This is a genomic window from Sediminicola luteus, assembly GCF_002514735.1.
In the GTDB taxonomy this organism is placed as follows: domain Bacteria; phylum Bacteroidota; class Bacteroidia; order Flavobacteriales; family Flavobacteriaceae; genus HQA918.
The window spans coordinates 346028-461370 of the sequence record NZ_KZ300476.1; the positions used below are offsets into that span (position 1 = coordinate 346028).

General features: G+C 42.4%; 107 protein-coding genes and 1 other RNA gene (2 of these 108 running past the window's edge). 65 read left to right on the forward strand and 43 right to left on the reverse strand.

What is annotated here, in order from left to right; translation table 11 throughout:
* The 10 genes from B7P33_RS01240 to B7P33_RS01285 all read left to right on the forward strand — a co-directional run.
* Nucleotides 1-407, forward strand: the 3' end of a protein-coding gene (locus B7P33_RS01240) for a tetratricopeptide repeat protein (protein ID WP_317042818.1). Its footprint begins 928 nt before the window's first position; only the last 407 of its 1335 coding nucleotides appear in the window; the start codon falls outside the window, past its left edge; the stop codon is at nt 405-407.
* A 109-nt stretch (nt 408-516) separates the two neighbouring features.
* Nucleotides 517-1437 (forward strand): DUF368 domain-containing protein, encoded by a 921-nt coding sequence (locus B7P33_RS01245; protein ID WP_097440149.1) that lies wholly within the window; start codon nt 517-519, stop codon nt 1435-1437.
* Nucleotide 1438: 1 nt separating this feature from the next.
* Nucleotides 1439-2461 carry a DUF368 domain-containing protein gene (locus B7P33_RS01250; RefSeq protein WP_097440150.1) on the forward strand — a complete coding sequence of 341 codons (1023 nt, stop codon included), beginning with the start codon at nt 1439-1441 and terminating at the stop codon, nt 2459-2461.
* Complete coding sequence (locus tag B7P33_RS01255; RefSeq protein WP_097440151.1) at nt 2454-3185, forward strand: shikimate dehydrogenase family protein; 732 nt, start codon at nt 2454-2456, stop codon at nt 3183-3185. Before B7P33_RS01250 ends, B7P33_RS01255 begins: the two co-directional genes overlap by 8 nt.
* Before the next feature lie 268 nt (nt 3186-3453).
* Nucleotides 3454-5634, forward strand: a complete 2181-nt coding sequence (locus B7P33_RS01260; RefSeq protein ID WP_097440152.1) for a DUF349 domain-containing protein — start codon at nt 3454-3456, stop codon at nt 5632-5634.
* Between the two features lie 137 nt (nt 5635-5771).
* Entirely contained in the window at nt 5772-6854 is a 1083-nt protein-coding gene (locus B7P33_RS01265) for a helix-turn-helix domain-containing protein (RefSeq protein WP_097440153.1), read from the forward strand.
* A 356-nt stretch (nt 6855-7210) separates the two neighbouring features.
* Nucleotides 7211-8680 carry a serine hydrolase gene (locus B7P33_RS01270; protein ID WP_097440154.1) on the forward strand — a complete coding sequence of 490 codons (1470 nt, stop codon included), beginning with the start codon at nt 7211-7213 and terminating at the stop codon, nt 8678-8680.
* Between the two features lie 66 nt (nt 8681-8746).
* Nucleotides 8747-9907, forward strand: coding sequence for a DmpA family aminopeptidase (locus B7P33_RS01275; RefSeq protein WP_097440155.1), 1161 nt, complete (start codon nt 8747-8749; stop codon nt 9905-9907).
* A gap of 545 nt (nt 9908-10452) precedes the next feature.
* On the forward strand, nt 10453-11865 hold the full coding sequence (locus B7P33_RS01280; protein ID WP_097440744.1) for a Gfo/Idh/MocA family protein: 1413 nt from the start codon (nt 10453-10455) through the stop codon (nt 11863-11865).
* A 105-nt stretch (nt 11866-11970) separates the two neighbouring features.
* The gene (locus B7P33_RS01285; RefSeq protein WP_097440156.1) at nt 11971-14289 is read left to right on the forward strand and encodes a GH92 family glycosyl hydrolase; all 2319 of its coding nucleotides are present in this window, start codon (nt 11971-11973) and stop codon (nt 14287-14289) included.
* A gap of 99 nt (nt 14290-14388) precedes the next feature.
* On the opposite strand, the gene rny is transcribed toward B7P33_RS01285, so the two are convergent.
* The 4 genes from rny to B7P33_RS01305 all read right to left on the reverse strand — a co-directional run bounded on the left by rny (nt 14389) and on the right by B7P33_RS01305 (nt 16771).
* On the reverse strand, nt 14389-15960 hold the full coding sequence (gene rny / locus B7P33_RS01290; RefSeq protein WP_097440157.1) for a ribonuclease Y: 1572 nt from the start codon (nt 15958-15960) through the stop codon (nt 14389-14391).
* A 50-nt stretch (nt 15961-16010) separates the two neighbouring features.
* Nucleotides 16011-16120: non-coding RNA, 6S RNA (ssrS, locus tag B7P33_RS01295), on the reverse strand.
* Between the two features lie 53 nt (nt 16121-16173).
* Nucleotides 16174-16467 carry a cell division protein ZapA gene (locus B7P33_RS01300; protein ID WP_097440158.1) on the reverse strand — a complete coding sequence of 98 codons (294 nt, stop codon included), beginning with the start codon at nt 16465-16467 and terminating at the stop codon, nt 16174-16176.
* A 13-nt stretch (nt 16468-16480) separates the two neighbouring features.
* Complete coding sequence (locus tag B7P33_RS01305) at nt 16481-16771, reverse strand: hypothetical protein (protein WP_097440159.1); 291 nt, start codon at nt 16769-16771, stop codon at nt 16481-16483.
* A 192-nt stretch (nt 16772-16963) separates the two neighbouring features.
* Between B7P33_RS01305 and B7P33_RS01310 the strand changes: the two genes are divergently transcribed.
* On the forward strand, nt 16964-18658 hold the full coding sequence (locus B7P33_RS01310; RefSeq protein ID WP_097440160.1) for a M23 family metallopeptidase: 1695 nt from the start codon (nt 16964-16966) through the stop codon (nt 18656-18658).
* A 165-nt stretch (nt 18659-18823) separates the two neighbouring features.
* Nucleotides 18824-19492, forward strand: a complete 669-nt coding sequence (locus tag B7P33_RS01315; protein WP_245871592.1) for a DUF4136 domain-containing protein — start codon at nt 18824-18826, stop codon at nt 19490-19492.
* A gap of 28 nt (nt 19493-19520) precedes the next feature.
* On the opposite strand, the gene B7P33_RS01320 is transcribed toward B7P33_RS01315, so the two are convergent.
* Entirely contained in the window at nt 19521-20672 is a 1152-nt protein-coding gene (locus tag B7P33_RS01320) for a cysteine desulfurase family protein (protein ID WP_097440161.1), read from the reverse strand.
* Between the two features lie 141 nt (nt 20673-20813).
* Here B7P33_RS01320 and B7P33_RS01325 point away from each other — a divergent pair, with 141 nt between their 5' ends.
* Nucleotides 20814-21782 (forward strand): hypothetical protein, encoded by a 969-nt coding sequence (locus B7P33_RS01325; RefSeq protein WP_097440162.1) that lies wholly within the window; start codon nt 20814-20816, stop codon nt 21780-21782.
* Between the two features lie 13 nt (nt 21783-21795).
* Here B7P33_RS01325 and B7P33_RS01330 read toward each other — a convergent pair whose 3' ends face one another.
* Together B7P33_RS01330 and B7P33_RS01335 are read right to left on the reverse strand one after the other, a co-directional pair.
* Nucleotides 21796-22323, reverse strand: a complete 528-nt coding sequence (locus B7P33_RS01330; RefSeq protein WP_097440163.1) for a Smr/MutS family protein — start codon at nt 22321-22323, stop codon at nt 21796-21798.
* Nucleotides 22320-22523: a hypothetical protein gene (locus B7P33_RS01335; protein ID WP_097440164.1), complete on the reverse strand. Its 204-nt coding sequence runs from the start codon at nt 22521-22523 to the stop codon at nt 22320-22322. Before B7P33_RS01335 ends, B7P33_RS01330 begins: the two co-directional genes overlap by 4 nt.
* A gap of 94 nt (nt 22524-22617) precedes the next feature.
* Between B7P33_RS01335 and B7P33_RS01340 the strand changes: the two genes are divergently transcribed.
* The 5 genes from B7P33_RS01340 to B7P33_RS01360 all read left to right on the forward strand — a co-directional run bounded on the left by B7P33_RS01340 (nt 22618) and on the right by B7P33_RS01360 (nt 24386).
* The gene (locus B7P33_RS01340; protein WP_097440165.1) at nt 22618-22908 is read left to right on the forward strand and encodes a DUF2752 domain-containing protein; all 291 of its coding nucleotides are present in this window, start codon (nt 22618-22620) and stop codon (nt 22906-22908) included.
* A gap of 17 nt (nt 22909-22925) precedes the next feature.
* Nucleotides 22926-23258 (forward strand): CCC motif membrane protein, encoded by a 333-nt coding sequence (locus tag B7P33_RS01345; RefSeq protein ID WP_097440166.1) that lies wholly within the window; start codon nt 22926-22928, stop codon nt 23256-23258.
* A 36-nt stretch (nt 23259-23294) separates the two neighbouring features.
* Nucleotides 23295-23567 (forward strand): CD225/dispanin family protein, encoded by a 273-nt coding sequence (locus B7P33_RS01350; protein WP_097440167.1) that lies wholly within the window; start codon nt 23295-23297, stop codon nt 23565-23567.
* Between the two features lie 57 nt (nt 23568-23624).
* Complete coding sequence (locus tag B7P33_RS19800) at nt 23625-23978, forward strand: DUF2752 domain-containing protein (RefSeq protein WP_172435822.1); 354 nt, start codon at nt 23625-23627, stop codon at nt 23976-23978.
* Between the two features lie 102 nt (nt 23979-24080).
* Entirely contained in the window at nt 24081-24386 is a 306-nt protein-coding gene (locus tag B7P33_RS01360; protein ID WP_097440169.1) for a CD225/dispanin family protein, read from the forward strand.
* 7 nt (nt 24387-24393) lie between these two features.
* On the opposite strand, the gene recQ is transcribed toward B7P33_RS01360, so the two are convergent.
* Nucleotides 24394-26592, reverse strand: coding sequence for a DNA helicase RecQ (gene recQ, locus B7P33_RS01365; protein ID WP_097440170.1), 2199 nt, complete (start codon nt 26590-26592; stop codon nt 24394-24396).
* 183 nt (nt 26593-26775) lie between these two features.
* Between recQ and B7P33_RS01370 the strand changes: the two genes are divergently transcribed.
* From B7P33_RS01370 to B7P33_RS01405, 8 genes are all read left to right on the forward strand, one after another.
* Nucleotides 26776-27741 (forward strand): KpsF/GutQ family sugar-phosphate isomerase, encoded by a 966-nt coding sequence (locus B7P33_RS01370; protein ID WP_097440171.1) that lies wholly within the window; start codon nt 26776-26778, stop codon nt 27739-27741.
* Nucleotides 27741-28577 (forward strand): twin-arginine translocase subunit TatC, encoded by an 837-nt coding sequence (tatC, locus tag B7P33_RS01375; RefSeq protein WP_097440172.1) that lies wholly within the window; start codon nt 27741-27743, stop codon nt 28575-28577. Before B7P33_RS01370 ends, tatC begins: the two co-directional genes overlap by 1 nt.
* 44 nt (nt 28578-28621) lie before the next feature.
* Complete coding sequence (locus tag B7P33_RS01380; RefSeq protein WP_097440173.1) at nt 28622-28978, forward strand: carboxymuconolactone decarboxylase family protein; 357 nt, start codon at nt 28622-28624, stop codon at nt 28976-28978.
* Nucleotides 28979-29078: 100 nt separating this feature from the next.
* The gene (gene lptB / locus B7P33_RS01385) at nt 29079-29816 is read left to right on the forward strand and encodes an LPS export ABC transporter ATP-binding protein (protein WP_097440174.1); all 738 of its coding nucleotides are present in this window, start codon (nt 29079-29081) and stop codon (nt 29814-29816) included.
* 47 nt (nt 29817-29863) lie between these two features.
* The gene (locus B7P33_RS01390; RefSeq protein ID WP_097440175.1) at nt 29864-30286 is read left to right on the forward strand and encodes a hypothetical protein; all 423 of its coding nucleotides are present in this window, start codon (nt 29864-29866) and stop codon (nt 30284-30286) included.
* 180 nt (nt 30287-30466) lie between these two features.
* The gene (locus tag B7P33_RS01395) at nt 30467-31111 is read left to right on the forward strand and encodes a hypothetical protein (protein WP_141402364.1); all 645 of its coding nucleotides are present in this window, start codon (nt 30467-30469) and stop codon (nt 31109-31111) included.
* Entirely contained in the window at nt 31098-32135 is a 1038-nt protein-coding gene (locus tag B7P33_RS01400; RefSeq protein ID WP_097440177.1) for a sensor histidine kinase, read from the forward strand. The genes B7P33_RS01395 and B7P33_RS01400 overlap by 14 nt, the downstream gene beginning before the upstream one ends.
* The gene (locus tag B7P33_RS01405) at nt 32102-32803 is read left to right on the forward strand and encodes a LytR/AlgR family response regulator transcription factor (RefSeq protein WP_141402365.1); all 702 of its coding nucleotides are present in this window, start codon (nt 32102-32104) and stop codon (nt 32801-32803) included. Before B7P33_RS01400 ends, B7P33_RS01405 begins: the two co-directional genes overlap by 34 nt.
* A 34-nt stretch (nt 32804-32837) precedes the next feature.
* Here B7P33_RS01405 and B7P33_RS01410 read toward each other — a convergent pair whose 3' ends face one another.
* Complete coding sequence (locus tag B7P33_RS01410; RefSeq protein WP_097440179.1) at nt 32838-33275, reverse strand: DUF5367 family protein; 438 nt, start codon at nt 33273-33275, stop codon at nt 32838-32840.
* Between the two features lie 127 nt (nt 33276-33402).
* Nucleotides 33403-34140: a CDP-alcohol phosphatidyltransferase family protein gene (locus tag B7P33_RS01415; RefSeq protein WP_097440180.1), complete on the reverse strand. Its 738-nt coding sequence runs from the start codon at nt 34138-34140 to the stop codon at nt 33403-33405.
* Between the two features lie 285 nt (nt 34141-34425).
* On the opposite strand from B7P33_RS01415, the gene B7P33_RS01420 reads away from it, so the two are divergent.
* From B7P33_RS01420 to B7P33_RS01495, 16 genes are all read left to right on the forward strand, one after another.
* Nucleotides 34426-35598, forward strand: coding sequence for an Lnb N-terminal periplasmic domain-containing protein (locus tag B7P33_RS01420; protein WP_097440181.1), 1173 nt, complete (start codon nt 34426-34428; stop codon nt 35596-35598).
* A gap of 138 nt (nt 35599-35736) precedes the next feature.
* Nucleotides 35737-37611, forward strand: a complete 1875-nt coding sequence (locus B7P33_RS01425) for an ABC-F family ATP-binding cassette domain-containing protein (RefSeq protein WP_097440182.1) — start codon at nt 35737-35739, stop codon at nt 37609-37611.
* The gene (locus B7P33_RS01430; RefSeq protein WP_097440183.1) at nt 37611-38147 is read left to right on the forward strand and encodes a hypothetical protein; all 537 of its coding nucleotides are present in this window, start codon (nt 37611-37613) and stop codon (nt 38145-38147) included. Before B7P33_RS01425 ends, B7P33_RS01430 begins: the two co-directional genes overlap by 1 nt.
* A gap of 110 nt (nt 38148-38257) precedes the next feature.
* A complete protein-coding gene (locus B7P33_RS19715) occupies nt 38258-38389 on the forward strand; it encodes a hypothetical protein (protein ID WP_262508010.1) in 132 nt (43 codons plus the stop codon).
* 70 nt (nt 38390-38459) lie between these two features.
* On the forward strand, nt 38460-39041 hold the full coding sequence (locus B7P33_RS01435; RefSeq protein WP_097440184.1) for a cob(I)yrinic acid a,c-diamide adenosyltransferase: 582 nt from the start codon (nt 38460-38462) through the stop codon (nt 39039-39041).
* A gap of 135 nt (nt 39042-39176) precedes the next feature.
* Nucleotides 39177-39401 carry a DUF2795 domain-containing protein gene (locus B7P33_RS01440; RefSeq protein WP_097440185.1) on the forward strand — a complete coding sequence of 75 codons (225 nt, stop codon included), beginning with the start codon at nt 39177-39179 and terminating at the stop codon, nt 39399-39401.
* A gap of 170 nt (nt 39402-39571) precedes the next feature.
* Nucleotides 39572-42931, forward strand: coding sequence for a preprotein translocase subunit SecA (gene secA, locus B7P33_RS01445; RefSeq protein ID WP_097440186.1), 3360 nt, complete (start codon nt 39572-39574; stop codon nt 42929-42931).
* Nucleotides 42932-43085: 154 nt separating this feature from the next.
* Nucleotides 43086-44285 carry a sensor histidine kinase gene (locus tag B7P33_RS01450; protein ID WP_097440187.1) on the forward strand — a complete coding sequence of 400 codons (1200 nt, stop codon included), beginning with the start codon at nt 43086-43088 and terminating at the stop codon, nt 44283-44285.
* Nucleotides 44286-44559: 274 nt separating this feature from the next.
* Nucleotides 44560-46140, forward strand: a complete 1581-nt coding sequence (locus B7P33_RS19210; protein WP_141402366.1) for a spondin domain-containing protein — start codon at nt 44560-44562, stop codon at nt 46138-46140.
* Nucleotides 46141-46337: 197 nt separating this feature from the next.
* Nucleotides 46338-46571, forward strand: coding sequence for a thioredoxin domain-containing protein (locus tag B7P33_RS01460; protein WP_097440188.1), 234 nt, complete (start codon nt 46338-46340; stop codon nt 46569-46571).
* A gap of 95 nt (nt 46572-46666) precedes the next feature.
* A complete protein-coding gene (locus tag B7P33_RS01465; RefSeq protein WP_097440189.1) occupies nt 46667-47272 on the forward strand; it encodes a MarR family winged helix-turn-helix transcriptional regulator in 606 nt (201 codons plus the stop codon).
* Nucleotides 47273-47837: 565 nt separating this feature from the next.
* Complete coding sequence (locus B7P33_RS01475) at nt 47838-48284, forward strand: hypothetical protein (RefSeq protein ID WP_097440191.1); 447 nt, start codon at nt 47838-47840, stop codon at nt 48282-48284.
* 70 nt (nt 48285-48354) lie between these two features.
* A complete protein-coding gene (locus tag B7P33_RS01480; RefSeq protein WP_097440192.1) occupies nt 48355-50259 on the forward strand; it encodes a tetratricopeptide repeat-containing sensor histidine kinase in 1905 nt (634 codons plus the stop codon).
* Nucleotides 50260-50280: 21 nt separating this feature from the next.
* On the forward strand, nt 50281-51030 hold the full coding sequence (locus B7P33_RS01485) for a LytR/AlgR family response regulator transcription factor (protein ID WP_097440193.1): 750 nt from the start codon (nt 50281-50283) through the stop codon (nt 51028-51030).
* Between the two features lie 141 nt (nt 51031-51171).
* Entirely contained in the window at nt 51172-52128 is a 957-nt protein-coding gene (locus B7P33_RS01490) for a hypothetical protein (RefSeq protein WP_097440194.1), read from the forward strand.
* 46 nt (nt 52129-52174) lie between these two features.
* Nucleotides 52175-54175, forward strand: coding sequence for a BspA family leucine-rich repeat surface protein (locus B7P33_RS01495; protein ID WP_097440195.1), 2001 nt, complete (start codon nt 52175-52177; stop codon nt 54173-54175).
* A 96-nt stretch (nt 54176-54271) separates the two neighbouring features.
* Here B7P33_RS01495 and B7P33_RS01500 read toward each other — a convergent pair whose 3' ends face one another.
* From B7P33_RS01500 to B7P33_RS01510, 3 genes are all read right to left on the reverse strand, one after another.
* A complete protein-coding gene (locus B7P33_RS01500) occupies nt 54272-54862 on the reverse strand; it encodes a porin family protein (RefSeq protein ID WP_097440196.1) in 591 nt (196 codons plus the stop codon).
* A gap of 160 nt (nt 54863-55022) precedes the next feature.
* Complete coding sequence (locus B7P33_RS01505) at nt 55023-55598, reverse strand: Crp/Fnr family transcriptional regulator (RefSeq protein ID WP_141402367.1); 576 nt, start codon at nt 55596-55598, stop codon at nt 55023-55025.
* A 575-nt stretch (nt 55599-56173) separates the two neighbouring features.
* The gene (locus tag B7P33_RS01510) at nt 56174-57004 is read right to left on the reverse strand and encodes an SOS response-associated peptidase (protein WP_097440198.1); all 831 of its coding nucleotides are present in this window, start codon (nt 57002-57004) and stop codon (nt 56174-56176) included.
* A gap of 51 nt (nt 57005-57055) precedes the next feature.
* On the opposite strand from B7P33_RS01510, the gene B7P33_RS01515 reads away from it, so the two are divergent.
* Together B7P33_RS01515 and B7P33_RS01520 are read left to right on the forward strand one after the other, a co-directional pair.
* Nucleotides 57056-59572, forward strand: coding sequence for a M14 family zinc carboxypeptidase (locus B7P33_RS01515; protein ID WP_097440199.1), 2517 nt, complete (start codon nt 57056-57058; stop codon nt 59570-59572).
* A gap of 39 nt (nt 59573-59611) precedes the next feature.
* On the forward strand, nt 59612-61192 hold the full coding sequence (locus B7P33_RS01520; RefSeq protein ID WP_097440200.1) for an amidohydrolase family protein: 1581 nt from the start codon (nt 59612-59614) through the stop codon (nt 61190-61192).
* Nucleotides 61193-61267: 75 nt separating this feature from the next.
* On the opposite strand, the gene B7P33_RS01525 is transcribed toward B7P33_RS01520, so the two are convergent.
* The 3 genes from B7P33_RS01525 to B7P33_RS01535 form a co-directional block, all read right to left on the reverse strand.
* Nucleotides 61268-61522: a hypothetical protein gene (locus tag B7P33_RS01525; protein WP_097440201.1), complete on the reverse strand. Its 255-nt coding sequence runs from the start codon at nt 61520-61522 to the stop codon at nt 61268-61270.
* 507 nt (nt 61523-62029) lie between these two features.
* Nucleotides 62030-62284, reverse strand: a complete 255-nt coding sequence (locus B7P33_RS01530) for a hypothetical protein (protein WP_097440202.1) — start codon at nt 62282-62284, stop codon at nt 62030-62032.
* 462 nt (nt 62285-62746) lie between these two features.
* Nucleotides 62747-62980, reverse strand: coding sequence for a hypothetical protein (locus B7P33_RS01535; protein ID WP_097440203.1), 234 nt, complete (start codon nt 62978-62980; stop codon nt 62747-62749).
* 300 nt (nt 62981-63280) lie between these two features.
* On the opposite strand from B7P33_RS01535, the gene msrA reads away from it, so the two are divergent.
* A complete protein-coding gene (gene msrA, locus B7P33_RS01540; RefSeq protein WP_097440746.1) occupies nt 63281-63973 on the forward strand; it encodes a peptide-methionine (S)-S-oxide reductase MsrA in 693 nt (230 codons plus the stop codon).
* Between the two features lie 64 nt (nt 63974-64037).
* Here the strand turns inward: msrA and B7P33_RS01545 are convergent, their stop codons facing one another.
* Genes B7P33_RS01545 through B7P33_RS01555 form a run of 3 tightly spaced genes read right to left on the reverse strand, consistent with a single transcriptional unit; the run spans nt 64038 to nt 66655 of the window.
* Nucleotides 64038-65555, reverse strand: a complete 1518-nt coding sequence (locus tag B7P33_RS01545; protein WP_097440204.1) for a hypothetical protein — start codon at nt 65553-65555, stop codon at nt 64038-64040.
* Entirely contained in the window at nt 65527-66129 is a 603-nt protein-coding gene (locus B7P33_RS01550) for a hypothetical protein (RefSeq protein ID WP_097440205.1), read from the reverse strand. The genes B7P33_RS01545 and B7P33_RS01550 overlap by 29 nt, the downstream gene beginning before the upstream one ends.
* Nucleotides 66113-66655 carry an RNA polymerase sigma factor gene (locus B7P33_RS01555; protein ID WP_097440206.1) on the reverse strand — a complete coding sequence of 181 codons (543 nt, stop codon included), beginning with the start codon at nt 66653-66655 and terminating at the stop codon, nt 66113-66115. The genes B7P33_RS01550 and B7P33_RS01555 overlap by 17 nt, the downstream gene beginning before the upstream one ends.
* A 109-nt stretch (nt 66656-66764) precedes the next feature.
* Between B7P33_RS01555 and B7P33_RS01560 the strand changes: the two genes are divergently transcribed.
* The 7 genes from B7P33_RS01560 (at nt 66765) to B7P33_RS01590 (ending at nt 73818) form a co-directional block, all read left to right on the forward strand.
* A complete protein-coding gene (locus tag B7P33_RS01560) occupies nt 66765-67670 on the forward strand; it encodes an aldose epimerase family protein (RefSeq protein WP_172435823.1) in 906 nt (301 codons plus the stop codon).
* A gap of 20 nt (nt 67671-67690) precedes the next feature.
* Complete coding sequence (locus B7P33_RS01565; RefSeq protein WP_097440747.1) at nt 67691-68248, forward strand: DUF2911 domain-containing protein; 558 nt, start codon at nt 67691-67693, stop codon at nt 68246-68248.
* Nucleotides 68249-68357: 109 nt separating this feature from the next.
* The gene (gene meaB, locus B7P33_RS01570) at nt 68358-69443 is read left to right on the forward strand and encodes a methylmalonyl Co-A mutase-associated GTPase MeaB (protein WP_097440208.1); all 1086 of its coding nucleotides are present in this window, start codon (nt 68358-68360) and stop codon (nt 69441-69443) included.
* Between the two features lie 155 nt (nt 69444-69598).
* On the forward strand, nt 69599-70555 hold the full coding sequence (locus B7P33_RS01575) for a glycosyltransferase family 2 protein (protein WP_097440209.1): 957 nt from the start codon (nt 69599-69601) through the stop codon (nt 70553-70555).
* Nucleotides 70539-71423 (forward strand): lysylphosphatidylglycerol synthase transmembrane domain-containing protein, encoded by an 885-nt coding sequence (locus B7P33_RS01580; RefSeq protein WP_097440210.1) that lies wholly within the window; start codon nt 70539-70541, stop codon nt 71421-71423. Before B7P33_RS01575 ends, B7P33_RS01580 begins: the two co-directional genes overlap by 17 nt.
* Before the next feature lie 95 nt (nt 71424-71518).
* On the forward strand, nt 71519-73225 hold the full coding sequence (locus B7P33_RS01585) for a PQQ-dependent sugar dehydrogenase (RefSeq protein WP_097440211.1): 1707 nt from the start codon (nt 71519-71521) through the stop codon (nt 73223-73225).
* An 11-nt stretch (nt 73226-73236) separates the two neighbouring features.
* Entirely contained in the window at nt 73237-73818 is a 582-nt protein-coding gene (locus tag B7P33_RS01590) for a hypothetical protein (RefSeq protein ID WP_141402368.1), read from the forward strand.
* Nucleotides 73819-73955: 137 nt separating this feature from the next.
* Here the strand turns inward: B7P33_RS01590 and B7P33_RS01595 are convergent, their stop codons facing one another.
* The 5 genes from B7P33_RS01595 to mazG all read right to left on the reverse strand — a co-directional run bounded on the left by B7P33_RS01595 (nt 73956) and on the right by mazG (nt 78839).
* Nucleotides 73956-75617 carry an ArnT family glycosyltransferase gene (locus B7P33_RS01595; RefSeq protein WP_097440213.1) on the reverse strand — a complete coding sequence of 554 codons (1662 nt, stop codon included), beginning with the start codon at nt 75615-75617 and terminating at the stop codon, nt 73956-73958.
* Nucleotides 75614-76189, reverse strand: a complete 576-nt coding sequence (locus B7P33_RS01600) for a phosphatase PAP2 family protein (RefSeq protein WP_097440214.1) — start codon at nt 76187-76189, stop codon at nt 75614-75616. Before B7P33_RS01600 ends, B7P33_RS01595 begins: the two co-directional genes overlap by 4 nt.
* 2 nt (nt 76190-76191) lie before the next feature.
* Nucleotides 76192-76422 (reverse strand): hypothetical protein, encoded by a 231-nt coding sequence (locus B7P33_RS01605; RefSeq protein WP_097440748.1) that lies wholly within the window; start codon nt 76420-76422, stop codon nt 76192-76194.
* Nucleotides 76423-76520: 98 nt separating this feature from the next.
* Nucleotides 76521-77921, reverse strand: a complete 1401-nt coding sequence (locus tag B7P33_RS01610) for an MATE family efflux transporter (protein WP_097440215.1) — start codon at nt 77919-77921, stop codon at nt 76521-76523.
* 141 nt (nt 77922-78062) lie between these two features.
* The gene (gene mazG / locus B7P33_RS01615; RefSeq protein WP_097440749.1) at nt 78063-78839 is read right to left on the reverse strand and encodes a nucleoside triphosphate pyrophosphohydrolase; all 777 of its coding nucleotides are present in this window, start codon (nt 78837-78839) and stop codon (nt 78063-78065) included.
* A gap of 277 nt (nt 78840-79116) precedes the next feature.
* Here mazG and B7P33_RS01620 point away from each other — a divergent pair, with 277 nt between their 5' ends.
* Nucleotides 79117-79815 (forward strand): SGNH/GDSL hydrolase family protein, encoded by a 699-nt coding sequence (locus B7P33_RS01620; RefSeq protein WP_245871597.1) that lies wholly within the window; start codon nt 79117-79119, stop codon nt 79813-79815.
* Nucleotides 79816-79826: 11 nt separating this feature from the next.
* Nucleotides 79827-81416 carry a family 20 glycosylhydrolase gene (locus B7P33_RS01625; RefSeq protein ID WP_097440216.1) on the forward strand — a complete coding sequence of 530 codons (1590 nt, stop codon included), beginning with the start codon at nt 79827-79829 and terminating at the stop codon, nt 81414-81416.
* A gap of 575 nt (nt 81417-81991) precedes the next feature.
* On the opposite strand, the gene B7P33_RS01630 is transcribed toward B7P33_RS01625, so the two are convergent.
* From B7P33_RS01630 to ruvX, 3 genes are all read right to left on the reverse strand, one after another.
* Nucleotides 81992-82405 (reverse strand): DUF5606 family protein, encoded by a 414-nt coding sequence (locus B7P33_RS01630; protein WP_097440217.1) that lies wholly within the window; start codon nt 82403-82405, stop codon nt 81992-81994.
* Between the two features lie 219 nt (nt 82406-82624).
* On the reverse strand, nt 82625-83215 hold the full coding sequence (gene def, locus B7P33_RS01635) for a peptide deformylase (RefSeq protein ID WP_097440218.1): 591 nt from the start codon (nt 83213-83215) through the stop codon (nt 82625-82627).
* Nucleotides 83212-83631, reverse strand: a complete 420-nt coding sequence (gene ruvX / locus B7P33_RS01640) for a Holliday junction resolvase RuvX (RefSeq protein WP_097440751.1) — start codon at nt 83629-83631, stop codon at nt 83212-83214. Before ruvX ends, def begins: the two co-directional genes overlap by 4 nt.
* Nucleotides 83632-83911: 280 nt before the next feature.
* Between ruvX and B7P33_RS01645 the strand changes: the two genes are divergently transcribed.
* The 3 genes from B7P33_RS01645 to B7P33_RS01660 all read left to right on the forward strand — a co-directional run bounded on the left by B7P33_RS01645 (nt 83912) and on the right by B7P33_RS01660 (nt 86721).
* On the forward strand, nt 83912-84727 hold the full coding sequence (locus tag B7P33_RS01645) for a 2,3,4,5-tetrahydropyridine-2,6-dicarboxylate N-succinyltransferase (protein WP_097440752.1): 816 nt from the start codon (nt 83912-83914) through the stop codon (nt 84725-84727).
* 1183 nt (nt 84728-85910) lie between these two features.
* A complete protein-coding gene (locus B7P33_RS01655; RefSeq protein ID WP_097440220.1) occupies nt 85911-86546 on the forward strand; it encodes a hypothetical protein in 636 nt (211 codons plus the stop codon).
* Entirely contained in the window at nt 86521-86721 is a 201-nt protein-coding gene (locus B7P33_RS01660; protein WP_141402369.1) for a hypothetical protein, read from the forward strand. The genes B7P33_RS01655 and B7P33_RS01660 overlap by 26 nt, the downstream gene beginning before the upstream one ends.
* Here the strand turns inward: B7P33_RS01660 and B7P33_RS01665 are convergent.
* From B7P33_RS01665 to B7P33_RS01675, 3 genes are all read right to left on the reverse strand, one after another.
* Entirely contained in the window at nt 86702-88186 is a 1485-nt protein-coding gene (locus tag B7P33_RS01665; RefSeq protein ID WP_097440222.1) for a serine hydrolase domain-containing protein, read from the reverse strand. The genes B7P33_RS01660 and B7P33_RS01665 overlap by 20 nt on opposite strands.
* Nucleotides 88187-88199: 13 nt before the next feature.
* Nucleotides 88200-89321 (reverse strand): DJ-1/PfpI family protein, encoded by a 1122-nt coding sequence (locus tag B7P33_RS01670; protein ID WP_097440223.1) that lies wholly within the window; start codon nt 89319-89321, stop codon nt 88200-88202.
* 109 nt (nt 89322-89430) lie between these two features.
* On the reverse strand, nt 89431-90462 hold the full coding sequence (locus B7P33_RS01675; RefSeq protein ID WP_172435824.1) for a helix-turn-helix domain-containing protein: 1032 nt from the start codon (nt 90460-90462) through the stop codon (nt 89431-89433).
* Between the two features lie 130 nt (nt 90463-90592).
* Here B7P33_RS01675 and gcvT point away from each other — a divergent pair, with 130 nt between their 5' ends.
* The 4 genes from gcvT (at nt 90593) to B7P33_RS01695 (ending at nt 94805) form a co-directional block, all read left to right on the forward strand.
* A complete protein-coding gene (gcvT, locus tag B7P33_RS01680; RefSeq protein WP_097440225.1) occupies nt 90593-91678 on the forward strand; it encodes a glycine cleavage system aminomethyltransferase GcvT in 1086 nt (361 codons plus the stop codon).
* Nucleotides 91679-91699: 21 nt separating this feature from the next.
* On the forward strand, nt 91700-92521 hold the full coding sequence (locus B7P33_RS01685; protein ID WP_097440226.1) for a sugar nucleotide-binding protein: 822 nt from the start codon (nt 91700-91702) through the stop codon (nt 92519-92521).
* Between the two features lie 267 nt (nt 92522-92788).
* Entirely contained in the window at nt 92789-93499 is a 711-nt protein-coding gene (locus B7P33_RS01690) for a YebC/PmpR family DNA-binding transcriptional regulator (RefSeq protein ID WP_097440227.1), read from the forward strand.
* Between the two features lie 115 nt (nt 93500-93614).
* Nucleotides 93615-94805: a tyrosine-type recombinase/integrase gene (locus tag B7P33_RS01695; RefSeq protein WP_097440228.1), complete on the forward strand. Its 1191-nt coding sequence runs from the start codon at nt 93615-93617 to the stop codon at nt 94803-94805.
* A gap of 10 nt (nt 94806-94815) precedes the next feature.
* Here B7P33_RS01695 and B7P33_RS01700 read toward each other — a convergent pair whose 3' ends face one another.
* The 13 genes from B7P33_RS01700 to B7P33_RS01760 all read right to left on the reverse strand — a co-directional run bounded on the left by B7P33_RS01700 (nt 94816) and on the right by B7P33_RS01760 (nt 110575).
* On the reverse strand, nt 94816-95061 hold the full coding sequence (locus B7P33_RS01700; protein ID WP_097440229.1) for a MerR family transcriptional regulator: 246 nt from the start codon (nt 95059-95061) through the stop codon (nt 94816-94818).
* On the reverse strand, nt 95061-96083 hold the full coding sequence (locus B7P33_RS01705) for a relaxase/mobilization nuclease domain-containing protein (protein WP_097440230.1): 1023 nt from the start codon (nt 96081-96083) through the stop codon (nt 95061-95063). The genes B7P33_RS01700 and B7P33_RS01705 overlap by 1 nt, the downstream gene beginning before the upstream one ends.
* Nucleotides 96080-96421, reverse strand: coding sequence for a plasmid mobilization protein (locus B7P33_RS01710; RefSeq protein ID WP_097440231.1), 342 nt, complete (start codon nt 96419-96421; stop codon nt 96080-96082). Before B7P33_RS01710 ends, B7P33_RS01705 begins: the two co-directional genes overlap by 4 nt.
* A 168-nt stretch (nt 96422-96589) precedes the next feature.
* Nucleotides 96590-97060, reverse strand: coding sequence for a hypothetical protein (locus B7P33_RS01715; RefSeq protein ID WP_216359341.1), 471 nt, complete (start codon nt 97058-97060; stop codon nt 96590-96592).
* 14 nt (nt 97061-97074) lie between these two features.
* Nucleotides 97075-97785, reverse strand: a complete 711-nt coding sequence (locus B7P33_RS01720; RefSeq protein WP_097440233.1) for a hypothetical protein — start codon at nt 97783-97785, stop codon at nt 97075-97077.
* A gap of 3 nt (nt 97786-97788) precedes the next feature.
* Nucleotides 97789-99063: a bifunctional DNA primase/polymerase gene (locus B7P33_RS01725; RefSeq protein WP_097440234.1), complete on the reverse strand. Its 1275-nt coding sequence runs from the start codon at nt 99061-99063 to the stop codon at nt 97789-97791.
* Nucleotides 99060-99368, reverse strand: a complete 309-nt coding sequence (locus B7P33_RS01730) for a hypothetical protein (protein ID WP_097440235.1) — start codon at nt 99366-99368, stop codon at nt 99060-99062. Before B7P33_RS01730 ends, B7P33_RS01725 begins: the two co-directional genes overlap by 4 nt.
* A complete protein-coding gene (locus B7P33_RS01735) occupies nt 99365-99841 on the reverse strand; it encodes a hypothetical protein (protein ID WP_097440236.1) in 477 nt (158 codons plus the stop codon). Before B7P33_RS01735 ends, B7P33_RS01730 begins: the two co-directional genes overlap by 4 nt.
* 83 nt (nt 99842-99924) lie before the next feature.
* The gene (locus B7P33_RS01740; RefSeq protein ID WP_097440237.1) at nt 99925-102066 is read right to left on the reverse strand and encodes an ATP-binding protein; all 2142 of its coding nucleotides are present in this window, start codon (nt 102064-102066) and stop codon (nt 99925-99927) included.
* A 2-nt stretch (nt 102067-102068) separates the two neighbouring features.
* Nucleotides 102069-103517, reverse strand: coding sequence for an SIR2 family protein (locus B7P33_RS01745; protein WP_216359342.1), 1449 nt, complete (start codon nt 103515-103517; stop codon nt 102069-102071).
* A gap of 838 nt (nt 103518-104355) precedes the next feature.
* Complete coding sequence (locus B7P33_RS01750) at nt 104356-109377, reverse strand: helicase-related protein (protein WP_097440238.1); 5022 nt, start codon at nt 109375-109377, stop codon at nt 104356-104358.
* Nucleotides 109378-109380: 3 nt separating this feature from the next.
* A complete protein-coding gene (locus tag B7P33_RS01755) occupies nt 109381-109764 on the reverse strand; it encodes a hypothetical protein (RefSeq protein ID WP_097440239.1) in 384 nt (127 codons plus the stop codon).
* A complete protein-coding gene (locus tag B7P33_RS01760; RefSeq protein ID WP_097440240.1) occupies nt 109754-110575 on the reverse strand; it encodes a M23 family metallopeptidase in 822 nt (273 codons plus the stop codon). The genes B7P33_RS01755 and B7P33_RS01760 overlap by 11 nt, the downstream gene beginning before the upstream one ends.
* 89 nt (nt 110576-110664) lie before the next feature.
* Between B7P33_RS01760 and B7P33_RS01765 the strand changes: the two genes are divergently transcribed.
* The 4 genes from B7P33_RS01765 to B7P33_RS01780 form a co-directional block, all read left to right on the forward strand.
* Nucleotides 110665-111873 carry a hypothetical protein gene (locus tag B7P33_RS01765; protein ID WP_097440241.1) on the forward strand — a complete coding sequence of 403 codons (1209 nt, stop codon included), beginning with the start codon at nt 110665-110667 and terminating at the stop codon, nt 111871-111873.
* 117 nt (nt 111874-111990) lie between these two features.
* Nucleotides 111991-112803: a hypothetical protein gene (locus B7P33_RS01770; RefSeq protein ID WP_097440242.1), complete on the forward strand. Its 813-nt coding sequence runs from the start codon at nt 111991-111993 to the stop codon at nt 112801-112803.
* A 103-nt stretch (nt 112804-112906) separates the two neighbouring features.
* Nucleotides 112907-114424, forward strand: a complete 1518-nt coding sequence (locus tag B7P33_RS01775; RefSeq protein WP_141402370.1) for a toprim domain-containing protein — start codon at nt 112907-112909, stop codon at nt 114422-114424.
* Nucleotides 114408-115343, forward strand: the 5' portion of a protein-coding gene (locus tag B7P33_RS01780; RefSeq protein ID WP_097440244.1) for a type IV secretion system DNA-binding domain-containing protein. It continues 1527 nt past the right edge of the window; only the first 936 of its 2463 coding nucleotides appear in the window; the start codon lies at nt 114408-114410; the stop codon falls past the right edge of the window. Before B7P33_RS01775 ends, B7P33_RS01780 begins: the two co-directional genes overlap by 17 nt.

Sequence of the window (115343 nt, forward strand, 5' to 3'; positions counted from 1 at the left end):
CCCTCAACATTGACGATAAAAATGCTTTTTATTGGATTAAAAACGCCTTGATCCATACCCATTTGGAAATGTACCACGATGCAGAGGCCAGTTATCGGCAAGCCGTAGAATTGGGCAATTACGAAATGGACACTTGGTTGGCTTGGGCCAAAACACTGCTATTGCTCGAAGAAGCGGAAGCCGCTTCCTTGGTACTCAAACAAGGCCTGGAGTACCATCCTGAAAGTCCAGAGCTCCGTTTTTACCTTATAGGCTGTTACCACCGCTGTAACGATATGGATGCCCTGCGCGAACAACTCGAAATCGGCCTAAAAAGCCATAAGAATGGTATGGAACTCCTAAAACGCGATTTCCCTAAACTTTACGAGAGTTCTTGGGTGAGGCAATTGGTCAAGGAGAAAAAATAAGGTCTACCTCTGATAATATCCTGACTTACTTCTATTTGCTGTTCGTTAAATCGAACCCAATGGGGTCGCTTTCCATTTTATAAAAAACTATTTTTGCTTTTTTATCACTATGCAACGAAAACTAACCGATTATCTAATCATTGCCCTTAAAGGTCTGGCCATGGGTGCCGCAGATGTAGTGCCCGGGGTTTCGGGTGGAACCATTGCCTTTATTTCGGGTATCTATGAAGAGCTGATCACCTCAATAAACAATGTTTCTTTTTCTTTACTGAAAGAATTGCCCAAAGTTGGTTTGGCCGCCACCTGGAAAAAATTGAACGGAAACTTCCTCTTGGCCCTCTTTATCGGAATCGGAACAAGCGTACTTTCTTTAGCCAAACTTATCGGTTGGTTATTGGAAGAACACCCCATTTTGGTTTGGTCTTTCTTTTTCGGCTTAGTTTTGGCCAGTGTTTGGTTCGTAGGTAAAACCATTAGCAAATGGAGTCCGCTTGTAATCGGTGTATTTCTTGGCGGGGCCGCTTTGGCCTATTTCATTACTAGCCTACCGGTCTCTACCAGTACCGATACCCTACCCTACCTCTTTCTTTCTGGAGCCTTGGCTATTTGCGCCATGATATTACCGGGCATTTCGGGCGCCTTTATTTTGGTGTTATTGGGCTCGTATAAAACCATTTTGGATGCCGTTCATGAAAAGGATTTAAAAATAGTGGCCGTAGTTGGAGCTGGTGCTATTATTGGACTTTTGGCCTTCTCCAAAGTATTGAAGTGGATGTTCAACCATTATAAAGATTTGACCCTAGCCCTCCTTTCTGGTTTTATCTTAGGTTCATTGAACAAAATATGGCCTTGGAAAAAAGTATTGGAAACCAAAATCATAGACGACAAGGTTTTCAATATTGACGAGATTAACGTTTTACCCGGAAGTTTTGAAGGTGATCCCAAACTTTTACCAGCCGTAGGGTTGGCCCTTTTGGGATTCGTATTGATATTGGCACTAGAAAAATGGGCCGACCAAAAACCCGCATAGTATGCCTAGGGCCCAACGTACATTATGGGATAATATCTTTTTGGTCGTTAAAGGCCTATGTATGGGCGCGGCCAATAAAGTACCTGGGGTTTCCGGAGGTATAGTAGCTTTTGTAGGTGGCTTTTATGAAGAGTTCATCTATTCGCTCCAAAAAATAAACGGCAAAGCGGTAAAGCTACTTTTTAACGGCCGTTTCAAAAGTTTCTTTCAATACACCAATGCTAAATTCCTGGGGCTACTTATTACCGGAATGCTCATCAGCTACTTTAGTGTTTCCAAAATACTAGATTATTTTCTGGTTACCCATGAATTGTATGTATGGGCGGCCTTCTTCGGTATGATCTTGGGCTCGATCTACTATATCGCCAAAGATTTTGGCCATTGGACCACCCCAAATACCATAGCCGGAATCATCGGTCTTATCATAGGCATCTCTATCAGCTTTTTGAATCCGGCCAAGGAAAACGATAACCTTTGGTTTATCTTTCTCTGTGGTATGATCAGTGTAAGTGGTATGACCTTACCAGGTCTTTCTGGATCTTTTATCTTGATACTGATCGGTAATTATGTGCTATTGTTGGTAGATTCGGTCAATGCCCTTTACGACACCTTTGCCGAGGTTTTTCGGGGCGATTTTTCTTTTATGGAGAATAAAGAGCGCCTTCACACCTTAAAAATATTGGCGGTGTTTACAACGGGCTCCGCTGCCGGATTGGTTAGTCTTTCGCATTTCCTCACCTACCTATTAAAACATTTTAAACACCGAACCACGGCCGTAATCATAGGCTTTATCACGGGTTCCTTAGGGGTGGTATGGCCCTGGAAGCATACCTTGTACAAAACCGATGCCAACGGCCAAGAACTTTTGGCCTCTAATGGCGATAAGATCATAGCGAACTACGAACGGTATTTTCCCGCCCTGTACCACTCCGAAACCTGGATCGCCTTTTTGTACATCGTAGTGGGCATTGGTATTTTATTAGGGTTGGAATGGTACGGTAACCAAAGAAAAAAGCATGCGTAAATTCGGATTATTAGGTAAAAACATAGATTATTCTTTTTCGCGGGGTTACTTTACCGAAAAGTTCTCCAAAGAAAAACTAACGGATCATACCTATGTCAATTTCGATCATGATACCCTATCTGGTTTTTTGAAACAATTGACCCAGGAGACCGATTTGGTGGGGTTTAACATTACCATTCCCTACAAACAAGAGATTATTCCGCACCTACATAGCCTGTCTCCCCAAGCCGAAAAAATAGGAGCGGTGAATACGGTCAAGATTACCCCCGAAGGCCTGCAAGGTCACAATACCGATGCCTTTGGGTTTGAACAGGCCTTGTTGCCCCTACTTCAAGAGCACCACAAAAAAGCGTTGATCCTAGGTACCGGGGGTGCCTCTAAGGCGGTGGCCTATGTTTTTGAGCAACTCGGAATTAAGTATACCTACGTTTCACGAACAGCCCAAGATAACGGACTTACATATGCGGCATTAGACCAGGCCATTATAGACACCCATCCCATTATTGTCAACTGTACGCCCTTGGGTACTTTTCCGAACATTGACAACAAGCCCGATTTACCGTATGGGGCCATAGGACGGAAACATCTGTTATACGACCTAATCTATAACCCAGAAAAGACCAGTTTTCTAAGGCAGGGCGAACAAAACGGAGCCCAAATACGTAACGGTCTCCCCATGCTCATTGGCCAAGCGGAAAAGGCCTGGGAAATCTGGAATTCGTAACCTACGATTTACATTCGGTCGTTTTTATCCCATTTTATTGCACCAAACGCCAAAAAGGCTTTACTTTAGGGGGCAATTAAGTTTGAAATCACAGACTTTAATTGTTTTTATTATTTATAGGTTTCCTTCTATTTGTGATACCAAACAGCTAGAGGAAGGCTATATAATCAGGCAAAAAACGAAACGACATTTTGTTGTCAAGGATTTCTAGGCGATTTATTAGAAAACTTGGGAACATTTAATTCGAGTATCGAGAAAACTATCGAAGATGTTAGAAGAGAAAGACGAGATCCAGAAAGATGGCACGGCTCCGGAAGCCGCAGAAAGCACTACACAACCATCTACTGAAGCACAGCAAGTAAACGAATCGGAAAATGTAGCGACCGAAAATCAGACTACTGAAAGTACAGCTGCCCCAGAAACTGAGGAAAGTGCTGAAAACAAAGTAGAAGAAACGGAAACCGAAGTCACCGACACCCCAAGTGAACCTGCCGAAGCCTCGTCTTTCCCTAGCGCCGAAACATCTGAGGAAACAGCCGCCCCTGAAACTGAAATCGTAGCCGAAGAGGCCACGATAGAAGCCCCAAAGGACGAAGAGGAAAAAGAGGTACTTAACGAGATACACGAAAATAACGCCGAAGACTCGGAAGACAAGGAAAACGAAAGACGCCACGTAATCCCCATCCTAGATTACCATGCCATGTCCATGGAAAATCTGGTAGGCGAACTGCAACGTTTGGTAAAGAACGAAGCGGTTCAGGCCATTAAAAAACATGTTTCTGGTATTAAACACGAATTCGACCTTAAATTCCAGGAGTTTATTGAGCACAAAAAAGAAGAATTCGTCGCCAACGGCGGCAACGAGGTCGATTTTAGATACAACTCGGTAACCAAACGCCAATTCAATGAAGTCTATGGCGAATACCGAGAAAAACGGGACCAATATTATAAAGGCCTTGAAAAGAACCTAAAAGACAATTTGACCATTAAGCTAGGCTTGATCGAAGAATTGAAAGGCTTATTGAGCATGGAAGAGGACATGAACTCTACATACAATCACTTTAAGCAAATACAAGAAACCTGGCGTAGTACCGGGCCCGTACCCCGTGCCAATTACAACGATGTTTGGCGCACCTACCACCACCATACGGAACGCTTTTACGACTTTTTGCACTTAAACCGTGAGTTACGCGACCTCGATTTTAAGCGCAATCTGGAAGAAAAATTGAAAATCGTGGAAAAAGCCGAAGCCTTGGCCCAGGAACCCGATTTAAACAAAGCCTTCCGCGAGATACAGCTACTCCACAAAATCTGGAAAGAAGATATTGGCCCCGTAGGAAAAGACCATAGAGAGGCCGTTTGGGAACGCTTCAGTAATGCCACTAAAGAGCTACACCGAAGAAGGCAGGAGCATTTTAAGGAGCTCGAAAAATCGTACGAGGGCAATTTAGAGGTCAAGAACAAAATCATTGACGACATTTTGGCGGTTGCCAGTAATGTGAGCACCAACCATAGAGGCCTTCAGCAGCAGGTTAAACAAGTAGAAGCCTTACGTGAAGCTTTTTTCAATGCCGGAAAGGTGCCTCAGGCCGTAAATGAGGAGACTTGGAGTAAATTCAAGGAGGCCGTACGTGGTTTTAACCGAAACAAAAACGCCTATTACAAAACCCTTAAAAAGGAACAACAAGAGAACCTGAACCGCAAACGGGCGCTATTAGATAAAGCCGTTTCGTTAAAAGATAGCGAAGACTGGGATAGTACCACCCCCGAAATGAAGCGGATCCAAAGCGAGTGGAAGAAAATCGGGCACGTACCCAGAAAATATTCCGATAAGATCTGGAACGAGTTTAAAGCGGCCTGTAACCACTATTTCGACCGTTTACACTCGTTAAAAAATGCGGCCCAAAAAGAGGAATTCGAGAATTTCGAAAAGAAAAACGATGTCCTTACCCGTTTAAAAACCTTTAACCTTGGCGGTGAAAAGGATAAAGATTTGGCCAGTATCCAAGGCTTTATCAAAGAATGGAAAGAAATTGGTCGGGTACCTTACAACAAGCGCAATGTAAACGGCAAGTTCAATAAGATTATCGATGCGCTTTTCAAAAAGCTCGATGTTAACCAGCAACAAGCGGAGATTCTAAAATACGGTGACAAACTACAAGATCTGGTAGACTCCGGAGACGAAAGGGCATTGAACAACGAGCGTACCTTTATTCGTAGAAAGATAGACGAGGCCCATTCCGAAATACGCCAGTTGGAGAACAATCTGCAATTCTTCTCCGATGGCTCCGAGAGCAATCCGTTGGTAAAAGAAGTGGTAAAGAACATAAATAACCACAAGCGATCTTTGGAACATTGGAAATCGAAGTTACAACGCATCAAAACTTTGATTAACCAAAAGAACAAAGCAGCCGAAGCCGCAGAGAACGCCTCTTCAGAAGAAGAATAATACGAGGGAGTTGTTTTAACCCTCTCAAACAGCAAACACCAAGTGTACCAAAGGGCAGTTGGGAAAATCATAAAAAGGCCGGTACCATTACCGGTCTTTTTTAACTTATATCGATAACAACCTGAAATCCCTCCCGATTGGATTACCAAACTGAAATTATAGAAGGCGTTGGCAAGATGGCCGTCTTTTTAATGCTACTACTTTCGGTTTTCCTATTGACCGTAAAGACCAAAAACAAACTTGCCAATAGGTTGTTCAGCATCTATTTACTGGTCATAGCCTTTGACCTAACCGGCTTTTTTACAACGTTACCTTTAAACTACCCCATAACCAAAGGTTTAAAAATTGCCTCAAGCCTGCTTCAACTACCCTTGTTTTATTTGTATGTGAATGCAGCCTGTTATTCAAATTTCAATCTCAAGACCAAACACCTTTGGCATGCCCTACCCTTCCTGATATTCATAATTCTTTTTTGGATATTCGATTTTGCCCCATGGTCGGCAACCCTTTTCCAATGGACCACGGAAGTGCAATTCCCGATATACATCATAGCCATATTCCTAAAACTAAAGAGCTTCAAGAAAGTACATCTCGAAAATTATTCGGGTCCAGGACAGATTACCTACAAGTGGTTATTTCAAATCACCTTACTCTCTTGTATTGCCCATACTTTTGTATTGGCCCGCTGGTTGTTTTCCAACAACTCCTTTTATGAATACGTGCCTACCATAAACTTGATAATAAGTCTTTCAGTTTTGAGCGTAACCACATTTTTTGTTTTAAAGGCATTATACCAACCCGATCTTTTTAAGGGCGTAGATATGAATTTAAGGCCATCGCAAACAAAACTAAATAACGATAGCGGAAAAACGGGATCGATTTCGAACGAGAACCTATCGCTATTGAACTCCTTTATGGAAAAAGAGAAACCATATTTAGACTACGAGCTCACCCTCCAAAAATTGGCAGGCCAAATGAACACCCCCGAAAGGGAACTTTCTTCATTGATCAATCAGCAACTAGGGAAGCATTTTTTCGATTTTATCAACGAATACCGAATACGGGATGCACAAGCGCTTTTAAAAGATCCCAGCCAAAAAAAAATGACCATATTGGAAGTCTTATATGCCGTAGGTTTTAATTCCAAATCATCTTTTTACACCGCCTTTAAAAAGGTCACCAACCAAACCCCAACGGCCTACAGAAAAAGTAATTTATAGGCTTCATTTCATAAGTATCGAGAATCTAGACATTAGACCGCTTCGCTGATAGACTTTTTGAAATTCAATGTTTTATGCTTTCCATTTTTGCAAAAACATTTGATTAAACTAGAAAAGATGTAGGTACCGGATTCAGTTTGGTTTATTAACGTTAAAACTGCCATCGCCTTATTTCATCATTTAACAGTCTTTTTTCTTTATTCTTTAGCTGTTTTCGTCTTTAGTCTTTAAGCTGTGGTTTCTTTATTAAGTTTTCAGCGAGTCCGATATTCCAAAAAACAGTCCGACTTTACGTAGTCGGACATTTATCCCCGTGCGGAATCCCATTTTTGCCTTGAAAACAAACAACGTTACAAATGAGATTCATTTTCACATTAGCACTACTCTTTATCAGCCTACTTTCCCTCGGACAACAGGATTCGGAAACATTCGAAGCATGGGATACCGAAATCAATCGTTTGGTTTCCGAATACCAAGCGGTGGGGCTATCGGTTGCCGTCATTAAAAACAATGAAGTTATATACGCCAAAGGTTTTGGGTATCGCGACCTGGCCAACCAATTACCCGTTACTGAAAACACGGTTTTCCATATCGCTTCAATGACCAAAGCATTTACCGGAGCCCTTTTAGGTGTACTCGAATCGAAAAAACTTTTGTCACTACAAGACAAACCCGCTTACCACATCCCTAACTTTCATTTTCAAAATGAAAAAATGGACCAATTGGTTACCCTTGGCGATTTGCTTAGTCATAGAAGTGGTCTTGGCAACCACGGGGCATCTATTGTGATGTTCCCCGAAAAAGACAAGCTAAAAACGGTACAGCGCTTAAAATATCTAAAACCCCAAGGCGAGATAAAAAACAGCTGGATCTATAGTAATATCGGGTACACCTTGGCCGGAACAGTTGCCGAACAAGTGAGTCATAAAAGCTGGGAAGAGAACATAACATCCGAATTGTTCGAACCACTCGATATGCGGCATTCCTTTACTAGCGCGAAAGACATGAAAACCACTCAAAACTATGCGAAAGGCTATGCCATGCACAAAGGCAAGACACTACAAGTGCCCTTCGAAAATTATTATGCATACACACCTGCAGGCGGTATTAAAAGCTCGGTAAAAGACCTTTCGCATTGGATGCAGGCCTGGCTTAACAATGGAACCTACCAAAACAAACAAGTGATCCCTGAAACCTATATAAAGGCCGCGACCCGATTGCAAAACCTAAAAAACGACGCTTATGAAAAAGACTCTTATCTCTGGGGCGAAGGCTATGGCTGGCGACTGCGGGCCTGGGAAAGTAAATTTAGGGTACGACATGGAGGCAATACCTTGGGTTTTTCAACCATCATGGACCTTTACCCTTTTGAAGGCGTTGGGGTGGTAGTTTTGACCAACCAATCCAATTCCCTGCTCCCTTATGCCGTATCGGATTATATTTCCAGAAAATTACTCCAGCTTCCACAGCAAGACTTTCCCATTCAAGTGAACGACATTTACCAGTCGAAAACCGAGGACTTGAAATTGAACAAAGAAAAAATGCCCTTGGGATCCATTACGGCATTTGAAGGCCGATATGCCGCCGAAGGTTATGGAGCCATCGAAATATTCACAAAACAGGAAAAGTTATACGCAAAATTTCCAACCTACACCTTTCAATTGGCCCACTCGAATTACAATTTCTTCTATCTAAAGGGAACCGAAAGCTTTTCGGGAGAATTCAACCCACAATTCGACCTTGAGTTCCACACCAACTGGAAAGGGGAAGTGACCGGCCTAAAACTCCATGCCCATAAAGAGCCCATCGTCTTCAAAAAACAGTAATTTATTCTTAAAGAAATTCCTTCTTTAAGAGGGAGGGTGCTAACTTGCATTTCTTAAAAATAACTTATGCGGATTTCGGCCTCCTTTTGTTTACTGTTCATGACCTTAACTATTTTTGGCCAAAAACCTAGAGCAAGGGATTTGGGTATCCCTTTCGAAGGTACCACAGGCACCTTCAACGCTATTACCGATGTATCCGGGGTAAGTGTAGGCCACACTACCCTAATCTCAGGGTCGGGAAACCATGAATTGGGATCCGGTCCGGTCCGGACCGGGGTCACCGCTATTTTCCCGAGTGGTAAAAAGAAAAAACCACTGTATGCCAACTGGCACAGCCTAAATGGCAATGGCGAAATGACTGGCACCACCTGGATCACCGAATCTGGTTTTCTGGAGACCCCGATAATGCTAACCAATACATTTAGTGTTGGTGCCGTTAGACAGGCCACCCTGAAATGGATGGTAGACACGGCCTGGAGCGATGAAGATTGGTGGTGGGCCTTTCCGGTGGTTGCCGAAACCTACGACGGTTTTTTAAACGACATCTACGGTTTTCAAGTGAAGGAAGCACATGTTTTGGAAGCCATCGAAAATACCACCGACAAAAAAGTACCCGAAGGAAACGTAGGTGGAGGAACCGGCATGATGTCTTTTGGATTTAAAAGCGGTATAGGCACCGCGTCACGACTACTACAGTTTCCCGATACTACGTACACCGTTGGTGTATTGGTGCAATCGAACTTTGGGGACAAGAAAAGGTTTCGGATCGATGGGGTGCCTATTGGCCAGGAGTTAAAAGACACCCTCAATCCAGAATATCACGCACCACCTAAATCAAGGCGAAAGAATGGCGACGGCTCAATTATCGTAGTGGTCGCCACCGATGTACCCTTATTGCCGTATCAACTCAAAAGAATTTGCCAAAGGGTACCTATTGGTATAGGTAAACTTGGAGGTATCGGCGCCAATGGCTCCGGTGATATCTTCATTGCCTTTTCCACAGCCAATCAAAAAGCCTATGTTCGTGAGGGCAAGGCAAGCGTAACGACAATTTCCAATGATTGGATGAACGATGTGTTCGAGGCTACCATACAAGCGGTAGAAGAAGCCGTTATCAATGCCATGGTAGCTGCCGAAACCATGGATGGGATACAAGGAAACAAAGTTTACGCGATCCCCCATGAAATGCTTATCGAGATCATGAAAAAATACAACCGGATAAGGTAACCCCCTTATTATAATCATCCGAAACTTGATGGCTTCAGACGAAAAGAGCAAAGAAAAAAAGACGGCTGCATGCCAAACGATTACATTTTAGTTGCTCCCAAATAAAACCGAATCCATAGAATTTGTTTTTTTGATTTGATTGATTGTTCTCTTATAGACAAGCAAGACGTAAAACCCTGAATATCCGCAAGCCTATTTTTTAAATCCTACCCCTTGCAAGAAATAAGGCAGCGAAGTGTCACGCCCCGACTGCTATACGGGAGCCATCTAGATAATTACTGACTTTCGGACACTCGTGTACCCTTACCCAAAATTCTAGCCAAGCTTATAAGCCTAAAATGTCTTGACCAAGACTCTTAAGTTTTAGGCTACCCCACCCTATTATAATTCACTATATTTAGTGGTTCTAAAGCAAATACTTTTACAAAAAGCTGATTTTAGCCGTTCTTGGTCGAAAGCAGTCGTTTCCCTTTCTTAGGAAATGTATATTGATCAGAGCGGACTGTATGGTCAGCGCCAAAACCAAACAATTAAACAATACGAAAATGAAAAGAAGGGATTTCTTAATCAATTCGGCCGCAGCCTCTTCGGTAGCCTTTTTACCAGCCTGGGCTTCACCGGCCTTAAAAAAAGACAAGGTTAAAACCGCCCATATCGGTGTAGGCGGCATGGGTATGGCCGATCTAAAAGCCATATCATCGCATAAGAAAGTAGAGGTGTATGCCCTTTGTGACGTAGATAGCAAGGCCCTTAAAACAGCCTCGGCCATGTTCCCTCAGGCCAAGACCTATAAAGACTACCGAAAAATGTTACGTCAACTGGAAAACGATATTGATGCCGTAGTGGTCTCTACACCGGATCACAGTCATGCACCAGCTTCGCTTATGGCCATGAAAATGGACAAGCACGTATATTGCCAAAAGCCCTTGACCCATCATGTTTCGGAAGCCCGGGCCATGAACCGACTGGCCAAAGAACGTAAGCTGATTACCCAAATGGGTATTCAGGTACACTCTTTTTACGATTATAAACTGGCCACTTTATTGATACAGTCGGGCATTATCGGAAAGGTAAAACGTGTACACGCTTGGTCCCCCAAAAGTTGGGGTTACGATGGGCCGGAACCCAAGGGTTCGGATCCAGTACCCGATACCTTGGATTGGAACCTATGGTTGGGAACGGCGAAAGACCGCCCATACAAAAAAGGATATTACCACCCAGGGAACTGGCGTAAGGTCATGGATTATGGTTGTGGTACCCTAGGCGACATGGGGGTACATATATTCGACACCCCTTATAACGCCTTGGCCCTTGACGTGCCCACCACGATTACCAACAATTGCAGACAACCCAACGGTTTCGGTTTTCCGGTAAACAATACGGTTACTTACGAGTTCCCAAGTACCGAATACACCACCGACAACTTTAAATGGCATTGGTACGATGGTCCTGGTATGCCACCGGCCCACGAAGACTTGGTAATTCCGGGTGCCAAAAAGAAATCCGCAAAAAAGGGAGCTAAAGAAAAAAGTGTAGCCGAAAAAATATCGCTCGACGCTGGTGTTGCCGGCAAAGGCGAACTACCAGAACAAGGCGCCATGTTCGTAGGTACGGAAGGGCGTTTACTACTCCCTCATTTTATGCAATTACCTCAAAAGATCGTAGATGGTAAATACGTAGACATCTCCAAAGAGATTGCAGCACAGAATTTAGGGGAGCCCGTACGAGATTATGATGGTGAGGGTCCAAAGCACTACCACCAGTTCGTAGACACCATTTTGGGTACCGATAGCTGTACCGCTCCGTTTTCCTATGCCTCTAGGCTTACCGAGACCATTTTATTAGGTGTTATCGCAGGTAGGTTCCCGAACCAGACCCTGCATTGGGATCGTGACAAGGCGGAATTCAAAGAAAAAGATGCCAATCAATATTTGAGTGGTACGTACAGAGACTTTTAACCACAATATACCCAGAATACAAAGAGGCCCATAACGGGCCTCTTTTCTTATATTTAAGCAGTGGCTCAAGCCACCTTAAACATCCATTAACCGACACTGAAAAACATGTTTAGACTACCACCTTATCTCTTATGCCTTGTCCTTATTGTATCTTGTAATGATAAGAAGGCCACCCCAAGTTCCCAAAACAAAGTTATAGACCTTACACAACATGTAAACCCATTTATCGGAACAAGTAAAATGGGGCACGTGTTTCCTGGCGCCACCACCCCCTTTGGCATGGTACAGCTTAGTCCACAGACCCATATGGAAGTTATGTACGACTCCATTGGCAATTACAATCCTTTGACCTACGAATACTGCGCGGGCTACCAATATAAGGACAGTACCATTATCGGTTTTTCACACACTAATTTTAGCGGTACCGGTCACTCAGACCTTGGAGACTTTCTTATAATGCCAACAACCGGAAATTTAAATTTAGAACCCTTACGTCATATAAATGGGCAAAAAGGATTCTACAGCACTTTTTCCCATGATAAAGAAAGTGCCGAACCTGGTTATTATCAAGTAGATTTAGATTCTTATGGCATTAAGGCCGAGCTAACCGCTAGCCCTAGAGTTGGTTTTCACCAATACACTTTTCCTAATAAAGAGCAAGCCCACATTATACTGGACATGATGTACAATGTATACCATCATGACCAAAAAAATGTCTGGACCTTTATCAGGGTAGAAAACGACAGTCTCATCACAGGATATCGTCAGACCAAAGGCTGGGCCAGAACCAGAAAGGTGTTTTTTGCTTTAAGCTTTTCTAAGCCCTTTAAGAGTTATGGGCACAAAAAGTATGATAAAAAAGGATACAATGGCTTTTATCGGAGATTTGAAGAAGACAAGAATTTCCCCGAAATGGCTGGAAAAGATATCCGTGCTTACTTTGATTTTGACGTTAATGCCGGTGAAAAGATCCAGTTAAAAATGGCATTATCCAACGTAAGTACCCAAGGTGCCTTGAAAAATCTGGAAGCCGAAATAGCACATTGGAATTTCAATCAAATTAAAAACCAAGCAAAAGCCGATTGGAATCTGGAACTATCAAAAATCAAGGTCGATATGTTATCTAAAGACCAATTGACTACCTTTTATACCGCCTTATACCACACAAACCTCTCCCCTATAATTTATGAGGATGTTGATGGTAATTATAGGGGGCTTGACCAAAACATACACCAGTCGGATGGATTTACCAATTATACCATTTTCTCGTTATGGGACACCTACAGGGCTCTTCACCCACTATTTAATCTTACCCAACCCCAAAGAAATAATGAAATGATCAAATCGATGCTAGCCCACCAAGAACAAAGTGTACATGGTATGCTACCCATCTGGAGCCATTACGCCAATGAGAATTGGTGTATGATCGGCTATCATGCCACCTCGATAATCGCCGATGCCATGGTTAAGAATATCGGGGATTTCGACCAAAAACAGGCCTTAAATGCATCGGTAACCACTGCCAATGTAGATTACTTTGAAGGTATTGGAGACTATAAATCTTATAAGTATGTGCCCGAAGACAAAAGCCTCTCTTCTGTTTCCAAGACCCTAGAATACGCATATAACGACTGGTGCATTGCCCAAATGGCTAAACAACTGAAGCAAAGTAACACTCAAAAATCGTTTGAAGAAAGGGCCGATTATTATAAGAATGTATTCGATGCCTCCATTGGCTTTATGCGACCTAGACTCTCTTCCGGTGAATTTAAAACTGATTTTGACGCCATGGACACCCATGGACAGGGTTTCATTGAAGGTAACGCATGGAACTACGGCCTATATGTGCCCCATGATATAAAACAAATGATCGAACTCAAAGGAGGAAAAGAACAGTTTAGCCTGCACCTCGATTCATTATTCACCATGGAGATTGACGATAAGTTTATCGAAAAAACCGAAGACATTACCAGAGACGGCATCATAGGCAATTATGTGCATGGCAATGAACCCGGACACCATATCCCCTATCTCTATAACTGGACCAACGATGCCCACAAAACGCAAGCCAGGGTACGCATGATAATGGATCGTATGTACGGCCCAACCGTAGAAGGATTGTGCGGTAATGACGATGCCGGGCAAATGAGCGCTTGGTATATTTTCAGTGCACTCGGCTTTTATCCCGTAACCCCAGGCTCTCCATTTTACGACTTAGGGAGCCCTCTGGTAAAGGAGGCACGAATAACACTTTCCAACGGTAATACCATAACCATTACGGCCAACAACCAATCCGAAAACAATATTTATGTTTCAGAAGTTAAATGGAACGGCAAAACCGTAAATGGGCTTCAATTAAACCACAACGAATTAACGAATGGCGGGGAACTTGTTTTCGAAATGAGCAAAACACCGCGTTTATAGTTGACAAGGTCAAAATATCAAAAACAAAAAAGCCCTTGCGATGCAAGGGCTTTTACATGTTTATTTACCGGCAAACACTAATAAAACCATAAACATATATTATTTGGCCACGTTCACCACTCGAGTTTCCCTGATAACCGTAACCTTTACCTGACCCGGATAGGTCATGTCGGTCTGGATCTTTTGTGAGATCTCGAAAGACAATTCGGCCGCCTTATCATCACTGACCTTTTCACTTTCTACGATAACACGTAGTTCACGACCCGCCTGAATGGCATAGGCCTTTTGAACCCCATTGAAACCAAAGGCGATATCCTCTAAATCTTTAAGTCGTTGGATATAGGAATCCAACACTTGCCTTCTGGCCCCTGGTCGTGCCCCGCTAATAGCATCACAAACCTGAACGATAGGTGCCATTAGGTTTTTCATCTCAATCTCGTCGTGGTGGGCACCTATGGCATTACACACATCGGGTTTCTCACCATATTTTTCGGCCCACTGCATACCCAAAATAGCGTGTGGCGTCTCCAATTCAGCTTCGGTATTGGGCACCTTACCTATATCGTGCAGTAATCCGGCTCGTTTGGCCAATTTGGCGTTCAAACCAAGTTCGGCCGCCATAACACCACAAAGCTTAGCTACTTCCCTTGAGTGCTGTAACAAATTTTGACCGTATGAAGAACGGTATTTCATTCTACCAACAGCCTTGATCAATTCCGGATGCAAGCCATGGATACCCAAATCGATAATGGTACGTTTACCGATCTCTACGATTTCCTGCTCGATTTGTTTTTCGGTCTTTTTTACCACTTCTTCGATACGGGCCGGGTGAATACGACCGTCGGTTACCAAACGGTGTAGCGACAAACGGGCTACTTCCCTACGCACCGAATCGAAACAAGAAAGAATAATAGCCTCGGGCGTATCGTCCACAATGATCTCAACACCGGTTGCAGCCTCTAAGGCTCGGATATTACGCCCTTCGCGACCAATAATCCTACCTTTTACATCGTCGGACTCCAAATTAAATACCGAAACACAGTTTTCTACTGCTTCTTCGGTACCGATACGTTGAATGGTATTGATTATGATTTTTTTGGCATCTTGTTGGGCCGTTAGTTTCGCCTCTTCCATGGTGGCCTGTATATAGGCCATGGCGTCGGTCTTGGCATCGGCTTTTAAAGACTCCATAAGTTGCGACTTGGCATCTTCTGCCGATAGGCCGGAGATTACCTCTAACTGCTGCACTTGGTTTTGATGCAACTTTTCCAACTCGCTTTTCTTACGATCTAGGAATTCTTTTTTATGCTCAACATCCTTAAGCTTCCCTTCTAGGCGATCGTTTAGTTTTTTGTTTCGAGAAAGTTCATTACTTACTTGCGACTCTTTATCGCGGGTGCGCTTTTCGGCCTCACCCATTTTTTTGTTTTTGTTATTGATTACCTTCTCGTGTTCGGCCTTCAACTCTAAAAACTTTTCCTTGGCTTGGAAAATCTTATCTTTTTTAATGCCCTCGCCATCTTTTTTGGCGTTTTTTATAATCCCGGCCGCCTCTTTTTTGGCGTTTCCTATTATTTTGGATGCCTTGCCCTTTTCCATCATCTTGGCTATGACAAAGCCTATTATGAGTCCGGCTAGGCCGGCCACGATCCACATCGTATAATTATCCATTTCTGCTGTGTTTATATATAAAAAAACCCACATTGGTTGAAGTTCTGTACAAACTCCAATTAACAGGTTTAGGGTTACCAAACTGATCAAGGATCCTGGTACAAGCCAGGCATGCTTTTACAATCTAAACTCACCCTTTTTAAACTTAATAGTGTTGAGTTTGTCAAAATATAATTACCAATGTGGGCAGTAATATTACTTATTTAAAAGAACCTATTTAATCGCCAGTTTCGATTCTACCAATTGCTCCAACGCCTTCAATCGCTCATTCGCCTCTTGGTTTTTCTCTTGCTGGTCTATACTTTTTTGCTCAATTTTAGAAGCGAACTGCAAGGCACACATGGCCAAGACGTCCTGCTTATCCCTAACCGCATAGTTCTGTTCGAACTTTTTTGCCAACAAATCGATATTCTTGGCCGCCTTCCGCAACCCTTCTTCCTGACTGGGGTCTATAGTGAGCGGATATACCCGATCTGCGATAGAAAGCTTAATCTTTAGCTTTTCCATGTTTGTTGGCTCGTTATTCAGAGAGCTGGGCAATACAATGATCCAATTCGCGTATCAAGGTATTGATCTTCAGCTTCGCTTCCGTTTTATCAGCATTACTGCCCAGCATTGAATTGGCCATTTTCAGGGAATTATACTTCTCTTCCCATGCCACAACATCGCTTTCAAGTTTCTTATTGGACTCCTTTATTTGGATCAGCTCCGATTGTAACCGCTCCTTGGACAACTCCAACACCTCCATGGTGTGAACTAACTTGCTTATCTTGTTCTCTAAAGAACCAATAATATCTAATAGCTCCGTCATTAAGGCAACTCAATGCATTTACACAAAGTTAACATTAGTAGGCAGACTTACCAATTCTTTTTAAAATAATTCCTGCACTCCTCCAAAAACCAAAGACCCACAAGCATTTTCAAGGGTTTCAAAAACTTGTTGGCCCCAGCATTTTCTGAATTGAAGTGTGATTGCTACTTTCGTAGCCTTATCCTATGGAATATGAAGCGGACAATAGCGATACTTACTTTTTTTTGCCTCACCTTCGGATTGCAGGGCCAGGCACCGCACGACTCTACCGCCTTTAGATCGCCGGTAGACATTCCGATTATTTTGGCAGGCTCTTTTGGTGAGTTACGCTCGAACCATTTTCATGCCGGCATCGATATTAAGACCCAACAGCGGGAAGGCTTGCCCATTAAGGCCATTGGCAAAGGTAGCGTGAGCCGTATTAAAGTTTCGCATTGGGGCTATGGTAAGGCACTTTACATAAAACACCCTAACGGTTACACCTCGGTATACGGCCATCTTCAGAAATTTTCCCCAGAGATTGAAGCCTATGTTAAAGCCCGGCAGTACCAGAAAAAATCGTACCAAATCGAATTGTTCCCCGACTTGGGCGAATTGCAGGTAGAACAAGGTGAACTTGTCGCCATCAGCGGAAACTCAGGAAGTTCAGCCGGACCACACCTACATTTCGAGATACGCTCGAGCGCCAACGAAAAACCCATTAACCCTTTACTATTCGGTATGGAGGTACGCGATGCTACCGACCCCGTTTTATTAAACCTTTACGCCTACCCACTAGGGAAAAACGCCCAGATAAAACAGAGTGGCAAACGCATACCTATTAGCTTCCGAAAAAGTCCGGAAGGGCATTTTATTGCCGAAGAGATCACCGCATCTGGTCTGATTGGTTTCGGATTCAATGGCTTTGACCGACAAGATTTGGCCGCCAACAAAAATGGTATCTATCGCGTGAGGCAAGTGGTCGACGGAAAAACAATTACCGACTATAGTTTCGACACCTTTTCGTTTACCGAAACCCGTAACATAAATGCCTTTATAGATTACGAGCATTTCTCGAAAACCAAACAAAGGGTGCAGTTGGGGTTCCGTGACAAAGGAAACCGATTGGGCATATACAGAACACTGGTGAATGATGGTAAAATCGATATAAAACCGGGGCAAACCTATAGCATAGAGTTCTTGCTAAACGACCTGCACGGTAATCTTACCAAATTGATAATTCCGGTTTCGGGTAAAGCCGATCCTATTAAAATCGAAAAAACGGAAAAACAAAGCCCCCATTTTGTACTGGCTCAAAAACCGGCTCAATTCAATTTGGACAATACCCGCTTGTATTTTCCGGCCAATACCTTTTACAAAAACACCTATTTGGATTTGGAATCGGGAATGGACACCATAAAAATTCACGATGGCAGCGTTCCGGTAAACCGAAACTTTACTTTAAGTTTTAATGTAGACCATTACGATACCGAGACACGCAAACAATTATTGATCGCCAGATTGGATAAACGCGGACGCCCCAACTACAGCACTACCTATAAAAAAGGAAACGTCTTTACCACACGCACCAAAAACTTGGGCACCTATACCTTGGTTTCCGATAGTGTGGCACCTGTGATAAAACCCAAGAACTTTAGACCTAAAAGCTGGCTGAACAACTACAAATACCTTAGCGTACGTATTCTTGACAATTTAAGCGGGATCGGTAGTTATTCGGCCAAGATCAACGGCCAATGGATTTTGATGGAATACGAACCCAAAAAGAACACCCTTACCTACGATTTCTCGGATACCGATTTCTCGAACACCCAACTAAACTTAGAAATCGAGGTTACCGATAATGTGGGCAACCGTAATCAATACAAAACCACAGTTTTTAGGAAGTAAGGCTATTTGCCTCGAGGTCAAGCAAAAACATCGGGTAAAGCGAAACTTAACAAACAGCTAGGTTTTTATCAAATTCTTAAGGAGACAGAGGACGTTTACTAGCGGAAATTGGGCTATTTTTGCAGCAAATACACCACCTGATCGGCGGTACTAAGTAGCATAACAATGACATTCCGTTTCCCCATCAGAATTATACTTCCCTTACTTCTTATATGGCTGCCCTTTCAGGTTTTGGCCCAGAAGAACATTTACGAAAGTGAAAAATTCGACGAATACACCCAAGACCATGAGGTTTTGGCCATACTCCCTTTTTTCAGTCATTTGGAACTCAAAAGCAAGCCCACCCCCGAGGAGCGCCAAGAACTGGCTAAAAAAGAAGGTTATGCCGTTCAGAACGCACTGGAAACCTATTTCAACAAAAGAAAAAAAAGGAAAAAATTCTCGGTTACTTTCCAGAATATCGATGAAACCAATGCGCTTTTGGCCAAGGCCGGAATCGATTATGGTAATTTAGACGTGCACACCCCAAAAGAACTCAGTAAACTTTTAGGGGTCGATGGTATTATAAGCGGAAACCTCGATGTAAACATCCTGCTTTCCAAGGGCATCCCCGAGTCCGGATTCAGCCTACTCGAATATGTGACCGGCGAAGCCAATTATGGTCGGATCGGTATTAAAATAAGCGACGGTAAAAGCGGCAAACTTTTGTGGAAATACGAAAAATCCATCAGCAAGAAAAACGGTAAGAACACCAACGAATTCATCGACGATATGATGAAAAAAGCCACCCGTAAATTCCCTTACGAGCGGGAGAAACGCAAAAAAACAAAGTAACCACTGATTCCTCTTGGCGCTTCAATAACTACCCATTAACGAACTGCGCCAATTCTTGGACCACATAATCCAACTCGGCCTTGGTATTGTATTTGGAAAAAGAAAAGCGAAGCGAAGGTTTTTGCATTTCGGCTTCATTCAAAAATGCCGACAACACATGTGACCCCTGGGCACTTCCGGACTGGCAGGCACTCCCCTTGGAGCAGGCTATGCCCTTTAAATCGAGATGAAACAACAACATCATAGCTTTCTGGGCATCTACAGGCAACCTCAAGCTCACCAAAGTATAGGTGCTTTTATCCAACTCACCCGAACGACCATTAAAAGCCACATCAGGAATTGCCTTGGTTAATTCGGTAATGAAATACGATTTTAACCCCTGCACATAGGCTCGTTCTTCATCTAATTGGTCATAGGCCATAGCAAAAGCCTTTTCCATACCGACGATATTGTGGTACGATTCGGTACCCGCCCGAGAACCCCGCTCTTGTCCGCCACCAAAAATTAAAGGTTTTAAACCACTATCTTTTCGTATGTAAGCAAAACCAACCCCTTTTGGCCCATGGAACTTATGCGCAGCCGCCGTTAAAAAGTGAATGGGCGTCTGCTGCAAATCCCATTTAAAATGACAGATGGACTGCACCGTATCGGAATGAAACAATACTCCGAATTCTTGGCACATTTCAGCGACGGCCTGAATATCCAACAAATTACCGATCTCATTATTTACATGCATCAAGGACACCAACACTTGTTCCGATTTCGATTCGGACAATAAGGTTCTTAAATGATCCAGCTCTACTTCCCCAAATTCATTTACCGAGACCAGCTTTAGGGACACGCCATATTCAGCAACCAATTCTTCGGCCGTATGCAAAACCGCATGATGTTCAACTGCAGCCGTAATCAATACCTTTACCCCAAGATCACGCACTGCGGAACGCAGGATCATATTGTCGGCCTCCGTACCTCCAGAGGTAAAGATAATTTCTGAAGCCTGTGCATTCAATTCCTTGGCAATCGTTTTTCGGGCCTGTTCGATACCGGTTTTGGCCGTACGCCCAAAACTATGGGTAGACGAAGGGTTGCCATAGGTTTCCCGTAAGGCTTGGGCCATTACCTCTACCACCTCTTCGCGAACCTGACTCGTGGCCGCACTATCTAAATACACTCGATCCATAGCGTTCTCTGGAAATTTGGGCAAAAGTACTCCAATTCCGTTAAATACATACCAAAAAACAGTGAAGGCCCGCCTATATACCGGAATTGATGTACATTTGACATTGAACCCAAAAATGGCACCTTCTTTTTTGTTTATCCTATGAGAAAAACCTTGACCTTCCTACTCGTAGTTTTCAGCCTTTGGAGCTGTGACGATGGCGAATTGGAAATACAAACCATCGATTTTGACGAGGCCGATATACAAGCCTGCGATAACGAAATAAACACCAATGACCGTAAATTACTTTTTAAGGTAATCGAAGAAGAAGCCCTGATCCTTGAAATTGCCAAGGGTATTATGGTTAACCGAAACAATAGTGACGAACCCAGCACCAGTAACATTAACAACAACAACTCCAGCGACACTCATTTAACGTACCGCTTTTTTACCGCAGAACCGACGACAGCCTATTTCTGCGACCCCTTACCCCCTGCCAATATTTCGGTAACCAATGAGAGTATTACCACAGGCGGGACTTTAACTGTAAGAACCGCTGCCAGTTCGGTTAGCTTTACCCAAAAGAGCTTTACCCACGACCTACAAATGAGCAACCTGAACATAGAGAACGATATAAACGAAAATATTATCATAGACACCGAAACTAACTACGGCAACTATGTAACCACTGTTGAAAGCAGTATTGAGAAAAATTTCGATAATTTCACCAACACCCAAATACAGGCCTGTGACGGCGCCAATCCGCCCAACAAATTATTTAAAAAAGTTGATGACGAGTTCGTATCGATCAGTTTACCCGATGGGGCACTGGATAATGTGGCCGGTGTTGACACTTACCCCTTGAACGCCTCAACGGTTTTTACAAACAGTATTTTGAATGTTTTAATACCCGACGACAGTACTATTCCCTGTAGCGGCGCAACCGATACCAACGAAGTCAACAGCTTCAGCTCTACCGAGGGCGAACTCACCATTACCACTGTAGCCAATAACGATGGTGGCTTTAACCATGTTTTGGTATTTAAGAATATGAAGTTACGCGACAAAAACGAAGGCAATGTAGGTAGTGCCATAGCGAGCTATACTTTTGGCACCTATACCTCCAACTAATCTAGACCACCATTTAATTCTGATACACCCGAACCTCGGTGGCACCCCAACCGTATTTCTGGAAATCGGCTGGAAACACTTCCATATGCTCCATTCTACCAATCAGATAGTGTAATTCTTCGCGAAGTATACCCTCGCCCACACCATGGATCAAAATCACCTTTGGAATATGCTTCCGCCTAGCAAATTCCAATTGTCTTTTAGCCGTTTCCAACTGTAAATTAAGCATCTCATAATTACCCATACCCCGGGTAGAACGTGTCAATTGATGTATATGTAAATCGACCTCTAAAGTGGGGACATTTTTCATTTTAGGAACGGGTTTCCGTTTTTTAGGCCCTTCTTTGGAAGACTTGATCTGGGCCACCTCAAAATTACTTACCTGGATCGCTTCTGATCGAGACACCACAACCAAACCTTTTTTAGGATATTCCAAAAGAAAGCCATCAGCATCTTCCAAGGTAACCTTAACGCCCTCGATTTTGGCTACCACCCCTTCCAAGGTATCGTCCAATACCATGACCCTATCCCCTACTTTCATTCTTCTTCAGTATTATAGGGCTGTTCTGGTAACCCCTCTTTTGGTTTTACATACTGGGTACTGATTTTATACAAACCATACATTAACAGCACAAAACCCAGGGCCGTGGAATATTCTGTATATTCGTAATAACCACCCAATGTGGTCAACACCAAACCCAAAACAACGAAAATTATATAGATATATTTAGGTAGCTTCATATCAACCAACTAGACTTATCACCAAGTAAGTTGGTGATTTTTTTGATTTCTTGATCAAAAATAATGGTTATTTTCGGCTCATAAAGCGGCAGAAATGCTTTTAAGCACAGATTTAGACAAATATATGTTGCCCTGTTATTCAAAGCGGGTTTTGGGTATGGATTGCCCCGGCTGTGGCTTACAGCGTTCGGTAGCGTTTTTATTGGAAGGCGAATTCGTACAGGCATTTTATATGTACCCTGCCATTTATCCTATGCTTTTGTTCTTCGGTTTTGTACTAGTGAACATTTTCGTAGAGTTCAAATACGCCACTAAAATTATAAGTATATTGGGCATTGCCACCGTTGCCCTCGTATTGATCAACTATTTTTTAAAATTCGTTTAACCGAAATAACCACAAACATGGAAAAACAAAAATTACCTAATGGAGTTGCCAGTATCGTACTGGGTATATTTGGATACCTCTGTTGCTGCTTCGCAGGAATAGGTGCGATTCCGGCTGGAATTGGATTTTATCTCGCCAGAAAATCTGAGGCCCTATACAAACAAAATCCTGATGCTTACGACAATTATAGCCAAATAAAAACCGGAAAAATCTTGAGCCTGATCGCCTTGATCCTCTCTTTGATTATTCTAGTTCGTTGGATTTACGTAATCTATACCGCAGGAGGTATCGGTGAGTTTCAAGAAGAGTTTATGAGAGCCTATGAAGAGGCTATGGAACAATATCAATAAGCCCTATTCGTTAACATCGAAAACAATTCTTATTACATGGAAAATACCAATATGCCACCAAAACCCAGTAACTACCTGGTACTGGCCATCATAAGCACCGTCTTATGTTGTTTACCTACAGGAATCGCCTCTATTATTTTTGCCACTAAGGTAAACGAGGCCTATGCAAGAGGAGATTACGAAGTAGCCGAAAAAAATTCTAAAGATGCCAAAATGTGGGCTTTTATTGGAATTGGTGTTGGCGCTTTGGTATACATCCTATACTTTGCTTTTGTCGGGTTTGCTTTTCTAGGAGCGGCCAGTGCATAAACCGTGACAAACAAAAAACTCATATCTTATTTAATAGGGGTATTACTAATTATAGTAGTGCCCCTATACTTTTATGCCGACCCTGCAGATTTTGATGGCTGGTTCCCAAAATGCCCGGTTTACCAGGCTACCGGAATCTATTGCGCCGGTTGTGGTAGCCAAAGGGCCATTCACGATCTACTGCATTTTAGAATAGTAGACTCCATAAGCCACAACGTTCTAATTATTCCCGCATTTTTAATCATCCTATATCATTATTACCAGAAATTTCAAGAAAAACGAAACGGAAGCCCCAAGCCCAATTTCCTATACCACCCCAAAGCCCCGATGATAATATTCGTGATCATCATGGTTTTTATGATTTTACGAAACATCCCCACAGCACCATTCACCTACTTAAACCCTGTGTAATTACTGTTAACCCTCTATACAATTTTCGAGGGTTTACCAGCGTTGCTAGGTACATGGGAGGAAGAAATCGAAAAAAAATACACCCACATTACATAAAGCATAATGCACCTACAAACCAACGATAGACCACCGAAACCAGATAATCATTTGGCCCTGTCGATAATCTGCACCATATGTTGTTGCACTCCTTTAGGTATCGTAGCCTTGGTGTACTCATCGAAAGTAGATAGCGCCTATTTCAGGGGCGAACACCAAGAGGCCCTGGACTATTCAAAAAAAGCGAAAAACTGGTCGATTTGGGGCATGGCCTCCATTTTCATCTTTTTTGCCCTTATGCTTATTATCGAAATATTCTTTGCTGCCTTTTCCCTTTTAACCATTTTGGCGGCGGTAGCCGGATTGGCCTAAATCTCTACTAATTCGCCACCTCAGAGATAAACTTTAGGCGATACAAACGCAGTTCCTCGTCTTCGTAATCACCATCGAATTCTTCCATGGCCGCATCGATTCCGTCGGACTCGGCCTCTAAAAAGTAATCATGAATTTCTTCTTGTTGGTCTTCGTCCAAAATATCGTCAATCCAATAATCGATATTGAGTTTGGTACCACTATATACGATATGCTCCATTTCTTTAATCAGATCGGGCAGTTCAAGTCCTTTGGCACCGGCAATATCGTCTAATGGTAATTTACGGTCCACATTCTGGATAATGTATAACTTAAGCCCCGAGTTGGCCCCAGTACTTTTTACCACCATATCCTGGGGTCGCACCACATCGTTTTCCTCGACATAATTGGCAATCAGCGTTACAAAGGGTTTTCCGTATTTTTTGGCCTTGCCCTCGCCTACACCGTGTATATTCACCAATTCTTGAAGATCTACCGGGTACTTATTGGCCATATCTTCTAACGAAGGATCTTGAAACACCACAAAGGGGGGCACCCCCAATTTCTTCGCTTGGGACTTACGCAGTTCCTTAAGCATTTTCAATAGCTTATCATCGGCTGCAGCTCCCCCAGATTTTTGTACGGTAATAGCTCCTTCGCTTCCGGCATCGTAGACATGATCTTTAGTCATCATAAACGACTCGGGCGCATCGATATACGCCCTGCCGGCATCAGTCAACTTCAAAATACCATACTGCTCAATTTCTTTTTTAAGCAGTCCGGCGACCAGCATCTGACGGATTAAGGCCATCCAATAGTTCTTATCCTTATCGGAACCAATACCAAAAATATCTTTTTCTTGCGTTTTGTGCGAAGCGATCAAGGCGTTGGAGCCCCCGGTTATGGCCAAGACGATTTCTTTCGATTTAAATTTCTCACTCGTATCCCGAACCGTCCGCAGTAATTTTACCACCTGTTCTTGGGCTTCTTCCTTTTCCTTCGGATTACGGGTATTATCATCCATATCGGCACCATCGCCGTTTACGGCATCGAATTCTTCCCCAAAGTAATGCAGAATGAATTTGCGTCGCGACATGGAAGTCTCGGCATAGGCCACCATTTCTTGCAACAGGGCATTTCCGATCTCTTGTTCAGCCACGGGTTTACCCGACATGAATTTTTCAAGCTTTTCAATATCCTTATAGGCGTAATAGGCCAAACAATGGCCCTCGCCCCCATCCCTACCGGCCCTACCGGTCTCTTGGTAATAACTCTCTATACTTTTCGGAATATCGTGATGGATCACAAAGCGTACATCGGGCTTGTCGATTCCCATACCAAAGGCAATGGTAGCCACTACCACATCTACATCTTCCATTAAGAACATGTCTTGGTATTTAGCACGGGTCTTGGCATCAAAACCGGCATGGTAGGGTACGGCACTGATGCCGTTTACCTGTAATACCTCGGCCAATTCCTCTACTTTTTTCCGACTTAAGCAATACACAATCCCCGATTTACCCGTATTCTGTTTTATGAAACGGATAATATCGGCATCGATATGGGCCGTTTTTGGCCGTACCTCGTAGAAAAGATTAGGCCTGTTAAAAGAGGCCTTGAACACCTTGGCATTGGTAATACCCAGGTTCTTTATAATATCTTCCTGAACTTTTGGGGTAGCCGTAGCCGTAAGACCTATAATAGGTATGCCCTCCCCTAAACGAGCGATAATATTGCGAAGATTTCGGTATTCGGGCCTAAAATCGTGCCCCCATTCCGAGATACAATGGGCTTCATCTACCGCTACGAATGAAATCGTAACGGATTGCAGAAACTCCAAATACTCATCTTTGGTCAAAGATTCCGGTGCCACATAAAGTAATTTGGTCTCCCCGGATATAATATCCTCCTTTACTTTTTTGATCTCGTTCTTGGTCAAAGAGGAATTCAAAACGTGGGCGATACCATTTTTCGCCGATATGCCCCGAATGGCATCTACCTGGTTCTTCATTAGGGCAATCAGAGGTGATACCACAATCGCCGTTCCTTCTAACATTAAAGCGGGCAATTGGTAACATAACGATTTACCCCCGCCCGTAGGCATGATTACAAAACTGTTCTTGCCTTCTAGTACATTATTGATCACACCTTCTTGAAGTCCTTTGAATTTAGAAAACCCAAAGTGTTTCTTCAATTCCGCCTGCAGATCTTTTCCGTTCCCAGCCATATTTTATCAATTTTACCAGCCTCCAACAGCCTTTTGATAAGACCGGCAAATGTCAACATTAATGTGTAATATATAAACAAAATTATTTCCACGGACCAAAAAACCCGATAAAATAAGTTTACCTACTTTTGTATTCTTAAAGATAGTACTTTTTCAGGTTTAATTCCGTAACCCATTTCAACATTGGACCAAATCGATTCGATACTTGCCAGTGCCAAAAGAACCATTGGTATGGAACGCGATGCCATCTCGCATTTAGAGGAACTTCTCGATGGCGATTTCGTAAAAACGGTTGATCTTATTTACCAAAACAAGGGCAGGGTAGTTATCTCTGGCATAGGCAAAAGTGCCATTATTGCTTCAAAGATAGTAGCCACTATGAACTCTACCGGAACCCCTGCGATTTTTATGCATGCCGCCGATGCGATCCATGGCGATTTAGGGAGTATCCAAAAAGACGACGTGGTCATCTTAATATCAAAAAGCGGAAACACCCCGGAAATAAAAGCCTTGGTTCCTTTGATCAAAAAAGGCGGTTACCCACTGGTGGGTATGACGGGTAACCCGGAATCGTTTTTAGGGACGCAAGCCGACCTTTGCTTAAACACCTTTGTAGAAAAAGAAGCTTGTCCGAATAATTTGGCCCCAACCACAAGTACCACGGCTCAACTGGTTATGGGCGATGCCCTAGCCATTTGCCTCTTGGAACTCAAGGAATTTGGCTCAGAGGATTTTGCGAAATACCACCCCGGTGGGGCTTTGGGTAAAAAATTATACCTAACCGTTGGCGACATTGCCCGTAACAACCAGGTACCCCGAGTGGCTCCCGATACCGATATTAGGGAGGTTATCGTAGAAATCTCGGAACGTATGTTGGGCGCCACGGCCGTTTTAGACCAGAATGAGGTCGTAGGTATAATTACCGATGGTGATATTCGTAGAATGTTGAAAAAACATACTGAAATTGGCAGTCTAACCGCCCAAGATATTATGACAACCCAACCCAAGACCATGGATGTGGGCACCCTGGCCGTAAAAGCCCTTGAAACTATGCAAGACAATGGTATTTCGCAACTTTTGGCGGTAGACGGTACCGACTATGTGGGCGTAGTACATATTCATAACCTTATAAACGAAGGAATTCTCTAATGGCAGAAAACCAGCAACCAGGCGAAATGTCCTTTTTGGACCATTTGGAGGAATTAAGATGGCATTTGATCCGATCTACCGCAGCTGTAGTGATTGTAGGTACTGTTGCCTTTTTGGCCAAAGACTTTATTTTCGGTATCATTCTAGGCCCAAAAGACCCTAAATTTATCACCTACCAAGTATTGTGCGATGTGTCGCAATTTTTTGGCATGGGCGATGCTTTTTGTGGCAACGAAGCCTTATTCCGAATCCAGAGCAGGAAAATGGCCGGTCAGTTTTCGGCCCATATCTGGACCTCTATCTGGGCAGGGTTCATTATATCTTTCCCTTATGTACTGTATGAAATGTGGAAATTCATTTCCCCAGGTTTGTACGAAAAGGAACGCAGGGGTGCGAAAGGATTTATTTTTATCGCTTCCTTACTCTTTTTTATAGGGGTATTGTTTGGCTATTATGTCGTATCGCCACTTTCTATCCGGTTTTTGGGCAGCTACCAAGTAGCGGAAGAGGTCTTTAACGATATCGACCTCAGTGATTATATTGCTTTGGTACGTACTTCGGTAATTGCTTGCGGAATTATTTTCGAGCTTCCTATCATTATATACATACTAACCAAAATTGGTTTGGTCACCCCAGATATGATGAAGAAATACCGTAAAATGGCCTTGGTGGTCGTACTCATACTTTCGGCAGTGATCACCCCACCCGACGTTACGAGCCAGATTATTGTTGCCCTACCGGTTCTGGTCTTGTACCAAGTAAGCATCTATATTTCTGGACGAGTATTGAAAAAGGAAGCTAAAAGAGAAGAGAAAAACAAAAAGAAGTCGACATAAACGCCATTTAACCCAAGGAACTTATCGTTTAAACCCAATTACCTATGTCTAACCCAGTTGACGAATTCAATAGTTACCGTTCACGAATGAACGAAAAGATCTTGGCCGACAACAACAAGTTGATCAAGCGTATCTTTAATCTAGACACCAACGCCTATATGGAAGGTGCCCTAGACGTAAAGACCAAGGAGCTTTTGGGTCTTGTAGCCTCTGCCGTTTTGCGCTGCGACGATTGCATACAATACCATTTAGAACGTTCGCATGAAGAGGGGCTTTCGAAGGAAGAGGTCATGGAAAGCTTGGGTATCGCCACTTTAGTTGGGGGCACCATTGTTATCCCGCATTTAAGACGGGCCTATGAATACTGGGAAGCTTTGGAAGAAAAGGCAAGTGAAGCTTAAAGGCTTTTGTTTAGCAAAAGCTTAAGAATCAAAACCCCGATTATCGGGCAAAAATAGTAGCTTTGAAAAGGCATAACATAGCCAGTTTTAGACAATACATATGAAATTACGGGCAGACAACATTATGAAACAATACCGGGGCCGCAAGGTCGTAAAAGGTATTTCATTAGAGGTAAACCAAGGGGAAATCGTGGGGCTATTAGGGCCCAATGGTGCCGGAAAGACTACCTCTTTTTATATGATCGTTGGTCTGATCAAACCCAACGGGGGACATATCTATCTCGATGATATGGAGATCACCAAATTCCCCATGTACAAAAGGGCCCAGAACGGTATTGGATATTTGGCCCAAGAGGCTTCGGTTTTCCGGAAGCTTAGCATAGAAAAGAACATTCTCAGCGTGTTGCAGCTCACCAAATTGAGCAAAAAAGAACAGCTGATGAAAATGGAGTCCTTAATCGAGGAATTCGGCTTGGGTCATATACGCAAAAACCGTGGCGATCTGTTGTCTGGAGGGGAACGGCGTAGGACCGAAATCGCACGGGCCTTGGCCACCGACCCTAAATTCATCCTTCTCGACGAACCTTTTGCCGGGGTAGATCCAGTGGCCGTAGAAGACATCCAACGTATCGTGGCCCAATTAAAAGACCGTAATATCGGCATTCTAATTACCGACCATAACGTACAAGAGACCTTGGCCATTACCGAACGTTCTTATCTTATGTTCGAAGGAGGCATCTTAAAATCGGGTGTACCCGAAGATCTGGCCGCCGACGAAATGGTACGTAAGGTATATCTGGGCCAGAACTTTGAGCTGCGTAAGAAGAAGCTGTTTTAGGATAGACGCTAGATTTGAGAAAATGTTTATTCTAGGCAAAAACAACCATGAACTCCAAAACACTGCGCTCTCAGTTCCCCACACTTCTATTGCTTACCATTGGCCTAATCAGCTCGTGTAATAGCGAAAAAACGTATGAAGATTACGATGAGGATGACTTCGTAGAGGTACAGGGCATTATCACTAAATGTATTCCTGCAAGAACATTTAGGGCCTATTCGGGCAACAACATCTATTTCCTGTATCATCTCGACAAAGAACCACCCTTAAAAGGCAAGGAATTGAAGTCTAGATTCATCCCCACCGAAGGTAACCCCGCCATAATCCTAGTACACAAAAAGGATTCTACAGTCGCCTTTTTTGGCGCCAATGGCATCATAGATTCAGAGGCCATCAACACCTTTTACCTTAAGCTTAAGCAGCAACCCAAACCAGATACCGATTACTTTTGGTCTTTAAGAGCCGAGTAGTATTCGTAAACATTAAAATAAATATACCAGGTTTGAGCTTTTTATCTCGTGTAGGCTCCAATTTAAAATTTCCCCGGATTCAAAAAAGTATAGCCTGAGTTAATCCAAGTTGGGCGAAATTTGTTGCGGCCCCAGCTGTTATGTGCTTGTTTTACACTGGAAATCAAAACAAGCCATATCATGAAAAAACGGATTCTATTAGTTCCCACCCTATTGCTCCTACTCAGTTCATGCAACATCATACGGTCCCTTAACCCGTTTTACGTGCCGGAAGCCATTAGTTATCAAGAGTCGCTTTTGGGTACTTATACCGACAAGGCCGGGGCCACTTGGATCATTTCTTCGGCCGAGGCCGATTTTAATAAGCAGAATGCCTTGACCGAGGAAGACCGGAAACATTTTGAAGCTTACAAAGGCAGCTACGTCATCGAATACCAACTCAAGGGAGAGAAGGCCGACTTTATCGGTATGCCTTTTTTGGTGAACGGACAACTGCTTTTGGATTGCGTTCCGGTAAACTTCAACTGTAACGGGGCCGGTATCGCAGACCAACACCTGTTACCCACCCATTCGGTGGCCAAGTTGGAAATGGGCCCATCCAACACCTTAAAAATCGATTTTATGGACGAAGACCGGGTAGATGAGCTCCTTAAGAATGGCCAACTGCGTATTGAACACTCCAAAATCGGACTATTGGAAACTTTGGTACTTACCGCCAAGTCCGAACAGTTATACCGTTTTCTAGAACGTTATCTAGAGGCTGACATCGAAGACAAATGGAATTCCAAAAACTTTGAATTGAGCAAGGTCGATGAAAAATCTTAACCCCAACCACCGGCCACTGTCATTCAATATTTTATTGGGCATCGCTTCTTTTTGTATTTTGGTTTTCATCTTTTCGCGAGGGGAACGACCCATACGTATCGACTATATCTACACCTTATTCTTTTTGCTCAGCGTGGTACCTCCGGTGCTGATCAACAATTATTATTTGATCCCAAAGTTTTTGAAAAAAGAAAAATTAACCCTTTTCATCCTTGGTTTTATCTTGAATGTCGTGATATTCTCACAATTGAACAGTTTGTACCTGCCTCGTTTATTGGACACCCTTTTTCCAAATGATTTTTTCGTCTCCTATAACATTCACCTGCCCCTGATCGTAACCTTTGGTATTTATCTGACCCTTAGCAGTCTTTTATTTATCACCGAAGATTGGTTTCGACAAATTTCCCAAGAAAAAAAGGCCTTGAAACTTGCCCATGATGAAGTAGAAGGTCAACTGCAATGGCTACGTTCCCAGATCAATCCCCATTTTTTATTCAATGCCTTGAACGTGGTATATGCCATGAGCCTCAAAAAAAGCGAGCACACCTCCAAGGCATTAGTTCAACTCTCGGACATCCTCCGGTACGTACTTTACGAATCGGATGGTAAATGGGTAACCCTGAACAACGAAATCGCCCTTATCGAGAATTATATCGCTTTTCAAAAACACCGGCAATACAAAAACGACCAAGTAATTTTTACCCAAGAAATCGAGAACCCTGACTACCGGCTGCAGCCTATGCTGTTGCTGCCCCTTTTGGAAAACGCCTTCAAACACGGGGCACATGCTTCCAACGAGGCCATTACGATCGATATCCATCTGAAACAAACCCAGAACCGTCTTGTGTTCAAAATCACCAATGACTACGAAGTAAACGAACCAAACAAAACCGACAAAAAAGGTATTGGCATAAAAAACCTAAGAAAATCCTTAGCCCTTGCCTATCCAGGCCAGCACGAACTGGAGACCACGGTCGAAAAAGGAAAGTATTGCGTAACTTTAAGCCTAAAACCAACGGTATGATCAATTGCTTGGTCATTGACGATGAGCCCGCTGCCCAAACCGTACTGACCCACTATTTAGAGGAATTGCCATCGTGCCATTTGGTGGGCTGTTGCCCTACCGCCCTCAAGGCCCTTCCCTATTTGGAGGCTCAGCCAAAAATCGACCTTTTGTTCCTCGACATTAACCTACCCAAACTATCGGGCATGGATTTTTATCGCTCCCTAAAAAATCCGCCAGAGGTTATTTTCACCACGGCCTATCCGAATTTTGCCGTGGAGGCCTTTGAGGTCAATGCCCTCGATTATTTGGTAAAACCCATCGCTTTTGAACGGTTTTTAAGTGCCGTGAACAAGTTTCAGGAAAAACATAAGGACGACAACCAAGGGTATATTTTCATAAACAGTAATAAAACCCTTCATAGACTGAAAAGTCTCGATATTTTGGCCATTGAGGCCCAGGGTGACTATGTAAAAGTGATTACGCGAAACGCGAAACTACTCACCCATAGTACTTTTTCCTCCTTCTTGGACGAATTACCCGATTATTTTCTCCGTTGTCATAAATCCTTTGCCCTGAACAGCAAAAAACTCGATAGGATAAGTGGCAACAAAGCTATTGTAGGCCCATTGGAACTCCCAATAGGACTCACTTACAAGGAGGATTTTCTTGAGAAGTTAGGCGCTTAGCTATCCCTTTTGGAATCAAACCCCACTTACCAAATCAGGATGTTTTTCCGGCACTGGTTTTCCTCACAGAGGTCCTTTTATGGTTTTTGTGTACCCCCGCCTTAAAATGTTGGGCATATAGGTAAACCACGCAAAACAAGGCAACCAGTACGGCGTAGAACATGGGATTACCAAAAAACCCGGCATAACTACCGCCCGCAGGAATAACAAATACAGGGACGGTCACCAAAACATCCAACAAAAAGGCGACCAGTACAAAGGTAATGGCCAGCACAAGGGGCTTGGCCGTATGTTTTCTGTAAAATCGGAACACCCAAAAACTGGCTACAGGGAATACCCCTAGGGCGACGACCATATCGGCCTGTAGATACCGATCTTCGAACAGGGTGATGGTAAAAGAAGCCAAATAAATACCAACTAACGAAGCCCATGCCAATGCGGCATAAAGCAACCGGAACAAACTTGCGTACATAACTTTTTAAGTATGGGTTACCACGCAAACCTATCACCAATTACCGCTAAATACTTATCTGAGAAGGTTTTAGATTTATCGGAAAGGAGCAAGACCTAAAATACGCCACATGCGCTAGCTAACATTTTTAGGATTTACGCATGGCATTACCCACCAAGGACAACAATACATACAACACGATAATCGCCGGGATGGCCATAAATTTCATGGTAAGTAGTCCCACCAAACAGAGCGCTAAAAAAATGTAACGTATTTCGTTTCCGGCAAAACCCCATGTTTTGAATTTTAAGGAAAACAAAGGTATGCGGGCATTCATTAGCCAACTATTCACCAAAACCACACCGATCAAAAACCATGGATTATGGATCATGGCGCTCAAGACCTCATTATTCTGGTTTAACAAAATCAAAGGCAGTGCTATAACGAACAAGGCATTGGCCGGAGTAGGCAAGCCTATAAATGAATCGGTCTGTTCGGTATCGATATTGAATTTGGCCAAGCGATAGGCCGATGCCATGGTCAATATAAAACCTGCGAAAGGTAGCCACGACCCTAAGCTACCATCAAAATTAACCAGATGGGGTTCTGTCCACCCCTCAGAAGTAGCCATGCGCAACAATTGAAACATGATCATACCGGGCACCAAACCACTGGTGACCATATCGGCCAGGGAATCGAGTTGGAGCCCCAGTTCACTGTAGGCTTTAAGCATACGTGCGGCGAAGCCATCGAGAAAATCGAAAAGCACCCCAACAAACACGAACAAAGCCGCATACTCCAATTGGTTATAGGCCGCAAAAACAGTGGCGATACAACCGGACAATACATTTAAAAGGGTCAAAAAATTGGGGATATGTTTCGTCATGGAGTTTGGTTTTTGGAGAACTCATTTAAACTATTTCAATTCGCTAAAAAAATGCCTTTTTGCACCCACTTTTTGTCTTTTTTTCCTTCCGTAGCCCTGCTATGCAACTCAAAAAAGCCTTCAATTGGGCACAAAAACATCCTTTTTCGCCTGAACCCAAAAAGTTTAAATGAGTTCGGGGTAAAAATAAGGAATTACCGAAACAGATCGTGCAAATAGAAAAGACTGCTTGGTTACCCGTATCAATTTGTAACATGGGACCAATATTTTACGATATTTGTTTCCATGAATCGTCTTGCCCTACTTCTATGCCTAGTGTGCCTGTACCCTTTCCAAGCTCAGGCCCAAACTCCGGAACTTAGTAAATTTGCCAAGATCAGTGTCCTTACCTGTGGGCCGGGCGATGAACTTTACAGCAGTTTTGGCCATAGTGCGGTTCGGGTTCACGATCAGGCCTTGGGTATAGATGCGGTATACAATTACGGGGTTTTTGACCCCAGCGGCCCTAATTTTTACCTGAATTTCACCAAGGGCAAAATGCGCTATCGTTTGGCCCGATATGGATTCGATGACTTTTTACGGGAATACAAAATCGACAAACGCTGGGTAAAGGAACAGGAATTGGCTTTGGACCAAAGTGATAAACAGGCTTATTTTAATTTTCTGGAAAACAATTATAAACCCGAAAACCGTTCGTATTGGTACCATTTCTTTTTTGACAATTGCGCCACAAGAATTCGCGACGGTTTGCAAAACGTAGGGCAAAACCGAATCGTTTACGACAGTACTTTTATCAAAAACCCCTACACCTTTAGGGAGCTGATCCGGCAAAACCTACCCACTAATAGCTGGTCATGTTTTGGCATCGACATCGCCCTTGGATCGGTTATTGACCAACAAGCCCCGGCATGGGACCACCTATACCTGCCAGCCTATTTTATGGCACAACTGGAGCATACCACCTGGAAATGCCAGGCATTGGTGGGACCGAAAAAAGAAATATTACCCGAAGTACCACGCGATGCAAGCGGTTACTTTTTTAAGTCGCCCTTATTCGCTTTTGTTTTGTTATTCTTTCTTAGTTTATGGTTCAGCATTAGGAACAGAAAAAAGAACAAACGAAGCCGAATTTTAGACGGACTCTTATTTACCCTAGCAGGACTCGCGGGCTGCCTTATCGTATTCCTTTGGTTTTTTACCGACCATACCGATACGGTAAATAATCTTAACATCCTTTGGGCTTTTCCGCTTCACTTGATCTTTGGTATCGTTCTTTTTAAAAGGAAACTTCCCGCATGGACAAAAGCCTATGCCAAATTCACGCTGGCCGGCTTGGCTATCGCTGTAGTGGTTTGGCTATTGGGCCTACAGATTTTTTCGACGGTTGTTATCCCGATTTGGGCCACCCTTGCCCTGAGATGTGTATTTTTGCTTCGAAGTGAGGCGAATAAAAGTTAGGCCGTTTAAAAGAGAATTTTTGTATTCTAAACGGGCCATCTATTAAATGGTGCTTCGACTGCGCTCAGCATGACATTTTTGTAATATCGGGCATTGCATAACAAACGAACCGCATCACTTCTAAAGGATTTTTGATACATGAATTTACTTACTGCTGAAAACCTAGCGAAGTCTTATGGGGAAGTATCCCTGTTCGAAGGCATATCCTTTGGGGTAAACCAAGACCAAAAAATAGCCTTGGTTGCTAAAAACGGCACCGGAAAAACCTCTATTCTGAACATTTTGGCCGGAACCGACAGTCCAGATAATGGGCAAGTCACTTTTCGAAAAGGCATTAAAGTGGCCTTTTTAGCACAAGAGCCCAAGCTGAACCCCAATGCCACGATAGAGGAGACCATTTTAGTATCGGATAATGCCACTTTAAAGGTTATCGCCCAATATGAAAAAGCCCTGGAAAATCCCGATGACCAAGAGAGTTACCAACGGGCCTTTGAGGCTATGGACAGGCACCAGGCCTGGGATTTTGAAACCCAATACAAGCAAATTCTGTTCAAACTAAAACTTTCGGACCTATCGCTTAAGGTGGAAAAACTATCGGGCGGACAAAAAAAACGTTTGGCCTTGGCCCATGCCCTGATCGAACAACCCGACCTTTTGATTTTAGACGAGCCCACCAACCACCTCGATTTGGAAATGATCGAATGGCTGGAACAATTCTTTGCCAAGGGTAACATTTCACTTTTTATGGTGACCCACGACCGTTATTTTCTAGAAAATGTGTGCAACGGCATCTTGGAACTGGAAAATGGACAGTTGTATAGTTATAAGGGCAACTACTCCCAATACCTCGAGAAAAAAGAAGCCCGTTTAGAACGGGAAGCTGTTGAACAACACAAGACCAAACGGCTCTACAAACAAGAACTCAGCTGGATGCGTCGCCAACCCAAGGCCCGTACCACCAAATCGAAATCGAGGATAAGTGATTTTGCCGAAATTAAAAAGAAAGCCCACCAACGCCGTAAGGAACACGAGATCGAACTCGAAATCAATATGGAGCGCTTGGGCAGCAAGATCGTAGAATTGCACAACCTTGGTAAAGCCTTTGGGGAGCTGACCATTCTTAAGAATTTCGATTACAACTTTGTTAAGGGCGACCGGATAGGAATTATTGGTAAGAACGGTACCGGTAAATCGACCTTTTTAAACATACTTACCGGAAGCGAAAAACCTGACCAAGGCAAGATCGTAGTCGGCGACACCATTAAATTTGGCTACTATACCCAAAAAGGCATCGCCATTAAAGAAGGCCAAAAGGTAATTGATGTCGTTCGCGAATTCGGCGATTTCATTCCGTTGAAAAAGGGGCGTACCATTTCGGCCCAACAATTATTGGAACGCTTTCTTTTCGACCGTAAAAAACAATACGACTTCGTAGAAAAACTCAGTGGTGGGGAACGCAAACGCCTCTACCTCTGTACGGTTTTGATCCAAAATCCGAATTTTCTAATCCTGGACGAACCTACCAACGACCTCGATATTATCACTCTTAACGTTTTGGAGAGCTTTCTACTGGATTTTCCAGGTTGTTTGGTAGTGGTCTCGCACGACCGTTATTTTATGGACAAGATTACCGACCATTTGTTCGTATTCAAAGGGGCGGGTGAAATCATGGATTTCCCCGGAAACTATACCGATTACAGAGCTTATGAAGCCTCACCCAAACCCGTTGAGCAAGAAGAAAGTCAGGCTAACGAAACGAAAACGGCCAAGAACCACTGGAAACAACAGACCGATAGCAAACTGAGTTTTCAAGAGCAGAAAGAACTGAAACGGCTTGAAAAAGAGATTCCGAAACTGGAAAAAGAAAAGGAAAACCTTCAAAATAAATTCTTGGACGAAGGGTTGGATGTAGATGCGATTACCCAGCTATCGCAAGAACTAAAAGCCTTGGAAGACAATTTGGAGGTTAAAACCGAGCGCTGGTTCGAACTATCGGCCCAATTGGAAGATTGATGCGTTGGTGGTCCTACATCCGGTTTTGGATCAGTGCCCATAACCACCATGGGGTGCACTCCCCTTTTGTATATCGGCTAATTACCGAAGGCCTATACCCGAAACTCGATTTTAAGGGCAGCGCTTCCGACCTACTATTTCTAAAAACGATACGGTATTTTCATCCGGCCATACAAAACACCCAAGCGCTTCCCGAGCGTTTAAAACAAGAGACACAAAAACTATCCAACGATAAAACCGAGCATTCGACTTGGCAACTTTGGTATTGGCGCCAACCCCAGTCCCACCTACCGTCATGGGAGGCCCATTCTAAAAAAGATACGATACTCTATGTACATGCGCCCTACGCCTCCAAAACTACGGAACAAGTCTGGAAAGATTTAAAACTACAGCAGCAAGTCCGGATAACCGTAGATTTTTACTATGGGGTCTTGGTATTTTTTAGGGACGATCAAGAAAAACAACATTTTAGAATACGTCCCAGGAATAAATCGCCCAAGGATTTTGCCCTATTCCCTGTGCCTACCGATAGTTGACCTTGAACATGGCCACCTCTTTTTTCTAGTTTAATCGTATTTTTACATCAGTTGAATCGACACTTGCACTTTTAGCAAACCACAAAAGTGTAAGTCAAACAAAACGCATTATGGGAGAGTACGGTATTTATATTCTACTGGGGGTGTTCGCCATCATCTTCTTTTTTAACCTAAAACAACATAAAAAACGTAACAAGGCCCGAAAATCGAGACGGTTTATGGACGAGCACCGCAAAGAATAAGCCTTATTCGAAAGGTAATTACACACTTGACTAACCTTCAACCTAGCCAATCCCCCTTAAAAACTATCCGATGAAAATCTATACCAAAACCGGAGACAAAGGCACCACGGCCCTATTTGGGGGCACCCGGGTACCCAAACACCATATTCGAATAGATACCTATGGCACGGTAGACGAACTGAATTCCTGGATCGGACTTATACGAGACCAAGAAATTGGCGCCCCCTTAAAAAATGCCCTAAACCGTATTCAGCACGAACTGTTTACCCTTGGGGCCATTTTGGCTACCGATCCCGCCAAAGCCAAACTTAAAAGCGGTAAAGATCGTTTGAACATTGCCTTGATCGAATCTTCGCACATAACCCAACTAGAGCAGGAAATCGATCAGATGGAGACCGGACTCCCCCAAATGACCCATTTTATACTACCGGGCGGGCATACAACCGTTTCGTACTGCCATATTGCCAGAACCGTTTGCCGACGGGCCGAACGCCAAGCGGTCTTATTGGATCAAGAAGACCATATTCTCGTACCTGAGGTATTGACCTATCTAAACCGACTCTCCGACTATCTTTTTGTACTATCGCGAAAGCTGGCTTTCGACCTCAAAGTAGACGAAATCAAGTGGATTCCCGATAAAGGACAAGAATAAACGCAAAAAAACACCTGCCTAACCCTCTGTAAAAAAACCACTTGCATTTTTCATAAAGAAATAAACGGCCCAATACTTGACTTTCTCGCTTTAAAATTTATTTTTGCAAAAATTAAATTCAAACCTAGTAACAACATGTATTGGACATTAGAATTGGCCTCGTATTTAAGTGACGCACCTTGGCCGGCTACAAAAGACGAATTGATCGATTACGCTATTCGTACCGGTGCTCCTTTGGAAGTTGTTGAGAATCTTCAATCCATGGAAGAAGAAGGTGGTGAGGTGTATGAATCCATTGAAGAGATTTGGCCCGATTATCCAACAGACGAAGATTACCTCTGGAACGAGGACGAATATTAGTATATCGGAAAACATAAAAAAGTCTCTTCGGAGGCTTTTTTTTTGCCTAATTGGCAAAACTTTACCCACGTTCTATGTAATTTTGGCAGAGCCGTGCCCCGGTGGCATTTTTGGCACCAAAGTTGACCCCTCCCGTATGTACCGGCCGAGGGCCTAAATAAAAAATACTTATGAGTCTGATCAATTCCCTACTAAAGGTGTTCGTTGGCGATAAATCGCAAAAAGACGTAAAGGAACTACAACCTTTGGTAAATAAGATAAAAGCCTTAGAACCTACCTTTGCCAACCTAAGCCACGACGAGCTTAGGGCCAAGACACTCGAATTCAAAAAGAGGATCCAAGCCGACGGGCAAGAACTTTCCGATAAGGTCGCCGCTTTACAAGAAGAGGTCGATGCCTCTACCGATATTGATAAGAATGAGGAGCTCTATGCCGAAATAGACCGTATTAAAGAAGAAATCTATAGCATTTCGGAAAAGACCCTGAACGATATATTGCCCGAAGCCTTTGCCGTGGTAAAGGAAACCGCCAAACGTTTCGCCCAAAACGAAACCTTAACGGTAACGGCCAACGAATACGACCGTACCTTATCGGGCACCAAAGAATATGTAAGCCTAGACGGGGAGCAGGCCGTTTGGCAAAACTCCTGGGATGCCGCTGGCAAGCAGGTTACTTGGGATATGATCCACTACGACGTTCAGTTGATCGGTGGTATTGCCCTACACCAAGGGAAAATCGCGGAAATGCAGACCGGTGAAGGTAAGACCTTGGTAGCCACATTGCCCGTGTATTTGAACGCCCTGACCGGCAATGGGGTACACTTGGTAACGGTGAACGACTATTTGGCCCGAAGGGATAGTGCCTGGATGGCCCCTATCTTCGAATTCCATGGTATGACGGTCGATTGTATCGATAACCACCGCCCGAACTCTGAAGGAAGACGTGCCGCCTACAATGCCGATATCACCTACGGAACCAATAACGAATTCGGTTTCGACTATTTGCGCGACAATATGGCGCATACCCCAAGCGATTTGGTACAGCGCCCCCATAATTACGCCATTGTAGATGAGGTAGATTCGGTTTTGGTAGATGATGCCCGTACGCCATTGATCATTTCCGGACCTGTACCACAAGGTGATCGCCACGAATTCAACGAGCTTAAGCCCCGCGTGGCCGATATCGTGCAAAAACAGCGCCAGTACCTGACCGGGGTATTGGCCGAAGCCAAAAAACTGATCAAGGCCGGGGACACCAAAGAAGGAGGTTTCCTTTTACTACGTGTACACCGTGGCTTGCCCAAGAACAAAGCTTTGATCAAATTCTTGAGTGAAGAAGGGGTTAAACAATTACTCCAAAAGACTGAGAATTTCTATATGCAGGACAACAATAGGGAAATGCATCAGGTAGATGCCGAGCTGTTGTTCGTAATCGAAGAGAAAAACAACCAAATCGAACTTACCGACAAAGGGGTATCGTATATCTCTGGGGAAGAAGACAAAGAATTCTTCATTATGCCCGATATCGGAATCGAGATTGCTAAGATCGAAAATCAAAATCTGGAAATAGAGGAAGAAGCCGCCCTCAAAGAAGAACTTTTCAAAGAGTTCTCGGTAAAGAGTGAGCGTATCCACACCATGAACCAGTTGCTAAAAGCTTACACCCTTTTTGAAAAAGACGTGGAGTATGTGGTGATGGAGAACAAGGTAATGATCGTAGATGAGCAAACCGGACGTATTATGGATGGGCGTCGTTATTCCGACGGTCTGCACCAGGCCATTGAAGCCAAGGAAAACGTAAAGATCGAAGCGGCCACCCAGACCTTTGCCACCGTTACCCTACAGAACTATTTTAGGATGTACTCCAAGCTATCGGGTATGACGGGTACCGCCATTACCGAAGCCGGGGAATTCTGGGAGATCTACAAATTGGATGTGATGGAGATACCGACCAACCGTCCTATTGCCCGCGACGATAGAAACGATCTTATCTATAAAACCAAGCGTGAGAAGTATAATGCCATTATAGACGAGGTTACCAAACTTTCAGGTGAAGGCAGGCCGGTATTGATCGGCACTACTTCAGTAGAAATCTCGGAATTGTTGGGCCGTATGCTCAACATCAGAAAGATTCCGCATAACGTTCTGAACGCGAAACTGCACAAAAAAGAAGCCGATATCGTTGCCGAGGCCGGTAAACCGGGTATGGTAACCATAGCCACCAACATGGCCGGTAGGGGTACCGATATTAAATTGATCGATCAAGTAAAAGATGCCGGTGGTTTGGCCATTATAGGTACCGAACGCCACGATTCCCGTAGGGTTGACCGCCAGTTACGCGGACGTGCCGGACGACAAGGAGATCCCGGAAGTTCACAATTCTATGTATCCTTGGAAGATAACCTTATGCGTTTGTTCGGATCGGATCGTGTCGCCAAGATGATGGACCGCATGGGACTGGAAGAAGGTGAAGTGATACAACACTCCATGATGACCAAGTCTATCGAAAGAGCCCAGAAAAAAGTAGAGGAAAACAACTTTGGGGTACGTAAGCGTCTATTGGAATACGACGACGTAATGAACGCCCAAAGGGAAGTAGTCTATAAAAGAAGACGCCATGCCTTGCAGGGTGACCGATTAAAAGTAGATATCGCCAATATGGTTTACGATACCTGTGAGGTTATCGTAGGTACCAACAAGGCCGCCGGCGATTATAAAAACTTTGAGTTTGAATTGATCAAGTACTTCTCGATTACTTCACCGGTTTCCGAGGCCGATTTCAATAAAATGGCCGATCAAGACATCGTAAGCCAAATCTATAAAGCGGCCTACGAGCACTACCAAGCCAAGATGGAGCGTAGTATGGCCACGGCCTATCCGGTAATCAAACAAGTCTACGAAGATCCTTCGAACAATTTCGAACGTATCGTAGTGCCTTTTACCGATGGCACCAAAACCTTAAACGTACATACCAATCTGCAAAAGGCCTTTGAAACTGAAGGTAAACAGTTGGTAAACGATTTTGAAAAGAATATTTCATTGGCCATTATAGACGATGCCTGGAAAACCCATTTACGTAAAATGGACGAACTGAAGCAATCGGTTCAATTGGCCGTGCACGAGCAAAAAGACCCTTTATTAATCTATAAGTTCGAAGCCTTCGAACTTTTTAAATCGATGATCGAAAAGGTGAACAAAGATGTGGTTTCCTTCTTATTCAAAGGGGAATTGCCCAATGCCGAAAACCAACAGGTACAAGAAGAGCGCCAAGTACGTAGACCCAAGGAAAAATTGACCACTAGTAAGGAAGAAATTCCGAACAGTGATGAGCTGGCCGCCCAAAACCGTGCCGCCGGACAAACACAGCAACGCCCACAGGTTACCGAGACCATCGTTCGTGAAGCCCCGAAAATTGGCCGAAACGATCGTGTAACCATTAAGAATGTGATGTCGGGCGAAAGCAAAACGGTTAAATATAAGCAGGCCGAGCCACTTATTAACAAAGGAGAATGGGTTTTAACTGACCATTAATCGATAAAAATCAACGTTTTAACGGTATTTCATCGAAAAAGCGGCCTTTTTATAGGGGCCGCTTTTGGTTTATTAACAACTTATTAACTAGTTTTACGTTAAAACCGGCCAAAACGGCCCGTTTTGGCAAGACGAAGAACAAAAGGCAGTGAAAATGCAAAGCACCCCACACCCCCAGGGACATTCCTTTTCCATGGGCCCATCCCAAAAATTATTGATTGGATGGGGCGCTGTGCTGTCGTTGAGCCTAGGTGCGATAAATATGGGGCTTTTGCCCGGTCAATGGCCAGTAATCATACCCTTCTTGGCCTTTGGTTTAATCAATACCCACAACCTTTTTACCTTTAAAAAACTGGAAACGGCCACTTGGCCCAACCATTTGGGCTATGTTAGCGCACTTATCGGGCTTACGGTTATGGCCATGTTTTCCGGGGGCATTCAAAGTGGATACACCCTTTTATTGGCCACAATAGGCCTTATGGCCATGGCTTCCCGTAAAAATAGGTATGCTCTCGGAGCGCTTATACTAATTTGTGGCTTGTTTGCCACCAACCATTATACGAATCTTCCTAATTTGATCCAAGGCTCCGTAGCCACGACCACCACCTTCCTGATGTTTATTTCTATGGGATTGGTCGGCTATATCTATATCAACTACCATTGGTTTGTCCAACGTAAGGCACTCTTGCAACAATTAGGTGTTTTAGAAACCGACCTTAGAAAGAAAGATACCTTACTTAAAGAAATTCATCACAGGGTTAAGAACAACCTTCAAACGGTTTCCAGTTTATTGAACCTGCAGTCTAAGAACATTGAAGCCCCCCATATACGTGCCTTGTTCAAGAATAGTCAGAATCGCGTAATCTGTATGGCCATGGTACATGAGATGCTCTACCAACGCGACGACCTCTCTAAAATAGAATACCGCTCTTATGTAGAACAACTTACGGGTTATCTTCTGAAAACGGCTCCGGGAGGGCATTCGCGTGTTAAACTGAACATTAATGTGCCAGAGATAAAGCTAAATGTCGATACCGCCATACCCTTGGGACTTTTAATCAACGAAACCATTACCAACTCGCTCAAATATGGCTTTACCGACAGTATGGAAGGCGAAATTTACATTGGTCTTACCCAGGCCGAAAACCAACACTTTATTTTGGAGATCGGTGATAACGGCAAAGGCTTCCCGGCAGAATTGGAAACCGACAAATTAGACTCTATGGGGCTAAAACTCATTAATAGTTTGGCCCGCCAGCTTAAAGGTTCCATTGAACGGGACACCAAAAAAGAAGGCACCAACTATATCGTTAAGTTTCAGGAAAGTCAAAAACATTTCCATTCAGTAGCCTAGTAGATCTAGTAAAATGGACCTCGATTTCCCGCATGATCGGTGGTCCCCTTCGTTTTTAACGTACTTTGGTTCCGTTGCTCAAACTGGGAGCCATATCCCATTTCAGATTGTTCCCTTTGTTATCTTTTCGTGATACTTTTCAAGTCATTGTGTCCCTTATTGCTTGCACTGGCACACAAGTAACTGTATTTCTGAGTTTTACAAATTTTATTTTTCCGTGATCCTTTCGGGAATTCCCTAGAGTTCCTTTGTGGAAACAAAAAAATCGAATCCTATGAACAACTTCAAAATTGTATTACTCACACTTACTTTAGGGGTGTTTCTCGTTAACTGTAGCGATGATGACGATACGGCCCCGATTACTTTGGAGGCCGGTACCCTGTCCGGTGGGCCTTTTGCTTTTACCGTAGACGGAACCCCTGATATGGTATCCGGTATCTCATTGGTCGGGTTCAACGGTCAAGGTGACAACCAAACCTTTGTGATCACCGATGATGCCAAAAATATTTTGGGTCTCCCTCCTACCATAGATGCCCTGGAAGGGGTAAACTTCGACGATGCCGGAACCGGTTCATGTTACATTTACTTCCTGACCTATAACCAAGGACTTACGGGCTTGGAACAGGGTAGCAATCTCGACAATATTGCCGGGGATTTCGACCTGACCAATTTTTTAACGGTGGTGCGTAACCCCAACGCCATGGCCAGCTTTACGGTTACGGTGGAAAACGTCTTTCAGCATAAAGACTATTTTGCCAATGGTACTATCGATGGTTTGATTATGCCTGGGCAACACCGTACCATTAGCTTTAACGCAGGTCGTGGTCACTATCTTAGCTTTGCTACCATGTTCGTTCAATCTAACGATCTTTTCTTTGCCCCAGATGAAAACGGATTACGTCTATACGACGACAACGGCAATGCCCTTACCGGCGATGTTACCGATATGATTGACCTATGGGATGCCGGTACCGAGGTGAACGAAGAACCCGGTGTAGGTGCCAATCAGGCCCCAAGACAGTCGGACGCCAATACAGGTACTACCGAAAATGGCACCGTGGAGTTGATTGCCAATGTAAACGACGGCTATACTTACCCGGCCGTTAACGAAACCATTAAGGTGTATTTAGATCATGATGGAGGCACCCAATTTACCTTGACCTTAAAAAACATCTCTGCCACGAGTAGTCTACCGACACCACTGGCCCCAGGAACCTGGGTAATCAATACGGGTGCACAACAACCTTTGTTTACCGAAGGTGAAGCCGCCAGCCTAGGATTGGAGGGCATAGCCGAAGATGGGAACAACAGTATCTCCAATGAAACCCTGAGTGCCGCTACCGGACTCGTATCTCCTTTTGCGCCGGGTGCCTTTGCCCTTAATTCCAAAATTTTTACAACAGGTGAGACCGCTACGGATGCCTTTGAAGCCCTGGCCGAAGACGGTAATGCTTCCGGATACGACAATGCCTTTACCACTCCGGTAGGTGCTGCAGGTCCGGCCCCGATTTTCCCGGGAGAGTCCTACAGTTTTGAAGTTTCAGCCGAAGCAGGTGACTACCTATCCCTAGCTACTATGTTGGTACAATCGAACGACTGGGTGGTAGGTGCCAATGGTATCGCCTTGTTTGAAGGTAGCGACCCGATCTCAGGCGATATAACCGCCCATTTTAGGATCTATGATTCAGGTACCGAGGTAGACGAATACCCAGGAGCCGGGCATTACCAAGCCCCCCGTCAGGCCGGTGCCGATACCGGAATGGAAGAAGGCGGTCTCGTAACCCTAGAGACCCGTCTTACCCAAAACGTTCCCGAAGTAAAAGATATGATCCGTATTACCATTAGTGCCAACTAGCACCTAACTAGTTCCATAATTTTTTAATCATAATGCTGAAAAGGCCCTGGTTTCTATGTAAACTGGGGCCTTTTTTGTTAAAAACCTTTTTATAATTACCTCCTTTTGTGGTAAAAAATAGATAAAATTATCTTATGTTAGGATTCCTTACTATATTTGAATAGCAATAATGCACTTTAACTTAAATCATTATCATTATGAGTAAATCAGTTTTTTATCACGCTGGCTGCCCTGTATGTGTTAGTGCCGAGCAAGATCTTGTAGACCTTATTGGCGCTGACCAAGTTGAAATCGTACATCTGGGTGAAACCAAAAACCGAATAGCCGAAGCGGAAAAGCTCGGTGTAAAATCGGTACCTGCACTGGTTACACCCAATGGCCATGCCCTTCACATAAATTTTGGTGCCTCTTTGGCCGATGTTAAGGGGTAACTTTTTTTTGATTTATTTTGTTAGGATTCCTATCTTAGTGACAGGAATCCTATTTTTTTCAATTCTTAAAGAAAATTCCCCTGAATTAATATCCTATGGCCCTGAGTTCGTTTGATCCCAATCTACAGCAACAAGACCTAAGCAGTAAAATCGTAGCCGGCTTTGAACGTATTTCGGAAGTATTTAAGGTACTTCTCTGGAACCAAGCCAAACTTGAAGGCCTAAGTCCTATCCAAATTCAAATACTGATTTTTTCTGCCTATCATAAGGCCGAACTCTGTACTGTAAGTTACTTAGCTCAAGAATTCAATGTCACAAAACCCACAATTAGCGACGCCATTCGGGTGCTTTTAAAAAAAGAGCTGTTAATCAAAGGGGAGTCAACCACAGACAACCGTAGTTATCATATACTTTTAACGGAAATAGGCCAAAACACTTTGGAGCGCATACAGTTGTTTGAAGCTCCATTTAAACCCTTGATCGCCAATTTACCCCCAAAGGAACAATACCAACTCTTTAGCACCTTAAGTACACTAATACATCAACTGAACTCGAGCGGTATTTTGCAAGTACAACGGCATTGCTTAGGGTGCCGTCATTATTCCAAAAAAGGTGAATCCCATTATTGTAATCTACTAAACAAGTCGTTGACCGCTACAGAGCTAAGATTAGACTGTCCCGAACATAGCCTTTCTTCATAACCCCATGTTCCCTCTGATTTGAAAAACATAGGCAAATCCCTACTTAATTTTTTCTTTGGCATACCCCTAGAATTCCCCAAAAAGTGCAAAAGTGCCCCCGGTATACCTTTGGCTGCAGGTGTTGTCCAATCTATTTATGCACCGGATTTTGATCAGGGCCAACCCCTAAGGCTTACCCAACTCCCCTATAGATGCCATCGTAACGCCTAACGATGTTATCTGTGAAATTGAATCGCCCCGGTTGACCCTAGAACTTGAGAGCCTTTTCCACGGCAAAATCATATGGCAATGTCCCGTGGGTATTACCTTGGAACCAGGAGCGGAAATCTGCCGTATCGAAGGTATTTCCATCGTATTGCGTTAATCCTCTATATCGAACGGTAACTCGAATTTCATTTTCAAGGTAAATCATACCTCATTACACTACTTCTTCTATTCAGTAGGGCAAGGTTAGCACAATATCAAGCTTGGGTTAAACCTGTCCTATAAGACCCGTACACAACGATTTCCACACTACCTTTCCCTAGATCGATTAAATCATAGTAATCACCTTGACCAAGCCTTCATGTTTTTCTTAAACCCTACCCCTAGTACAAAACTTTTCTTATTCATTTTAGGACTGATCCCTTTATTTTCCAATGCCCAATATCTTTCGGAAAAAGACATCGACAGATTAGATGAATTGGGGGTGTATTCCACTATTCCCTTGGAAGATCTACCTTCTTATGAAAATCAATTCCGGTCCATTCTGGAAAGCGATAAAAAAATGCGTCGAAACAAGACATCGGCCATTCTTGTGGGGGCCCTAGGGGTGGTTAGTAGTCTGTCCGGTATTTTGATAATGTCAAGTGATTCGGGCAATGGTATTTCCAACACCCTAATGGGAGGCGGTATCAACGGAATCGGTGTTATTGAAATGGGTGTCTCGCTTGTACTTTTTAATACCTCCAAAAAAAGAAAACAAGAACGTAACGCCCTTTTGGAACGGCTAAAAGTTGATTTGGCCCCGTAATCCCTTTATTTTCTAATAGCTCATTGGATAATATAAACTATTTTAACCGCGCCAAGTTTATTCCAAATCCATGTCCCTTAAACATCTTGCATCATTTCTAGGTGCGGTTTTATTCTCTTTTGTTACCCTTGGACAAGATTTCGACAGTCTTCAAACCCAATATCAAAGCTATACAACTAAAGATAGTACACGGGTAAATCTACTATTACGGCTAGCCAAAGCCTATACCACCCGAGATATTGGAAAACAACCCGCCCTATTGAATGAGGCCAAAGCCATTTCCCAGCAAATCCATTATGCATTGGGGGAGGCCAAAGCCCTAAGTGCCTTGAGCAAATACCATGTTACCAAAGGGGAACTGGATCAAGCCTTGACCCAGGCCTTGCAAGCCCGCCAATTATACAGCAAGCTAAATTACGACACTGGTTTTATAGAGGTGAACAATGTAATTGCCCGGGTGTACCGTACCGAGGGACTTTATGAAAAGGCCTTGGCCCTTCACATGGAAAATTTAAAAATTGGCCAAAAGGGACCTGTAAATGCCAACTTGGCCGGACTATTTTTCTATGTGGGGAAGACCTATGAATCAATGGAAAAGAATGATAGTGCCTTGTATTATTACCAACAAGCCAAACAGGTTTCTGAAAAAACCAAATTCGATGTAGGTATCGCCATCTCCAATGGAGCAATCGGTCATATTTACAACAATGCTGAAAATTTTAAGGCGGCCCTACCCTATTTAAACTATACACTAGAGCAAGCACGACGTCAAAAACATACTACCAATATTGCGGCCGCCACTTTTTCCTTGGCTAAAACCTATGAAGGCTTAGATGATCTGAACAAGGCCTTGTCGCATAATTCAGAGGCCATAGCCATTTATGAGGCCCAGGGGAACAATAAGGTTTTGGTGGATTGTTACGAAAACCAGGCACGTTTTCTGTTCCATACCGGTCAGGCCGAAGCGGCCTATGGATACTTGCGTAAACGGGAACAAATCCAAGATTCGATATTCGCGGCCGAAAAACTGGAATACATCGGGGAATTGGAGACCCAATACGAAACCCAAAAAAAAGAAGAGGCCATTAAAGCTTTAGCACAAGAGCGTCAAATACAGGAACTACGTTTAAAACAACAGCGTTTCTTACTTATCGGTTTAGTTGCTTTTTTCTTGATACTCGCCATCGTTTTAACCCTTTTTTCACGTCAGCGTAAATTAAAATTAGAACGCAAAGCCATTACGAATGAACTCGCAGAAACCAAAAAACGTCTGGCCTTGGAACAGCAATCGCGATACTCGGAACTTAAAGCGTTACGATCACAAATGAATCCGCATTTTATTTTTAACGCCCTAAATTCCATTCAAGAATACATAATGGTCAACGAACGTAAGCTGGCCCGAAAATACCTCGGGAAATTTGCTGACCTCATGCGTATGTACCTAGGCCAAAGCCAAGAGAAATGGATAACGCTTGAAGAAGAGGTCAGCACCCTTCGCCTGTATATGGAACTGGAAGCCCTTCGATTTGAAGATTCACTTTCCTATAACATTCAAATCGATAAAGGCATCGATATGTACCAAAAAATCCCATCGCTGCTGCTACAACCCTATGTAGAGAACGCCTTTAAACATGGTTTACTTCATAAAAAAGGCGCGCGCAAACTCCATATAGAAATCTCAACTGTTCTCAACGGTATTCAAATAAGTATTGAGGATAATGGGGTCGGACGTCAAAAATCGGAAGAAATAAATAGTATGCGAAACCCCGGGCATCGTTCTTTTGCCAGCACGGCCACTAAAAATAGGCTTCAATTGATCAATATGGATCAAAATCTACCCATTACCGAAGAAATCATTGATTTGTTCAACGAAAAAAGTGAAGCCATGGGCACAAGGGTCAACTTAAAAATACCGCTAGCGTTAGCCCCGGAAACCGGGGAGCTACTTTGGGAAGATCAAAACTTAAAATCTTAATCAAAATTTCCTTTTTGCCATATGAAAGCCTTGATAATTGACGATGAGGAAAAAGCCAGGATCCTTTTAAAAATCCTGCTTCAGGAAAACTGCCCCCAAATCCTTGAGATAAAAACCGCCAAAGATCTTCCGGAAGGGGTACGTGCCATACAGGCCTTTCGGCCAGATATTGTATTCCTCGATATTGAGATGCCCGAATATTCAGGGCTACAGATCACAGAATTCCTTAGACCCGAACAAATCGATTTTGAAATTGTTTTCACTACAGCTTATAGTGAGTTTGCCATAAAGGCCTTTGAATTGAACGCCATAGATTATTTGCTAAAACCATTACGGGATGAGCAATTGATACGTGCCGTGAACAAGGCCGAAGGTCAAATAGGTAAATCTCAACTGAACCAAAGGTTGGAAGAGTTAAAATCGGTACTACAGGCCAATAAGATCCAAAAAATAGGGCTTCCAGTTTCCAATGGGGTGTTGTTCGTTAAATTCGAGGATATTATTTTTTTGGAGGCCGAACGTATGTATACCAAATTTTATACCCGGGACAATGGCACCATATTGGTATCTAAACCCATTAAATTCTTTATGGCCAACCTCACCGAAACATATGGGTTCTATAGGCCACATCGTTCCTTTGTCATTAACCTAAGGTATATAAAACAGTATGTAAATCAAGATGGCGGCTATATTCTAATGGAAAACGACAAAACCGTTAATCTATCAAAAAACAATAAGGAAGAATTCCTAAGGCTGATCCAAGTCAATTAACCCCTACTTTTACGCTCTTGGCAAAAAGGTGTTGATCTAAAGACTTGCTGCGGAAACCCAAACCGTAGTTTCGGAAATCGAGAGATGGCCCAACTTCACATCCGATTCATTTTTGTTTTCATAAAACCTTAATCGAATCTGATGAAAAAACAGTTATTGCACTGGGTAATTGCCCTAACCCTAACCACTACTTATGCCCAAACCGATTTCAGAAGTGCCCTATTGGCCGCTGATGGCATTGAATTCACCGAATACTGGAACATCTATAAAGATGATGACGGTAAACAACAGATTACCGACCCTCGCTACAAAGTTCATTTGGTAGCCATTGAGAATGCCTTTGGTAAAGTCGTAGGCTTTGATGCTATTGATACCTCCAACGATAAAAAACGCCTTTTCTACAATTATGAAGACGACCGATTGGACCATTACGGAAAACCCGCTTTTATTACCAATATAGAGACCAAACGCGGTTATGCCCTTATCGAAGGGGTGCTTTTTGAGTTTACCGGATTGGAAACCGATGGTACTGGCTTTACGATCGATGCCTTATGGTTTCCGGCCGGAAAAGACACAGCCGGCAAGAAAAAAAAGAAATTGAGTTTCAAGGAAAAACTCAAGCGATTAAAATCGCAAATGGGCGGTGGCAATCCCTTGGTTGGCGCCTTTATGGAAAAAGACCTTGACCAAATGGTATCGGAGTATTTCACCCAAATGAAAAACTTACAAGAAGCCCATCCGTTAACGCCGGAAGAACAAAACGAAGTCAGGGCCATGACCGCCAAGGTAGATCAACGCAATGCCGAAATTCAATCGAAAAACGCGGCTTATTGGAATTCTGAAGAAGGAAAACGGGTTCGCCAGCAAATGCGGGCAGACAGTGGGAAAGCCACGACCTGGCACATAAAGAACGGACGTTCGTCTGCTGTGAGCGTGGGCATAAACGGTCAAACCAAAACCCTGCAAGCCGGTGAAACCTGGACGATTTCCTGCCAATCCGATGCCTTCTTTGCCCATAAAGAAAGTACGCAATGGGTGCACGACGGCCTGATCGGAAAGGGCAGTGAAAATTGCGGATCTACCTTCACTATTCAATAAGCCTTATCACCCCCAAAATTCTAATTCAAACCCAAATTACAAAACAATGAAAATCAGTAATTCAATAGGTAAACTATACCTACTATTGACCTTGAGCATCTTTTCCTGCTCCAAGGATGAGGCCCCCAAAAACTCGGCACCCCTAATGGCCGACCAAACTTTTCAGGCCCTTGAGAATATAGATGCCCAAACCGTCATCGGAACGGTAACCGCCACAGACCCCGATAAAGACACTCTGGAATTCACCTTAACGAGTGACCCCGACGGGCTTTTCGAAATCACCACCGATGGGGAGCTAAGTCTACTATCCAGTGCCATGCTCGATTACGAAACGGCAACTTCGCATACGGTTACGGCATCCGTTTCCGATGGTGATGCCTCCGATACGGCCACCATTACCATTACAATTCTCGATTTAAATGAAAACCAAGCCCCCGTAATAAGTGGGCAGACCTTTACCGTGGCCGAAAACATCAGTGACACCTTTGTAATTGGCACGGTTGCGGCCAGTGACCCCGACAACGATGATCTTAGCTTTTCGCTTACCAACAATCCGGGGGATCTTTTCGAGATTACTGCAGCGGGCGAACTTAGCTTGGCCCAGGGACAGCAGTTGGATTATGATACGGCCAACTCCTTGAACATTACCGTTGAAGTTACCGATGGTACCGCCATTGCCGATGCCATTATCAATATTCTTGTTACCAATGTGGCCAAAGGTTTTGTTACCGTTTGGGAAACCTCTGGGCCCAACCAAGTTATTAGCATACCCACAAACCCCAATGTTACTGGTTATGATTACGATGTAGATTGGGGAGATGGCAATACAAATGCCGATCTTACCGGAAGTACCAGCCACACTTACGAAGGTGCGGGTACCTATACGGTTACCATCACCGGAAATTTCCCGGCACTATACATAAATCAAAATGCCGATAGTAGGTTCAGTCTTAAGTCGGTGGAAGAATGGGGCGACCAAGTATGGCAAAGCATGGAACGGGCCTTTGCAGGTTGTAGCCTATTTACCATTAATGCTTCAGACAATCCGGATCTTTCAGAGGTAACGAATATGGACCGCATGTTCTACTTGAACCAAATGATGGACCATAATGTAAGCGATTGGGATGTGAGTAATGTAACCAGTATGAACCAATTGTTCGATGGCGCCCTATTATTCAATCAGGATATCGGAAGTTGGGATGTGGGCCAGGTTACCAGTATGATACGCATGTTTAACCAAGCCAGGGCTTTTGACCAAGACCTAAACGATTGGGATGTAAGCCAAGTAGAAAAAATGACGGGCATGTTCCTTAACGCCCGTGCCTTTAACGGAGATATCTCTGATTGGAACGTAAGCAAGGTATGGTCTATGTTCGAAATGTTTAAAGACGCCCATAACTTTAACCAAGCCCTTACTGATTGGGATGTGAGCCAAGTCACCGAAATGCAGAACATGTTCCATAATGCCGAGGTTTTTGACCAGCCGATAGGAAGCTGGAATGTAAGCAAGGTAGGTAGTATGTCTAGTATGTTCCAAGGCGCCATATCCTTTAATCAGAATATTGATTCGTGGAATGTCTCTAATGTTACCCGAATGCCAAGAATGTTCCAAAATGCCTACGCTTTCAATCAACCTTTGAACAATTGGAATGTTTCTCAAGTAGTGGATATGGCCTATATGTTCCATAATGCCAAGGCATTTAACCAAAACCTGAATAGTTGGGATACCGGAAAAGTAGTTAGCACCTTAGGCATGTTCAACAATGCCACGGCTTTCAATGGAAACATTAGCTCTTGGAATATGGGCAACGTTATCAATACTGCTTATATGTTCAGCCAAGCTAAAGCCTTTAATCAAGACTTGGGTAATTGGAACGTTTCCAATGTAACCAATATGACCAGTATGTTCCAAAGTGCCTCGGCCTTTGATCAAGACCTTAGTGGATGGAATACTACCAAGGTTATACATTGTAGCCATTTTGCTACCGATTCGGCTATGGATACTTCCGACTTGCCTAGCTTAGGCTGTTTTGACAATACCCCTTAAACCATAACCCTTTTAAGGAAACATAACTTATATAATAACAAAACCCGGAACCTTAGTAAGTTCCGGGTTTTTAGCAACCAATTTATAGTCCCGTAATTAAAGTCGATAACCGAAACCTACATTAAAGGTTTGGGTCCGCACATCGACAAAATCGTTACCGAATACGGGTCCATTATCATTTTCTACGCGCTCGGTCAATCCTAAAGAGGCGCTTAGGTTTACGAAGAACTTGGTTCCCAGTTCCCATTGGGCACCCAATTGTGCCCCTACCCCAAATTCATTCAGGTTTTCTACATTATCATCACTGGGAATTAAATAATCGAAGCGTGGGCCCGCGAACAAGGCAAATTTGGGACTGAAATTATAATGCAACAGCACAGGTAAAACCAAATCTGTAAAGTTATCATCACCGTGGCTGGCCTGTCCGTAATATTTCGCAAATTGAAACTCGGGGTGCAGGGTCAGCTTTTCAGAAAGGGCAAATTCTTTAAATACCCCAAGGTAAAAACCATTATAAGCTTCAGAATCGCTATCGGTAATGCCTCCTATTTGAACATCGCCGCGGGCGTTTAAAGATGTAAAACCGGCCGTAAAACCAAAATCACCTTTTTTACCATCGGTAGATTGACCTTGTACCTGAGTCAAAAATGCGAATGCGGCCATTACCGCAACTACTGCGTTTTTCATTAATTATTCGTGTTTAGTTATTGATAATCAATTGTATTACCGGCCCTTTCTACATCATTCTTCCTTATTCACCCTGAACGGGCACAGTAATGATTTACAAAAAATCTTGGCGAAAGTACCTAGATCAAGATTGAATTGAAATATCAAATGATAATCGGGCTTATTTATTTTTCACCCTATGGTAGGTAACAGGGCGCATGCCTAAAAAGCTGGCCAAGAATTTATCATACGTATTTTTAAGGTAATCCGGACTCCATTGCATTAGATCATTGTAGCGGCCTTTGGCATCCATGCTCACGAATGTAAAAACCCTATGGGCCAAAACCGATATCACATCTTGCATGACCCCTAAATAATAGTCCATCAAAAGCGAATCTTCCTTAGCCAAGCGTTCTAAATCGCCTACATCTAAAAGCAGTGCCTCTACCTCGTTAATGGCCACGGTATCGAGTATGGGATCAATCGTTTCATTAAATGAGCGTGGATCTCCCATGAGATAACCTACAGAACGTAAATGACAATTGTGTTCTACTCCATCTATCAAAGCAAAAGATCGTACCGACCCCTGTAAAATTAATATGGCTTTTCGGTCTTTACGTCCCGAACGAAAAATATATTCATTGGGTTCATAGGTTTTGAAACTACAGATTCCAAAGAATTTCTCTAACTGTTCTTCTGGTAATCCAAGGTCAAAGGAAGCCAGTTTTTGGAAAGCTTCATTAGTAGCATATTTCATGGTAAACAATTCGAATAGGACCGCAATAGTACCCTTGAGGGATTTTCCGTAAAAATAATATATCATAAAAGAATAAAAACGATCTCATGTTTTTTATTCTTGATACAAGGGAAACTACCTATTATTTCAATTAAAACTTCACTTATGCCTGGGAGTTGATAAGCGGATATGAATATGAAAATAACAATCTATATATCAACACTAAAACGAGCATATCGTCGCCATATGTTATTGGAGCATCAGAAATAGGCACTGAGAAAATGAATGACCTGATTTCTTTTATCAAGAACAAACTAGGCTAGTAAGACGTATCTTAATGAACCCAAAAGCCCCTACCATTACGATAGGGGCTACCAAACCAACAGTCTAACATTCCAACAACGCTAAACATTTCGGCTTTAGTCGTTATTTTAACACCTACTTAACAGTTGTGCGTAAAAATAATATAGGTTTTTAGCAATAATCCATCTTAAAACCCCTCAAAACAGCCCCTATAACACTGTATATCTGAAACTTAAGAAAATTCTTAATTATTACAATATTTATTAAAAAAATGTTAATGCTTCCTGAAGAAATCAAAACAGACCACTTTTCGTGGCCCGGGCATTCAAATGGTCGAAATTCGGATGGTAGCGATCTAACTGGGATATATCATATCGCTGTTGTGCCTTTACCTCCGGATAATCGGCAAACTCCAATACTTCCAGCACATTGTTCTCGGCCCGGGCATTGGTAGCGGGGCGGGCCACCGTATAACTTTCCAGCTCTTGTTGGGTATCGGCATGGAACATAAGTTGGCTAATGGCATCACTGTCCAAATCGGCCTGTAACCAATCTTTCCAATGATAAGGGTCCAATAATATGGGTTGCCTTTTCTTATCATTGTGTACCACTTTCATGAAAGCATTGGCCTCGGAGGTAAGAATACTACAATAGCCAACCCCATCAATAGTATTGTACACGCCCAACAGGCCGAGATAATCGTCGTGCAGCGGTTGTACCAGATGCGGATAACTTTTCCCCTTTAGTTTATAGGGTTCGAAAAATCCGGTGACCGGAATTAGGCAGCGCCGCTCGAAAATGGCATCGGCCGTACGCCTATTGTCAAAAACATATTCTGCCTGTGTATTCAAGGACTTTCCGCCCAAGTCTTTCCATCGCAGTGCCACATCGGTTGTTTCGGGTTCGCAAATTCCCCAAACGGCTTCCCCTATCTCCGAAGGGCTTTCCTGTTTCAAAACATTGATCTTACCATGGGCAAATCCGCTCATCCAATAATAAGGGTGATACCCAACCTGGATCGGGGCATCGAATGCCTTCTCCATACGCGACGGATTCTTATTTTTATTGGAAGTGGAATAGCACATAGGCCCAATGTAGTTAAAATGCGGCAATGCCACTACCATTTCAAGTCATTTTCGTACTTTGTCACATACTAATTTCCAACTACTCAACTCATGCTCAAAAGACTGTTGCTGCTCAGCCTGTTGTGCTGGCAATTCGTACCCGCACAAGATTACTTTTTAGAAAAATACCAGCCCTACGCCGCCGAAATACCTACCCCTGAAGATTATTTGGGTTATGGGATCGGCGAACACCATACCCGCCACGACCTTATCGTTTCATATCTCGAGAAATTGGCCGAGGTCTCTGATAGGGCTACCATTACCGAATATGGCCGTACCCATGAGGGCCGTAAATTGGTGATGTTGACCGTTGGTTTGCCCAAACATTTGGCACAGCTGGAAACTTACCGAAAAAATCAATTGGCCAATACGGACCCCACCACCCCTAATACGGCTACCGATCAGCCATTGTTCGTAAACCTGGGTTATAATGTACATGGTAACGAACCCTCTAGTGCAGAGGCGGCCATGTTAACGGCCTATACCCTAGTAGCCTCTAACCATACGGAAGTGCTAAACTACTTGGCACATGCGGTTGTCTTTATTGACCCTACCATTAATCCTGATGGCCGTGACAGGCATACCCAATGGGCCAATGCCTATCAAGGTAGTCCGTTGAATGCCGACCCGCAAGATGCCGAACATAACGAAGCTTGGCCCCGTGGCCGTACCAATCATTATTGGTTCGACCTCAACCGCGATTGGTTATTGGCCATAAACCCCGAAAGCCGGGGGAAGCTGAACTGGTACCATCAATGGTATCCGAACGTGGTCACCGATTTTCATGAAATGGGCACCCAAAGCACTTATTTCTTTGAGCCTATGAAGGCCAATGGTTCCCTTGACCCTATTATGCCAAAAGAAAATTATGGGGAGCTGAACGATCGCTTTGCCGCACATTTTTCCCAAGCCTTGGATAGCATAGGGTCCTTTTACTTTACCAAAGAGCTTTTCGATGGTACCTATCCGGGTTATGGTTCCTCCTACCCTGACCTTCAAGGTGGTTTGGCCCTATTGTTCGAACAGGCCAGTTCTAGGGGGCATGTACAAAAAACCGCCTTTGGCGAGATTACTTTTCCTTTTACCATCCGTAACCAATATGTGAGCAGCATGGCCACGGTCAAGGCCGCAGTGGCCAACAAAGCCTATCTGCAAGAATACCAGCACCGTTTCTTTAGCTCGGCCATCAGCAATGCCAATAAGAGCAAAATAAAGGGCTATAGCTTCGATGTACCCAACGATCGTAATCGTTTAAAGGCTTTTATGGATAAATTACTCATCCATAAGATCAAAGTGTACGAAAACCAGCAAGGGGGCTTTACCGTGCCAACGGCCCAACCCCAATATCGTATGGTACAAAGTCTTTTTGAAACCTATGACCAGTACCGCGATTCGGTCTATTACGATGCCTCGGCCTGGTCAGTGGCCCATTTTTACAATGTAAAATACCGCCCCACCTCTAAACTCAGTTTAGGCCAAGAGGTAACCGACCTTAACGGTTTTATCGAAACCCCTAGCCTATCGGCTTCGGAATATGCCTATATGATAAAAGGAAGTGACTACAATGTTCCGGCCCTGACCCATTATCTACAAAGTAAGGGCTTGGTGGTTTCCACCGCCTTTAAACCTTTCAGTGCCCAATTGTCCGGAAAAACCGAAAGCTTCCCTTATGGCAGTTTGGTAATCGCCGTCCCCCTACAGAAAAAAAACAGTGAAGCGGTATTCAACATCCTAAAAGAGGGTCAGAAACGTTTCGAAATACCGATTTATGCAGCCCATACCGGAATGAACGTCAGTGGCGTGGATCTTGGTAGTTTGAATATCCGGGCCATGCGTAAACCCAAGGCGGCCTTGCTCATCGGTGAAGGGGTCAACTCTTACGAAGCCGGGGAAGTTTGGCACCTACTCGACACCCGTGTTCATATGCCCATCAGCAAACTGCGAACGGCACAATTGGGAAGGGTCAATTTAGACAAATACAACACCTTGGTCATGGTCTCAGGGCGTTACGACCTCAGCAAAAAAGAACAGGAAAAAATCAAAGCTTGGGTACAGCGCGGCAATACGTTGATCACATTGGCAGGTGCCTCTAAATGGGCCATCGACAAGAAAATCGTATCCGAAATTTTAATCACGAAGAAAAAGGACAGTACCGAAACCCAGGTACGAAAGCCATTTGTAACCGCTTCGGAACATTTGGGTCGCGAGCGTGTTGGCGGTATTATTGCCCAAGTAGACCTCGACCTGACCCATCCGCTAGGTTTTGGTTATTCCGACCCCAAACTCCCCATTTACAAAAACAATACGGTATGGCTTAAACCAAGTAAGAATCCGTATGCCACGGTGGCCAAATATACCCGCGACCCGCATATCGATGGATACATTTCAAAAACCAACCTGAACGAATTTATGAAACCGGCAGCATCCTTAATGGTAAGCCCTCTAGGAGGTGGCCGTGTGATCCTTTTCGGCCATAACCCCAATTTTAGGGGATCGTGGTACGGTACCAACCGTATGTTCTTAAACGCCCTATTCTTGGGGGATAAGATTTATAATCCGGCCGACTAATACCCAATACTCAAAATAACAACCACCAAATACTACATTATGAACCGTTTATTAGCTACCCTCGCCTTCCTTTTGTTCGGAACAAGTTGTCTTATGGCCCAATCGGCCCAAGGGGATGGCCCACATAGTCAATTGATCATTAGAGGGGTTACCTTGATAAATGGGAATGGGGCGCCACCACAAGGCCCTATTGATATTGTAGTTGAAGGCAATACCATAACACAGATACAAGTGGTTGGCTATCCAGGGGTACCCATTAATGAGGCCAAACGCCCGAAACTAAAACCGGGCGGTAAAGAACTGGACTGTAGTGGTATGTACCTGATGCCGGGCTTTGTAGATATGCACACCCACATCGGCGGGGTATCACAAGGGGCCGAACCCGATTATGTTTTCAAGTTATGGTTGGCCCATGGGGTTACCACCGCCCGTGAAGTTGGCGGGCGAAGTGCCGATTGGTCATTGGACTTGAAACGTAAAAGTGCCAAAAACCAAATCGTGGCACCCCGATTGTTCAGTTATACCGTATTCGGGCAAACCAGTGAAGGCTTGAACCCCTTGAACGATATTCCAATAACCACCCCCGAACAAGCCCGAACTTGGGTAAGGGCCAATGCCAAGGCCGGGGCCGATGGTATTAAGTTTTTTGGGGCCGAACCCGAGATAATGGCCGCCGCCTTGGACGAGAACAAAAAACTAGGATTGGGATCGGCCTGCCACCATGCCCAATTAAGTGTAGCCCGTTGGAACGTATTGCACTCGGCCCGTGCCGGACTTACTTCTATGGAGCATTGGTATGGCCTGCCGGAAGCCCTTTTCGACGATAGAACGGTACAAGATTATCCGTTGGACTATAACTACCAGAACGAGCAACATCGTTTTGAAGAAGCCGGAAAATTATGGGCACAGGCAGCCAAACCCTATTCGGAACATTGGAACAAGGTAATGAACGAACTCTTGGAACTGGGCTTTACCCTAGACCCAACCTTCAATATCTATGAAGCCAGTCGCGATCTGCACAGGGCACGTAGGGCCGAATGGCATGAAGACTACACTTTACCTAGCCTTTGGGAGTTCTATCAGCCCTCAAAAATATCGCACGGTAGCTACTGGCACGATTGGGGTACCGAACAAGAAGTGGCCTGGCGGGAAAACTATAGGCTTTGGATGACCTTTGTAAACGAATACAAAAACCGTGGCGGGCGGGTAACGGCCGGTTCCGATTCTGGTTTTATTTTCCAATTGTATGGTTTCGCTTTTATCCGGGAATTGGAATTGTTGCGTGAGGCAGGCTTCCACCCACTGGAAGTTATTCGTTCGGCTAGCTTGAACGGAGCCGAGGCCTTGGGCATGGGCGATAAGATTGGGTCGGTATCCATTGGCAAATGGGCTGACTTTGTAATTGTGGATGCCAACCCTTTAAAAAACCTCAAAGTGCTTTATGGTACTGGGGCCGTAAAACTGACCGAAGACAATACGGTAATCCGTGAAGGAGGCGTCAAGTACACCATAAAAGATGGTATCGTTTACGATGCCAAAGCCCTATTGGCAGAAGTAAAAGCTATGGTAGCCGCCGAAAAGGCCAAGAAAGGGTTTGAAATCAAACAACCGGGAAACTAATTATCCGGTCATGGAAATATTGAAAAGGTAATCGGGTATTCGAAACTAAGATTTGATTTGCAACCTTGGTTTTGATTAAGCCAACATCTTACGGTTCTTTTTGGTCTTGAAAGACAAAGCCTTTTTTACACGGCTAGTACGGAACTTGTGAAGACGGGCAACCTCGATGGTCTTTTCTTCAGTTTCGATGTTCTCAACAGCTGGGGTAGTAATCTCAACATTCAATACTACGGTCTGGACAGGAAGCTCTAAAGTAGTAGCCTTGTTATCTTGGGCCTGAGCGGTGAATCCTAGAAGAAGTACGATGATGATGGTGATGATTGCTTTCATAACTGTTGTGCTTTTACACTTCCAAAGTAAATCCACAGCAGCACCTCATCCGGAAATCGGTCGCTGAAACACCCCCTAAACTCGGTATCTGACGAAATGTTCGGAGAAGTGCAAAAAATCTCCGATAACGGTTTTTAGGGCGCGTTACATCTGGCCGAAACAAGCTGCATTTAAACGATGGCAGCCTCAGCTTTACAATTCAAAAAAGCAGTAATGGAACAGGAAACGCTCCATACGAACAACCCTTGTGGAACCACTTGGGCAGCGAAGTAGTCGCCCATTCAATGAAGACGACCCAGCTAACCTTCTAGAAACCGTATCCGATCAACCGTTTACTAGTGGTAGCTTTATATATGAATAACAGCCCTAAGAAGTATTGACCTTCGAAGCGCCTAAATCAATTTATCCGAGAAAGACCTGGTGTTTCCTTACCAGAAGTCTCTTTGCATTTTGTCTTTTCTCTATATTCTATTATCTATATTCTATTATCTATTTTCTCAGCTTTAATTAAGCCAACATCTTACGGTTCTTTTTGGTCTTGAAAGACAAAGCTTTTTTTACTCGGCTAGTACGGAACTTGTGAAGACGGGCCACCTCGATGGTCTTTTCTTCAGTTTCGATGTGCTCAACAGCTGGGGTAGTAATCTCAACATCCAATACTACGGTCTGAACCGGAAGCTCTAAAGTAGTGGCTTTTTGGTCTTGGGCCTGAGCGGTGAATCCTAGAAGAAGTACGATGATGATGGTGATGATGGCTTTCATAACTGTTGTGCTTTTACACTTCCAAAGTAAATCCACAGCAGAACCTCGACCGGAAATCGGTCGCTGAAACACCCCCTAAACTCGGTATCTGACGAAAAGTTCGGAGAAGTGCAAAAAATCTCCGATAACGGTTTTTAGGGCACGTTACCTCTGACCGAAACTCCATGCATTTTATCGACCAAAATCACAAACAGGCCTTCTAAATCCAGGCCTATTTCCTCTTATTATATTAGGATTCGCCACCTATTCCGTTCCATGGAAAAGAAAATGACGTATATGTTTTATTGGATAAAAGCATCCTCACTATTAAAAAATGCACGAGGGGCACCGTATAAAGGCCCTAAAACCCCCGTCTTAACAACCAGGCCAATTCCAGCGGCCCCTTCATGCAAGTTTTAAAATCCTTTGGAAGGATTATTTAGTTATCCATTTTTAAGGGTTACGGGGCACCCTTCTATATGTTTACGCCAATTTGGCTTTGTTCTTTTTCGTTTTAAAAGCCAAGGCTTTCTTTACACGCGATGTTCTGAACTTGTGTAAACGAGCTACTTTTTGTTCGGCCTTTTCTTTTTGTTCTTTTTCTTGTTTAACCCATTGCTCCGTTTCTACGGTATTGGTCAAAGTAGGTTGTGGTTTCTGTGCAGCGGCCGTTGTGCCAATGGCTACTACTAAAATTAAGGTTACAATAGCTTTCATTATTACCGGGGTTTTACACTGCTAAACTAGTCCGACCCCGACCTAAGACCCTACCACATACCGCCCAAAACCCCAGTATTTTCGGTATCTGACAAAAACATAGCCCAAGTGCGAAAAATGTCCGATGAAAGTTTTCAACCGGGCGGTCACCTCATCGTAGGAACCTACACTTTATCGATGAAATGCATGGGAGACCATAGCCCTAATCCTAAAAAAAAAGAAAGACATGTGAAGACTGCGGACTTGCTATTGTACTTTACCTTTGTAAGGTTACCCCCTGTGGGCCCACTAACCCAAAAAATGAAGATTATGTTGCAGAAACTTATGCCCTTGGCCTTGGCACTACTCACTATAAGTTGTCATTCCAAACCAAAAAATGATAAAATGGCCGAAACGGTTGTGTCCAAAACCGAGGAAACCAAGACCGAAAAGCAGAAAAAGGATTTAAGCCAATTCGAAACCGCCTATTTTGCCAGTGGCTGCTTTTGGTGTGTAGAGGCCATTTATGAAAGTGTAGAAGGGGTTGAAGAAGTAATCTCAGGCTATTCGGGCGGAAAAGAAAAGAACCCGACCTATAAACAAGTAAGTTATGGCAAAACCACACATGCCGAGGCCGTAGAGGTGTATTACGACCCTAAAGTGGTCTCTTTTGAAACCTTGGTTACGGTCTTCTTCGGATCTCATGACCCGACCACTTTAAATAGACAAGGGCCGGATCGTGGAGCCCAATACCGTTCTATCGCATTTTACAAGAACGATTCCGAAAAACAAATTATCGAGGCCTTTATCAAAGGTTTGGAGGAAGCCGAGGTTTATCCGTCCAAAATCGTGACCCAGGTAAAACGGTTTAAAAAATTCTATAAGGCAGAAGATTACCATCAGGATTATGAAAAATTGAATCCGGGTAACCGATATGTACAACAGGTTTCCGTACCTCGATTAAACCGTTTTAAAGAACGCTTCCCTCAGTTACTGAAAAAAGAGGCACATTAACACCAAGAAATTCCCAAACGAAAAAGGCGCCCAATGGCGCCTTTTTGCGTTTGTATTCATATGATTAACGAAGTACCACTTCGGAGTACTCGGCGTTAATATTCACCTTACCACCCGACTTCCCAAGGCTGCCTTTATGTACAACCCCACCAGAGGCCTCATTGCGCTGTAGTTTCCATGTCGACGGATATTCGATTTCTGACTGGAGACCATTTATATAGAGTTGTGCATTCTGCGGCATCTCACATAACAGCTCCCCATTTTCAACATTTACATCCAAAGCGGAAAATTGATTCCCCACCGCTAAAATGGTTACATTACCCAAAGCATTATTGATCAAAGCCTTTTTTCCGATTTCGTCTATGGTTACCTCGGAAGATTGACAATCGAGGGACAGCTCCCCCACTTTGGCCAACTCTACCTTCTCAGAAAAATCGGTCTTAAGTTTACCGGCATCCCAAACCTCTACCTGTACTGGGGTATAAGAGGCGACCACATAGGTATCTTCCCCATCTATGGTACGGGCCAACAACTTTGAGTGGGCCAATTTGGCCTCGATATTCTTGGTGTTCTGGGCCAACTTGATCTCGCCATAGCGGGCATTGATCTTAAGTCTTACTGACTTGGGCATCCAAACTTTGATATGGATCTTGACATGGTTCGAAGCATGCCCGCCCATGACCACTTTATTATTGCCAAAACTATAGGCAAATCCGGTTTTACTGCTCGATCTTATGGCTTGCCGTACCTGTCTTTCGGCCTCTTGCATTTGGCGTTCTACCTCCCGTTGCGCCTGTCGTACCTCTGCACGAGCCCTTCGTTGTTCAACGGCTTGTTGGGCACGGGCCTGGGCCATTTCTTTTTGTATGGCCTTGCGTTCTTTTACCATTTCTGCCTGGGCCCGTTTACGCTCCTTTATTATTTCTTCACGCTGCTTCTTATACTCTTCCCGATGTATCTTGGATTCTTCTTTCCACTGTTCCAATTCGGCTTTATACTCGGTATCCAAATATTTCTTCATTTCTTTTTGCCATTCTTCCATATAGCTGTCGCCTTCTTTTTTATAGCGCTCATAATCGAATTCAGACATACCCATATGTGGCATTGGCGGTATCTGTATGATCTCGGGCAACTCGAGCAACTCCGTCATTTCAGGCATCTCGGGCATTTCCGGCATTACGAAATTCTCCATATGGAACTCGATATCTGGCATAAAGGAAAGCTCGGGCACATCGGGCATTACAAAATTAAACTCGGTATTGCCCGCCCAGTGCCCCTGGTTTACGGTCTCTATACTTATCTTTTTGCTATTTCCCATTATCTCTACCGGATTCGACTTCAGATACGCATCGGCCTCTTCGACTTCCATATCCTCCAAAATCACCTTGGCTTCTACCTTAACCTGGTTCTTGTTCCAGGTTTCAAAAGTGATATCTGCATTTTGGGTATTTACATCGACTATGGCATCGCCATTGACATCGAAGGTTTCGGTAATGGTACGTTCTTGCTTCTGCCCATATAAAAGCGGAATACTAGCCCATAATATAACTACACTATATAATATCTTGCTGCTCGTTCTCATGCTCTGATGTTTTAAGTTCATCCAATTTGTTTTTTAGCTTGTACAACAACTTCAAGCGTAACTGTAGGTTTTGGATCAATGCATTAATGGTCTCTTCATTTGGCCCAAGGGTATTTAGATCATGGTTCAATTTTTCGTACTCTTTATTGAGCTGCTCCAATTTGGCCAAATGGCCCTCTACCAAGTGTGTATTGGCACTGGATACCGGTAACTTGGCCAACTCCATATTTATAGTGGCCAAATAATAGTCTTCTACCTTTTTTAGATCGGGCGAAAGGCTTCCTAACGAAATCGCATTTTGCGTTTCCGAGGTGTCTTGGGTATCAGTTTGGGTAATTCCGGTTTGCGGGTCGGTCAAATCATCGCTATCCTTAACCAGCATCCAAATGGCCCCTAATCCAATGATCAAAGCTATTGCCGCCGCCATGCGCCACCAGGTATAGCTGACCTGTTTTTTTTGTTCCGGCAATTCTTGGTTCAACCTTTCTAAAAAGCGCGCCTCATGGTCTTTTGATAAGGTGCTATCGGATTTCGCATAGCCTTCCTTTACCATTTTTTTAAGATCCCGTGCCATACACTATTTCTTTTAATCGTTCTTTTAATTTTCCTTTTCCCCTTAGCAATCGGGTACGACAAGCGGTTTCCGATATACCCAGTATCTGCGATATTTCCTGATGGTCGTACCCTTCAACCAAATACAACAATACCACTTGGCGGTACTTTTCGGGCAAGGCCTCCATACTGGCATGCACCTCGGCCATGCTCACATCGGTCTCCATCTCCCAATCGTTATCATCTGCCAAATGCACAAAACCTTCATCCAAACCAACAGTCAATTCTTTTTTGGCCTTGATAAAATCGATACATTTATTAATGACTATCCGTTTTAACCAAGCCCCAAAACTCACTTCGCCCTTGTACTGATCCAATTTGGAGAAAGCCCTGATAAATGCTTCCTGTAATATATCCTCCGCATCGGCATCATGGCGTACATAGCGTAAGGCTACATGAAACATGCCGTCGCAATACTTTCGATACAAGGCCATTTGGGCCGTTCGATCGTTCTGCCTACATTTTTTTATCAGGTCGGTTTGAAGCATTGATCTCGCTACTTACTGTTGATTGATGTTGTTGTCTATTTTAAAGACGACCCCTATTCGGCCCTGTTGCAAAATATTTTACTTTTATGATCTTTTTAAGATTTTGCAGATGAAGGAAGTGGAACTCGACAACGGTTTATTAAAGGTTAAGATACTGAATTACGGGGCTATTCTACATAGCCTACAGCTCACAAAACCCGATGGAAGCATTCAAGAATTGATCAAAGGTTGCCCTACTACTGAAGATTATCTTACCGATTCCGCTTATCGCGGAGCTTGTATTGGTCGCGTGGCCGGACGCATTTCTAATAACGGGTTTTCTTTGAATGGTACCCACTACCCTCTACATACCGAAAACGGCATCCATTTGCATGGCGGAGCCAATGGGTTCTCAAAAAAGACTTGGCAAATTGAATCTGTTGAGGAAGGAAATAATCCGTCGGTGACCTTGTTTCGCGAAAGTGCCCATGGGGAAGAAGGCTATCCCGGAAACTTAAAAGTATGGGTAAGTTATACCCTGGTAGATCAACAATTGGTTATTACCCACAAGGCCACTACAGATGCACCCACCTTGGTCAACCTGACCAATCATGCCTATTTTCAACTCGATGATTCGCCCCAAATAGACCATTACGAATTGATACTGAACGCTACCCAACAGGTCGCCTTGGGCGAAGACCTGCTACCAAATGGCCAATTGCTTGCCGTTGGAGAACTAGATAATGATTTTACCACCCCCCGCCCCATCAAAACCAAAAGGTTCGACAGTATTTTTGCCTTAGATGAGGGTAACATTGCCGGCTCGGCCTTTTCCCCTAAATCGGGAATACGCATGGAGCTCAGCACCGACCAAAAGGCCTTGGTCATTTATACTAAACCTGGCGATGGCAGCATATGCTTTGAGGCCCAAGGATTCCCGAATGCCGTTCACAACCCCCATTTTCCGCAATGGACCATACAACCGGGCGATACCTACCACCACCAAATGACTTTTCGATTCGATTGTTTATCTTAGGTATTTTGAAAAACAAAGCCATGAAAATCTTGAAACGTATCGTAATCGCTGTAGTCGTACTAGGCGCCCTATTGTATTTTGTAGGCATGCCCTTGGCACGTAAACAAACCAAAAAACATAGCCCGGAAACAACGGCTTCCTATGTCGTTAACGGTTGGGACCTGCGTACCCATTATTCGGCCCCCTCGAAAAAAGACCGGGTCATTTTTGGGGAATTGGTGCCTTTTGGTAAAGTCTGGCGTACTGGTGCCAACGAACCTACCACCTTTGCTACCACCCAAGACATAAAAATCATAGACAAGCCTTTACCCGCCGGTATTTATTCATTATGGACCAAACCTGGCGCTGAGGAATGGGAAATCTATTTTAATAGTGAGGTGCCCGATTGGGGAGTGACCTTGGCAAGCGGCGGGGCCGAAACCACCCGAAACCCAAAGTCCGATGTGGTACAGGTTACCGTGCCTGTAACAACCACGAATCCAAAAGAACAGCTCACCCTCGATTTTGAAGAAGACGGGGCCCTCTATCTGTACATTCATTGGGACACCCAAAAAATACGGATTCCCCTCTCAAAATAAAGCCATCCAACAGCTCTGAAAACAGGGGTTCTTCGTATTTTTATATTATGGAATTCCAGATGGGGTCAACCCAATAATTCCGGGTATCCTATCCTTTAAAAACAAGGCGTTGAAAAAATCGAACAAATCGGCATTGTCTGAAAAAGCTGGGGTTTCCAAAGGAACGGAAGCCCATTTGGCCCCGTTGGGTCATCGCCGCACACTTAAACGGAAGAAACAAAACCCAACTGCGCTGGCCCAAAGGATTCTAGACGGCAACAAGTCGGCCTTGGCACAGGGCATTACCCTAATCGAAAGTACCCAACCCAACCACCAAAACGACGCTAACTGCATTATCGCCTCTTGCATTCCCCATAGTGGCAAAAGTATCCGTATAGGTATTACTGGGGTACCTGGGGTGGGCAAAAGTACGTTTATTGAAAGTTTGGGTATGCTGTTGCTTCAACTGGGGAAAAAAGTAGCCGTTTTGGCCGTTGACCCCAGTAGCAGTCTCAGTAAAGGCAGTATTCTGGGCGATAAAACCCGTATGTCGGAACTTACCAAGGCCGAAGCTGCCTTTGTACGCCCCTCCCCTTCTGGTAATTCCCTAGGCGGGGTAGCCCGTAAGACCCGAGAGACCATTGTGCTGTGTGAGGCCGCAGGTTATGATGTTATTCTGATCGAAACCGTTGGTGTTGGGCAAAGTGAAACCGCCGTACACAGTATGGTCGATTTTTTCCTTTTGTTGAAACTAGCCGGTGCTGGTGATCAACTACAAGGCATTAAAAGGGGCATTATGGAAATGGCCGATTCCATTGTCATCAACAAAGCCGATGGCGACAATCTTAAACCTGCCCAGTTGGCCCGTACCGAATTCGAAAGGGCCTTTCATTTGTTCCCGCCGAAACCCAATAATTGGATTCCGAAGGTGTTGGTGGCCTCTGCCCTAGAGGATACCGGTATACGACCTATATGGGAATTGATACTGGAATTTTGGAACCACACCCAAACAAACGGTCATTTTAAACGTAACCGAGATGCCCAGAACAAACACTGGGTCATACAAACCATAGAAGATAGGTTGATACAAGATTTTTACCATAGCCCAGGCATCAAAGACGGGCTTGAAAAGACGCTACTGGCGGTTCAAAACAAGGAAACCTCCCCCTTTGCCGCCGCAGAACGACTTTTAGAGGTATTTAAAACCAAAAAGTGAAACCCCAAAACCGTCTTAAATTGTTTTTGCCAAGGAACGTGACCATCCAAACCCACGCAATTTTAACTACATTTGTGGCGAATTCGTAACGGGCATATGGTTCTTTAATGCACCGCTAGCGGCCCAGTTTACGTATTTTGCCAAAAACCCAGCGCATGAAGCCAATTACCGAGGCCTTATTATCTATAGTGATACCCATGTATAACGAGCAGGACAATGCCGTTTTACTGACCCAAAAAATCCACGAGGCCCTTCCTGGATATAATTACCAGATTATTTATATCGACGATTTTTCTACCGACGATACCCGTAAGGTCATTAAAGGGATGCAGGATGAAAAGGTACATTTGATCGAACTTAAAAAGAACTATGGGCAAAGTTTGGCCCTGGCCGCCGGTATCGATTATGCCGAAGGGGAATATATAATTACCATGGACGGTGATTTACAGAACGACCCCTCCGATATCCCGGCCATGCTCGAATATGCCCTGACCGACGATTACGATGTGGTTACCGGTATCCGACAGAAACGTCAAGATTCCTTGGTAAAGAAAATACCTTCTAAAATCGCGAACTTTTTGGTGCGCCGGGTGACCAAACTCGATATCAAAGACAATGGTTGTGCCTTAAAGGTATTTACCAAAGACATCGCCAAAGGCCTTAACCTCTATGGCGAGATGCACCGCTTTATTACCCTCTTGGCCCATTTGGAAGGCGGACAGATCAAACAGGTTCCGGTAAAGCACCATGCCCGACAGTTCGGGGTATCTAAATACGGACTCGAACGAGTGTTCAAGGTAGTGGCCGATATGATGCTGTTGTTGTTCATTCGCAAGTATTTTCAACGCCCCATTCACCTATTCGGTATTTTCGGGGTGCTACTTATCATTCTTGGTATTTTCATCAATATCTATTTGGTAATCGTTAAGTTTATGGGAGAGGATATCGGTAACCGCCCCCTACTTACTTTTGGCATGATGTTCATTCTAGGGGGTATTCAACTGTTTACCATCGGAATTGTAATGGAATTGTTGATACGCACCTATTACGAAAGTCAGAGCAAACGTCCGTATCGCATTAAAAAGGTTAGCATAGGTGACCAAAAAGTTTAAGAAAACCGCGCTTACGGCGCTTAAGATCTCCTTTAGCATCCTGCTTATCTATTTCGTTTACAAAAAAATAGATATAGCAGAAATCGGCACCACACTTAAAACGGCCCATTATGCCTACCTAGGTGTTGCCTTATTCTTTTTCGTGCTCTCCAAGACCATTTCGGCCCTACGGGTAAATCGGTATTTCCATAGATTGGATATTCCGCTTTCACATAAGAGTAATTTTGCTTTAGCGCTGTTGGGCATGTTCTACAACCTTTTTCTTCCCGGGGGAATAGGTGGCGATGCCTATAAAGGGTATGTTATCCAAAAGAAATTTCAAAAAGGCACCAAAAAGGTAGTGGGGGTTTTGGTACTTGACCGTTTAAGCGGACTATTGCTTTTGTTTCTCTTTAGTTGCATACTATTGTTCTTTGTAGAAATCCACCTGATACAACCTTATTTATGGGCCGTGCCCGTTCTCATGGTTTTGGCCATTGTGGTATTTTGGGCCTTGAATAAGAAATTTTTCGAATATGTGCTTCCAGAATTCTGGCCTGCCTTTGGGTATTCGGCCGGGGTACAGGCCGCACAACTGGTTAGTGTGTATTGTATTTGTCTTGCACTGGGGGTTGAACAACAGCTTTGGGCCTATTTATTGATTTTCTTGGTGTCATCCATAGTGGCCGTTCTCCCGCTGACCTTGGGGGGTATCGGTAGCCGGGAGGTTACCTTTTATTATGGGGCCGAATGGTTGCTGTTACAAGAAGGGACTGCCATAAGTATCAGCGTGCTTTTCTTTCTTATTACCGCCTTGGTCTCCCTTACAGGTATCTATTTTCATTTGAACAAACCCAAACTGCTGCTTCAGGGCCAATTTACAGCTTAAAGCTACCGTCATTGGTCGAGTTTTACCCGTCCTTGGTATTAAAGCCGTCCCAAACTTCTTGATTTGGTTTATATTGAGGCACTCAACCGAATCAAATGCAACGTAAACATTATTCTAGGGTTGTCCAGACCCTATTTGGCCTGGCCCTGTTATGGTCTTGTCAAAACACACCCACTTACCGTACCGATTCCGCTTCAATTAGCGCGGGCAAAACCACTTTCGAAGCCCATTGTGTGGCTTGTCATTCGTTTAAAAGTACGGGTATCGGGCCTAACCTAAGTGGGGTAACCGAGTCGGTAGACCCGCAATGGCTTTCCCAATTCATCCAAAACCCCTCGGCCCTAATCGAGGCCAGAGATACCAGGGCCGTGGCCTTATTCGAAAAATTCAAGACCCAAATGCCGGGTTATGGTCATTTAGGTGAGGAAGCCATCCAACAGCTTATGGCCTATCTGCACACCCAAAAAAAAGCTAAACCCCAAACAGTAACCGAAAGGGATTATATTTCCGACCCCATACCGGATCGCATTCCCCATAGTGGTTTAGCATTGGAACTGGAACCTTTTATCGCATTCCCCCATAGCTCGGAGCGCTCACCTGTGGCCCGCATCAATAAGATAGCCCCGATGCACCCCAACGCCAACCGATGGTTTGCACAAGACCTGAATGGGGTTATGTATGAAATTTTGGAAAACAGACCCATCCCTTATTTGAAGATTACGGATTATTTCGAACATTTTAAACATAAACCCGGACTGGGTACCGGTTTTGGAGGTTTTGCCTTTCATCCTGAATTTGAAGCGAACGGACTGCTCTATACCAGTCATGCCGAGGAAATCCGGGATTCCGTTAGGGCAGATTTCACTTATGACGATAGCATACCCAAAAAACTGCAATGGGTAGTTACCGAATGGAAGCAATCCGAACCCTCGGCCCAAACCTTTCGAGGGACACATAGAGAACTTTTCCGAATCGACTTTGTAACGCGTATACACGGCATGCAAGAAATTGCATTTAACCCCTTGGCCCAAAAAGAAGATGCCGATTATGGTATGCTCTATATCTGTATCGGTGACGGGGGCTCGGCAGAAAACAAATACACCGAACTCACCCAAAGTAAATCTCGGGCCTGGGGCAGTATTTTTAGGATCGACCCAAGGGGGAACAACAGTACCAATGGTAATTATGGCATCCCAAAAGACAACCCCTATAGTAACGATTCGGATGCACTTGGAGAACTTTGGGCCCATGGTTTCCGTAATCCGCACCGACTGACTTGGAACCCTAAAAATGGTCAGCTATTGGCCACCGATATCGGGCATCAGCAAATTGAGGAAGTAAACTTGATACTAGCCGGAAAAAATTATGGCTGGCCCAAACGTGAAGGCACCTTTGGCATGGACACCCAAACCGATATGGATAAAGTCTATACCCTGGCCCAAAAGGAAGTCGATAGCTTTGAAGCACCGACAATACAATTCGACCACGATGAGACCAATGCCATATCCGGAGGTTATGTATACCTAGGGGAAATTCCGGAATTAAAAGGAAAATATATATTCGGGGGCATTGTACACGGGAAGCTATATATGGTGCATGCCGATGATATCGCATCGGGTACACAAGCGTCCATTCAAGAATTGAGTATCTCCATAGGCGGAAAAAAAACCGACTTTAAAACCCTTTCCGGAAACAATCGTACCGACCTTCGTATCGGGATCGACCCAAATGGGGAGTTAGTTCTCAGTACCAAAGCCGATGGTAAAAGTTATAGGGTTATAGGCATTTTCGAAATACAGTAAAGGCATCAATAATGAAAAATCAATTTATTACTCAGGGCGTATGTATCACACTTCTATTTCTAGTCTTGTGTAGTTGTGGCCCCAAAGAAATGACACCTGCCCAAAGCGTTCAGGAATTCTACCAAGCCTTCGATAACGGTAATTTTGAACGTATTAAACCTTTACTTGCCGATACTTTAACCCTAACTGAAGGCGCCCATAACACCAACTATTCCAAAACCATGTATTACGCATATTTTGCCTGGGACTCGGTGTTTAAACCTTCTTATAAAGTTATCGATATCCAGGAAAAGGAAGACTACCTTTTGGCCAAGGTAAGTTCGGCCTCGGAGCGTTATGCTTTTTTAAAGAACAACCCTTTCGTCTGCACCTATAAGATTACCATGGCATATGGGAAAATAAGGCAAATCGAAGTATTGGAATATCATGATGCCAACTTTTCGGTTTGGCAACAACAACTCGATTCTTTGGTCCCATGGATTAAAAAAACACATCCGGAACTCGATGGGTTCATTCATGACCAGAGTTTGACCGGGGCCCAGAACTACCGGAAGGCCATTGCGCTGTACCAAAAGCGAAACCGTAGTAATTGATTATTGTTTATTGAATATTGATTATTTGGTTTTGGGCCACGCTTTAGTGGAATCGTATATGATTTTTCCTGAAACATCAAAAGCAATACCCGCCAAAAATACATGTCGACTTTGGACGTTCGACTTTCGGATTTGGACTAATAAATATGTACCAAATGGCGTTTGTTCAACACCGACTTTCGGGTTGACGGTCTTAAGAATTTGGCCTGTAATCGGGTGATGCGGAACTGGTCTACGGTGATTTGCTCGTCCCAGTCCATGCCCGCTTTTTTCATAGCCTGTAATTCGGCATCCGTGGCGTATACCCAAACATCATGCAGGCTTACCACTTTTTTAATATCGGTAATCTTTACCGGTTTTTTATTGTAGAAATCCAGCCCCCAGGTATGGCTTCCTCCATCCAACTTATAGATTTTATCGACCGGAATCTGCTTCTCGGCCACCTTTTCGGCCATGGTAGACCCCGCTTGGTACTTCAACAGGGCCGGATAGAACACCAAATTCATGGTAAAATTCAAGATAACCGAGGTTAATACGGTCAGGGTAATAATCTTATGATAGGCCCCTTCCCGCCTCAGGATAAAGAACACGGCCAAAGCGATCAGTACGCCCAGCCAAAGCAGTATCCAAATACTTTCGGCCCGAAAAACCAAAAAGCAAAACAGTACGGTTGCTATAAATACCACGCCAAGTATCCCGTATTGTACCCCCAATAGGCGTTTTAAGAACAATTCCCTACTATCGATATATAAATGATAAACATAAGCGGCGGTAAGCACCGCAAAAAGCGGAATGGTAATATTCAAATAATGGGGTAGTTTAAACTGGGCAAAGCTAATGACCAAGAAAATGGCGGCAATGCCACCCAAGGTCAGCCATTCATAGCCCGGGTTGAACTTACCTTTATAGGCGAAGAATTTCTTCCAACCGGAGAAAAGACCCAAGACCCCCATGATCGTCCAGGGTAAAAAGACCCAAAGAAAGGTATGGAAGAAAAAGAAATAATCACTACTGTTCTTACCCATGCCCTGGCCGCTCAAGCGTTCGAAACTTTGTTCCCAAAAAATAAAAAAGATACCACTACGATGATCCCTACCGCGTATTACCTTTTCGGGATGCAAATCAAACTGATGGTAGTAAGCATAAAGCATAGGTGAGATGGCCAAACCGAAAACCAACAGGGCCAAGATACTTTTCCAATGGAACAAACGATGCCATTTTTTGGTGTACCACAAGTAAAATAAAATGGGAAAGCCCATGACCAACAAAGCAATCTGACCTTTGGTTGAAAAGGCCAATCCGGCTCCCAAGGCACCTAGAACAATATGAAACCAATGCCCTCTTTGGATGTAGGCTACCAACTGCCAGATAGCAAAGGCGGTAAAGCCGGTAAGCACTGAATCGGTACGCACATCTATTTGGGCCAATACAATGGTTTGGGAAGTTAAAAACACCAAAGCGGCTAATTTACCCACCGAACGGTTGTACAAAAGACTACCTAAACCATAACAACTATAGGCCGCTAAAAGTCCGGCCAAAATACCCGGAATACGATAGGCCCAGTCGTGAATACCGAAAATCTTATAGGAAAAAGCCGCCAGCCAATAATGCATATGGGGTTTGTCCAGATACTCCTGGGGCCCCTTGAAAAGGTTCAGAAAATCGTTTTCCTGTACCATGCGCATGGCCATAACGGCAAATTGGGCCGAATCGTTTTCGAAGAGGGTAACGAACATACCGGCAATAAAAACCAGTACGATCAATAGCATTAAGAACCAATACCGCTTTTGGGATATCATTTGGGGAGTTTAGTTAGCGCAAATATATACAACCTAAAGAAAAGGCTACCTAAAACGCCACCTATGGCCATTCCGGTCAATACATCGAGCGGAAAATGCACCCCAATATAAATGCGGCTATAGGCCACCAAACTGGACCAAACTAAGAGCCCTAGAATTACCCATACCCCTAATCTGAATCGTTGGGTAAACAATAGCGAAAAGAAAGTGGCCGTGGCAAAGGCATTAGACGCATGGGCCGAAAAATAGCCGAACTGCCCCCCACAATAGGGTTTTACCAAACGCATGAGGCTATTGATGCTCTCGTCGTGACAAGGGCGTAGCCGTTCAAAACCGTATTTAAAAGCATTGGCCAATTGGTCGGTTGCCCCGATCATGGCCGCCACGCAAAGCAATAAAACCAAGGTATGTTTTTTACCTAAAAATCTAAATGAAGTCACGAGTAAGACGAGGTAAAGCGGTATGGACGACCATTTGTTGGTCATAAACATCCAGAAACCATCCCAAGTTGGGGTACCTAGTCCGTTTAAAAACAAAAAGAGTTCTTTATCGAAATCAATAAGGGCCTCCATACTTACTGGGACTCATAACGGGAAACTTCCCGATCGTAAAAAGCGGTGGCCGCCTCAATCAAATTACCGGCTTCGCTCTCTAACTCCGACTGGTCTTCCTTGCCGAACTCTTCCAGCCATTCCACCTCATCGTTTTCAAGATTGATAATAAACCGCGGGTATTCGGTATGGATAACAAAAATGGCGTTCGGATAATCGGTATTGTCGCCTAAAATAAACCTAGGTAGTTCCATAGTATCTTTTTTATTCAATCGGTCTAGCATAGTAGACACAATAAATTCTAATTCTCGTTCACCTCACAATGCTTCCCCAATATTCGGGCAAAAATGGATTATTCAACCGTTTTGGGTATGGCGGCACCCTCATGTTTTGCAATATAGTGTTTGGTAAGGTAATTGAACCGCCAATACAAAAGTATGGCAGCTACGGTAAGCCCTGCCAATAGTCCGATCCAAATACCCATACTCATCCAGTGGGTGTACAGTCCGAGGTAAAAGCTGATCGGAAAACCGACCAACCAATATGACACAAAGGTAATTACCGTGGGCACCCGTACGTCTTGCAAACCCCGTAGCGCCCCAAGTATAACTACCTGAAGACCATCGGATATTTGGAAAAATGCCGCCACCAAAAGTAGTTTGGCCGCAATGGCGATCACTTCGGTATTATCCATTTGGTTGGCTACATCATCTACATCTAAATAAATCGTCGGGAACCAATGTCGTAAGGCCAAAAAGCTACCCGCGAAAACCACTTCCAACAAAAACGTAAGGAAGAAGATGGAAAAGGCAATGCGCCGTAATTCGCCAAAACGTTTCAATCCTTTTTGGTTACCTACCCGTACCATGGCGGCCACACTAAGCCCCATACCCACCATAAAGGTCATACTCGATAGGTTCAGGGCAATTTGATTGGCGGCCTGGGCATTTTTACCCAACACCCCACTAAGCCAAATAGCCCCTGTAAAAATGGCCACCTCGAAAAACATCTGCAACGAACTCGGAAACCCGAGGCTTACGATCTTGTCCACGACCCTTTTCTCTAATTTCCTAAAATTAAAATCGCTGACATACGGTTTGAACTTCTCCTTCGATTTGAGGATACCCCAAATAAAGGCCACCATAATAATCCGGGATACCAAAGTACCGATTGCGGCCCCAACAATACCCATTTTCGGAAAACCGAAAGACCCAAAGATCAAAAGATAATTTAGGGTAATGTTCACCACATTGGCAATCACCGTGGCATACATGGGATATTTGGTTTGGGAAAGCCCTTCCGAAAACTGTTTAAAAGCCTGAAAAATGATTAGTGGCACCAAAGAAAGAGCCACAATATCGAGATAGGGCAAGGCCAATTCTACCACCTCCAAAGGTTGGTCCATATGATAGACCAAAGGTTTGGCCAATAAAATAAGGCCGAACAAAGAAAAGCCCAATAAAGTACATAGCACCAGGCCATGTTTTAGGGCACTTTTACCAGCAGCGGCATTACCTGCACCATCGGCTTCGGCCACCAATGGGGTAATGGCCGTAGAAAACCCGATACCCAAACTCATGGCTATGAATACGAAGCTATTACCCAGAGAAACCGCCGCCAGTTCGGCCGTTCCCAATTGGCCCACCATAATATTATCGGCAAAGGCCACAAAGGTATGCCCCAACATACCCAAAATCACCGGAAAGGCCAGTTTGAGGTTATAACGGAATTCTTTGGTATAGTTTGCGAACAAAGTGGTATGTTTTTAATTGTCTAGACAAAAATTACAATTCAAGCTTTTTTTTGATTTGGGACAGGCTATCGAAATATTTTAAAATCTAGATGGTTTTATGTCTTCGACTGCGCTCAGACTGACATTATATTCTTATATATTTTACTGATGTTTTTTGGCTTGCTCCCAGAATACATCCATTTCCTCAAGGCTCATATCTTGTAACGATGCCCCATTTTCTTGGGCCTTTTGTTCGAGGTATTGGAAACGGGCCATGAACTTCTTATTGGTCTTTTCCAAGGCACTCTCCGGATCAATCCCCAAAAAACGGGCGTAATTGATCAGGGAAAAGAACACATCGCCCAATTCATCGGTCATACGTTCTTTATTTTCGGCCCGGACCTCGGTCTGCAATTCCTGTAACTCTTCCTGTACCTTATCCCAAACCTGATGCGGCGCCTCCCAATCAAAACCAACTCCGGCTACTTTGGCCTGTATACGGTTGGCCTTTACCATGGCCGGTAAACTCTTGGGCACCCCTTCGAGCACACTTTTCTTGCCTTCCTTTAGTTTAAGTTTTTCCCAATTACGCTTCACCTCTTCTTCATCGGCCACTTCTACATCGCCATAAATATGCGGATGCCGTTGTATCAGTTTATCACAAATACCATTGGCGATACTGGCCATATCAAAATCGCCGGTCTCGCTACCGATCTTGGCATAAAACACGATATGCAATAACAAATCGCCCAATTCTTTGGGAATCTCTTGCAAATCGTCTTCCAAGATGGCATCGGCCAGTTCGTAGGTCTCCTCTATGGTTAAATGCCGAAGCGATTGCAAGGTCTGCTTTTTGTCCCACGGACATTGCTCCCGCAACTCATCCATAATGGTCAACAACCGGTCTACGGCTGCCAATTCGGCCTGTCGATCCCTCATAACGATTTCATTTCGGGCAAATGTACGAAACCCCGCCATGCTATCCGAAGTTTGAAAAGAATAGAACATAGGGAATGGAGTATAGAAAATAGAGAATAGAATATAGACTCTTTGGGGGCATCCTTGGTATTAGGTTGGTGACTGAAATAAGTAAATACATGGATCCCATCTTAGGGAAGCCTAACAAAACCCATGAACGCTCTTTTCTTATACCCTTCCCACACTCAAATACGGCCTAATGGAATATTGACTAATTTAAAGTATCTTCATCCCGATTATGGCGTACCGAACCCCTTTCTTGGTTTATATCCTATTATTACTACTGTCCGTTCCGGTGCATGGACAAGAATGGTTGCGGGAAGAGGTGGACCGTTTGGTTATCCATAATGACTCTATTCACCACAACAACCCGGCACAAATCGTTTTTACCGGTAGTTCCAGCATCCGGAAATGGTATAGCCTAAATAGCGATTATCCGGGAGTACATATCTTAAATACCGGATTCGGGGGCTCCCAAGCTTCGGACCTATTATACTTTTTAGACGATCTCGTTGGCCATTACCGGCCACAAAAGGTGTTTATCTATGAGGGGGACAACGATATCGCTTCCAAAAAGAAGCCCAAACGGGTTTTGGCCGACCTGAAAGAGATAGCCCGTCGCCTCAAAGCCCAGCAACCCCAAATCCAAATCGTGTACATCTCGGCCAAACCGAGTCCGTCGCGATGGAAATTCCGCGGTAAATTCCGACGTTTAAACCGTAAATTGGCCCAGTTCTGTGCCCAAGACCCCCAATTGCAATTTGTAGACGTTTGGCAGCCCATGCTGGACGGACGTAAACCAAAAACCGATATTTTTGTCAGTGACCGATTGCATATGAACGAAAAGGGGTATGCCATCTGGAAAGCGGTATTGGCGCCTTTTGTACCCTTAAACCCGATTGAGATGGCTACAAATAATGAAACAAACCTTAATTAACCAGATATCAGATGAACTACAAAACGATTACCACCCAACTCTTGGCAGGAAGCCTACTCTTAGGTTTCGTAGCCTGTGGGGAAAAGAAAGTACCCCTAAACTTTCCGAAAACCGACCTTTCGGCCGAGGCCATAATTCCAAAGCCCGTAAAGACGGTGCCTACACATTCTGCCTTTGGGCTCGATGGACAAACCGCCATTTATACCAGCCAGACCGATGGGAGCTTTGCCGAAGTTGGCTCGTACTTGGCCGAGACCATTAAAAATACCACTGCCCTACAGTTAGATGTAAACCAAACGGCCGAAGCCACGGCAGAACGCATTATTTACATTAACAAGGCGGAAAGTGCCGACATCGCCAATGCCGAAGGCTACCAGTTGTACATTACCCAAGATTCCATCATCTTGAACGCTTCCGATGCCGCAGGGGCCTTTCGTGGGGTTCAAACCTTGCGTCAGATCCTTCCGGAGGTTTCCAACGACACCATTACCGACCACCCACTATGGTTGGTGCCCACCGGTAAGATCGAAGATGCCCCGGCTTTTGGTTATCGCGGAGCCATGCTCGATGTATCGCGCCATTTCTTTAGCGTAGAAGATGTGAAAAAGTACCTCGACATGATGGCCTATTACAAATTGAACACCCTGCACCTACATTTGACCGATGACCAAGGTTGGCGTATCGAAATCAAAAAATGGCCTAAACTCACCGAAGTTGGCGGGGCTACCGAAGTTGGTGGTGGCGAAGGTGGCTACTATACCCAAGAAGACTATAAAGAAATCATTGCCTATGCCGCTGCCCGTCATATTTTGGTGATTCCAGAGGTAGATATGCCCGGACATACCAATGCGGCCAGTTTGTCGTACCCCTTCCTAAATGGAAACGGCAAGGCCTTAAAACCCTATACCGGCACCCAAGTAGGCTTCTCTACCTTCGATACCCGAAAAGAAGAAACCTATGCCTTTATCGATGATGTGATCGGTGAGATCGCCGCTATTACCCCTGGCCCCTATTTTCATGTAGGTGGGGATGAAAGCCACGTAACCAAGAAAAAGGACTTTTTATATTTTATCGAAAGGGTACAGAAACTGGTAAGCAAACACGATAAGACCTTGGTAGGTTGGGATGAGACCGTACAGGCCAATATAGACCCCTCGGCCGTGATACAAATCTGGAGGCCTACCCATACGGCCAATGCCCTTAAGGCTGCCGAAAAGGGCAACAAGGTCATTTTATCGCCTGCCCATAAGGCGTATTTAGATATGAAGTACGATTCGCTCTCTAAACACGGACTTACCTGGGCCGCTGAGATTCCCGTTGATTCGGCCTACCAATGGCATCCGGAGACCATTGTAAAAGATCTACCCCGAGAAAGTATACTGGGAATCGAGGCCCCGCTTTGGGCCGAGACCATTACCAATATCAGTGAATTGGAGTATTTGGCCTTTCCGCGTTTGATCGGTTATGCCGAATTGGGCTGGACCGAAATGGAACAACGTGATTGGGAAGATTACCGCAAACGCTTGGCCGCCCATACCCAATTCTTGAACGATAACAACGTAAACTTCTACCGCACCAAATTGGTGGATTGGCAGGAGTAGTTTTTAGTAGTTAGCACTGAATAATCAGTTTTTATAAAAGCACCTTTTCCTTCGGAGGGGTGCTTTTTTGTTTACTATATGGAGTCTAGCAAAAGGGAAATCATTGGTCATAATCGTATCCCCGAAAAGCAATGGAATCGGAGCACAAGAAAATATGATTTGACAAGGGAAGTAGTAACCCGAGTTCGATTGTTAACGTGCATATAGCCAGCATGCTTTGTGCTTAGTTGGCTTGTTATGTCTTCCTGAGCATTACAGAAAAAAGAGTACACCTCTTTTTGACGGTAGCAAACGAAGTTTTTCGAAGGGCTTTTTAGCAATAGTGTTAAAGGCTTTCGACTGCGCTCAAGCTGACACGAGTGCATTCTATTGTACTTCAGATATTTTATTTATTTCCAATTAATCGAACTCAGGTTAGTAGGCATATAATGGTAAAAGTAGGCATGCCCTCACCCCTGCCCTCACCCGGTTGGAGAGGGGGTGAAAATATTGAACAACATCATTTTTGGCATACACCTTACAAACAAAAAAGGCCCTCGAATCGAGAGCCTTTTTTGTTTTCTATGTTTGGGTGTCTATTCCTCTTCAGCCGTAGCTTCCGATACGAAATCGGTCATACCTTGGGCTTGTAAGATGTTGTACCATTGCACGATCTTTTTGATATCTGAGGCGTATACCCTATCCTCATCATAATCGGGCAATACGGCGAAAAAGTACTCTTCCAACTCATCTTTGGCCGCTTTATGCGTAATAGGCGTCTTTTCGCCCCCTTCTTTTTCCTTGATTTTTTGGAACACCTCGGCCAAAGGCACTTCTTCAGACAGGGTGTAGATAGCGATTTCGGACAATAGGTTAACATTATTACGCAAACCTACGCTCACCCGCTTACCGTCTAACAAAGACTCGGCCACAAAACCAGTACGGGTCTGGGTCAACAGCTTGAACAATCCGGGTTTACCGCCAATCGAAAGTATTTTATCTAAACTCATTTTGAACTTATTTAGACTCTTCGAATTCGCTAAAAAAACACCGTTTTGCACCCTCTTTTCACCTTTTTATCCTTACTTAGCCAGGCTATGAAACTCAAAAAAGCTATCAATTGGCCTCAAAACCATTATTTTTCGCCTGAACCCAAAGAGTCTAAATAAGTTCAGTGCGATTTTCAAAGGGGCAAAGATGCTACATTTACACACCTTTGCAAAAATTTTTTAGCGTCCTTTTTTCTGGGCCGGGAACCGCATCCTATAATCGGCGTTTACCTTACCTTTCGAAATATTGGCCAACTTACCTTTCAACAAACGCTTTTTGAGTCCGGAAAGATAATCGGTGAACAACACCCCTTCTATATGGTCATATTCGTGCTGGATCACACGGGCACGAAGGCCATCGTAGGTCTCGGTATATTCCTTGAAATTCTCATCGAAATACCGAATGGTCAGGGTGTCTTTGCGTTTTACATCTTCCCGTACATCAGGTATGCTCAAACAGCCCTCGTTAAAGGCCCATTCTTCACCGGTCTCTTCCAAGATCTCGGCATTGATGAATACTTTTTTGAATCCGTCCAAGTCTTTTTGTTCTTGTTCGCTCAAATCCTCATCATCTGAAAACGGGGTGGTATCGATCATGAACATACGAATGGGCAGACCTACCTGGGGGGCCGCCAAACCTACCCCATGGGCATTGTACATGGTCTCCCACATATTGGCCACCAATTCTTTGAACTTGGGGTAATCGGCATTTATTTCCTTGCCTTTTTTACGCAACACAGGGTCGCCATAGGCTACGATCGGTAATATCATATAAATGGTTTTCTATCGAGATAGGCCTGTAAGATCAGTACGGCACTGATCTCGTCTACCAAGGCTTTATCTTGTCTTTTTTTCTTTTTCATACCCGAGGCCACCATACTCTGTACCGCTAACTTAGAGGTAAAGCGTTCGTCTTGGCGTGCTACATTCAAATCAGGACAAGCTGCTTTCAACTTTTTCAAAAAAGCTTGTATCAGTTCCTCGGACTCCGAGGCCGAATTATCCATTTGCTTGGGTTCGCCTACCACCAGCACATCCACCGTTTCGGTTTTTAGATAATCGACCAAAAAGGGAATCAGTTCGGGGGTAGCCACGGTGGTAAGTCCTGACGCGATCAGCTGCATCTCGTCGGTATGCGCCATACCGGTGCGTTTCATTCCAAAATCCAAGGCTACGATCCTACCCAATCCTTCTTTTTTTGGCAAAAATAAGCTATTGCCCCCAGTTTACCTATGGGCATCAATTTTCAACGGAAATACCCCCAATACACCCATCCAAAATTACATTCCCATAGGAGTCAAGAAAATGCCTAGTCTATTTTCCATCCTCTATTTCCTATTGTCTCTTTCAAAACAATCCGTGACAAATAAAACAGCTTGTTTAGAAAATGATATTATTTGTGATAAATCCCCCTCGGCCATCGCCATTAGCATCAAGCCGGTTATATTTGCTAAAATTTTGAGACCGATGCAAGCATTACGCACTATCATAGAACAAGCCTGGGACAACCGGGAGCTATTACAACAAGACGAGACCCAACAAGCCATACGCCAGGTAATCGACCTGATCGATGCCGGGGAACTGCGCTGTGCCTCCCCTAGCGAAAGTGGGTGGACGATCAACGAATGGGTTAAAAAGGCCGTGGTCTTGTATTTCCCCATCCAAAAAATGGAAACGCTAGAGGCCGGTATTTTCGAATACCACGATAAAATGCCCCTAAAGCGCAACTATAAAGAAAAAGGGATCCGTGTGGTGCCTAATGCGGTTGCACGCCACGGAGCTTATATCTCACCCGGCACCATTCTAATGCCCAGTTATGTCAATATCGGGGCCTATGTAGACGAAGGCACCATGGTAGATACTTGGGCCACCGTGGGTAGTTGTGCCCAGATCGGCAAAAACGTACACCTTAGTGGTGGTGTGGGTATTGGCGGGGTTTTGGAGCCCCTACAGGCCGCCCCTGTCATTATCGAAGACAATGCCTTTATCGGGTCGCGCTGTATCGTGGTCGAGGGTGTTCGTGTAGAAAAAGAAGCCGTTTTGGGTGCCAATGTGGTACTTACCGCCTCTACCAAGATCATCGATGTTACCGGCGATAGCCCGGTAGAACACAAAGGTTTCGTACCCGCCCGTTCGGTAGTGATCCCCGGTAGTTATACCAAAAGTTTCCCCGCTGGCGATTACCAAGTTCCCTGTGCCCTGATCATAGGAAAACGCAAAGAGAGTACCGACAAAAAAACCTCTTTGAACGATGCCCTTCGTGAGCATAATGTAGCGGTTTAGTAGTTAGTAAAAAGTACAAAGTATATAGTTAAAGGTGCTTGTCCGGTTTTTGGGCAGGCACTTTTTTTTATGGCCGGTTTTTAATTTGATGATGTGGTAATTTGAAGATTTGAAAATGAGGGGATTTGAAAATGTGCTGGGAAGTGGAAATTGATTGAATCGATATTTTAACAGTTAATACGTAGACGAATTCATAGATAACTCCCTCTCCTGCGGGAGAGGGTTGGGGTGAGGGCTTTACAGTAAAACTGCCCAGTGTTTTTGGTCGCAGATGAATTGGGGGTACACCCTTCTGGGCAGGGGTCGGGCTTTCGGCCGTCGCTGTTTGCTACGAGCTCCACAGGGCCTCAATCCCTAACCGGAATGTCTTTATTTATTAGGACCTATTGACTATTGAAAAATGAGGCTTTCTACTTTTAAAAAACTTTGCTGTCGCGACCCCGAAGTATCGGGGCTTTCTTGTGCTTTTTTCACATAAGGCGTTGTTCTCTAATATTTGAAGAAATTGAATTTAATCCCTTCAGGGTTGCGACCTCTCCGTTCCGTTCGAGGTGACTTGTCGTTCCATTTAATACCTACAACAGATTTTAACACCAACATGGCCATCAAAAAGAAGTCGACCATCTGCTTAAAAGGCAGATACTCTACTCACTCAGAGACTACACGCATGGGGTGCGTGTGGTCCTTGGTTATATACATAGCTTACATAAAACCTAGAAATTAGTTTTTTTCCTTACCCTTCCCTACCAGTCGCCCGTACGATATTCTTTTCAGGGATTGAAAATTTAGCCCTCAACCAAACCACAATGAACCAGCGACTTACAAAAAAGCTTAGGGGTTCGCCGACAGTGAATTACAAATACGTAGTTTAATCCCCTAAAAGCCATAAAGTATTTTGCCCTTTGGGGTTATTTTATCGAAAATCGTTAGGAAATAACAAAAATGTTGGGTTATATTTAATCCCCCGACATGTTTTTATGCCGGTCCTATGTTTTTATACCTACTGTTAAAAAGTATTTGATAACCCATTGAAGCTGAACCAACACTGTTCTTTTTCCGATCGTATTTTTAGGCAAACCTTTAAATTTTACGATTATGAAAAAAGTAGGCATTATTATCTGTGCAGCACTCTTCGTAGGTGCCCTAGTTGGTTGTACTTCCCAAACTGGAGACAACGCTCTTTATGAAACCGACATCTACTCCCCAGACAAAAGCAAAAGCCAGTGTACCGGTTGCGGCGGTAATGGTTAGTATCATAGCATTCGTAACCTTGGCAGCACGCTTTGTTTACGTTTTCTATAATGGCGACAGCGACTTGGAGGGCGATTTTTTCGGCTTTAAGTGGCTGTCCATTTTTTTATACAATTTCGGTGTAGAGGTAACCACCGTAGGTTTAGGGGCCCTGTTCTGGGTATCTACCATGTACCACCCCAAGGGCAGCCATTCGAGGTTTTTATTCCGAGGGGTTAGCGTTGGGGTTATGGCCGTAGGCTTTTTCTTTATGGGCTGGATCTTTACAGACACCCTCTACTTCTCCCAAGTATTGGAAGTGTTCATGGCCATAATCATCTCTATAAACGCCACCTTCTTTTCGGTTATGCTGTTGAACTATCTTACCCGCGATATCCGAAACATCAAAGAACTAAAGGTGCGTTGGCTCAGTTTCTTGGTCGAGATCCGAAACGAACACTACAAACCTCTATTAAAAAGGATCATGCGCGGAGACCTGTACAGTGAGGCCATGGCCGAAGAACTAAAAAAGGACGTTAAAAAATTCGATGAACGTTTACGCGATGAAGCAGAAAACATTGTGGAATAAATTAACGCCCAAGCATTTCTTTAAAAAGAAACGCTCTAAAAGGACTTTTGCCGAAGCCCTGCTGCCCGATACTTATGCCGAGGTAGAAAAGGAATTGGAGTCCGAATTTGGTACTGCGCTCCCTAATCAAAACCCAAAGACCAAGGAGGAAACCCCTAACTGGACTTACCATTAAACCTTAGATAAGGGGGTTCGGTAGATGTTTTATGTAGGTTTGGCCCCCTATAGTACATGACCCTGCCCCATAGCCCTTCCGAATCAACAGTTATCTCGGTATACAAAATACCATCTGGATGGAACAGGGCATATTGGTTACCGCGCTCTAAGTACATTAAGCTATAGTTCTCTTCATTCGCGGTCCCTGAAGCTATTTGCAAATGCCCGGTGGCCCCGTTCAAAATTAGTACGGCTTCCCGTTTAACCCATGACCCCCGGACATCTTCGAAGAGATTCAGTTTAAAACGCCCTTTGGGTTGTTTTATGGGGGCTGGCCGGGTCAAGAATGGAATGGCCAGGGTATGGGCCGTTTCCTCTATGGCCCTTAGGTTTGTGGCATTGGCCATTATAGCCAGGGTAAGTTGCTGATCCGGAAAGACACTTATGATGTTTCGTGCGCCTTGGGCCACCCCATCTTGTTCAAATACCCTACGGTTGGCCATATCCCAATTTTTGTCCCAACCGATACTTTGCCTTATGGTATCCCCAGAATTTAAAGTCTGTATTTGAAATATGGCAGACAACCAGCGTTCGGCTATGGAACCATTATGATAGGCCTGCCCCAATTTTACCAAATCGATGGGGCTGGCACTTAGACCCGCACCGGCCCAACTGTAACTGTAACCTTTCAGCTTCCCTATCTTTCGAAAACCCCCTTCGGAATCGATATCGGGATTGAATTCAAATAGTTGTGACATATGCGGGCCTAGAGCATGGATGTTTTCTATACTGGTACTAGTCATATGCAAAGGGTTAAACACATAATGCTGCAATACCTCCGGGAAACTTTTACCCGAAACCTCTTCCAAAACCTTAGCCAATACCGTAAAATTATGCAGGCTAAACCGGTAGCTTTCGCCAGGCTTTCGGTCTAGGGGTAGCTGCTCAAAAACAGCCAAGGCCTCATCTACCGACTTAAACTGGGTTTGATCGGTTAATTCGCCCAACGTATGGTTATCCATTCCCGAAAGGCCAACGGCCAATTGCCGTAGACTTATAGGGTGCTCTTTTTGTGGGTAACTGGGCAATACTTCGGATAACTTGCCTTCAAAATCCAACTTGCCAAGCTCCATGAGCTGGAGTAGGGCCGTAATGGTCGCCAATCTCGATCCGCTGCCCCATCTAAATTGGGTCGTTGTATCAACGGCTTGTGCCGTACTTAAATCACTGAATCCATACCCCTTGGCATAATAAATGGAATCATGCTTACCCACGGCCAAGCCCAAACCGGGTGGTGTAGTGGGCAACCGCATGAATTCATTGATCATGGCATCGACCAATTGTTGGGGGTTTCTGGAAACTTGGGGCGCTCCTACTCCATTTCCGTTTTCTAATTCAGTTTGCTTTTGGGCAGAGACACAGCCCAAACCCAAAAACAGTCCTATATATACCAGTTGGCGCAACAGCATTACTATCCTTTCCATAACCACCACCGGTCTATTCTTGTATATCGGTTAGAAGCTGTTGGGCTTCCTTTACCATTAGATCTTTGCCCACTAATTCATTTAAAAGCGGAATCGCCTTTTCCTTCTTATCCAAATCCATATAGGTCTTGGCCATATGGAGCCATAAGCGCTCATTGAAGTAATACGGACTGGCCAATTCCATTAAACGCACGCCCAATTCCAGCTGCTCGGTATCTTGTTGGGCCACCAAGGTTTTATAATACCCATATACGGCAATAAGTTGCACATCATAAGAAGCCAGCCCTGCCTTCAATGCCGTGGCAGCCGATTCAAAATCTTGTTTTCCTTGAAGTACATCCTGCACCAGATACATACTATTTTCATCGGTATACCAGGTTCTCTCCACGGGGGTGGCTCCTAAGGAACGGATAACCGCCTCAGCCGATTTCGGGGTTGAAAACGGGTTTTGGCCGGTTACGAATTTTCCGGAAATGGCCACCATGGGCAACATAAAATCGGCCTGAACGAATTTCGCTCCCCTAGCCTTTAACCGATCCTCTAAACGAAACGGGAATTCCTGCACCCATTTTTTACCGAAAAGATCTTCTTCCGTATTACAAAAACCGGTCATTTCGATAGTATCGATCACGTATTTATCGGCCTCCTTTACATTGACGAATGCGGCCGGGCCATGACAGACCGCCGAAATCACCGTTCCCTCACGTTTATACATCTCCAAAATAATATCTTGTAAGGCCGGGTCGTAAGGCAGATCGAACATGGCCCCTTTACCCCCCACCACATAAACGGCGTCGAAATCGGCGGCCGATATGGTGGCCGTAGCCTGGGTATTCGCCAATAAGGCCATAGCCTTTTCGTTTTCCAACAATCGTTTGTTGTATGCCTTTTCTGCATTGAAATTATCGGCCTCCACGGCACCTCCTTTCGGACTGGCCACCGTTACCCGAAACCCGTTATCCGTAAAAATCAAATAAGCCTGGGAAAATTCGTCGAACTCAAAACCCGGCCGCTGTGCCCCTTTGTCCTTGCCATAGCCACTGACCACCATTAAAATGTTCTTGTCCCGATTTTCCTCCTGTGCCCCGACCATTACGGCCAACAATAGGCAGAATAATAAAAGTGTCTTTTTCATGATGTCTTCTTTTAGATTTTTACCAAAAGAAGGGGCTACACACCAAAATAACTGACGGAATTATAATTCAGTAAGAGAAAATGATAAGCCCGTAAACCTAAAAACCCGTTTAATCGGCCAAGGAAGCCCTATACTGTGACGGGGTGCGCCCTTCCACTTTTTTAAAGGCGGCATTAAAGGCAGAAATACTGTTAAAACCACAATCAAAGGCAATGGCCGATATCGTGAGCTTCCGGTATTCATTGGAGGTCAATTTCGATTTAGCCTCCTGTATCCGATAAGAATTCAAAAATTGTTGGAAGTTTTGATGTCCGTTTTCGTTTACGGACCGCGATAAGGCATGTGTACTTACCTTTAGCTTCGAAGCGATATCCTGAAGTTTTAAATCGGGGTTCAAATAAGCCTTTTCCTTTTCTAAATAAGTGGTCAAAGCTTCAAATATGGAACGCGAGGCCACTATATCCATGGACGACCCCTTATATTTCACTTTATCTTCTTGAAACACTTTATGCTTCAAGGCCCATAGGCTTAAACCATAAATAGCAATGGAATAGGTCAATGGCCCCATGATGTACGGAATGGCTTCCCCCAACAGGAAAAAGAAGTAGGAAGCCCAGATAAAAACGATGCCGAAATGTATGGCATACAGCCATTTCTTTTTGGTCGAACCGAGCGAAACGCCCTGTTTCAGTTGCTTTCTAAACAAAAAGAACGACCCAAGGATATAGCCCAGAAAATGCAGGTATATGGCATAAATACCAAAGGAAACATAAAAGGTCTTGGACAACAACATCAAACTATTCAAGACCAAGAAAATCAAAAAAGGAAGGGCATGTAGGCCCATCTTCAAACGAATTTGAAAATCTTTGACCAAACAACTTCGGGTGTATAGATAAAAAAGCGGTCCTAATAAAAGTATCAAGGTAAGCCCCAGGGTAATCAGAATAAACTCCAGATCACTGGTAAAATATAGAAAAATAGACTTACTGATCCGTAACCCAAAAAGCAACAGCAAAACCCCTAAAATCTTATGCGATATACCGGTGGTATATTTTTTGGCCAAAAGATAAACACCGAGCATAAAACCATGGATTACACCAAGGCCGCAGACCAATAGGGTAAGTATATATTCTATTTTCACCTGGCAAAAATAGGATAAAATGCGGCAAACCATCCCAAGTATTTAGCCTACATAAAACCATAGAAAGGGAAAAAACGCCCATGGTAGCCATTAGAATATTTGGTAATTTTGACCCTCAAATATTTTTGTGATGAAGAATACCGCACTTTCCCACATACATGAAGGCCTAGGAGCCAAAATGGTGCCCTTCGCGGGCTACAATATGCCTGTTTCCTATGAAGGCGTAAACATTGAACACGAAACCGTACGCCAGGGCGTTGGGGTGTTCGATGTGTCGCATATGGGCGAATTTTTGATCGAAGGCCCAAAAGCCTTGGATTTGATCCAAAAGGTAAGCAGTAACGATGCCAGCAAATTGACTGCCGGCAAGGCCCAGTATAGCTGTATGCCCAATGAAACTGGTGGCATCGTAGACGATATGATCATTTACTGCATCGCCGAAGAGAAATACCTCTTGGTGGTCAATGCCTCCAATATCGACAAAGATTGGGCACATATCAGTAAATACAATGAGGCTTTAGGGGCCCAAATGCGTAACCTATCGGACGACTATTCCCTTTTGGCCATTCAAGGTCCAAAAGCTGTTGAGGCTATGCAATCGCTGACCTCGGTAGACTTGGCCGAAATAAAATTCTACACTTTTGAAGTGGCCGATTTTGCCGGAATCGAACATGTGATCATTTCCGCTACGGGTTATACCGGTTCGGGTGGTTTTGAAATCTATTGCAAGAACGACCAAGTAGAGCAGGTTTGGAACAAAGTCTTTGAAGCCGGGGCCGATTTTGGCATAAAACCAATCGGACTGGCCGCACGCGATACCTTACGACTCGAAATGGGCTATTGCTTGTATGGTAACGATATAGACGATACCACCTCTCCTCTGGAGGCCGGCTTGGGATGGATTACCAAATTCACCAAGGAATTTGTAAACCATGAAGCCTTGGCCGCCCAAAAAGAAGCGGGAATAACCAGAAAACTGATCGCTTTTGAACTGACCGAAAAAGGAATTCCACGCCAGGATTACGATATCGTAGACGAAGCCGGGGCCGTAATCGGTAAGGTAACCTCGGGTACCATGTCACCTTCTTTGGGCAAGGGTATCGGCTTAGGTTATGTACCGGTCGACTATAAAGCACCGGGCAGTGAGATAAGCATACAGATTCGTAAAAAGGCCGTAGCGGCCCAAGTAGTAAAACTACCTTTTTATAAAGGTTAGCCCCCTAGCGAAGACCGATTTATGCAGCAGGAACGGGTGATGATCTTAGGGGGCAGTGGATTTCTTGGCTATGCTTTGTACAAGGAACTCTGCCCCTATTTCGATACCTATGCCACCTTTCATACCGGTCGCCATTCGTTTAACAACAACCAAAAATTCCACCATTTCAGTCTGGTGGAAGAGTCGGTCTACCCCCTGTTGGAGGAAATTGCCCCAACGGTAATCATCTCGGCCCTTCGGGGCGATTTTAAAGCCCAAATCCGGGCCCATGAAGAGATTGCCCATTATGTGCAGATCCATAGATGCACGGTTTATTTTCTCTCTACCGCCAATGTTTTTGATGCTTATAGTCGCTATCCCTCCTATGAAAGGGATCAAACCTTATCGCAAAGCAAGTTTGGCCACCTAAAAATCAAAATAGAGAACATTCTAAAAAAACTGCCAACCGATAAATTCGGCATCTTACGGGTGCCCATGGTATTTGGTAGTAGCTCACCCCGGATTAAGGAAATCAAGTCGGCCCTTTTGGCCCAAGAACCCATTGAGGTTTTTCCCAACCTAATCATTAACGTAACCAACGACGATAAGCTTTGTCAGCAAGTGCATTACCTGATCAACCGCCACCGTACCGGCATATTTCATTTGGGCAGTATAGACTTGGTGCACCATGAGGATTTTATACGGGAAACCATTCGTAAAATGGGGAATTTCCACCCCATACTAAAACGGGTCTATACCACCAATCACGACCGTTATTTGGCCGTGATACCCCGTGACAACAAACTACCCGAAAACCTGACCCCAACTTTTCAAGAGATTATCGATGGGCAGTTGGCTGTTTAACCTTTAGCCGGAAAATTCGAAGTGGGAGTTATGGCAATGCGCCAATTCATCAATGTACCAATGTATCGATGTACCGATGTGTTGATTTGATGATTGGACAATTTGAAAATTTGAAAATATCGTAATAGGTATTTCATGAAATCGAGGGGTATTTGCCTTACCGCCTATTTTTAATATTTTTGCTGCACTGTGAATTAAAAATCAAAGTCGGCCCAAGGTATTACCGAAAACGGTCTAGGGTCACTGACTTTAAAAATATATCTGTCCATGGGAAGAGCTTTTGAGTTTAGGAAAGCCCGTAAAATGAAACGCTGGTCGGCCATGTCGAAGGCGTTTACCAGAATCGGTAAGGAAATCGTAATCGCCGTAAAGGAAGGTGGTCCCGATCCCGATGGTAATAGCAGGTTACGTGCGGTAATCCAAAACGCCAAGTCGGTGAACATGCCCAAGGACAATATTGAGCGCGCTATTAAAAGGGCCAGTGAAAAAGGGCAGGGCGACTTTAAAGAAGTACTTTTCGAAGGCTATGCCCCTCATGGTATCGCCATTTTGGTAGAGACCGCCACCGACAACAATACCCGTACCGTAGCCAATGTACGTAGCTACTTCAATAAGTGTAACGGAAACTTGGGCACCTCGGGCTCGGTAGAATTTATGTTCGACCATACCTGTAACTTTAGGATCAATGGCGAAGGTTTGGATCCTGAGGAACTGGAATTGGAACTGATCGATTTCGGTGCCGAAGAGGTATTCGTAGATGAAGACGGTATTATGATCTACGGCCCTTTCGAAAGTTTCGGTTCCCTTCAAAAGGAATTGGAAGGCCGGGATATCGAAATCCTTTCCTCTGGTTTTGACCGTATACCACAGGTAACCAAAGACCTGAACGAAGAGCAAAAAGCCGACGTGGAAAAACTACTCGAAAAAATAGAGGAAGACGACGATGTACAGAATGTGTACCACACCATGGAGGAATAATCCCTGAAACACCTTATAATACTAGCAAAAGCCGCTATTTTACATAGGGGTTTTATTTTTTATAATCCTTTATAATTGTTTATATTTGATTGAATTCCGAACAAATAACGAACAAATGAATTTTAACTATTATCTTTCCCATTATGTGAAGAAGAATGGCACTCAGATGGTCAGACTAAAAATGGAGACTTCTAAAAAAGATGTTCAGTATTTAGATTCCGGAATATCAATCCAAAAAAATCAATGGGATGACAGAAAGAAAAAAATAAAAAGACATCCCTTAGAAGAGAAACTTAATGCCAACCTCCAATCGTTTCTTATTTCTGTTCAACAACTCTACTATAGCAATAAGGGGGTATCGGCAAAGCGACTACATTTTTTATATAAAAACAATAAAAAATACGACTCCACTTCCTTTTTAGACTTCTACCAACAAATTGTCGATGAAGCTAAACTAAAAGGGAAAATACGCACGGCCAACACGCAACAGAAGTATATAGATAAACTAAAAAAATTCTCAAGCCATGTTTCATTCTCCGATCTTTCAGTCCAGTTTGCAAAGGATTACGAAAAGTGGATGCTTGAAAAAGGAAACAAAATAAATACAGTAGCATCAAATTTCAAGTCAATGTACGCTGTTTTAAATAAGGCATTGAAAATGGGTATTATCAAAGAAAACCCAATACGAGGCTACTCGATAGTAACTGAAAACGTACAGAAAGAGTCATTAACCTTTGAAGAAATCAGCAGACTTTCAGAATTGGAAATCCCTGCTAGGTTTAAAGGAATGGTTAAGGCAAGGGACATGTTCTTGTTTTCCTTCTATACCGCTGGCATGAGATTTTCTGATATATGTGAACTTAAATGGGAAAATATTGTCGGAAATGAAATTGTCTATACTATGGGTAAATCCAGGACTAGAGCTGGGGCTAAAAGAACTTTGCCTCTGACTCCAAAGGCCATGGCTATTTTAAAAGATTATAAAGGCAGAAATAACACTTTTATCTTCCCACCACTGTATGGAATGGACAATAAAAACGTAGGAGAAATAGAACGCAAACTATATATTGCAAATAATGCCGTAAACCGTGCATTGCGCAATGCTTGTGAAAAAGCAGGTATAGGAAAATGGGTGAATATGCATATGGCTAAGCACTCCTTTGCAGATTTTGCTGTAAAAAACGATACCGGTCTCTTACTGATTTCTAAACTTTTGGGACACACAAAATTATCTACTACCCAGCACTATCTTAAAGATTTTTACCATAAAGAGGAGGCTGAGGAAATGAACAGGTTGTTCGGTTAATGTTGTATAGTCAGTTTATCGTAATGTAATACCCACTATCGACTTTGATGGATATTTCGCCTTTCCTTAACTTTAGGTTTATCGTTTCGATGTCCTCTCTTGGATACAAATATTTTTTACCCACTTTAAAGAAATCGACCAATCCTTGATCTCGTAAGGACTGCATTATCTGTCCATTATAGGCAATACCCAATCGCTCACAAAATGCCTTCCCTGTAAGATTCAATGGCTCTATATGTACGCTTGCGGTTTTCACTACCTACTTCTACCTTTTTTTCTTCGTCTTCGCCAAAGCGGACCATCGAGTTCGTTTTTGTAATTATTGAACGGTTCGGGTCCTAGGATATCTTTTTCAGAAAGTCCCAAATGATCCGTTGGTTGGCCAATAACTTCCCCTGCCCTTCCGATAATACTTTTTGATTGTTTCTGATTTTCTCCTGGCCCTTCTTTACCTGCGTCAATCCCTCTAAAATCTCCTTGTTCTGTTGCATTAGTTTGGAGAACAATTGCACGGTCTCTGATTTGTTCATAGTCGATTTGTTTTATGATGTTGTTCCATGAATATTGCCTTCCCAAGCTGCTTCCCTTATAAATAACTCCTTCGTAGCTGAAGGAAATGCCGGAAACTCTTCCTGTAGTCTTACTGATGTTAAATTTTGGCTGAATATTTTTTTTCTGTAATTGATAAATTAACTCCTCTATATTTTCCGAGCGCTTTAAAGCCTCCATCAACTGTTGTTGCAGTAAACTTTTTACAGGTGCGTCCCCGGTCCTAAGCGTTTTCTCGATTTCGTTTTGTGTTAGGGCCGCCTTTCGCACAGAAGGTTCCTCGATAAGTTCGGAGAGCCCATATTTCTTTTCCAATTTCCTTACCAAAAGCTCACTTCTCTTGTAATCCTTGCTGTCGCTGACCAATTCTCCAGAAAATTTTATCCTGTTCGCCACAATATGGATATGTTGGTGACTTTGGTCATCGTGGCGGTACATTATATATTGGTTATCGTCGAATCCCATTCCTTTTAGATACTCCAATCCCATGGAAACAAAACTTTTGTCGTTCATTTTTTCATCGGGAGGAAGGTTAAGGGATACGTGATACACGGCTTTGCCCAACCTGGGACGTAATTGCCTGACCAAATTGAATTCCTTGGACATATCCACCGCGTTGCCCAAATCGATGTTGGCATCCAGTACACAGGCCTGACCAATTCCAACCTTTTTTTGGTTGTAGGCCAACAGTCCGTAAAAGTCCTTTCCCTTTATCTGCTTGGCTATCATTTATCCTTGATATTTGATTTTAATTCGCCTAAAAGATTCCGTAGTTCTGACAACTGTAGAGACAGATTTTTTGGAGCGTGCATGCGCAGATGGGAATTTTTGGAAAGCTGGTTTATGTTGTTGCCTATACGGCTCAACTCTACGAACAGTCTCCTATCCTCCGGTGTTACCTTGGTTCTCGGTAGCGGTCTGCCTATTACTTTTTTTCGGATATAATCCGGTATTCCCATACCCAATGTTGCCGCATTACCAGAGACGATCAGGTATTCATTGACCGTCATCCGAACGTTGACCCGTATAGCTTTCAATGATTCAATATCCTTTTTTGGCCGTGCCATAATTCTGGGGTTTGGGGAGGATCCCCAACAAGCCTGCGAACAAAGTGAGCTGTTTTTGCTTGCAAAAACATGGCTTGCTACGTGACCTCCGATTAACTTATGGCAAACCTAAGGGCAAGTGAAGAAATGGTTTTCGAGTGCTGTACACAAAACAGTGTACACCACTTTTTAGGAACAAAGTAACACTTCCTGGTATTTATCTTTAAGAGATTCTGCAGCTGGGGCAATCTGAAAAAACAAGAAACGATAATTTACCAGATGGGATAGCGCTCTTCTGTAGTTCATTTTTTTACTACCGTTGTCCTCAAAAAACCGGCAAGCATCTTTTGGATGGATTTCATGAGGGGTAGCCAGTCCATTTAAGGTGCGTTGGGCAAACTCAAAGCGTTGCAGTGCTCTCCTGTTAATTACATCCAAAGATAATTCCTTAGGGTATTCAGGAACATCATAATACAACTCCTCCAAAATGACTATAAATGCCCGTCTTCTTGATAATTTTGGTTTTGAAGGTTTTACTCCAAGTTCCATCTCTATATCGGCGGTAATCTTTTTGGCCAACTTGACCTGCTCCAAGGTGTAAGTGTTCCCATTGACCATTAGATTAGGCTCCCTTTCGAGTTGGTCCAGGTATGTAAGCAACTTTTTGGCGTTCATTATCGCTTGGGGCCTTTTCTATTTTGGTTTTTTATGGCTAGGGAGAGGGATTCCCTGAAGGAATTTTTGAGGATACCCATACGCAGGGACATTCCCAAAAGGTTGCGCTGAACGGAACTGCCCACTACATCATATGTAGTTATATTCAGTTTGTTTTTGGACAACTTGTGCCTTAATACCACAATTAAGAACAGCTTCTCTTGATTGTCCAGTTTAGTCGTTTGGGTATCTAAGTTTGAGGCGAATAATTCTACAAACTCTTCAAATCCAATTTCGTTATCACTTTTTATTTTCTCTAATTCTGTATTGTGTATATCATTGATAAAGTGTTCTATGGCAAATTTTCCGAATTCCCACTTTCGGTATGTGGTTGTAGGGTCTACTAGTTCCATTTCCACAAAATCAACAAGCTCTTCATTATCCAGCATGTTTTTAAACCCTAATCCTTCTGTTTGAATGGCAGAAAGTTCTTGTACTACTTCATCCGAAAAATTATTAATCAAATGAATAGCAAACTGCTTGGCCATATCCAACATGGGTAAGTTTTTTTCTGCTAATACCTTTAGGAAGGTATCCTTCTGACCTACTTCAAGATTGTTCTGATGAATAAGATAAACGAACAGATTTTTGAGACCATTAATAATAGCTGTTGAATTATTGTTAGTCGTAGACAAAGAAAAGTCAATAATCTCAATTGTATTTTTATTCATTATTTAATGTATTCTCTTAAGCTTTTCCATATATCCTTTAAATAATAATTCCTTGATGCATTTTGCCAGTATTGTAACATCAGAATTAGCGTTATGAAACTGCTTAATTTTGTGATTGAAAAGATGCTCAAATAACTCTGTCAATTTAGGATATTTCGGTTCTGGATTTATTTCATTTGAGAACAGTTTTGTCCCAAATTCCATTGTGCAAAATTTTTCCAAACCATCGAAATTAAAGTCAATCTGATATTTGTGAAATTCGTTTTCCAGGACAGATAAATCAAATTTTAAATTATGTGCTGAAATGATTTTGCAATGTTTTAAATCATAAGTCATATCCAGAAAAACATCCGAAGGTTTTTTTCCAATCCTTTTAATGATAGAAGGATTTAACTTATTGACTTTAAACGCATCAGAATTTTCTTTAAAATCCGAATTTACTAATTCTGTGGTCTTTTTATAAACAACTCCTTTAGTGTCCATTATCATCCACGAAACTTGAACAATGTTAGGGAATTCTCCATTTTTTATTAGACCATCGGTTTCTATATCAAATAAGAAAAATAAGTTCTCTTCTATTTTGGAAAGGTCAATTAAGTTAATGTTATTGGGTAATTTGACATTTCTATGTTTTTCTTTTGAAAGTGAGAAATATACTTTTTTCTTTTCTATTTCCGAGATATTTAAAAATAGACTTTCAATAATTTTAAATTTATTGATATTTATAAAATTTGGTTTCTCTATTGGAAATTTACAATTGGTAAAACTATAATTTGAACCAGATTTATGAAGGGAATTAGGTAGGACAATATGTGTACTCCACAGTAATTCTATTTTTTCAAATAAAGCTGTATTATCTAAATTAGGTGGATATGATGAGGCAACTTGGTCTTCCTCTAAGACTTCGATTAAGTCAGAAAAAAAGTATATGTGATATCCGTCTAAACTTCCAGTTCTTACAACCCATTCATAATTTTTTGGAAGTCCTAAAATAATTAATAAATCCTCAATAAATTCGTAATTGGAACAACCGTCAATGTCTAAAATATGTAGGTTTTCAAATCCAGCTATCGTTCCAATTCCCACAGCATTATCCCAATCATAACTCTCAAGTTCTTCAATTTTTTGTCGTGTATTTTTGAGATGCTTCCATTCGTGGTAAGGACCTTTGAGAATATTCGCATCATAAAAATTATGTTCTGTAATGTAGTTAGTAATACAAGTGATATTAAAACCTAGTTTGAACAAGTGTTTTCCTAAAATTTCAATTTCGGTCATATCAGTTTTTTGCTTAATAAAATTTCTAAACAATTGAATACTTTATCATAATCATTTTCACTATTTACAAATAATTGTATTTCGTTTTCAGCTTTATTAAAGTTGTTTGGATAAATCTTTATTAATTCTTGGATGTGCTTTTCATTATTAATAATGAACCACCTTGGCAACCAATCAAAATAGTTGGTAAAAAAATAAAAAAACCAAGCATTGTCGACATAATCTATTTCTTCCTGTAATGCCAACCATTCAAAGAATAGATTACAGCTTTTAGGATAGTTCTTTTTAAAAATTGTATAATTCATTCCTTTTCCAATTTTTCAATCTGCTTAACTATATTATTAGCTATTATTGAAGCATTTTTTATTAATACGAAATTACGTTCATATTGATTTTCAGAAACTTCAAATTTTCCATAATGAGTTATATTATCCCGAATTGTTTGTAAAAGCTCATAAAGTGCTCGCTCTAAACTTTTATTGTAATTGTGCTGCTCATTCTTTTTTAGGATTTCTTTTCTTAAAAAATCGGTTGAATTTTTGACTTTAGGTCGAACATTAAAATTGTTGGCATTGGATTTTATATAATCTAGTCTTATTATTTCCGCTATTTCATTTTGACAAATTTCCGTTGCATTTGTTGTTTTAGCCACAAAATCTAGATAATTACCACTTTTATATTTATTTCGTCCATAATTTTCGATATAAGTATAGGAATCACGAAAATTATCTCTGTAATTTCGGTATTCGCCTGATACTTTTTCTTGAAATTCTCTCATTTTTTTAAAATTAAGGACAACGAATTGTTTGCGCTATCATGGCTGACGATGGCAAGTCGTACACTATACACTTTTACCGTGCTTTATTCTTCTTGTTCATCAGGTTCACCATTGGAAGGTTTGTATTTTTCACCTTTTTCCCATGCCTCAGCAATTTTTTTATAATTAGGAAAGTCTACTGGCGAGTCCATTGTCCAATTTTCCACGAATTTCGGGTTATTACTATTAGGTCTTGGGTCCGCATTATTCATTCTCGCTTGAACAGGAGTCCTAACTGCATCCCCCATAATTACAACGTGCTGTTGCGGTAAAATGGGTAGTTGTTGTAAAATATCTTCGTTGGCAGCAGAAACTAGTTGTCGCACATACTTTTGGTCTTCCGGGTTTTGCAACCTATGAATAATAAAGGAGTTGCATTGTGATAATACTGTCTTTGATAATTCCGAAGGGCGTTGACTAGAAACAAGTAGAGAAATACCATATTTACGTCCTTCTCTCGCAATACGTTCAAACACTTTTTTAGCTATTGACTCTCTTTCACCTCTATTTTTCTCTGGGATATAATTTTGCGCTTCTTCCAAAGCTATAACCATTGGAAGTTTTCCTCTATCACTTTCAGGAAAACGAGATACAAAGTCTAAAATAAGCCGACCAATTAATCCTGTTATTGTTTCTAAAACTTCATAAGGCAATAAAGACATATCAATAATTGTAACTTGACTTGGTTTGTCTTCAAGAAGTTTTTCAATTTCTTCTTTGCCTAACTGTTTCTCATAAAAATCAGTAAATAAGTCTGTCTGTTCACTATTATATACTTTGCAAAAATCACCTAGAATAAAAGCAATGAATTTTGCCAAAGCACTAAGAATTTCGTCTGGCTGATTTAAGAGCAAAGGCCGTGAAATTCTTTCGTCACCCAAATATGATTGTAATCTTAACCTAAGAGTTGAAACAAACTCCCTTAGTCTATTTCCTGAATTTTCTTGTTCATTGATAGCTTCATCAAAAAACCTTGTAATTAAGTCTTGAAAATTAAACCAAATCGGCAGGTCAATATTTTTTTCAATTGCTATCTGCTCAACGTTTTGTGAACTAGAATATTCCAAATGCTTATTTTCTAGCTCTTCTAAAGCGTCTTTCTCATCTGCGATACTGTTGTTTGCGCCAAGTGTTAGTAGAGCATTTTGGATATCAGTTAAAAGTTGATTCCCATTTGGAGTAATTGAGTTTGCTAAGCCAATAATTTCATTATCGGCCTTATAATTCCAATTTCCATAGCTTTGGGTGCATTTTTTCTTCTTAATATCGTCTGGGGAGGCATCAAAGAGATTAAGTACACCTCTTTCAGTGAATTTGTCAAGAATAGGTTTTTCTTCAACTTCTTTCTGGTTTTTTGCTAATCCTAAAGCCCTTTTAAAAACTGGAGCTTGAGTGCCTGAAGTAGGTTCAAAGAGGTAGTCAAAATCAGCAAAATTCATAAACCAAAAAGGAACTTTCATCCCATCTTTATCGATATGGAATGGGTTAACTAATTCAAGATGTTTGTATGGTGCTTCTTTCGTTCCTTGAAATGCTTGTTTGTATTCTCCATTGGTGTCAAATATTATGACATGAGCATTTTTCAGCTTCTTCCCGTTGTAATCAAAATCGAACATGCTTTGAATGATAGATGCAAACGTGCAAGATTTACCTGAACCCGTATTACCCAGTATTGCGGCATGTTTACCGAAAAATTTATCTGGATTAATCTTGATTTTATAATCAGAGAATGTAGGTGAAGTTCCTACAGGTAAATAATAATCATCTTCAAAATTTATTTCTTCTGTGTCTTCCTTGCTCTTCTGGTCAAAGATATTATCCAAGTCTTGGCTTGTAACATACCAAACAGGGTTGTCGAGTATAGGGTAATTATAGACTCCTTGAATATATTTTCCACTATTCTCAATGGTTCCAATCATGGTTGCCACTAAATACCTAGCAGATTTCGTTAAAAAAATGGCCTCTTTATTTTTTCCAATTTCAGTTTCGTCAATTGCTCGAACACTTGTTACCATGGCAACAATTTTATCTGCACCGATTGGTATTATTATGTAGGAATTTATTCTTGCGACTTCAAAAATATCTTCATAGCCACTTTTATAAAGACTTTTTAAATCATCATCTAGTCGGATGTATGCCCTAAAGCTGTCAACAGAAATCACTTTACCGATAGTCCTTTCACTCATTCTTATTCGGCTTTAGTTGGTTCAGTATTAGACGACTTTGAACTTAACAGTTCATTCAAAGTATTTGCAACATTTTCATTATTGTCAATATTGTTAAAATTTGGCATTAGAGTGTCTGCAAAAGTTAAGAAGTCACCAAAGAACTCTCCTTCAAGTATTATGATTCTTGGGTCATTAAGTTCTTTTAGGTTTTGAATGTATTCGTTCCTTGTACCTTGAAAGTCGATTACAATAAGTGTGAACGTAGGGTTCGATAATGCCTGATAGATAATATCGTTAAAATGGTCATCACCAAAAGAATACCCAACAGTTATAAGTACTGATTGAGATTGGGTTATCGTTGAGGCAAATTGTCTAAATAGTTCTGAATATGGAAGGTCGAGTGTGTACGACTTTTTTACTGCTGATGGATAAATAATGATTTCTCCTTTTTTCCTTAGTGACTCTATCAATTCTAGTGGCTTCTCTTCAATACCATAAAGGTTATTCGCATCCCGAGATTCTGAATTGACCCATGATAATGAGCCGTGAAGCTTATAATATCTTACAACTTTCTCTATTCGTTGTACTTTACCAGAAGTAGTAGAACCAGGGTAGAAAATATCGTATTCAAATGTTTCTGGTTTGAAGAACCTTTTATGGAATCCTGAAAACCCATCTATATAATGAACTCCTAGCTTATCAAAAGCATATTCAAAAGCCAAGTCGTAATTGGCAGTAAAAATATTGGCTCGCCTCAAATTCAAAGGTCTTTGGAGAAGAGCCTTTAAGAATTTTTCATGAAATATATACTTGCTTCTTGACTCAAGTAATTCACCTTGTGCTTTTTCTTTCGGGAATTGGCTAGCTTTTTTTCTATCAATTATTGTTTGAGAAACAGGTCTATTCTCTAGATTACATACATTGAATAATCCTTCTTTTATCGCAGTAATTAATTCAGCATACTTATCAGTTCTTGCTTTACTCTTATCTTCACTAAAGACAAAATCTGTCGCGATTAAGAAGTTTAAAACCTTTTCATATTCAATAGCTATTTCCTTTGATTCAATATCACGGACAATATCATCTTCAATCTCAAATTTCCACTTTCTCTTGTCTTCAAAAGTTTGAGTATCACCTATAAGGTGAGCCTTACCATATTTTAATAACTCTCCCTGAAGTTGCTTAATCACAAAAGCGAAATGAGAATAAATTCCTGTTCCCTCAGGGTCTTGTTCTTTAATATAATTCTCTACTTCCAAAGGGAAATTTCTGATTGCTACGGCTCCCAAGTGAATTGATGTTCCTGAACCAAAAAGAAAACTAACATTGTCTAATTCAAGGTAATTTTTGAGCATTAACTTGATTTTATCAATGATTTTCCCTTGGTCTAAGTTTTCAGCTATCCAATCAGCTAACTTGTCTGTACTTCCAAAGAGCACTCTATTTTTTGCTGGGTCAAAATGTGTCATTTAGTTCCGTTTTTTTATCTCTTTTTTGGTCATTAAGCACAACTTTGGATTTAACCCGGATTATGCACTAGAAAAGCTTTTACAGCAAAAAATCGCTTCAAAATAAAACACTACACTGTGTTTTCAATTTCACCATAGCGGTGCTATGCCAAAAATTCCAAACCACTTTATTTTATTGCGCTTATCACCTTCACGACACTCCCCTTATGCATATTCCGGGTTTAATTATATAAGATATGACCTACATGCCCTAAAATAATCATAAATCAGTTAGTATAGAAAGCTTACTTGGTTAAGCCATTTAATTAATAGCAAATAATGATATTTATAAAAAAAGAGGTGAGAAATTTACTATCTACCAATAAAGGACAACTGCCTTGACAGCCAACACCCCCAAACTGCCACCTCAAAAGCAGCAAATAGCCAAAGAAGTCCAAATATGCCGGGAATGGACAAGAGTACAATTAGAAAAGCAATCAAAGGTAACCTAGATATTCGCTTTAGCCGATAAAGCCCCAAAAGCAATAAGAATAGAAAACAGATAAAACCCAATAACGAAAATTTTTGTAGTAATAGATCAAAGGTCAACATGATTTTATATTTGGATATCCTTCAAATTATACAATGACCATCAGAATATCGGCCATATAACTGGTTAAATCCACCTTTGTCTTCTTTCCCCTAGCCATAAGCGCCCCCAGGCGCAACTGTTAAGAATGTAAGAAGTATGTTGCTCAGAGCTCGTTAAAAAATATTTTATGGGCAGGGAAAGGAAAAGGTTGATACGCGACAACCTTTTGGGTCAAAAAATATTGCAACTAATAGCTAGCATTAAGGACTACCCTATAGCCCTTCTACGTTGTATGGTTTTGATTTCTTCGTTTAAAATTGAAATCTTCACTTGTTTCTCTTTTGGAAACTCAATAGTGACCTTCTTTTGATGTGTTTCCAAGGACTTTAAGTTATGGTTAAGATCAAATTTCTTCATTCGTATTTCACTCTCCATTTTTTTGATAAGATTAAGTAGTTGAAGATGAATTTTGTCTGGGTCAAATCTTTGTTGACGTTTGCCTTGAATTACACCATGTTTTAATTCTAGACCATATGAAAACAAATAGTGTTTTTGGCTAGGCACATAATCAGCCACAAAAACTAAGTTAGCTTGAATTGAAGGTAAATGGGTCACTAGCACCCTCCTACTATAGTTTACATTAAGTTTAGATTTCATAACTAGCTCTCTGTTCAGTTGTTCAATCTTTTGTTTTACATCATCGCAAGCATTCAATTTCATTTCCAAAGAAGTCCCATGAATCAATTTTTCAATTATCGTCAATGGCTCAAAAAAAGGTGAATCCGATGCCAATTCTGCGACCATAGCTGGGCCTAAACTTTGCTTTGTATTTTCTAGTTCGAATAGCTGTGCTTTAATTTCTTTATTTTCAGACTTAATCCTGTCTATTATCTTAAATGAGTTTGCTTTATTGAGCTCAAACAATCTTTTTTGCGCTTGTAAGAACTTGAGGTCATCGGATAACTTGACCAACTGAAACTGTTCCATATCCCCAATTAAGGCTGCTTGCATTTGTGCATAGGAGAGGTTTTTATCGTCTGGGATTAAATCATCATATACTCTTTGTTTTGGATCTGCTTCACGAATCTGTTCCCTGAATTTTTCCTTATGGGTGTTCAATGAATAGGAAAAAATATCGGTAGTGTCCTTAATACCATAAAAGCGCTCAATTACCCTATTGTTATAATGCTCCGCTATTTCATTACCCTTTCTCAATCCTCTTCCCGCTCTTTGGTCAAAAGCATCGGGTGAATAAGGAATATCTATGTGAAAAATCCCGACTACCCTTTTTTGGATATTAGTACCTGTACCAAGTACTTGTGTACTACCCATAGCTATACGAATAGTTCCGTCATTTATATCCCTTTGAAATTTTTCGGTAGCATTTTTTGCCTTGCATTCTTGTGCAAAGGCAATTTCGGTTTTGGGAATTTGATGTTCATCCATCAAGAATTGTGCAAGAGTGTTATAGGTATTGTATTGATTTGGCTTCCAAACGTTCAAATCACTAAATACCAAACAAACCCCTTTATGTGGGCTTGTTTGATGATAAAGCTCAGCTATATCCTTAGCAATTCTTCTTAGTTTAAATTGGTCCTTTTCAGAAAATGAAATGGAAATATTGTCTTTGGATAAAGGGTCAATCAGTAAACTTCTATTGATGTTCAAAGCAGTTATATGTGCTGACTTCATCTGGCCTTCATTATACATAGGAATGGTAAAGAGGGCTTTTTGATTTCTATTTTTGGTAAAATCAAGAGATGCGGCTTTTAGGTAATTGTAGGCAGGCGAACTTTCCAATATCACAAAATCCCTATCCAGTTGAAGGTTATGGGTTTTAAAATGTTTATCCCTACAGATATGTGTGAAGGAATTGTACATTTTACTCAACTCAGGCAAGTTGATAAAATAACGGAAACGGGCATGCATCCTGGGGTCCCCAAATATATTGGGTTCTATGCTAACACTTTGTTTCAGGAAAATGGACGCCCAAGCATCGAAATTATGGATTTGCTTTCTTTTTAGTTCTTGAGGGATAAGATACCTCTGATAGGCATAGAGTTCCGTCACAGAATTCTTTAAGGGCGTACCACTATAAAAGAATACATTTTTATCCGCACCTACCCTATGGTGTATGGATGCAATACTGATTTCCAAATCCAAGTTTTGCAGATTATCGGCATTATTGTTAAGTCCAGAAACATTTTGATGTCTTGTGGTAAAGCCTATGTTTTTGAAATAGTGGGCTTCATCTATAAATATGGCATCCAACTGCAAATCGGAAAAGGTTGTTTCCCCTTCCTTTTTTTCATCCAGAGTCTTTAAGGTATGTTTCAATTTTTCCTCTAGATTGGCCTTACGTTTAATGAGTCCCTTTATTAATTTTTTAGACTCCTTAAGTTTCCCAAAATCTTTGGCGGTTTGAAGGTCTTGGTCAATCATTCGTATTTTACTCTCCAATATATCTAGTACATATTCACGTTGTTTTGGTATTTGTTTTAAATGGCCATGTTCAGCAATGACCAAATCTATCCGCTTATTTGCTGCTAGGGAACCCAAGGTTCTTGCTCGTTTTGATTTGGCCATATTTTTAGAGTCCAATCGCAGGATATTAAGCTGGGGGAAATTAGATTTGATTTCCCGTTCCAATTGCGGCGCAACACTTTTTAAGGTCAATAGAATTGTTCTTCTACTTTTACCTTGTTGTTTTAGCTTATAGGCCAATAAGGCCATGGATAAGGTTTTTCCTTTACCTACTTGATGGTCGTTTAATGCACTACCCCTACTCAACCCAAAAAGGACAGAATCGATTTGATGTTGGTAAGGTTCATAAACTAAGGTATTTGGAAAACGGAGCCAATCCTTAGGAACTTGCAAATTAACATCCGCAAGAAAGGCCCTGTAATAATTTTGCTCAATTTCAAGTTTTAAATGCTCATCACTTGCGATAAAGGATTTGAAATGCAGTTGTAATTCCTCATAGATATTTTGGGCCATTAGGGTGGCATCTTTATCCAATTTTTTAATGGTTTTACCTTGTGCATCTTTATAGGAAGAAAATATTACCGGGTATTTATTTTCTGAAAAGCTTTGTAGAATGCGTTTATATCCGGCCCTAACCTCCTTGTCCAAAACAACACTAAAACGTTCGTGCGCCTCTTGATTATAATCCTGTGAAAATAATAAGGTAAGGGTTGAGCTAAATTGACCAATGTTTATTTTAACCGTCTCATTAATTAATTGCCTTAAAAAGGCTTCTTTGGCATGAATAGGTATAAAATGACTTTCAAAATTAAATTCGATTGCTTCTAAAGGAAGTTGTGCAGGTTTCACTTTATTCAAAGCCTCAATAAGGACATTACCGTCCAAACCATAAGGGGGGCTGCTTTTCTGTATCAGCGTAATTTTATCGTCGATCAAACCGCTGGCAAAAATGAAATAAGGCACAACTTCGTATTTTATCCCTGCCCCATTGTTATAGGGTTGCACGGAAAAATTCTTTTTAGAAAGTCCTTCTAGCAAAAGCTCCTTTTCAGTTTTTTTAAACGCTAAAGCAACTTTCTTTATATCTATCTTTCCTGTTTGGTCAAATTGCGTTTTTACGTGTTCTAAGGGTGTACTGTGCTGAAGGACTGCAATACTACTAACTTCCGGTTCCTTTTTTAAAGAAACTGTAGTTTTTGAAGTTTGTTCTGGTAATACTTTAAGAAAGTTCGCAAAAGTAAAATTTGGATTTTTACCATAACCCTTGCCTTCAATACGTGACTCTGTACTTGTTCGTATTCTGGAAAAGTAAAAATCTTCCTTTAAAAAAACTCTATGTGCATCGAGACTGGTCCATTTAAAATGGAATAGGTCCAATTGATAATCTACTTCTTGAAAAGACTTTTGCAAGTTCAGGTCATCCAACAATCCCTTTTCTAAGTTCAATTGCAGCAAAACCAGATTGTTTCTTAATCGAACGTAGTCCGATACTAGTTCATGCACTTTATGGGGAACTTTGGTTTTGGTATAAGTATCCTGGTAGTACCAAAGATTTCCAGTTGTATCGAAATTAAAAGAACCAAAAAATAATCGCGTATAGTTTTTTACATAGGCATCGCCGAGTTTGATTATTTCTCGTTTGTTGGATACTTGGGTAACATTGGACTGGGATGTTTCAGGTGTTTTAGCAACATCTTGATTTGTATTTGTTGTTTTTGCCTTTAAAGTATTGGATACTGGAGTATTTGGAAGGACATTGTGCAAATCATATTCAAACGAATATAGTTGTCTTTCCAAAAATTTGGTAAGCTGCTCCTCATTTGGTTGGACAGTTAAATTTGGACGACCGTGAAAATAGCCCCGTACAACTTCACCATTGACCTGACCGGGGAATTGATTAAAAAAGGCATTGCAGGTATATGGCACTTGTACTAAATCTATTGAAATAGTATCGGCAAATAGCCTCTCATTGGGTGTTAACTCAGACTTATCCCGTTTCCTCTGATATAGCATCAAATCAGATACCACTTTCGTCCTTTCTTCCTTGAACAACATATTATTAAATCGATTTGCTAAAATCAAATCATTTTTCATGAGAATGGATTCCCTAAGACCATTGTAAATGGATTTTTCATTGAATGCCGATGAAATTAATAGCGCTGTTACCCCACCTATCGAACACATTTCGGGTGCAAATGCATTGAAGTAATTACCAACGTTCTTAAGAACAGGATCTATAGTGTAATTATGTTCAAAAGCGTTTTCAATCGGTATATCTCCAAAAGGAATATTTGAAATAACCAAATCATAAAAGGTCTTGTTTTGATGTTCCAAATAATAGGCCTCAAAAGTCGTGTTTAGCACCGTGACGTTTTCACTTTGTAGGTTGTTATTTTTAAGTATTTCGTAAGACAACAAATCAGGTTCAAGAGCTACAATAGAGGCTTTTGGAAATGCTTGTTTGAGGATTTGAACATAAGCACCATTACCCGCGGACGGTTCTAGGATTGTTTTAGGGTCGAAACCTGCACTTTTAAGCAATGAAATTTTATATTCAATAATAGATTTAGGAGTGTAATAACTAGTTAGGTGGTACTTTTTCAAAGATTCCAAGAATGTGCCGTAAGTTTCAGGAAAAGAATTTTTAAGGATAAGGAGAAGTTCTTTTTGAAGTTCTTCCCTACCTTTTTTTGGATAGAATAAAAGTTCGCCTAATTGGGCCAAACCACCATTGTTGATATATAGATTCCTTGGATTTCCAGATTTAATGGCCTCCAGAATCATTGAAAGTTCCTGAGTGCGCATAACCTATTGATTGGATTCCCTATCTAAAATTTCAAGTACCACTTTATCCTTTTCGGATAATGGATTTTGATTGATGGAAGCATAGATTTGAAGTATTTCTTGATTTGCAAACTCCACAGCTTCTGCATCGGTGTGTCCGTTTTGAACATAAATACTTTGCCAGTCGGCATGAATAATATGGGCATTGATAGCGAATTCATACAGGTATTCGCAGGCTATAAGCTGGGCGCGTAGTTTTATATAGTCCTCAAGGGCATACAAACAAAAATGCAAATCGGGGTTACAGGTATCCTTTACTATTTGCTTTTCCCATAGTTGTATCATTTCCGGATGTTCCTTTCTAAAATTGAGGGTTGACTCGGTCAATAGGAGTGTTTCATTTTTCATTTTCTATGTTTTTATTTGTTATGGTGTGAAATCGTTGTTCAAAAATTCTATATTTCATGCCAAAGGATGGAATAGGGTCTATGGCTTTCCCGTTTTTTATGACCTCATAATGTAGATGGGGACCTGTTGAAAAACCTGTGTTTCCAGAATAACCAATTAGCTGTTGTGCCTTTATCCTTGCAGCCACTTTTAAGACAACTTCATTTAAATGACCGTACAACGTTTCAAATCCAAAGGAATGTTTAATACGAACAAAATGGCCATACCCTTTCGGTTCATAACCTATGTGGATAATCGTGCCAGCGGCACTGGCGAAAATGGGAGTACCTTTTTTTGTAGCTAAATCAACTCCGTGATGAATTGTTTTTGAATGTTTAATGGGATGCCGCCTGATACCATATTTACTCGATAGGAAAAAAGCATTCCTTTTTAGAGGGCTTGCAGATGGAATACTGTCGATTAGTTCTAATGGGATTTCCCAAAATTCTTTTTCTTTTTGGATTTGTTTGAAGTTTTTGGCATTTGCCAGATGATTCTTCAAATAATTCTGGTTTGCCGGAGATAACAGCGAATCCTTATGATTTTTTGCGGTAAGATCTTTATTGTAATCATTATAGAACTGACCTGACCTTGAGAATAAACCATTATAGATGAGCATTAATAGGAACAAAACAAACAAAAGCCATAACAATCTATTTTCTGGGTTCAACGAACTTATTTTTCTATTAAAAGTTCCATTTAGGAAAATTGGCCCCCTTAATGAATGGAACATTTGCCGCCAAGAATTATTTGTACTATTTCCAGTTTCCATTTTTTTAGGGGATTACTTGTTTTAAAACCAAAAATAATTATATTTGATTAATATTTTACAATTATACTAATTTTTTACACAATTGAAATATGAATAATATTTGGAGAGCATCGGATGACAAACTAGATATCAATGCCGTGATGGACTATTTTGGCTATCCTATGATCAAGAATGAAGTGAATCATAAGATTTACCGAATGGGCAAGGACCATGCCGTGGTATTCCATACTGGTAGCCGTCAATTGTATTACATGTGCAGCAGACCGGAAAAGAAACAACGTGTTTTTGATTTGATTTTGACAGGATGTTCAAAGACCGAAAAAGATAGTTCTAAAGGCTTATGGAACAAAGTCGATAATTGTTATTCCTATTTAAACAGTAAAAAAGAGTTTCAATTAACCAATGTAGCACCAAACAAAGAGGAAATAGTTGATGAATCTTTTAATCATTTTAAAGAGTTTGCCAAAACCTTAAAATCTTCTACTTTATTGGAAGATGATAATTTGAAAGCTTGCTTCGAAGAACGGTTATTTCAAGACGATAAAGGTCTTCTATATTTTCCCTTTTACAATCTATCGAATAATTTAACGGGGCTTGTACAGCAAAAAGACTCTAAAACATTTCCTGTTGCTGAAAGCGACACAAGTATGTCCATTTGGTTTAGTAAGGTACCTAAAAAAATACAGCAACTAATCGTTTTCAATAATCCACTTGAGGCCATCTACTTTCAACAGAAGTTCAAGTTAAGTAACGCGGTATATCTGGCCATCAAGAACATAAATTATGAGACTAGCAAAATATTGGTTCAAATATACAAGCAAACCAAAGTGCCTAAAATGATGTTAAGCTTCACTGGAAACAGCAAAATTGAAGGTTACATTGATGATTTGATGTTGATATCGTGTATCAATGACGGTAAGTTTTTCATTAAGATCGAAAAAGATCACTTAATGATTCAATTTGATCCAGAATCGGAAAAAGCAATATCCCAATTGCACAAAGAAATCCAAAAATATAATCAGGCACTTGCTCAGGAATATTTAAAATTCAACAAGGTTGTGGACCATACCTTGGTGAACCAAAAGAGCATGGTTCTTTCAAAACATAAAGAAATGGTAGCCTGTAAGTTACCTATTGAAATTAATGCTTTGCGTTACTTCCTATGGAGTTATTATAGGAATTACCTTGGAAAGATGATCGATATTATTAAACCACAAACCCAAAATTGGCAATATGAATATAATCAGAGCACCAATGTAAGCCCACAAGAGATTAGCGCTTTTAAAATAGCGGTATAAAAAAAGGGGTGCTCCCACCCCTTTTCGATCCTTAATTCCGGATATGAAAATGGAAAGGTCATGTCCGGAATTTCAAAGTTACTAATTATAAATGATCCTTAATTTAAAATTTGAAAAATGGAAAATCAGTTAGAAAAAGTGTTCGTGAAAGTGAACCAAAGATGGCAAAAAGCAACTATTATCAACGAAGAAGATGGCAAGGTAAATGTTCTGACCCAAGATGGACAGCGCTTTAGCATGGCCAAAGAAAGTAAATGGTTGGAATTCGTGCAAAACCCTGCACAACGCTATGCGTATGGTGATGTTAAAGAGCAACTAGAAGGTCAATACATCAGCTTTGAAAAATTACCTGAAAATGTAAGGGATAACCTAGTCCAAGGAAAGGAACATTTTCATGTCTCCACTTACTTATCCGATGGAGAACTTAAAGAAACTTCCAAAATGGTTCAAATGGTTTATGATCCCAATATGGGTTCTCGTTTGTTTGTACAGTTTAAACGAAAAAATCAAGTTACCCTGGACCAGGCTATGGCCTATAACCACAAGTTTAGCCCCGACGAATTTGAACGTATGGTCTCTAAAAAAGAAGTTGTTCTTTTTCAAGGGATTACCAAGGATGGTGAATTGTTTGAAAAGTTAGCCTATTATGAGCCAAAAATACTCGATATACGAACCAAATCGGCCTTAACACCCAACACCTATTTGTACGGGACCAAACTGACTGCGGCCCAAGCAAAGTCGTTAAACCAAGGGGAGGAAATTGAGATTAAAATAAAGACCAAGTCCAAGGGCACCCAGCCATATTTGGTTTCCTATACCCCTAGAAATGAAATTTTCATCACAAAGAGCCTTCAATTGGAAAAGGCAAGAAATCTTGAAGTAGTCAACGACGAAAAAAAAAAGAATTCTAGCCAGCGAATGAAAATCTAGAAATGTAATTGGCCGGAAATTTCATCCGGCCTTTTTTCTATTCCCATCATAATCACCTGATGGGCAAAACGGTTATTTTCTATCATCAACTCACATCATACTTATGAAAGACTATGCAGACAATAGAATGCATTACAGGATGCTCATTTCTAAAATCAACGAAGAAGTTGACTTTTCTGGCTATTTAAGAGTAAAGGGCTATGCCCTACTTAAATCCAGTTTGGGATCAAAAGAATTTGGAAAAGACCAAGAACGTATAGTTCTTAATACAAAGCACAGCCCGGTTTCCTACTTTAATAGAAATGACACAAAAGATAAGGGTTGGTTTTTTAGTTATTTACTTCAACGTACAGCTAATTTTTACGATGCTATCAATGTAGGGTTGGAAGCGATCAACGCTTGTCATTATTCCGAAACGAAGACCAACGCGCTTTTTCGTGCCAAAAAACCATCAAATCTGGAGGTTACTTTTTCAATTAAACCCCTTAAGAGATGGAACTATCTAATAAAAGATAGAGGGTTAAGTTTAAAAACTTTAGAGTCCGAGGCGTTTAACAATAAAGTTCTTAATGGTATTTACGATACATCAAAAGGAAATCAGATTACCAATATTGCTTTGCCTTTGACAGACATAGAAGGTAACATTCCGAATTACATTTTATTCAATAGGCCATATTGGAGTACCAAAAAAAATAAACTTCAAAAGTTTAGAAGATTCATGAATTCAGAATATCATTTTCTGTTTACATCGAATGCATTAAAAAATATGAAGGCAATAGCCTGTTTTGAAAGTGCCTTTGATGCCATGTCCTATCATGAGTCCAACGGTTTGCCCAATCTATTTTACGTGGCATTTAACGGGCAATTGGACGAAAGGAAACTAGAGCAATTTTTTTTATGGAAAAATAAAATTGATCCTAATGCCAAACTCCCCATAAAACTAGGTTTCGACCATGATGTAGCCGGATTCTATTTTGATATGTATTTTCTTAAATGCCTTATGGATAGGGAAAAGAAACAACACGATTTCGTCCTACATAGACAAAATAAAGAGCTGAAACTTCAAGTACAAGGTCATAAAATAGGACTATTGGAAGAAAAACTAAGATCAGAATTAAAAGAATTAAATCATCAAATTGATTTGCAACATGCGAAAATCATTTCCCTCAAAGAAACACTAATTATAGAATTACAGTTGGATAGCATTTTACGCCTTGGTCTCGGTACTTATGGATCACGTTGGTATTGGGAAAAGTTCTTTTCCATTTTGACAAATGCATTGGAATGTCCAAAGATCGAAATCCAAAAATCGCCCTTACATAAAGATTGGAACGAGGACTTACTATGGTTTAAAAACCATGAACAGGTTAAGGATGTAAGTTCAATTGACAGGGGAACAAAGAAAACCTTATGGGCAGTTCATAAGGTTAAGTCCTTACCTAATTACTCCCCCATTGGAAAAGTAATGATGGTTGGTCTGGAAAAGGTGCTATGCGATATCGGTGAAGCAGCCTATCGATGGATTCCAAAAGATCAAATAATCTCTTTCTATCAAGAAAAGAAATCACAGTTAACCCATCAGGAAAGCTTTAAAAATATAAGCTATGGAAGAAAGAAATAATGGTTACTCAGGCATGTATCTTTCGGCTGCCTACTTTTTACTTATTGTTTCTGTGGAATATTATCCGTTAATAGAACATTTATTTGGACCTATGGAAATTCTTCAATCGGTTTATAATTTCCTTAGAACGTCCAATATTCCTGCAACAGGAATTATGTCAAGATACATTCTTGTCGGGCTTTTAATGGGTGGCATTATGATTTACAAGCCAAAAAGAGATGACAAAATATCAAAAACACCAACCTTAATTGGTTTCTTACTCTCCATTGGATTACTGTTTCTATCAGGTTGGCATATCCATGTAACCCAACTAACCCAAAAGCTCGGATTCATAATTTTTGCTTTAGGCTACATAGGAGCTATGACCTATGGTATGCGTTTATTTCAACTTATGAATTTTGATAATTTATCCAAAAACGACCCTTTTAATGAACGTAATGAAACGTTTTTACAGAACGAAGATTATATCGACACTCCTCATTCCGCAAACATCCCTTACTCTTATATTCATAAAAACAAAAAGCGAAAAGGCTGGATAAACTATGTCAATTTATTCCGTGCCTTATTGGTAATTGGAACCCCAGGCAGTGGTAAGTCCTTTTCCGTTATCGAGGAAATAATGGATCAATTGATCCGTAAAGGATTTGCAATGGTCATTTATGATTTCAAATTCAACTCTCTCTCTAAAAAGGCATATGGCTATTTGATGGATTCCAAAATTAAAGGCACAAGTTCACAAGGCAATTATCCTGAAATGTTCTTTATCTGTTTTGATGATCTTCGAATGACACACCGTTGTAACCCCATGCATCAGAACCTTATAACCAACCAATCGGATGCTATAGACATTGCTGAAACCCTACTAAAAAACTTGAACCCGGAATGGATTCAAAAACAGGACTATTTCTCTAGGAGTGCA

Bases quoted from the DNA above. Each gene is read 5' to 3' on its own strand.
- B7P33_RS01410 (WP_097440179.1), bottom strand. From the start codon at position 33,275: ATGTACGCAAGTTTGTTCCGGTTGCTTTATGCCGCATTGGCATGGGCT.
- secA (WP_097440186.1), top strand. From the start codon at position 39,572: ATGAGTCTGATCAATTCCCTACTAAAGGTGTTCGTTGGCGATAAATCG.
- B7P33_RS01500 (WP_097440196.1), bottom strand. From the start codon at position 54,862: ATGAAAAACGCAGTAGTTGCGGTAATGGCCGCATTCGCATTTTTGACT.
- B7P33_RS01545 (WP_097440204.1), bottom strand. From the start codon at position 65,555: ATGAGAACGAGCAGCAAGATATTATATAGTGTAGTTATATTATGGGCT.
- B7P33_RS01765 (WP_097440241.1), top strand. From the start codon at position 110,665: ATGAATAATATTTGGAGAGCATCGGATGACAAACTAGATATCAATGCC.
- B7P33_RS01515 (WP_097440199.1), top strand. From the start codon at position 57,056: ATGCTCAAAAGACTGTTGCTGCTCAGCCTGTTGTGCTGGCAATTCGTA.
- B7P33_RS01310 (WP_097440160.1), top strand. From the start codon at position 16,964: ATGAAGCGGACAATAGCGATACTTACTTTTTTTTGCCTCACCTTCGGA.
- B7P33_RS01425 (WP_097440182.1), top strand. From the start codon at position 35,737: ATGAATTTACTTACTGCTGAAAACCTAGCGAAGTCTTATGGGGAAGTA.
- B7P33_RS01645 (WP_097440752.1), top strand. From the start codon at position 83,912: ATGCAAGCATTACGCACTATCATAGAACAAGCCTGGGACAACCGGGAG.
- B7P33_RS01420 (WP_097440181.1), top strand. From the start codon at position 34,426: ATGAATCGTCTTGCCCTACTTCTATGCCTAGTGTGCCTGTACCCTTTC.
- B7P33_RS01710 (WP_097440231.1), bottom strand. From the start codon at position 96,421: ATGGCACGGCCAAAAAAGGATATTGAATCATTGAAAGCTATACGGGTC.
- B7P33_RS01775 (WP_141402370.1), top strand. From the start codon at position 112,907: ATGAAAGACTATGCAGACAATAGAATGCATTACAGGATGCTCATTTCT.
- B7P33_RS01695 (WP_097440228.1), top strand. From the start codon at position 93,615: ATGAATTTTAACTATTATCTTTCCCATTATGTGAAGAAGAATGGCACT.
- B7P33_RS01735 (WP_097440236.1), bottom strand. From the start codon at position 99,841: ATGAGAGAATTTCAAGAAAAAGTATCAGGCGAATACCGAAATTACAGA.
- B7P33_RS01520 (WP_097440200.1), top strand. From the start codon at position 59,612: ATGAACCGTTTATTAGCTACCCTCGCCTTCCTTTTGTTCGGAACAAGT.
- B7P33_RS01550 (WP_097440205.1), bottom strand. From the start codon at position 66,129: ATGGCACGGGATCTTAAAAAAATGGTAAAGGAAGGCTATGCGAAATCC.
- mazG (WP_097440749.1), bottom strand. From the start codon at position 78,839: ATGAGGGATCGACAGGCCGAATTGGCAGCCGTAGACCGGTTGTTGACC.
- B7P33_RS01535 (WP_097440203.1), bottom strand. From the start codon at position 62,980: ATGAAAGCTATTGTAACCTTAATTTTAGTAGTAGCCATTGGCACAACG.
- B7P33_RS01575 (WP_097440209.1), top strand. From the start codon at position 69,599: ATGAAGCCAATTACCGAGGCCTTATTATCTATAGTGATACCCATGTAT.
- B7P33_RS01595 (WP_097440213.1), bottom strand. From the start codon at position 75,617: ATGATATCCCAAAAGCGGTATTGGTTCTTAATGCTATTGATCGTACTG.
- B7P33_RS01705 (WP_097440230.1), bottom strand. From the start codon at position 96,083: ATGATAGCCAAGCAGATAAAGGGAAAGGACTTTTACGGACTGTTGGCC.
- B7P33_RS01585 (WP_097440211.1), top strand. From the start codon at position 71,519: ATGCAACGTAAACATTATTCTAGGGTTGTCCAGACCCTATTTGGCCTG.
- B7P33_RS01285 (WP_097440156.1), top strand. From the start codon at position 11,971: ATGTTTAGACTACCACCTTATCTCTTATGCCTTGTCCTTATTGTATCT.
- B7P33_RS01440 (WP_097440185.1), top strand. From the start codon at position 39,177: ATGTATTGGACATTAGAATTGGCCTCGTATTTAAGTGACGCACCTTGG.
- B7P33_RS01465 (WP_097440189.1), top strand. From the start codon at position 46,667: ATGGCCCTGAGTTCGTTTGATCCCAATCTACAGCAACAAGACCTAAGC.
- B7P33_RS01480 (WP_097440192.1), top strand. From the start codon at position 48,355: ATGTCCCTTAAACATCTTGCATCATTTCTAGGTGCGGTTTTATTCTCT.
- B7P33_RS01460 (WP_097440188.1), top strand. From the start codon at position 46,338: ATGAGTAAATCAGTTTTTTATCACGCTGGCTGCCCTGTATGTGTTAGT.
- B7P33_RS01260 (WP_097440152.1), top strand. From the start codon at position 3,454: ATGTTAGAAGAGAAAGACGAGATCCAGAAAGATGGCACGGCTCCGGAA.
- B7P33_RS19715 (WP_262508010.1), top strand. From the start codon at position 38,258: ATGGGAGAGTACGGTATTTATATTCTACTGGGGGTGTTCGCCATCATC.
- B7P33_RS01770 (WP_097440242.1), top strand. From the start codon at position 111,991: ATGGAAAATCAGTTAGAAAAAGTGTTCGTGAAAGTGAACCAAAGATGG.
- B7P33_RS01340 (WP_097440165.1), top strand. From the start codon at position 22,618: ATGCTTTTAAGCACAGATTTAGACAAATATATGTTGCCCTGTTATTCA.
- B7P33_RS01380 (WP_097440173.1), top strand. From the start codon at position 28,622: ATGTCTAACCCAGTTGACGAATTCAATAGTTACCGTTCACGAATGAAC.
- gcvT (WP_097440225.1), top strand. From the start codon at position 90,593: ATGAAGAATACCGCACTTTCCCACATACATGAAGGCCTAGGAGCCAAA.
- B7P33_RS01255 (WP_097440151.1), top strand. From the start codon at position 2,454: ATGCGTAAATTCGGATTATTAGGTAAAAACATAGATTATTCTTTTTCG.
- B7P33_RS01345 (WP_097440166.1), top strand. From the start codon at position 22,926: ATGGAAAAACAAAAATTACCTAATGGAGTTGCCAGTATCGTACTGGGT.
- B7P33_RS01730 (WP_097440235.1), bottom strand. From the start codon at position 99,368: ATGAATTATACAATTTTTAAAAAGAACTATCCTAAAAGCTGTAATCTA.
- lptB (WP_097440174.1), top strand. From the start codon at position 29,079: ATGAAATTACGGGCAGACAACATTATGAAACAATACCGGGGCCGCAAG.
- B7P33_RS01590 (WP_141402368.1), top strand. From the start codon at position 73,237: ATGAAAAATCAATTTATTACTCAGGGCGTATGTATCACACTTCTATTT.
- B7P33_RS01485 (WP_097440193.1), top strand. From the start codon at position 50,281: ATGAAAGCCTTGATAATTGACGATGAGGAAAAAGCCAGGATCCTTTTA.
- B7P33_RS01390 (WP_097440175.1), top strand. From the start codon at position 29,864: ATGAACTCCAAAACACTGCGCTCTCAGTTCCCCACACTTCTATTGCTT.
- tatC (WP_097440172.1), top strand. From the start codon at position 27,741: ATGGCAGAAAACCAGCAACCAGGCGAAATGTCCTTTTTGGACCATTTG.
- B7P33_RS01725 (WP_097440234.1), bottom strand. From the start codon at position 99,063: ATGACCGAAATTGAAATTTTAGGAAAACACTTGTTCAAACTAGGTTTT.
- B7P33_RS01620 (WP_245871597.1), top strand. From the start codon at position 79,117: ATGGCGTACCGAACCCCTTTCTTGGTTTATATCCTATTATTACTACTG.
- B7P33_RS01605 (WP_097440748.1), bottom strand. From the start codon at position 76,422: ATGGAACTACCTAGGTTTATTTTAGGCGACAATACCGATTATCCGAAC.
- recQ (WP_097440170.1), bottom strand. From the start codon at position 26,592: ATGGCTGGGAACGGAAAAGATCTGCAGGCGGAATTGAAGAAACACTTT.
- B7P33_RS01560 (WP_172435823.1), top strand. From the start codon at position 66,765: ATGAAGGAAGTGGAACTCGACAACGGTTTATTAAAGGTTAAGATACTG.
- B7P33_RS01400 (WP_097440177.1), top strand. From the start codon at position 31,098: ATGAAAAATCTTAACCCCAACCACCGGCCACTGTCATTCAATATTTTA.
- B7P33_RS01665 (WP_097440222.1), bottom strand. From the start codon at position 88,186: ATGGAAAGGATAGTAATGCTGTTGCGCCAACTGGTATATATAGGACTG.
- B7P33_RS01395 (WP_141402364.1), top strand. From the start codon at position 30,467: ATGAAAAAACGGATTCTATTAGTTCCCACCCTATTGCTCCTACTCAGT.
- B7P33_RS01275 (WP_097440155.1), top strand. From the start codon at position 8,747: ATGCGGATTTCGGCCTCCTTTTGTTTACTGTTCATGACCTTAACTATT.
- B7P33_RS01330 (WP_097440163.1), bottom strand. From the start codon at position 22,323: ATGAAAGTAGGGGATAGGGTCATGGTATTGGACGATACCTTGGAAGGG.
- B7P33_RS01565 (WP_097440747.1), top strand. From the start codon at position 67,691: ATGAAAATCTTGAAACGTATCGTAATCGCTGTAGTCGTACTAGGCGCC.
- B7P33_RS01300 (WP_097440158.1), bottom strand. From the start codon at position 16,467: ATGGAAAAGCTAAAGATTAAGCTTTCTATCGCAGATCGGGTATATCCG.
- B7P33_RS01280 (WP_097440744.1), top strand. From the start codon at position 10,453: ATGAAAAGAAGGGATTTCTTAATCAATTCGGCCGCAGCCTCTTCGGTA.
- B7P33_RS01685 (WP_097440226.1), top strand. From the start codon at position 91,700: ATGCAGCAGGAACGGGTGATGATCTTAGGGGGCAGTGGATTTCTTGGC.
- B7P33_RS01350 (WP_097440167.1), top strand. From the start codon at position 23,295: ATGGAAAATACCAATATGCCACCAAAACCCAGTAACTACCTGGTACTG.
- B7P33_RS01245 (WP_097440149.1), top strand. From the start codon at position 517: ATGCAACGAAAACTAACCGATTATCTAATCATTGCCCTTAAAGGTCTG.
- B7P33_RS01320 (WP_097440161.1), bottom strand. From the start codon at position 20,672: ATGGATCGAGTGTATTTAGATAGTGCGGCCACGAGTCAGGTTCGCGAA.
- B7P33_RS01325 (WP_097440162.1), top strand. From the start codon at position 20,814: ATGAGAAAAACCTTGACCTTCCTACTCGTAGTTTTCAGCCTTTGGAGC.
- B7P33_RS01305 (WP_097440159.1), bottom strand. From the start codon at position 16,771: ATGACGGAGCTATTAGATATTATTGGTTCTTTAGAGAACAAGATAAGC.
- B7P33_RS01525 (WP_097440201.1), bottom strand. From the start codon at position 61,522: ATGAAAGCAATCATCACCATCATCATCGTACTTCTTCTAGGATTCACC.
- B7P33_RS01655 (WP_097440220.1), top strand. From the start codon at position 85,911: ATGAAACCGACATCTACTCCCCAGACAAAAGCAAAAGCCAGTGTACCG.
- def (WP_097440218.1), bottom strand. From the start codon at position 83,215: ATGATATTACCGATCGTAGCCTATGGCGACCCTGTGTTGCGTAAAAAA.
- B7P33_RS01555 (WP_097440206.1), bottom strand. From the start codon at position 66,655: ATGCTTCAAACCGACCTGATAAAAAAATGTAGGCAGAACGATCGAACG.
- B7P33_RS01475 (WP_097440191.1), top strand. From the start codon at position 47,838: ATGTTTTTCTTAAACCCTACCCCTAGTACAAAACTTTTCTTATTCATT.
- B7P33_RS01450 (WP_097440187.1), top strand. From the start codon at position 43,086: ATGCAAAGCACCCCACACCCCCAGGGACATTCCTTTTCCATGGGCCCA.
- B7P33_RS01510 (WP_097440198.1), bottom strand. From the start codon at position 57,004: ATGGTAGTGGCATTGCCGCATTTTAACTACATTGGGCCTATGTGCTAT.
- B7P33_RS01670 (WP_097440223.1), bottom strand. From the start codon at position 89,321: ATGAAAAAGACACTTTTATTATTCTGCCTATTGTTGGCCGTAATGGTC.
- B7P33_RS01625 (WP_097440216.1), top strand. From the start codon at position 79,827: ATGAACTACAAAACGATTACCACCCAACTCTTGGCAGGAAGCCTACTC.
- B7P33_RS01750 (WP_097440238.1), bottom strand. From the start codon at position 109,377: ATGCGCACTCAGGAACTTTCAATGATTCTGGAGGCCATTAAATCTGGA.
- B7P33_RS01740 (WP_097440237.1), bottom strand. From the start codon at position 102,066: ATGAGTGAAAGGACTATCGGTAAAGTGATTTCTGTTGACAGCTTTAGG.
- B7P33_RS01250 (WP_097440150.1), top strand. From the start codon at position 1,439: ATGCCTAGGGCCCAACGTACATTATGGGATAATATCTTTTTGGTCGTT.
- B7P33_RS01660 (WP_141402369.1), top strand. From the start codon at position 86,521: ATGAAGCAGAAAACATTGTGGAATAAATTAACGCCCAAGCATTTCTTT.
- B7P33_RS01270 (WP_097440154.1), top strand. From the start codon at position 7,211: ATGAGATTCATTTTCACATTAGCACTACTCTTTATCAGCCTACTTTCC.
- rny (WP_097440157.1), bottom strand. From the start codon at position 15,960: ATGGATAATTATACGATGTGGATCGTGGCCGGCCTAGCCGGACTCATA.
- B7P33_RS01415 (WP_097440180.1), bottom strand. From the start codon at position 34,140: ATGACGAAACATATCCCCAATTTTTTGACCCTTTTAAATGTATTGTCC.
- B7P33_RS01430 (WP_097440183.1), top strand. From the start codon at position 37,611: ATGCGTTGGTGGTCCTACATCCGGTTTTGGATCAGTGCCCATAACCAC.
- B7P33_RS01495 (WP_097440195.1), top strand. From the start codon at position 52,175: ATGAAAATCAGTAATTCAATAGGTAAACTATACCTACTATTGACCTTG.
- B7P33_RS01505 (WP_141402367.1), bottom strand. From the start codon at position 55,598: ATGAAATATGCTACTAATGAAGCTTTCCAAAAACTGGCTTCCTTTGAC.
- B7P33_RS01315 (WP_245871592.1), top strand. From the start codon at position 18,824: ATGACATTCCGTTTCCCCATCAGAATTATACTTCCCTTACTTCTTATA.
- B7P33_RS01490 (WP_097440194.1), top strand. From the start codon at position 51,172: ATGAAAAAACAGTTATTGCACTGGGTAATTGCCCTAACCCTAACCACT.
- B7P33_RS01435 (WP_097440184.1), top strand. From the start codon at position 38,460: ATGAAAATCTATACCAAAACCGGAGACAAAGGCACCACGGCCCTATTT.
- B7P33_RS01760 (WP_097440240.1), bottom strand. From the start codon at position 110,575: ATGGAAACTGGAAATAGTACAAATAATTCTTGGCGGCAAATGTTCCAT.
- B7P33_RS01600 (WP_097440214.1), bottom strand. From the start codon at position 76,189: ATGGAGGCCCTTATTGATTTCGATAAAGAACTCTTTTTGTTTTTAAAC.
- B7P33_RS01755 (WP_097440239.1), bottom strand. From the start codon at position 109,764: ATGAAAAATGAAACACTCCTATTGACCGAGTCAACCCTCAATTTTAGA.
- B7P33_RS19210 (WP_141402366.1), top strand. From the start codon at position 44,560: ATGAACAACTTCAAAATTGTATTACTCACACTTACTTTAGGGGTGTTT.
- B7P33_RS01335 (WP_097440164.1), bottom strand. From the start codon at position 22,523: ATGAAGCTACCTAAATATATCTATATAATTTTCGTTGTTTTGGGTTTG.
- B7P33_RS01745 (WP_216359342.1), bottom strand. From the start codon at position 103,517: ATGACACATTTTGACCCAGCAAAAAATAGAGTGCTCTTTGGAAGTACA.
- B7P33_RS01630 (WP_097440217.1), bottom strand. From the start codon at position 82,405: ATGAGTTTAGATAAAATACTTTCGATTGGCGGTAAACCCGGATTGTTC.
- B7P33_RS01690 (WP_097440227.1), top strand. From the start codon at position 92,789: ATGGGAAGAGCTTTTGAGTTTAGGAAAGCCCGTAAAATGAAACGCTGG.
- B7P33_RS01360 (WP_097440169.1), top strand. From the start codon at position 24,081: ATGCACCTACAAACCAACGATAGACCACCGAAACCAGATAATCATTTG.
- B7P33_RS01720 (WP_097440233.1), bottom strand. From the start codon at position 97,785: ATGAATAAAAATACAATTGAGATTATTGACTTTTCTTTGTCTACGACT.
- msrA (WP_097440746.1), top strand. From the start codon at position 63,281: ATGAAGATTATGTTGCAGAAACTTATGCCCTTGGCCTTGGCACTACTC.
- B7P33_RS01530 (WP_097440202.1), bottom strand. From the start codon at position 62,284: ATGAAAGCCATCATCACCATCATCATCGTACTTCTTCTAGGATTCACC.